General features: G+C 72.1%; 93 protein-coding genes and 1 riboswitch (2 of these 94 cut by a window edge). Of the genes, 47 read left to right on the forward strand and 46 right to left on the reverse strand.

Annotated elements, in window-relative coordinates:
* The 4 genes in view from ACIG87_RS20955 to ACIG87_RS20970 are tightly spaced (each overlapping or abutting the next) and all read right to left on the reverse strand, a layout consistent with a single transcriptional unit that may run on beyond the window.
* Positions 1-67, reverse strand: the 5' portion of a protein-coding gene (locus ACIG87_RS20955; protein ID WP_396852477.1) for a phosphatase PAP2 family protein. The gene continues 545 nt to the left of window position 1, outside the view; only the first 67 of its 612 coding nucleotides appear in the window; the start codon lies at positions 65-67; the stop codon falls past the left edge of the window.
* Positions 64-1,329, reverse strand: a complete 1,266-nt coding sequence (locus ACIG87_RS20960) for an MAB_1171c family putative transporter (RefSeq protein ID WP_396852479.1) — start codon at positions 1,327-1,329, stop codon at positions 64-66. Before ACIG87_RS20960 ends, ACIG87_RS20955 begins: the two co-directional genes overlap by 4 nt.
* On the reverse strand, positions 1,250-1,777 hold the full coding sequence (locus tag ACIG87_RS20965) for a hypothetical protein (RefSeq protein WP_396852481.1): 528 nt from the start codon (positions 1,775-1,777) through the stop codon (positions 1,250-1,252). The genes ACIG87_RS20960 and ACIG87_RS20965 overlap by 80 nt, the downstream gene beginning before the upstream one ends.
* On the reverse strand, positions 1,753-2,238 hold the full coding sequence (locus tag ACIG87_RS20970; RefSeq protein WP_396852483.1) for a hypothetical protein: 486 nt from the start codon (positions 2,236-2,238) through the stop codon (positions 1,753-1,755). The genes ACIG87_RS20965 and ACIG87_RS20970 overlap by 25 nt, the downstream gene beginning before the upstream one ends.
* Before the next feature lie 186 nt (positions 2,239-2,424).
* Between ACIG87_RS20970 and ACIG87_RS20975 the strand changes: the two genes are divergently transcribed.
* Complete coding sequence (locus tag ACIG87_RS20975) at positions 2,425-3,291, forward strand: helix-turn-helix domain-containing protein (RefSeq protein ID WP_396852484.1); 867 nt, start codon at positions 2,425-2,427, stop codon at positions 3,289-3,291.
* Here ACIG87_RS20975 and ACIG87_RS20980 read toward each other — a convergent pair.
* Positions 3,288-4,427, reverse strand: a complete 1,140-nt coding sequence (locus ACIG87_RS20980) for a site-2 protease family protein (RefSeq protein ID WP_396852485.1) — start codon at positions 4,425-4,427, stop codon at positions 3,288-3,290. The two genes, ACIG87_RS20975 and ACIG87_RS20980, sit on opposite strands and share 4 nt — an antisense overlap.
* A 254-nt stretch (positions 4,428-4,681) precedes the next feature.
* Between ACIG87_RS20980 and ACIG87_RS20985 the strand changes: the two genes are divergently transcribed.
* The 4 genes from ACIG87_RS20985 to ACIG87_RS21000 all read left to right on the forward strand — a co-directional run bounded on the left by ACIG87_RS20985 (position 4,682) and on the right by ACIG87_RS21000 (position 9,081).
* The gene (locus ACIG87_RS20985) at positions 4,682-6,667 is read left to right on the forward strand and encodes a pyridoxal phosphate-dependent decarboxylase family protein (protein WP_396852486.1); all 1,986 of its coding nucleotides are present in this window, start codon (positions 4,682-4,684) and stop codon (positions 6,665-6,667) included.
* 245 nt (positions 6,668-6,912) lie between these two features.
* Positions 6,913-7,569, forward strand: coding sequence for a hemerythrin domain-containing protein (locus tag ACIG87_RS20990; protein ID WP_396852487.1), 657 nt, complete (start codon positions 6,913-6,915; stop codon positions 7,567-7,569).
* A 39-nt stretch (positions 7,570-7,608) separates the two neighbouring features.
* Entirely contained in the window at positions 7,609-8,478 is an 870-nt protein-coding gene (locus tag ACIG87_RS20995; protein WP_396852489.1) for an ATP-binding cassette domain-containing protein, read from the forward strand.
* Between the two features lie 33 nt (positions 8,479-8,511).
* Entirely contained in the window at positions 8,512-9,081 is a 570-nt protein-coding gene (locus ACIG87_RS21000) for a DUF1772 domain-containing protein (RefSeq protein WP_396852490.1), read from the forward strand.
* 160 nt (positions 9,082-9,241) lie between these two features.
* Here the strand turns inward: ACIG87_RS21000 and ACIG87_RS21005 are convergent, their stop codons facing one another.
* Positions 9,242-9,916, reverse strand: coding sequence for a 4'-phosphopantetheinyl transferase (locus tag ACIG87_RS21005; protein WP_396852492.1), 675 nt, complete (start codon positions 9,914-9,916; stop codon positions 9,242-9,244).
* Positions 9,913-10,383, reverse strand: coding sequence for a DUF1772 domain-containing protein (locus ACIG87_RS21010; RefSeq protein WP_396852493.1), 471 nt, complete (start codon positions 10,381-10,383; stop codon positions 9,913-9,915). Before ACIG87_RS21010 ends, ACIG87_RS21005 begins: the two co-directional genes overlap by 4 nt.
* A gap of 124 nt (positions 10,384-10,507) precedes the next feature.
* On the opposite strand from ACIG87_RS21010, the gene ACIG87_RS21015 reads away from it, so the two are divergent.
* Positions 10,508-11,737 (forward strand): AraC family transcriptional regulator, encoded by a 1,230-nt coding sequence (locus ACIG87_RS21015; RefSeq protein WP_396852494.1) that lies wholly within the window; start codon positions 10,508-10,510, stop codon positions 11,735-11,737.
* A 25-nt stretch (positions 11,738-11,762) separates the two neighbouring features.
* On the opposite strand, the gene ACIG87_RS21020 is transcribed toward ACIG87_RS21015, so the two are convergent.
* Genes ACIG87_RS21020 through ACIG87_RS21070 form a run of 11 tightly spaced genes read right to left on the reverse strand, consistent with a single transcriptional unit; the run spans position 11,763 to position 21,597 of the window.
* Entirely contained in the window at positions 11,763-12,470 is a 708-nt protein-coding gene (locus ACIG87_RS21020) for a hypothetical protein (protein WP_396852495.1), read from the reverse strand.
* Positions 12,467-13,186 (reverse strand): hypothetical protein, encoded by a 720-nt coding sequence (locus tag ACIG87_RS21025; RefSeq protein WP_396852496.1) that lies wholly within the window; start codon positions 13,184-13,186, stop codon positions 12,467-12,469. Before ACIG87_RS21025 ends, ACIG87_RS21020 begins: the two co-directional genes overlap by 4 nt.
* Before the next feature lie 11 nt (positions 13,187-13,197).
* Entirely contained in the window at positions 13,198-14,337 is a 1,140-nt protein-coding gene (locus ACIG87_RS21030; protein WP_396852498.1) for an acyl-CoA dehydrogenase family protein, read from the reverse strand.
* A gap of 9 nt (positions 14,338-14,346) precedes the next feature.
* Complete coding sequence (locus tag ACIG87_RS21035) at positions 14,347-14,721, reverse strand: ectoine synthase (protein ID WP_396852499.1); 375 nt, start codon at positions 14,719-14,721, stop codon at positions 14,347-14,349.
* Between the two features lie 2 nt (positions 14,722-14,723).
* Entirely contained in the window at positions 14,724-15,542 is an 819-nt protein-coding gene (gene trpA, locus ACIG87_RS21040) for a tryptophan synthase subunit alpha (protein ID WP_396852500.1), read from the reverse strand.
* Positions 15,535-16,581 (reverse strand): anthranilate phosphoribosyltransferase, encoded by a 1,047-nt coding sequence (locus ACIG87_RS21045; RefSeq protein ID WP_396852502.1) that lies wholly within the window; start codon positions 16,579-16,581, stop codon positions 15,535-15,537. The genes trpA and ACIG87_RS21045 overlap by 8 nt, the downstream gene beginning before the upstream one ends.
* A 2-nt stretch (positions 16,582-16,583) precedes the next feature.
* Entirely contained in the window at positions 16,584-16,847 is a 264-nt protein-coding gene (locus ACIG87_RS21050; RefSeq protein ID WP_396852504.1) for an acyl carrier protein, read from the reverse strand.
* Positions 16,844-18,304 (reverse strand): AMP-binding protein, encoded by a 1,461-nt coding sequence (locus ACIG87_RS21055; protein ID WP_396852505.1) that lies wholly within the window; start codon positions 18,302-18,304, stop codon positions 16,844-16,846. Before ACIG87_RS21055 ends, ACIG87_RS21050 begins: the two co-directional genes overlap by 4 nt.
* Positions 18,294-19,145 (reverse strand): MaoC/PaaZ C-terminal domain-containing protein, encoded by an 852-nt coding sequence (locus ACIG87_RS21060; protein WP_396852507.1) that lies wholly within the window; start codon positions 19,143-19,145, stop codon positions 18,294-18,296. Before ACIG87_RS21060 ends, ACIG87_RS21055 begins: the two co-directional genes overlap by 11 nt.
* A complete protein-coding gene (locus tag ACIG87_RS21065; protein WP_396852653.1) occupies positions 19,145-20,377 on the reverse strand; it encodes a beta-ketoacyl-[acyl-carrier-protein] synthase family protein in 1,233 nt (410 codons plus the stop codon). Before ACIG87_RS21065 ends, ACIG87_RS21060 begins: the two co-directional genes overlap by 1 nt.
* A gap of 2 nt (positions 20,378-20,379) precedes the next feature.
* On the reverse strand, positions 20,380-21,597 hold the full coding sequence (locus ACIG87_RS21070; protein WP_396852509.1) for an aminotransferase class I/II-fold pyridoxal phosphate-dependent enzyme: 1,218 nt from the start codon (positions 21,595-21,597) through the stop codon (positions 20,380-20,382).
* Between the two features lie 392 nt (positions 21,598-21,989).
* On the opposite strand from ACIG87_RS21070, the gene ACIG87_RS21075 reads away from it, so the two are divergent.
* On the forward strand, positions 21,990-25,415 hold the full coding sequence (locus tag ACIG87_RS21075) for a BTAD domain-containing putative transcriptional regulator (protein WP_396852511.1): 3,426 nt from the start codon (positions 21,990-21,992) through the stop codon (positions 25,413-25,415).
* 138 nt (positions 25,416-25,553) lie between these two features.
* Here the strand turns inward: ACIG87_RS21075 and ACIG87_RS21080 are convergent, their stop codons facing one another.
* From ACIG87_RS21080 to ACIG87_RS21095, 4 genes are all read right to left on the reverse strand, one after another.
* Entirely contained in the window at positions 25,554-26,702 is a 1,149-nt protein-coding gene (locus ACIG87_RS21080) for a hypothetical protein (protein ID WP_396852513.1), read from the reverse strand.
* Between the two features lie 233 nt (positions 26,703-26,935).
* The gene (locus tag ACIG87_RS21085) at positions 26,936-27,694 is read right to left on the reverse strand and encodes a 3-oxoacyl-ACP reductase family protein (protein ID WP_396852515.1); all 759 of its coding nucleotides are present in this window, start codon (positions 27,692-27,694) and stop codon (positions 26,936-26,938) included.
* Complete coding sequence (locus ACIG87_RS21090) at positions 27,691-28,677, reverse strand: 3-oxoacyl-ACP synthase III family protein (RefSeq protein WP_396852516.1); 987 nt, start codon at positions 28,675-28,677, stop codon at positions 27,691-27,693. Before ACIG87_RS21090 ends, ACIG87_RS21085 begins: the two co-directional genes overlap by 4 nt.
* A 5-nt stretch (positions 28,678-28,682) precedes the next feature.
* Positions 28,683-28,943: a hypothetical protein gene (locus ACIG87_RS21095; protein ID WP_396852518.1), complete on the reverse strand. Its 261-nt coding sequence runs from the start codon at positions 28,941-28,943 to the stop codon at positions 28,683-28,685.
* Positions 28,944-29,167: 224 nt separating this feature from the next.
* Between ACIG87_RS21095 and ACIG87_RS21100 the strand changes: the two genes are divergently transcribed.
* The 9 genes from ACIG87_RS21100 to pglW all read left to right on the forward strand — a co-directional run bounded on the left by ACIG87_RS21100 (position 29,168) and on the right by pglW (position 41,563).
* Entirely contained in the window at positions 29,168-30,040 is an 873-nt protein-coding gene (locus ACIG87_RS21100; protein WP_396852519.1) for a class I SAM-dependent methyltransferase, read from the forward strand.
* Complete coding sequence (locus tag ACIG87_RS21105) at positions 30,037-31,578, forward strand: flavin-containing monooxygenase (RefSeq protein ID WP_396852521.1); 1,542 nt, start codon at positions 30,037-30,039, stop codon at positions 31,576-31,578. The genes ACIG87_RS21100 and ACIG87_RS21105 overlap by 4 nt, the downstream gene beginning before the upstream one ends.
* Positions 31,579-31,593: 15 nt before the next feature.
* Entirely contained in the window at positions 31,594-33,081 is a 1,488-nt protein-coding gene (locus tag ACIG87_RS21110; RefSeq protein ID WP_396852523.1) for an FAD-binding protein, read from the forward strand.
* 79 nt (positions 33,082-33,160) lie between these two features.
* Complete coding sequence (locus tag ACIG87_RS21115; protein WP_396852524.1) at positions 33,161-33,652, forward strand: SRPBCC domain-containing protein; 492 nt, start codon at positions 33,161-33,163, stop codon at positions 33,650-33,652.
* Positions 33,649-34,500, forward strand: coding sequence for an alpha/beta fold hydrolase (locus tag ACIG87_RS21120; RefSeq protein WP_396852525.1), 852 nt, complete (start codon positions 33,649-33,651; stop codon positions 34,498-34,500). The genes ACIG87_RS21115 and ACIG87_RS21120 overlap by 4 nt, the downstream gene beginning before the upstream one ends.
* 19 nt (positions 34,501-34,519) lie before the next feature.
* Complete coding sequence (locus tag ACIG87_RS21125; protein WP_396852527.1) at positions 34,520-35,281, forward strand: thioesterase II family protein; 762 nt, start codon at positions 34,520-34,522, stop codon at positions 35,279-35,281.
* An 88-nt stretch (positions 35,282-35,369) separates the two neighbouring features.
* A complete protein-coding gene (metK, locus tag ACIG87_RS21130; RefSeq protein ID WP_396852529.1) occupies positions 35,370-36,557 on the forward strand; it encodes a methionine adenosyltransferase in 1,188 nt (395 codons plus the stop codon).
* A 119-nt stretch (positions 36,558-36,676) separates the two neighbouring features.
* A complete protein-coding gene (locus tag ACIG87_RS21135) occupies positions 36,677-37,204 on the forward strand; it encodes a DUF1772 domain-containing protein (protein ID WP_396852531.1) in 528 nt (175 codons plus the stop codon).
* A gap of 228 nt (positions 37,205-37,432) precedes the next feature.
* Positions 37,433-41,563 carry a BREX system serine/threonine kinase PglW gene (pglW, locus tag ACIG87_RS21140; protein WP_396852533.1) on the forward strand — a complete coding sequence of 1,377 codons (4,131 nt, stop codon included), beginning with the start codon at positions 37,433-37,435 and terminating at the stop codon, positions 41,561-41,563.
* A 35-nt stretch (positions 41,564-41,598) separates the two neighbouring features.
* On the opposite strand, the gene ACIG87_RS21145 is transcribed toward pglW, so the two are convergent.
* Entirely contained in the window at positions 41,599-41,805 is a 207-nt protein-coding gene (locus ACIG87_RS21145; protein ID WP_396852535.1) for a type II toxin-antitoxin system VapB family antitoxin, read from the reverse strand.
* A 144-nt stretch (positions 41,806-41,949) separates the two neighbouring features.
* Here ACIG87_RS21145 and ACIG87_RS21150 point away from each other — a divergent pair, with 144 nt between their 5' ends.
* The 5 genes from ACIG87_RS21150 to ACIG87_RS21170 all read left to right on the forward strand — a co-directional run bounded on the left by ACIG87_RS21150 (position 41,950) and on the right by ACIG87_RS21170 (position 49,981).
* Positions 41,950-43,206 carry a DUF3696 domain-containing protein gene (locus tag ACIG87_RS21150; protein WP_396852537.1) on the forward strand — a complete coding sequence of 419 codons (1,257 nt, stop codon included), beginning with the start codon at positions 41,950-41,952 and terminating at the stop codon, positions 43,204-43,206.
* Positions 43,196-44,035, forward strand: coding sequence for a hypothetical protein (locus ACIG87_RS21155; protein ID WP_396852542.1), 840 nt, complete (start codon positions 43,196-43,198; stop codon positions 44,033-44,035). The genes ACIG87_RS21150 and ACIG87_RS21155 overlap by 11 nt, the downstream gene beginning before the upstream one ends.
* A gap of 12 nt (positions 44,036-44,047) precedes the next feature.
* Positions 44,048-45,802, forward strand: a complete 1,755-nt coding sequence (locus ACIG87_RS21160) for a DUF262 domain-containing protein (RefSeq protein WP_396852546.1) — start codon at positions 44,048-44,050, stop codon at positions 45,800-45,802.
* Positions 45,803-45,836: 34 nt separating this feature from the next.
* Positions 45,837-49,328 carry a BREX-2 system adenine-specific DNA-methyltransferase PglX gene (gene pglX / locus ACIG87_RS21165; protein WP_396852548.1) on the forward strand — a complete coding sequence of 1,164 codons (3,492 nt, stop codon included), beginning with the start codon at positions 45,837-45,839 and terminating at the stop codon, positions 49,326-49,328.
* 107 nt (positions 49,329-49,435) lie between these two features.
* Complete coding sequence (locus ACIG87_RS21170; RefSeq protein WP_396852550.1) at positions 49,436-49,981, forward strand: DUF6879 family protein; 546 nt, start codon at positions 49,436-49,438, stop codon at positions 49,979-49,981.
* A gap of 77 nt (positions 49,982-50,058) precedes the next feature.
* On the opposite strand, the gene ACIG87_RS21175 is transcribed toward ACIG87_RS21170, so the two are convergent.
* The 3 genes from ACIG87_RS21175 to ACIG87_RS21185 form a co-directional block, all read right to left on the reverse strand.
* Positions 50,059-51,219 carry a hypothetical protein gene (locus ACIG87_RS21175; RefSeq protein WP_396852551.1) on the reverse strand — a complete coding sequence of 387 codons (1,161 nt, stop codon included), beginning with the start codon at positions 51,217-51,219 and terminating at the stop codon, positions 50,059-50,061.
* 85 nt (positions 51,220-51,304) lie between these two features.
* Positions 51,305-51,505, reverse strand: a complete 201-nt coding sequence (locus ACIG87_RS21180; RefSeq protein WP_396852553.1) for a DUF397 domain-containing protein — start codon at positions 51,503-51,505, stop codon at positions 51,305-51,307.
* The gene (locus ACIG87_RS21185; protein ID WP_396852555.1) at positions 51,498-52,376 is read right to left on the reverse strand and encodes a helix-turn-helix domain-containing protein; all 879 of its coding nucleotides are present in this window, start codon (positions 52,374-52,376) and stop codon (positions 51,498-51,500) included. The genes ACIG87_RS21180 and ACIG87_RS21185 overlap by 8 nt, the downstream gene beginning before the upstream one ends.
* Before the next feature lie 362 nt (positions 52,377-52,738).
* On the opposite strand from ACIG87_RS21185, the gene ACIG87_RS21190 reads away from it, so the two are divergent.
* The 6 genes from ACIG87_RS21190 (at position 52,739) to ACIG87_RS21215 (ending at position 63,482) form a co-directional block, all read left to right on the forward strand.
* Positions 52,739-53,047, forward strand: a complete 309-nt coding sequence (locus tag ACIG87_RS21190; protein ID WP_396852557.1) for a DivIVA domain-containing protein — start codon at positions 52,739-52,741, stop codon at positions 53,045-53,047.
* Entirely contained in the window at positions 53,044-53,298 is a 255-nt protein-coding gene (locus ACIG87_RS21195) for a hypothetical protein (protein ID WP_396852558.1), read from the forward strand. The genes ACIG87_RS21190 and ACIG87_RS21195 overlap by 4 nt, the downstream gene beginning before the upstream one ends.
* A 142-nt stretch (positions 53,299-53,440) precedes the next feature.
* On the forward strand, positions 53,441-57,313 hold the full coding sequence (locus ACIG87_RS21200; protein WP_396852560.1) for a phage resistance protein: 3,873 nt from the start codon (positions 53,441-53,443) through the stop codon (positions 57,311-57,313).
* Positions 57,314-57,353: 40 nt separating this feature from the next.
* On the forward strand, positions 57,354-60,056 hold the full coding sequence (gene pglZ, locus ACIG87_RS21205; protein WP_396852562.1) for a BREX-2 system phosphatase PglZ: 2,703 nt from the start codon (positions 57,354-57,356) through the stop codon (positions 60,054-60,056).
* On the forward strand, positions 60,053-61,381 hold the full coding sequence (brxD, locus tag ACIG87_RS21210; RefSeq protein WP_396852564.1) for a BREX system ATP-binding protein BrxD: 1,329 nt from the start codon (positions 60,053-60,055) through the stop codon (positions 61,379-61,381). The genes pglZ and brxD overlap by 4 nt, the downstream gene beginning before the upstream one ends.
* 1 nt (position 61,382) lies before the next feature.
* Positions 61,383-63,482 (forward strand): DEAD/DEAH box helicase, encoded by a 2,100-nt coding sequence (locus tag ACIG87_RS21215; protein ID WP_396852565.1) that lies wholly within the window; start codon positions 61,383-61,385, stop codon positions 63,480-63,482.
* Between the two features lie 23 nt (positions 63,483-63,505).
* On the opposite strand, the gene ACIG87_RS21220 is transcribed toward ACIG87_RS21215, so the two are convergent.
* The 3 genes from ACIG87_RS21220 to ACIG87_RS21230 all read right to left on the reverse strand — a co-directional run bounded on the left by ACIG87_RS21220 (position 63,506) and on the right by ACIG87_RS21230 (position 66,986).
* The gene (locus ACIG87_RS21220; RefSeq protein ID WP_396852567.1) at positions 63,506-64,351 is read right to left on the reverse strand and encodes an alpha/beta hydrolase; all 846 of its coding nucleotides are present in this window, start codon (positions 64,349-64,351) and stop codon (positions 63,506-63,508) included.
* Between the two features lie 210 nt (positions 64,352-64,561).
* Positions 64,562-65,446, reverse strand: a complete 885-nt coding sequence (locus tag ACIG87_RS21225) for a L,D-transpeptidase (RefSeq protein WP_396852569.1) — start codon at positions 65,444-65,446, stop codon at positions 64,562-64,564.
* 94 nt (positions 65,447-65,540) lie between these two features.
* Positions 65,541-66,986: an alpha-amylase family protein gene (locus tag ACIG87_RS21230; protein ID WP_396852570.1), complete on the reverse strand. Its 1,446-nt coding sequence runs from the start codon at positions 66,984-66,986 to the stop codon at positions 65,541-65,543.
* Positions 66,987-67,386: 400 nt separating this feature from the next.
* Between ACIG87_RS21230 and ACIG87_RS21235 the strand changes: the two genes are divergently transcribed.
* Genes ACIG87_RS21235 through ACIG87_RS21250 form a run of 4 tightly spaced genes read left to right on the forward strand, consistent with a single transcriptional unit; the run spans position 67,387 to position 71,995 of the window.
* A complete protein-coding gene (locus ACIG87_RS21235; RefSeq protein ID WP_396852572.1) occupies positions 67,387-69,030 on the forward strand; it encodes a hypothetical protein in 1,644 nt (547 codons plus the stop codon).
* Positions 69,027-70,493, forward strand: coding sequence for an NADH-ubiquinone oxidoreductase-F iron-sulfur binding region domain-containing protein (locus ACIG87_RS21240; RefSeq protein ID WP_396852573.1), 1,467 nt, complete (start codon positions 69,027-69,029; stop codon positions 70,491-70,493). Before ACIG87_RS21235 ends, ACIG87_RS21240 begins: the two co-directional genes overlap by 4 nt.
* Before the next feature lie 24 nt (positions 70,494-70,517).
* Positions 70,518-71,141, forward strand: coding sequence for a redoxin domain-containing protein (locus ACIG87_RS21245; RefSeq protein ID WP_396852574.1), 624 nt, complete (start codon positions 70,518-70,520; stop codon positions 71,139-71,141).
* Complete coding sequence (locus tag ACIG87_RS21250) at positions 71,141-71,995, forward strand: cytochrome c biogenesis CcdA family protein (protein WP_396852576.1); 855 nt, start codon at positions 71,141-71,143, stop codon at positions 71,993-71,995. Before ACIG87_RS21245 ends, ACIG87_RS21250 begins: the two co-directional genes overlap by 1 nt.
* Positions 71,996-72,160: 165 nt before the next feature.
* Here the strand turns inward: ACIG87_RS21250 and serS are convergent, their stop codons facing one another.
* The 5 genes from serS to ACIG87_RS21275 all read right to left on the reverse strand — a co-directional run bounded on the left by serS (position 72,161) and on the right by ACIG87_RS21275 (position 78,032).
* A complete protein-coding gene (serS, locus tag ACIG87_RS21255; protein ID WP_396852577.1) occupies positions 72,161-73,447 on the reverse strand; it encodes a serine--tRNA ligase in 1,287 nt (428 codons plus the stop codon).
* A 616-nt stretch (positions 73,448-74,063) separates the two neighbouring features.
* Complete coding sequence (locus tag ACIG87_RS21260) at positions 74,064-75,143, reverse strand: MerR family transcriptional regulator (protein WP_396852654.1); 1,080 nt, start codon at positions 75,141-75,143, stop codon at positions 74,064-74,066.
* An 87-nt stretch (positions 75,144-75,230) separates the two neighbouring features.
* On the reverse strand, positions 75,231-76,412 hold the full coding sequence (locus ACIG87_RS21265; RefSeq protein WP_396852579.1) for a saccharopine dehydrogenase family protein: 1,182 nt from the start codon (positions 76,410-76,412) through the stop codon (positions 75,231-75,233).
* Between the two features lie 31 nt (positions 76,413-76,443).
* Complete coding sequence (locus ACIG87_RS21270) at positions 76,444-77,616, reverse strand: zinc-dependent alcohol dehydrogenase (RefSeq protein WP_396852581.1); 1,173 nt, start codon at positions 77,614-77,616, stop codon at positions 76,444-76,446.
* Positions 77,613-78,032: a hypothetical protein gene (locus ACIG87_RS21275; protein WP_396852583.1), complete on the reverse strand. Its 420-nt coding sequence runs from the start codon at positions 78,030-78,032 to the stop codon at positions 77,613-77,615. The genes ACIG87_RS21270 and ACIG87_RS21275 overlap by 4 nt, the downstream gene beginning before the upstream one ends.
* A 503-nt stretch (positions 78,033-78,535) precedes the next feature.
* Here ACIG87_RS21275 and ACIG87_RS21280 point away from each other — a divergent pair.
* Complete coding sequence (locus ACIG87_RS21280; protein ID WP_396852584.1) at positions 78,536-81,490, forward strand: LuxR C-terminal-related transcriptional regulator; 2,955 nt, start codon at positions 78,536-78,538, stop codon at positions 81,488-81,490.
* A gap of 177 nt (positions 81,491-81,667) precedes the next feature.
* On the opposite strand, the gene ACIG87_RS21285 is transcribed toward ACIG87_RS21280, so the two are convergent.
* Both ACIG87_RS21285 and ACIG87_RS21290 read right to left on the reverse strand, forming a co-directional pair.
* Positions 81,668-82,216 (reverse strand): DsbA family protein, encoded by a 549-nt coding sequence (locus ACIG87_RS21285; RefSeq protein ID WP_396852586.1) that lies wholly within the window; start codon positions 82,214-82,216, stop codon positions 81,668-81,670.
* Complete coding sequence (locus tag ACIG87_RS21290; protein WP_396852587.1) at positions 82,213-82,710, reverse strand: redoxin domain-containing protein; 498 nt, start codon at positions 82,708-82,710, stop codon at positions 82,213-82,215. The genes ACIG87_RS21285 and ACIG87_RS21290 overlap by 4 nt, the downstream gene beginning before the upstream one ends.
* Before the next feature lie 316 nt (positions 82,711-83,026).
* Here ACIG87_RS21290 and ACIG87_RS21295 point away from each other — a divergent pair, with 316 nt between their 5' ends.
* Positions 83,027-84,946, forward strand: coding sequence for a hypothetical protein (locus tag ACIG87_RS21295; protein ID WP_396852589.1), 1,920 nt, complete (start codon positions 83,027-83,029; stop codon positions 84,944-84,946).
* A 177-nt stretch (positions 84,947-85,123) separates the two neighbouring features.
* Positions 85,124-87,889, forward strand: coding sequence for a cellulose binding domain-containing protein (locus ACIG87_RS21300; protein WP_396852591.1), 2,766 nt, complete (start codon positions 85,124-85,126; stop codon positions 87,887-87,889).
* A gap of 278 nt (positions 87,890-88,167) precedes the next feature.
* Here the strand turns inward: ACIG87_RS21300 and ACIG87_RS21305 are convergent, their stop codons facing one another.
* Both ACIG87_RS21305 and ACIG87_RS21310 read right to left on the reverse strand, forming a co-directional pair.
* Complete coding sequence (locus ACIG87_RS21305) at positions 88,168-88,566, reverse strand: hypothetical protein (protein WP_396852592.1); 399 nt, start codon at positions 88,564-88,566, stop codon at positions 88,168-88,170.
* A 140-nt stretch (positions 88,567-88,706) separates the two neighbouring features.
* Positions 88,707-88,850: a hypothetical protein gene (locus ACIG87_RS21310; protein WP_329012944.1), complete on the reverse strand. Its 144-nt coding sequence runs from the start codon at positions 88,848-88,850 to the stop codon at positions 88,707-88,709.
* A gap of 334 nt (positions 88,851-89,184) precedes the next feature.
* Here ACIG87_RS21310 and ACIG87_RS21315 point away from each other — a divergent pair, with 334 nt between their 5' ends.
* Positions 89,185-89,547: an STAS domain-containing protein gene (locus ACIG87_RS21315; protein ID WP_396852594.1), complete on the forward strand. Its 363-nt coding sequence runs from the start codon at positions 89,185-89,187 to the stop codon at positions 89,545-89,547.
* A gap of 98 nt (positions 89,548-89,645) precedes the next feature.
* On the forward strand, positions 89,646-90,113 hold the full coding sequence (locus ACIG87_RS21320) for an SRPBCC family protein (protein WP_396852595.1): 468 nt from the start codon (positions 89,646-89,648) through the stop codon (positions 90,111-90,113).
* A gap of 92 nt (positions 90,114-90,205) precedes the next feature.
* On the opposite strand, the gene ACIG87_RS21325 is transcribed toward ACIG87_RS21320, so the two are convergent.
* The 4 genes from ACIG87_RS21325 to ACIG87_RS21340 form a co-directional block, all read right to left on the reverse strand.
* Entirely contained in the window at positions 90,206-91,264 is a 1,059-nt protein-coding gene (locus tag ACIG87_RS21325) for a coiled-coil domain-containing protein (RefSeq protein ID WP_396852597.1), read from the reverse strand.
* 4 nt (positions 91,265-91,268) lie between these two features.
* Positions 91,269-91,400, reverse strand: a riboswitch (cyclic di-AMP (ydaO/yuaA leader).
* 232 nt (positions 91,401-91,632) lie between these two features.
* Entirely contained in the window at positions 91,633-92,547 is a 915-nt protein-coding gene (locus ACIG87_RS21330) for a cation diffusion facilitator family transporter (RefSeq protein WP_396852599.1), read from the reverse strand.
* Positions 92,548-92,716: 169 nt separating this feature from the next.
* Positions 92,717-94,834: a HelD family protein gene (locus tag ACIG87_RS21335; protein WP_396852600.1), complete on the reverse strand. Its 2,118-nt coding sequence runs from the start codon at positions 94,832-94,834 to the stop codon at positions 92,717-92,719.
* Positions 94,835-95,136: 302 nt separating this feature from the next.
* Positions 95,137-96,117 carry an alpha/beta fold hydrolase gene (locus ACIG87_RS21340; protein ID WP_396852601.1) on the reverse strand — a complete coding sequence of 327 codons (981 nt, stop codon included), beginning with the start codon at positions 96,115-96,117 and terminating at the stop codon, positions 95,137-95,139.
* Between the two features lie 149 nt (positions 96,118-96,266).
* On the opposite strand from ACIG87_RS21340, the gene ACIG87_RS21345 reads away from it, so the two are divergent.
* Positions 96,267-96,941, forward strand: coding sequence for a carbonic anhydrase (locus ACIG87_RS21345; RefSeq protein ID WP_396852603.1), 675 nt, complete (start codon positions 96,267-96,269; stop codon positions 96,939-96,941).
* Between the two features lie 94 nt (positions 96,942-97,035).
* Here ACIG87_RS21345 and ACIG87_RS21350 read toward each other — a convergent pair whose 3' ends face one another.
* Positions 97,036-97,365: a hypothetical protein gene (locus ACIG87_RS21350; protein WP_328344037.1), complete on the reverse strand. Its 330-nt coding sequence runs from the start codon at positions 97,363-97,365 to the stop codon at positions 97,036-97,038.
* A gap of 317 nt (positions 97,366-97,682) precedes the next feature.
* Here ACIG87_RS21350 and ACIG87_RS21355 point away from each other — a divergent pair, with 317 nt between their 5' ends.
* Both ACIG87_RS21355 and ACIG87_RS21360 read left to right on the forward strand, forming a co-directional pair.
* Positions 97,683-98,171 (forward strand): DUF3145 domain-containing protein, encoded by a 489-nt coding sequence (locus ACIG87_RS21355; RefSeq protein ID WP_396852605.1) that lies wholly within the window; start codon positions 97,683-97,685, stop codon positions 98,169-98,171.
* A 95-nt stretch (positions 98,172-98,266) separates the two neighbouring features.
* Positions 98,267-99,985 carry a glycoside hydrolase family 3 protein gene (locus ACIG87_RS21360; RefSeq protein ID WP_396852656.1) on the forward strand — a complete coding sequence of 573 codons (1,719 nt, stop codon included), beginning with the start codon at positions 98,267-98,269 and terminating at the stop codon, positions 99,983-99,985.
* A 114-nt stretch (positions 99,986-100,099) separates the two neighbouring features.
* Here ACIG87_RS21360 and ACIG87_RS21365 read toward each other — a convergent pair whose 3' ends face one another.
* Positions 100,100-102,793: a sugar-binding protein gene (locus tag ACIG87_RS21365; RefSeq protein ID WP_396852607.1), complete on the reverse strand. Its 2,694-nt coding sequence runs from the start codon at positions 102,791-102,793 to the stop codon at positions 100,100-100,102.
* 415 nt (positions 102,794-103,208) lie between these two features.
* On the opposite strand from ACIG87_RS21365, the gene ACIG87_RS21370 reads away from it, so the two are divergent.
* The 8 genes from ACIG87_RS21370 (at position 103,209) to ACIG87_RS21405 (ending at position 112,946) form a co-directional block, all read left to right on the forward strand.
* Entirely contained in the window at positions 103,209-104,372 is a 1,164-nt protein-coding gene (locus tag ACIG87_RS21370) for an ROK family protein (protein ID WP_396852609.1), read from the forward strand.
* Between the two features lie 50 nt (positions 104,373-104,422).
* The gene (locus ACIG87_RS21375) at positions 104,423-105,466 is read left to right on the forward strand and encodes an extracellular solute-binding protein (RefSeq protein WP_396852610.1); all 1,044 of its coding nucleotides are present in this window, start codon (positions 104,423-104,425) and stop codon (positions 105,464-105,466) included.
* A 183-nt stretch (positions 105,467-105,649) separates the two neighbouring features.
* Positions 105,650-106,723: an ABC transporter ATP-binding protein gene (locus tag ACIG87_RS21380; RefSeq protein ID WP_396852612.1), complete on the forward strand. Its 1,074-nt coding sequence runs from the start codon at positions 105,650-105,652 to the stop codon at positions 106,721-106,723.
* Positions 106,720-108,501 (forward strand): ABC transporter permease, encoded by a 1,782-nt coding sequence (locus ACIG87_RS21385; protein ID WP_396852614.1) that lies wholly within the window; start codon positions 106,720-106,722, stop codon positions 108,499-108,501. Before ACIG87_RS21380 ends, ACIG87_RS21385 begins: the two co-directional genes overlap by 4 nt.
* Positions 108,498-109,451 (forward strand): creatininase family protein, encoded by a 954-nt coding sequence (locus tag ACIG87_RS21390; RefSeq protein ID WP_396852615.1) that lies wholly within the window; start codon positions 108,498-108,500, stop codon positions 109,449-109,451. The genes ACIG87_RS21385 and ACIG87_RS21390 overlap by 4 nt, the downstream gene beginning before the upstream one ends.
* A complete protein-coding gene (locus ACIG87_RS21395; RefSeq protein ID WP_396852616.1) occupies positions 109,448-110,458 on the forward strand; it encodes an amidohydrolase family protein in 1,011 nt (336 codons plus the stop codon). Before ACIG87_RS21390 ends, ACIG87_RS21395 begins: the two co-directional genes overlap by 4 nt.
* Before the next feature lie 9 nt (positions 110,459-110,467).
* On the forward strand, positions 110,468-111,919 hold the full coding sequence (locus tag ACIG87_RS21400; protein ID WP_396852617.1) for a lyase family protein: 1,452 nt from the start codon (positions 110,468-110,470) through the stop codon (positions 111,917-111,919).
* Positions 111,920-112,025: 106 nt separating this feature from the next.
* A complete protein-coding gene (locus ACIG87_RS21405; RefSeq protein WP_396852618.1) occupies positions 112,026-112,946 on the forward strand; it encodes an ROK family protein in 921 nt (306 codons plus the stop codon).
* Positions 112,947-113,001: 55 nt separating this feature from the next.
* Here the strand turns inward: ACIG87_RS21405 and ACIG87_RS21410 are convergent, their stop codons facing one another.
* The gene (locus tag ACIG87_RS21410; protein ID WP_396852620.1) at positions 113,002-113,628 is read right to left on the reverse strand and encodes a lipoprotein; all 627 of its coding nucleotides are present in this window, start codon (positions 113,626-113,628) and stop codon (positions 113,002-113,004) included.
* Between the two features lie 167 nt (positions 113,629-113,795).
* Positions 113,796-115,343, reverse strand: partial view of an amidohydrolase family protein gene (locus tag ACIG87_RS21415; protein ID WP_396852622.1) — the 3' portion only. Its footprint extends 18 nt past the window's final position; the window shows 1,548 of its 1,566 coding nt (coding positions 19-1,566); its start codon lies off the right edge, out of view; the stop codon is at positions 113,796-113,798.

The following is a 115,343-nucleotide window of genomic DNA, read 5'->3' on the forward strand; positions in this document are numbered from 1 at the left end:
TCTCGGTGACGGCCTGGGCGATCCGGGTCGGGGTGCGGGTGACGCCGATGGTGGCCTGCTCGGTCACTGTTGTCCTACCTCATTCTGACGTCGTGGACCCGATGGAGGGGCGGTACGGGCGTGGGCATGTTCGGCGCGGACGTCCGCCACGACCGGTGACCGGGCCAGGGCCCGCGACACCCTGCCCAGCCAGACCACCTCGCTGGTGAGGTCTGCTCCTCCGGCCTCGACCCTGCCGGTGTCGACCGGATCGTCCCCGGCGGCCTTGGCGTCGAGGGCCACCACGACGACCGCGGCCTCCACGGTCGCCAGCAGGTCGCGTCCGTCCATGCCGGCGAGGCGGCCGAGCTGGATCGCGCGGTCCCGTACCGCGCTGTCGAACCACGGGGTGAGCTGGAGGTAGCCGTCGCGGATCTCCAGGACCCGGCGGGACAGGCTGCGGCCGTCACCCAGCCAACTGGTCGTCCAGGCCATCGCGCGCCCCCACCGGTGCGTCGGACGGGGCTGCCGACGGGGAATGGCCGGGTGGGCCTGGACGATCGCCCGCCAGAGCGGCTCCATCCGCTCGCACTGGTGTGCGTCGTGGGCACGGCGCAGGGCGGCCGAGGCGGCTGCGGCGGTGCCGGGCACGGCGGAGCCGGCGGCGAAGAGCCCGATGCCGGTCAGTTGACTGGTCATGGTGACGTACGTCCACCCGGTGCCGGCGTCGATGCCGAGCTGCCCGGCGATGGCCACCGCCATGACCGTGACCGAGTAGCCGAGGCTGATCAGCCCGCCGGCGGCGAACATCCGCAGCCCGACGCGGGTGACCGGTCGGGTGGTGACGCGAGCGGCGTAGCGCAGCGACAGGCGGGCCAGCTCGATCAGGGCGTAGGTGAGGATTCCGCCGAACACGGTCATGTAGATCGCGATCGGCAGTTGCCGATGGTACGTCGCGAACCAGTCGCCCTCCGTGCTGGGTGTCTGGGCGATCAGGAACAACGCCACGAGGACGACGGTGGCCGTGCACGCGAGCAACTGCCGCCGCCGGACGGCCCGTCGGGTGGTCCCGGGGCTACGCGTCCAGTACGCGAGCATGCACAACACGGCGATGGCTGCCCACATCGTGAGGGCGTGGGCGATGATCCTGCTGACGTGGGGAACCCCGATCAGGTCGTCGATCGCGTCGTCGACGCCGGGGGCGACGGCGGTGAGGGCGAGGGCGAGGCAGAACAGGCTGCCTCCCAGCCAGGTGCGTGCGGGGACGTGCTCACGGCCACCGCGCAGGGTGGAGGCGGTGTATATGGCGGCGTACAGCGCCACGGAGGCCACGAGGGCGGTGAAGATCATCGGTGGGGGTGCCCGTTCCGAAGGTGTCGATGACACGGAGTACGTCGTCCGGCTCCAGGGGTGGGGGTGCCGGGGGTGACGCCGCGCGGCGGAGGATCATCTCGGCGAACTCGTCGGCCTCGAACTCGTGCCGCCGGTCGTAGGGGCGGCGGCTGACCCGCCCGTCGAGCTCGGCGAGGTCCCGCGACGGATGCCCGAGCCACATGTGTGCGACCTCGTGCAACACGATCGCGGTCTGCTTGAACGGACCGCTGCGCGCCGGGTAGGCGATGTAGTCCGCCCGGGACGTGGCGACCCACAGGCCGTGCAGGACGCTACCGTGCATCTCGACGGCCAGGAGGTGGATGGGACGGTCCCGCTCCCTGGCTACCTGCCCGACGAGGGCCGTGAGGTCCCAGGGGGTGGGCAGGGTCAGCCGGGAGATCAGTCGCGCTGCTCGGCGGTCCATCGCTCCCCGTCGACTCTGTCGGCGTCCCCGGTCACGGCGTGACCGCCGATCTGATCCTCGATCCGCTGGATCTGGGCCAGCACGGCGATCACAGTGGCCTTGACCTGGGCCAAGTCCTCGCCGACAGTGTTCGCCGCCACGTGCTGCACCCCGAGATCGGCCATCCGGCGGCCCAGTTCACCCTGCGTCGCGCCGGCGGCGGGCAGGAAGAAGAAGTTCGGTTCGACCTCGAAGAACGATGCGAGCACGTTGATCGTCTCCCAGGTCGGCCCGCGACTGCGGCTACCGCCCTGCTTGGGATTGCGCAGATTGTGGAGCTGTGCGCGGGACAGCCCACAGCGGGCTCCGACCTCGGAGTTCTCCCACCGCAGACCACCCGGCCGGCGCGCGACCTCGAACAGGTGATTGAGTCGTGCGGCGAACAGCTCGTCAGGAGGTTCCTCGACCACCTGACAGATCATTCCAACTCCAACACCGAGCGTCAAACACATTGGACGCATCGTCCGGTGTTCCGTCCAATCCAGTTGACGGGCTGCTGTCCGGAGACCGTGTCCTCCACTCCGGCACCCGATCGCCGCGGGCGGCAGAAGTCGGGATCGCGTCCTCCCGGCTGCCTGGCGTGGAACGTGTACATGGAAGGAGATCAGGTGCTGGACCGGCTGAACGAGGCCCTGGCGCACGTGGAGCGCCATCTCGACGAACCGATCGAGGTGGCCGACCTCGCGCGGATCACGCTCACCTCGGAGTACCACTTCCGGCGGATGTTCTCGGCACTGGCCGGGATGCCGCTGTCGGAGTACGTCCGCAGGCGACGGCTCACCGTCGCCGCGGCCGAGGTGCTGGCGGACGACCGGACGTTGCTCGACGTCGCGGTCCGCCACGGGTACGGCTCGACCGAGGCGTTCACCCGGGCGTTCCGGGCGATGCACGGGGTCGGACCGGGGGAGGCGCGGCGCACGGGGGCCGCGCTGAACTCCCAGCAGCGATTGTCCTTCCGACTCGTCGTCGAAGGGAGTGGCAGCATGCGATACCGGGTGGTGGAGAAGCCGGCGTTCCGGCTGGTGGGCCTGCGGGCCAGGGTGCCCCTGGTCCACCAGGGGATGAACCCGGCGATCGTGACCTTCGTCAAGGGCATCCCGCCGGAGACGACGGCGCGGATCAAGGCGCTGTCGGACCAGGAACCCGGGGGCATCGTCAACGTCAGCGACACGCTCGGCGAGGACCGTTCCGAGGGCGTCGAGCTGGACTACTGGTACGGCGCGGTGACCGGGGCGGACGTGCCGGACGACCTGGAGTCGCGGGACGTGCCGGCGGGGAGCTGGGCGGTCTTCGAGTCCTCCGGCGAGTTCCCGGCGGCCGTGCAGAACCTGTGGCGGGACGTGTTCACCCAGTGGTTCCCGTCCAACCCGTACCGGAGCCGGCCCGGCCCGGAGATCTCCAGCACCCGCATCTCGGCCGACGGTGCCCACGCCGACGCCGCGCTGTGGATTCCGGTGGAGCGGGCCGCCGCCTAACGGCGTCCGGCGGGGTGGTCGCGGAGGCTGCCGCGCTGTACGGCGCGGCTGATATCGCTGGGGGAGACGATGCCGACGAGGTGGTCGCCGGCCACCACCAGGGCACGGCCGTCGGTGCACCCGCTGAGCCGGGGGAGCAGATCGTTGAGCTGCTCCTCCGGCCGGGCCAGCACCAGATCGTCGGCCCGGCAGGCCACCTCGGCCAGGGTGGTGACGCCCCGGCGGTCGGCCGGGATGCCGCGTACCCGGTCCAGGGTGACCAGGCCGATCGGCCGGCCGTCCTCGGTCAGCGGCAACGCCGTGTGCCGGTACACGAAGAGGTAGTGGTCGACGAAGTCGGCGACCGTCATCTCCGCCGAGGCGGTCTGCGGCTGGGGGGTCATCACGTCACCGACCCGGATGCCGGACAGCGCGCTGCCCATCCGGGCCTGGCGCTCCTCCACCCCGGCCGCGCCGATCAGGAACCAGCCGATCAGCGCCAACCAGATCCCGCCGACCCCGAACCCGGCCAGGAACTGCCAGATGCCCAGGCCGATCAGCAGTACGCCGAGCACCCAGCCGGCGCGGGCGGCCAGCACCGACGCCCTGGTCCGGTCGCCGGTGGCCTTCCACACGGCGGCCCGCAGCAGCCGACCACCGTCCAGCGGGGCGGCCGGCAGGACGTTGAAGACCGCCAGCAGCACGTTGATCCCGGCCAGCCAGGACAGCGCGCCGAGCAGCAGCCCGCCCTGCCCGGCCAGCGCCAGCAGCACCGCGATCCCCCCGAAGAAGAACCCGAGGATCAGGCTGACCAGCGGGCCGATCCCGGCGATGCGCAGCTCCGCGCCCGGGTCGGGGGCCTCGCCGCGCAGCTCGGCGACGCCGCCGAAGAGCCACAGCGTGATCCCCTCCACCTGGAGGCCGTTGCGTTTCGCCACCACCGCGTGGGACACCTCGTGGGCCAGCAGGCCGACGAAGAAGACCACCGCCGCCGACAGGCCGGCCAGCAGGTACGCCCAGCCGGGCCGGTCGGGGTACGAGCGGGGGAACTGGTTGGCCGACAGCAACCACGCGATCAGCACGAAGATGACCAGGACGCTCCAGTTGACCCCGACGGGTACCCCCGCGATCCGGCCAAGCCGGAAGCTCGCCCTCATGCCCCCGTCATACCCGGCAACGGTGCTCCCATGCCAGGGCGGGAGAGCCCGTCGAGCACCGACGCGGCCGTCGGCTCCGGCCGGCGGGCGGTACTGATCCTGCGAGAAGGCGCAGACCGGCGGATCGGCGACACCGCGCCGGTCAGGGGCCGTGTTGCGGCCCTATTGCGGCGGCTACAACATGCTTGTCGTCGATTACCAAGGGTTGTTTAGCGGTGCTACCAAGGTTTGTTTTGCCCGTGCGGGGAGGACTGTTGGACCTGCAGTACTGGCTGGGGCGCGCGGTCGAGGCGGTGGACGAGTGGGCGGCGCAGTTCGGCTCGTTCGCCCCCCACCCAGTGCAGGAGATCGGCGACCAACAGTTCGGTGAGGCGTTCGGTGTCTTCACCCGGCGGCTGCGCGACAACTATCCCTTTTTCCACCCCCGCTACGCCGGGCAGATGGTGAAGCCGCCGCACCCGGCCGCGGTGGTCGGCTACCTGACCGCGATGCTGTTGAACCCGAACAACCAGGCCCGGGACGGTGGGCCGGCGACCACGGACATGGAACGTGAGGTGGTGGCCCAGCTCGGGCAGATGTTCGGCCTGTCGGCGGTGCTCGGCCACCTGACGACCAGCGGCACCGTCGCGAACCTGGAGGCGCTCTGGGTGGGCCGGGAGATCCACCCCGGCCAGGGGGTGGCGTTCAGTGCGGAGAGCCACTTCACCCACACCCGGGCGTGTCGGCTGCTCGGCGTCGAGGCGCACGCCGTGCCGGCCGGCGACGACGGTCGGATCGACCTGGACGCGCTGGAGAGTCTGCTGCGGCGCGGCCGGATCGGCACGGTCGTGCTGACCGCCGGCACGACGGGCACCGGCGCGGTCGACGCGATCGACGAGGCGCTGGCGCTCAGGGAGCGGTACGGCGTGCGGTTGCACGTCGACGCCGCCTACGGCGGGTTCTTCGCCCTGCTCGCCGAGAGCGGCGCGGTCCGCCCCGAGCCCTGGGCTGCCATCCGGCACTGCGACTCGGTGGTGGTCGACCCGCACAAGCACGGCCTCCAGCCGTACGGCTGCGGGGCCGTGCTCTTCGCTGACCCGTCGGTGGCGCGGCACTACCTGCACGACTCGCCGCACACCTACCTCGCGCCGGGCGACCTGCCGGTGGGGGGCGTCGGCCTGGAGTGTTCCCGGGCGGGCGCGGCGGCGGCGGCGCTGTGGTTGACACTCCGGCTGCTGCCGCCGACCCCGGAAGGGCTCGGCCAGGTTCTCGCCGTGACCCGGCGCACCGCGCTGCGCTGGGCCGACCTCATCGAGGCGTCCACCCACCTGCGCCTGCACCAGCGGCCCGACCTCGACATCGTCACCTACTTCCCGCGGGCATCCTCGTTGTCGGCGGTGGAGCGGGCCACCCGTCGGGTGCTGCGCGACGGCATGCACGACCTGGCGGATCCGGTCTACCTGAGCATGATGCGGGTCGACGCGGAGGTGTTCGGCCGCCGCCACCCGGCCATCGTCCGGGACGCCCCGCAGAGTCAGGTGCTGCGGAGCGTCCTGATGAAGCCCGAGGCGGAGACCCACCTCACCGCGCTGCACGACCGGATCGAGGAGCTCGTCGCCGAGAAGGGGCGCTCGGTGCGCGTCCTGGAATCCGCACCCCCGGACCCGGTGGTGCCGCGCGTCCGCCCGGGTACCCGGGCGGACCGCGGACCGCTGGTGGCGCTGCTCGCCGCGGCGCTCCACAGCAACCCCGTGATGGAGTGGGTCATCCCCGACCCACGCCGGCGCGAGGCGCTGGTGCCGGCCTTCTTCCGCTCCTTCTACGACCGATGCCTGGCCGGGGGCGGGGTGTACACCACGGACGAGCTCGATGCGGTGTTGCTGGCGGTGGGCCCCGACGAGCCGGCGGGGTACGACACCTTCCCGGCCCGGCTGGCGGAGAGCGTCGAGGAGCGTGCGGACGCGTTGCGCGCCCTGCGCGCCCTGCAGGATCGGCAGCGGCCCCGCACGCCGCACTGGCAGGTCGCCTTCGCCGGGGTGGCGCCCGGGTGCCGGCGGCGCGGGCTGGACGCGGACCTGCTCGCCTCGCTGCTCAGCCGGTGCGACGAGAGCGGTGTCCCGACCTACACCGAGGCGAGTTCGCCCAGCGGACAGACGGACGCCCGACGGTACGGGTTCGTTCCGGTGGGCGAGGAGATCCGGTTGCCGGGCGGCCCGACCCTGCGACCGATGTGGCGGGAACCCCGTGTTCGTGCCTGCTGAGCCGAGCTGCGACGTCCTGCCCAAGCAGCCTAGACGTCCGCACATGCAGTTGAGTCACGCAGCTATGGCTGCCGATCCGGCGGGTGACTGTACTGGTGTGGTGACTGGCGAGCCGCGATGGGGCTCGGGGGGCAGTGGGCCGTCGGCCACGTCGATCTTCATGACTACGCCCGTGGCACCGCCGCCACCGGTGCGTGAGGTCGACCGTCCGTCAACGATCGTCACTGTGGAGGGGGAACGTCCCGATGACCAGGAGCACACCAGTATCCACTGAGCACGGGTTGGTCGGCCTGCCGGACCACGTGCTGGGCTTCGGGATGATGCACGTCGCGATGCGACGCGACGCGCGCCGTCTCGTGCACGCCGCCGCCAACCCCTCGCCGGCGGTGGCCGACTGGTGGGATCACGTCCGTTCCATCATCGACTGGCACCACCGCAGCGAGGACGCCGTGCTCTGGCCGCAGCTGCGCCGGCTCGTGCCCGGGTTCCGGGCCCGGGAGCAGCGCATGCACGGCGACCACCGGGAGCTGGACCGGGCGATGGCTGAGGTGTCCTCGGTGCTCTCCGCCTGGCGGGAGCCGGACGAGGGGATCGCGGTCGGGCTGCGCTTCGAGTCGGTGCTCCGGGAGCACCTGCGGGTGGAGGAGAGCATCGTCCTGCCGATCTTCGCCGACGAGCTCTCGGTCGCCGCGTATCTCGACATCGAGCGTCAGGTCCTGGCATCGGCGCCGTTCTCCGTGATGACGCTGCTCCAGTCCTGGATGTCCGACGGCGCGGACGCGGTCACGGTGGCCCGGATGGCGGCGGGGATCCCGCCGCCGGTCCGGCTGCTCGGCCGCACCGTGTTGCGGCGTCGCTACCAGCGCATGGTCCGGCCGGTGCTGTCGGCGCCGCCGAGTTGAGCCTGTTATGTGTTGACTGCTGGAGGGGGAGCCTGACACATGGAGATATCTGATCGTCATCTGTCCGATCCGGACAGGATGCCGGTCCTGAAGGGCGAGCCGCGTCGGGGAGGACGCGCGGCGCGTCGCCGTTCCCGTAAGAACCAGCACCGCGAACCGGTATCGGACCATTCCCGGCGGCGGCGCAAGTCCATCGGCCACGAGGTACGGCAGCCCGACCGGCTGGGCGACACGGTGCTGCTCTGCAAGGACCTGTCGCAGGACCTCGACGACCAGCCGGTGCTACGTCGGGTGGCGTTCGAGATCCGGGCCGGTAGGGCGTACGCGGTGACCGGCGGTGCGGGATCGGGCAAGACCACACTGGTCCGGGCGGTCTGCGGTCTGCTCGCCCCGACCGGTGGCTCGGTGCTCCTGCGGGGCAGGCCCGTCGACCGGATGGACCCGGAGACGCTGGGCCGGTCCGTCAGCTACGTCCGACACAGCGTGGCCACCGTGGCCGCGGCGTCGGTGGCGGAGACCGTGCGCTTCTGGGGCCGCCTGTCCGGCCTGTCACGGGCGGCGGCGCAGGAACGGACGGTCGAGGTCCTGGAGCGATTCGACCTGACGGACCTGGCCGACCGGCCTTTCGACGACTGTACGTCCGGGGTGCAGCGGGAGGTGAGCCTGGCGGTGGCGTTGCTGCGCCGGCCGGCCCTGCTGGTGCTCGACGAACCGTGCCGTCGGGTGGACGCCGGCACCCAGGACCGGCTGATCCGTAACCTGCGGTCCCTCCGGGACGAGGGGGTGGCGCTGCTGTACGCCAGCCGCGACACGGACCAGGCGCACCGCGTCGGCGACCATGTCGGTGTGCTGCGGGACGGATGGCTCTCCTGGGACATCTGCCCGGAACAACGGAGTCCGGCCGCGTGACCGGGCGTCGACCAGAGAAAGAGGAGTGAGAGCATGTCCTACCCGCCGAACCTGGCACCCGTTCCACCCATGGCCGCCACTGTCTCGGGAGGTGCTCGGGCCGCAGGGCTCACCGTGGGGGCCTCCACCACGCTGATGGGGTTGATGGCGGGCCTCTTCTGGGGGTTCGACATCTCGGTGATGCCGGGGCTCGCGGACTCCGACGACCTCACCTTCGTCACCGCGATGCAGAACATCAACGCGGCGATCGAGAACGTGCTCTTCGGGGCCGTCTTCGTCGGCGCCTTCGTGCTCCCGGCCATCGCCACGGTGCTGCTGTTCAGCACCGCCCGACGCGCGGCGGCGGCCTGGACGCTCGTGGCGGTGGCCTGCTACCTGGTGACGCTGGCGCTCACCATGGGGGTGGAGGTCCCGCTGAACGACCGACTCGCCGCGGCCGGTGACCCGAGTCGGATCACCGATCTCGCCGCGGTCCGTGCCGACTTCGAGGGGCTCTGGGTGGGGGTCAACGTGGCGCGGACGCTCACCTGCACGGCCGCCGTCGTCTGCCTGTCCCGGGCCCTGGTGTTGTACGGCCGGAAGAACCCGCTCGCTCGCGGCTGAGCGGACCTGACGTCACCACGCGCCGCCCGGCGTCGGCGGCGCGCGGCTGACCTGCGGGTTCCGAGCTCGATGGCCGTCCGGCCACCACGACCGGGCGGCCCTGCGCATGTCGGCGCTGCCCGCGTGCCGGGTCGGATCGGGCCGGTGGAAGAGAACGCCGTCAGACCGGCACGGTGACCGTCGCCAGCAGCAGCCCGTAGCTGGCCAACCAGCAACCGTCGAGTCGGGCGGGCATCGTCGGTGTCGGGGTCACCAGGCCGGCGGTGAGCGTGCCGTCGGGTCTGATCCGTACGTCGGCGTCGGCGAAGCCCAACCATCGGCCGGTCACCGGGAACCAGGCCTTGTAGACCGCCTCCTTGGCGCAGAAGAGCAACCTGTCCCAGGGCACTGCCGGGTCGTCCTCGGCCAGCGCCGCCAGGTGCGCGGTCTCGGCGGCGGAGGCGACCATGCCGAGGACACCGCGAGGCAGGGGCAGGGCCGGTTCCGCGTCGATGCCGAGGCTGAGTAGCAGGTTCCGGGAAGCCACCGCGGCGGCGCGGTAACCGGCGCAGTGCGTCATGCTTCCGACCACACCGGCCGGCCACGCCGGCGCCCGGCCCGGACCGGGCAGGATCGGCGCCGGCGCGACACCGAGCTGGGCCAGCGCCTGACGGGCGCAGGCCCGGACCGTGGTGAACTCCCGGCGGCGCTTGGGGCCGGCGCGGAGCAGCAGCGCCTGTTCCTCGGGGAACAGTGTGCTCTCCGGCACGTCGTGGTACGCCTCGGCGTGGCAGACCTGCGGCGGCAGGATCCGACCGATCAGGCTGTGATCGGGGCTGGTGGCACGGGTGGTCATGCCGAGGAGAGGGCTATGCAGAAGCACGCGAAGGCGGCCAGGCAGGTGAGTGTGCGTAGCGTGTGCCAGCGTACCCACGGCTTCTCGAAGCCCTGCCGGACCGTCCGTGGGTCGGCCAGCCGTTCGGCCGGCCCCGCCCGGTCCAGGCGGTTGTTGAGCGGAATGTTGATCACGAACGTTATCGCCAGGGTGACCACGTACGCGGTGAATCCGGCGATCAGCCAGCTGCGCAGGCCGGGTCGGTCGGGGTGCCACCAGAGCGTGCCGGCCCCGCTGACCAGCGCACCCAGGAAGACCAGGGCGAACAGGCCGTTCTGGATGGCGCTGTTGATGCGCTGCATGACCCGGATGAACGTCGGGTCGTCGAGTCGGGCCAGCGCGGGCATCACCGCGCAGGAGAACCCGAAGAAGATGCCGGCCATCACGCCTGTCGTCACCGTGGCGACGAGCAGTACCACTGCCGACATCTGTCCTCCTCAACCGGGCTGCACCGACGCCGCGCCGAACTCGTCCCGTACGTTAATCCGCCTGCCACCGAATGATCCATGGCTCTGCGGCTCACGGGCATGTGTGAACGTCTATCATCTGGGGATGGGCGCACTCGCCGAGCTGCTCGACCAGTCCCGGGCCCGCGGAGCCTTCCTGCTTCGGTCGATCCTCACCGCTCCGTGGTCCCTGCGTATCGAGGACAGGGCACCGCTGTCGTTGGTGACGATGATCCGCGGGCACGCCTGGATCGTGCCCGACGGCGGCGAGCCGGTGCGGATCGAACCGGGCGACGCGGCCCTGCTGCGTGGCCCGGACTGCTACACCCTGGCCGATCAGCCCGGCCGCCCGGTGCAGATCGTCGTCCACGCCGGGCAGCGGTGCACCACGCTCCAGGGCAGCGACCTGGCCGAGGTGATGCGGCTCGGCGTCCGGACCTGGGGCGAGGACAGCGCCGAGACCTCCGTCATGCTCAGTGGGACGTACCAGCTGGACAGCGAGATCAGTCAACGGCTGATGCGCATGCTGCCTCCGGTGCTGACGCGCACGCTCGGCCCCGCCGACGCCCCGCTGATCGAACTGCTCGGCCGGGAGGTCGTACGGGACGAGCCGGGTCAGGAGTTGATCCTGGACCGGCTGCTGGACCTGGTGCTGGTCAGCGTCCTGCGCTCCTGGCTGTCCAGCGAAGAGGCGCCGAAAGCCGGCTGGTACCACGCCCAGCACGATCCGGTGGTCGGTCCGGCGATCCGGCTGCTGCACGCCGAGCCCGCATACCCGTGGACGGTGGCGAACCTGGCCGCGAAGGTCGGGGTGTCCCGGGCGGCGCTGGCCCGACGGTTCACCGCCCTGCTCGACGAGGGGCCGATCAGCTACCTGACCAGTTGGCGCCTGGACCTCGCCGCCGACCTGCTCCGGGAGAGCGACGACACGGTGGCGGCGGTGGCTCGGCAGGTCGGTTACGGCAGCGCGTTCGCGCTGAGCACCGCCTTCAAACGGGTCCGCGGGGTCAGTCCGCAGGAGCACCGGCAGGCGAACCGGCCGAACGGCCGGCTCGAGCCGGCGACGCGGGTGCTGCAGCAGGTCGAGGCCGTCACGTCGCAGGACAGCCCGCATCGTCGGCGGTCGGTCCGCAGGTCGGGCGTCGACTCGCACGTCGCCCCGGCGCGGCGGAGCCCTGGACGGCGGACCCTGGCCGGGCTGCACGAGGAACCCGGACAGCGCACCGAGCTGCTGGCAGTGCCGATCGAACGCCCGATCGCCGGCCCGGACCGGGAGCTGACCACCTGGGCGGCCGACCAGCGGGTGGTGGAGCCGCCGTCCGTCCCGGACCGGTAGCGGTCGGGGCGGGCCCTCGCGGCGCTCAGACCGGGCCGGAGACCCGGCCCGCGCGGGCGGCGTCCAGGTCGGCCAGCCAGCCGGTCAGCCGGTCGGCACGGAGCAGCGAACTGCCGATGAGCAGGCCCCGGAATCCGGCGTCGAGCAGGCCGGCGGCCACCTCGGGCCGCTCGATCCCGCTGGCGCTGACGGGGCACGGGGTGCCCGTCCGGACCAGTTCGGGGAGCATGCGGAGACTGCGTCCCACGTCCCCTGCGTCGCGTTCCCGGTTGCGGATGTCCTTGTTGTTGACGGCGATCACGCAGGACGCCGGCTCGGGGATCGCCGCCAGCTCCGGCTCGGAGGTCACCTCGACGAAGGGCGTCAGCCCGATCGTGTGGCAGGCGTCGACAAGGTTGCCCAGCGTGCCGCGGGGCAGCAGGCCCGCGGTCAGCAGCACGGCCGAGACACCGAGGCGGTGTGCGGTGCGCAGCTGCTCGCGTCTGGTGATGAAGTCCTTCTGCAGCAACGGCAGCCCGGTCAGCCGGCGTACCTCGCGCAGCAGCTCCTCGTCGCCGCCGAACCAGCGTCCGGTGACCACCGAGACACAGGCGGCGGTGGCGTCGAAGGCGGCGACGTGCTCGGCCACGGTGCGTCCGCCGAGCAGCTCCGCGCCGTGGCCGTCGTGCCTCTTGATCTCCATGATCAGCGGCCGTCGGGCACCGAGCAGCGTGTCGGTGAAGTCGGTGGTCATCGGTCCTCCCTGGGTGGTCCGGTCCGCCACCGGGCGGCCAGGGCCGTCACCAGCTCCGGCCGGAAGCGGCGGGTGTCGTCCCGGGCCGCCGTGTCGACGTCGACGCCGTGCATGCGGGGATGGGCGGTGATCGCCTCGTACTCGTCGACGTTGTCCGCGGTGAGGCCGCCGGCCAGCAGGAACGGCCGGTCGAAGGCGTCGACCAGCTCGGCGGCGACGTCGCCGGACAACCGTTGCCCGGTGCTGCCGACCCGACCGTCGGCGGTGGCCGTGTCGAGCAGGAAGACATCGGTGCCGGCCCGGACGTACGCCGGGATGAAACGCCGTTCCACGCACTCGGTGCCGCGGACGTGCAGCACCTTGACCACGGTCGTCGCCGGGTCGATCGCGGCGCGGAGCGCGCGGACCATGCCCGGCGTCTGGTACGCGTGCAGCTGCACCCAGCGGATCCCGCTCTGCCGCAGCACCTCCGCGAGCCGCTCGGCGTCGGAGTCGAAGGTGACCAGCACCGGCTCCAACCGGCCGGTGGCGCGGACCGTGGCGGCCAGTTCGACCAGCCGGGCCACGGGCAGGTCCGCCGGGCCCCCGGGTATGCCCCACCAGAGCCCGACGAGGTCGGCGCCCGCGGCGGCGAGCGGTCCGACCTCGTCGGGCGTGGTGATGCCGCAGACCTTCAGCAGCCGGTGCCGCCGTCCGGCGGTGCCTACAGTCGTCACGGCGGTTCCCCTCACAGTCCCAGCATCGAGGCGATGCGGTTGTACTGGATCTCGTTGGTGCCGGAGTAGATCGGGCCCGCGACGGCGTTGCGGACCTCCTTCTCCAGCCCGGACTCGGTCAGGTATCCGCCGCCGCCGAAGATCTGCACCGCGTCGAGCGCGCTGGACAGGTTGCTCTCGCTGGTGAGCAGCTTGGCCACCGCGATGTCCACGGTGGCTGCCGCGCCACCGGCGACCTTCTCCCCGGTGTCGTAGAGCCACTTGCGGGCCGTCTCCAGACGGATCTTCATGTCGACGATCTTGTTGGCGATCGACTGGTACGACCCGATCGGTCGGCCGAACTGCTGCCGGGACTTCGCGTACGCGATGCAGCGGTCCAGCCGGTGACGCATCTCCCCGGCGTTGACGATGAACGAGAAGAGCACCTCACGCTTCATCACGTGGTCCAGGACGAGGAAGCCGCCGCCGACCCGGCCGACGACCCGGTTCGCCGGCACCCGGCACTCGTCGAGGAACACCTCACTCAGGGGCGAGCTGCGCAGACCCATCTTGGACATCGGCCGGCCGACGTCGAGGCCCGGGGTGTCCCGCTCGACGAGGAAGGCGGTGACGCCCAGCGGCCCACCGTCGGGGTGGGTGGCGGCGTAGATCATCAACAGGTCGGCGACCGGCCCGTTGCTGACGAACGTCTTGCTGCCGTTGAGCACCCAGGAGTCACCGTCGCGGCGGGCCCGGGTGCGCATCCGCAGCGCGTCGGAACCGCCCTCGGACTCGGTGATGGCATGCGCGCCGATCACCTCGCCGGAGCAGATCCTCGGCAGGTAGGTCTCCTTCTGCCAGGCCGTGCCGAACCGGTCGAGGGGAACGCCGACGCTGCACATCGTGGTCGTCACCGAAAAGTTCAGGCCACCGTCGCGGCAGCCCTCCCCGAGCCCTTCCAGCACGTACATGGTCGTGGGCAGATCCTGGCCGAGCCCTCCGTACCGCTCGTCGAACGGCAGCGCGAGGATGCCCGATTCGCTGATCAGCTTCCAACCCTCGGCCGGGAAGAGACCCTCGGCGTCGCGGTCGAGGTGTCCGGCGCTCAGGGCCTCGGTCCACCGGGCGAGACCCTCCCGTAGCGCCTTCTGGTCGGCGTTCCACTCGATCATGGCGGCTTCCTAGTAGTGGGAGAATTCGGCCTGGTCGAGGCGGTGCACCTCGTCGCCGTTGAGGGCGGGCGTGAACACACACACCAGGCGCAGGTCCTCGTGCGGGCTGGCCACCAGGTAGTGGGCGTCGTGCTTGTCGAGCGCGTACAGGGTGCCCGGGGTGATCGGGTGCGTCGTGCCGTCGAGGTCGATGACCTCGCCGGAGCCCTCGATGCAGTAGCAGGCCTCCAGGTGGTTGCGGTACTCCAGCCGGGACTTGGTGCCGGCACGGACCACGGTGTCGGTCACCGTGTAGCCCATCCCGTCCGCGGACAGCAGGAAGCGCCGGCTGATGCCGTTGCCCCAGTCCATGGTCTTCACGTTGTCGACGTGTCGGACGATCATCTCTACTCCCTAGATACGCTGAAGGGCGCGGCAGCGGGTTGCAGGTGACGGGCGAAGTCGCACAGGTCCTCGACCACGTCCCGCCGAGCGAGGAGTGATTCCTCGACTGTGGCGACCGCCGCGGATCCGACGATCGCCGCGTCAGCTCCGCACGCGTGCACGGCCGCGACATCCGCGCGGGTGCGTACGCCGAAACCGACGGCAATGGGGGCGGTGGTGAGCCCACGGAGGTGGGCGACAGAGGCTGCGAGGCCGTCGTAGCCGGCACCGGGACGGGTGCCGCTGCGGCCGTAGTGCGCTACCAGATAGAGGTACGCCGAGGCGTGGGTTGCTGCCTTCGCCATGGTCTGCGGTGTCGAGGTGCCGTGATAACACGTCGTCACCACGGGCAGCCCCGCCGCACGGGTGGCCGCCAGGTAGGGCTCGCTCAGCCGGGGCGGCAGCGCGTGCACCAGCAGGCCGTCCGCGCCGCTGTCGGCGATCTCCCGGATCGCCTCCGCCAGCGGGCGGCGCTTGAGGCTGTGGCTCCAGTCGGTCAGCAGGGCGATCCGCATCCGGCGAAGTCCGGGCCGGACCCGGGCGACGAGGGCCAGGACCGAGTCGAGGTCCGCCCCGGCGGCCAGCGCGCGCTGCGCCGAGCGTCGGATCACCGGACCGTCGGTCACCGAGTCGGGGAACGGCACGGCCAGTTCCAGGCAGTCGACGCCGACGTCGTCGAGGGCCGGTATCAGGTCCGCCAGCACCTCCAGCGGCGGGTCACCGGCGTTGAGGAACAGCGCCAGGCCGGGACCGTCGCCCCGGCCGGCGAAGAAGTCAGCCACGGGGCACCGCCCCGATCAGGCGGCCGGTCGTCGCGCTCCCGGCCCGGACCCGCTCGGCCAGGCCCCGGGCACTGCCGTCGTGGACCGACCGCCGGGCCGCCTCCACCGCCGCGTCCCACCCGGTGGCGTGCCCACCGGCGACCGCCAGCGCCGCCGCGTTGAGGCAGACCGCGTCGACGGCGGCCGGCGACCCCTCCCCGGCGAGTACGCCGAGGAAGTGCCCGACGAGTTCGTCGGGGTTGCCGACCGGCCGCAGCTCGTCCAGCCCGCCACCGCCCGAGGTGTGCTCACCGGGCCGGATCCGCAGGGTGCCACCACCGTGGTTGACCTGCACCACGTTGTCGGCGAACCCGAGCAGTTCGTCGGCGCCGACGTCGTTGGTGGTCAGCCAGATGGTCCGGTCCGCCGTCTCGGCGAGGGCCCGCAACTCGTCCAGCGGCGCGTGCGGCGACACCCCGGTCACCTGTGCCCCGACCGGCACCGCGGCGAGCATCGGCCCCAGCCCGTTGAGGAACCGGCCGAAGGGGCGCATGCCCACCGGCACGATGGTCCGGGCCAGCCGGGTCAGCACCTTCGGATAGACGAAGGGGCCGGCGAAGGCGATGCCGAACCGGTCCAACCACTCGGTGGTCTGCCCGTAGGAGGTGGTCAACCGGATCCCTAGCCGCTCCAGCAGGTCCACCGAGCCGTAGCTGCTGCTGTAGGCGCGGGAGCCGGTCTTCACCACCGGCACCCCCGTCGCGGCGGCGACGAAGGCGGCGGCGGTGGAGATGTTGAAGGTGGCCGGGCCGCCACCGGTGCCGACGATGTTCACCGCACCCGGCCAGCTGTCCTCGATCGCCGGCTGCCGCTCGTGCAGCGACGTCAGTAGCTGCCCGAGGGTGTCGGCGGACGGCAGGCGGGTGGCCAGGGACGCCAGGACCGACATCGCCTGCGCGCGGTCCAGCGCCCCCTCCTCCAGGTCGTCCCAGAGCGAGCGCCAGTGCGTCAGCTCGACCTGGGAACGTCCGTCGAGCAGCCGGGACAGGGCCTCGTGCATGATCAGCGGCCCGTCACGGCCTGGCTGCTCGCCCGGTCCACGAAGGCGTCGATCGCGGCGATGCTGCGGAAGTTGTCCGGGTCCAGCGCGACATCGTCCACGGCGAGCTCGAACCGGTCCTCCAGCCAGGCGATCAGCTTGAGCAGGCCGAGGCTGTCGATCACCCCGTCGGCCAGCAGGTCCTCGGTCGGGTCCAGCTCGTCGGCGGGAACGTCCGGGAGGAACTCCTCGATGACGAACTGCTTGATCGTGTCGACGTTGCTCATGGCGTACGTCCTTCCGCTTGCTCGAAGAGTCGGCCGACCGCGGACCGGTCGACCTTGCCGGTGGAGGTGCGGGGCAGCGGTTGTTCGCCGATCCGCAGGGTGCTCGGGATCGCTGCCTGGGGTAGGCGTCGCGCACAGTGCTTGCGGAGGGTGAGGCTGTTGAGCCTGGACCCGGGTGCGCGTCGTACGGCGGCAGCCAGCCGGTGCCCGGTCACCGGATCGGGCAGGGCGACGGCGGCCGCCTCCACCACCTCGGGGTGTTCCAGCAGGACCCGCTCGATCTCGGCGGTGTTGACGGCGAACCCGCGAATCTTGACCTGGAAGTCACTGCGTCCGACGACGGTGAGCGTGCCGTCGGGATCGCGACTGACCAGGTCCCCGGTGCGGAACCAGCGCCGGCCGTCCGCGCCACCGGGGCGCTCGCCGAACCGGTCGGCGTGGCCGGGGGTCAGGTAGCCGGTCGTCTGGAACGGGGTGTGCACCCACAGCTCACCGACGCCCGGACCGTCCAGCACCGTGTCGTCGAGCCCGACGACGAGGGCATCCACCCCGGGCAGCGGGTGACCGATCGGCACCGGCACGGCCGCGTCGTCGCCGAACTCGTGCACGAAGCTGTCGTTGGTCTCGGTGCAGCCGTAGATGTTCCAGCGACGGGCGGCCGGGAAGAGCCCGGGCAACGCCGCCAGCACCCGCTCGGAGACCGCGTCGCCGGTGACCATCACGTGCCGTACGGAGTCGAAGTGCGCGTCGACTGCCTCGTCCAGCAGGCCGTAGAAGAACGGCACCGCCTGCACCACCTGTGGTGGGTGCCGCCGCAGCAGGTTCGCGAGGTAGCGACCGTTGGCGGCCCGCTCCGGGTCGACCAGCACCACCCGCCCGCCGTACGCCAACGTCGTCCAGATGTCCAGCAGGCACAGGTCGAAGTTGAGTGGCGCGTAGTTGAGCACCGTGGTGTCGACGCCGATGTCGAAGGTGGACGCGGCCCAGCTGGCGAAGCGGGCCACCGCCGTGCCGGTCAGCGGCACCACCTTGGGCAGCCCGGTGGAGCCGGAGGTGGTGAGCATGAAGGAGGTGCCGGGCGGCGGCTGGGCAGCCGGAGCGTCCGCCCCGGGCCGCGCGGCGGCGTCGACCTGCTCGACGGCGCGGCAGCCGGCGACGGCGTTGAGCTGGCCCACCACCTCGTCGGGCAGCGCGGTCGACGGCAACAGGAACGGCCGGCCGGTCAGCAGACAGGCCAGGACGGTGGCCACCGTGCCCGGCGTCTTCTGGGCCGGCACGGAGACCGGCTCGCCGGGAGCGAGGTGCAGCCCGGCCAGGTGCAGCCGGGCCTTCTCCGCCCGTTCCAGCAGTTCGCCGTAGGTGACGTCGGTGTCGTCGTGCACCAGGGCCACCGCGGTCGGCCGCTGGCGGGCCTGCGCGGCGATCGCAGCGCCGAGGTCGTGCAGCTCAGGCAGCATCGGTGACCCCGTCCGGCGTGGCCAGCCTGACCCAGCCGCTCTTGAGCGCCACCCCGCGGGGCGTGGCGCAGCTGAACCGCACCGCGCCCCCGCCGTGCCGCAGCGTGATGCGCAGCGGCTCGTCCGGCAGCACCGGCGAGGAGAACCGGCATCCGAGGCCGCGGACCCGGGCCGGATCGCCGTCGGCGTACCGTTCGACGACCTCCTCGCTCACCAGGGCGAGCACGCTCATCCCGTGGGCGATCACGCCGGGGAAGCCGGCCGCCTGCGCGGCTGCGGGCTCCAGGTGGATGGGGTTGAGGTCACCGGACGCGCGGGCGTAGTCGGCGATCGTCGCGACGGTCAGTCGGTGCTCGACGGTCGTCTCGTCGACCGGACCGGGCGGGGTCGCCACGGCCGGCTGCGCCGGCATCTCGCCGAACGCCTCCGGCCTGCTCGCCCCGGCCAGCAGGACGGCGGTGGCCAGCTCCGCGACCAGGTCGTCGGCCTCGCCGGTCACCACCGCGCGCAGCGCCAGTCGGACCCCTCGGGCCTCCGCGCGGGCCCCCCGCACGTCGAGCGAGACGGTCACCTTCTCGCCGGGGCGGACCAGCCGGGACACCAGTACGTCCTGGCTCAGGTGCACCGGGCTGACGGGTGTGCCCTCGGCCGCCCCGCCGGCACCGAGCGCGGCGACGGTCCGTTCGAACAGCTCGTGGGAGAGCACGAACGGGTACAGCGGCGAGGCGAGGTCACCCACGGTGGCGGGAGTGGACATCGGCGTGCGTACCGCCCGGCGGTAGCCGTCGACGTCGGCGGCGACGACCCGGTCGGTGCCGGTCGGGACGGTCGATTCGCTCATCACGGCGTCACCACCAGGCAGGCGTTGTGGCCGCCGAAGCCGAACGAGTTGGACAGGGCCGGGCCCGATGCCGTCGGGCGGGGCGTGCCGTGCACCACGTCGATCTCCATCCCGGGTTCGGTCTGCTGGTGGTTGGCGGTGGGCGGGACGACCTTCCGGCCCACGGCCAGCACGGTCGCGATCAGCTCGACGGCGCCCGCGGCGCCGATGAGGTGACCGGTGACCCCCTTGGTGGCGGTCACCGGCGGCGGGGTGCCGCCGAAGACCTCACGCAGGGCGGTCGCCTCGATCCGGTCGTTCAGCGGGGTCGAGGTGCCGTGCGCGTTGACGTGCGCCACGTCGGCGGGGCCGAGGTCCGCGTCGGCGAGGGCCGCGCGCATGGCGGCGACCGCACCGGCCCCGTCCGGTGCGGGCATGCTGAGGTGGTGGGCGTCCGCGGTGGCCGCGTAGCCCGCCACGGCGGCGTACCTCCGGGCACCTCGGGCCCGCGCGTCGGACTCCCGCTCCAGTACGACGAAGCCGGCCCCCTCGCCCATCACGAAGCCGTCCCGACCGGCGTCGAACGGTCGGGACGCGGCTGCCGGATCGTCGTTGCGGGTGGAGAGCGCGCGGAGGTTGCCGAATGCGGCCAGCGTCACCGGGCTGATGATCGACTCGCATCCACCGACCACCACGACGTCGGCCCGGTCGGTGAGCAGCAGCGCCATGGCGTGTCCGACGGCGTCGGCCCCGCTCGCGCACGTCGTGGCGATCGAGAGCGCCGGCCCCCGGAAGCCGAGCCGCATGGAGATGAGGGCCGCCGCCGCGTTCGGCATGGTCATCAGCGGCATCAGCGGGTTGACCCCCTGCGGGCCGCGCTCGCCGTAGTGCCGGCTCTCCTGGTCGCTGGTGATCCGCCCGCCGACCGCGTTGCCGACGAGCACGGCGGCCCGCGCCGGGTCCGGCCGGGGCGCACCGGCGTCGGCGTACGCGGCGAGGGCCGCAGCCAGCCCGAACCGGGCGAACGGGTCCATCCGGCGGACCTGCTTATCGGTCATCCCGTCGATCGCGTCGAGGCCGTGGACCCGGCAACCGATCCGCACCGGGTGGGCCTTGAACTCCGGGTCGTCCAGCGGGGCCGCCGTGGACCGCCCGGCGAGCAGGGTCGACCAGAAGTCGTCGACCGTGCAGCCGGCCGGGGAGACGACCCCCATCCCGGTGACCACCACCGATTCCCGTGCCGAGGTGCGCATCGTCACGCCGGGATCAGGCGGCACTCGCGCGCCGCGGTCAGGAAGGCCTCGGCGGCGACGTCGATGTCCGCTTCCGAGTGCCGGGCGGTGATGGCGATCCGGAGCCGGGCCAGGGTGTTCGGTACGGCCGGCGAGACCACCGGCAGGCCGATGACGCCCGCGCGGCGGCACGCGGTGGCGTAGTCGTAGGCGCTCTCGTCGGAGCCGGCGATCAACGGGATCACCGCGGTCTCGCTGGACAGGGTGCGCATGCCGGCCTCGTTGAGGATGCCGCGCAACCGGGCGGACTGCCGCTGGATGTGCGTCACCCGCTCCGGCTCCTTGTCCAGGATGCGCAGCGCCTCCAGCGCCGCACCGGCCTGCGCCGGGGCCAGCGCCGCGGAGAACAGGAACGGCCGGGCGTTGTAGCGCAGGTGCTGGATGAGCTGGGGCGGGCCGACGACCCAGCCACCCATCGAGGGGATGGCCTTGGACAGCGTGCCCAGCTTGATGTCGACGAGGTCGTCGCTGCCGAAGTGCTCCTCGATGCCCCGTCCGGTCGCCCCGATGACGCCCAACGCGTGCGCCTCGTCCACCATCAGCAGCGCGTCGTGGTCGTCGCAGACCTTGCGCAGCTCGGGCAGCGGCGCGATGTCCCCGTCCATCGAGTAGACGCTGTCGACGATCACCAACCGCAGGCCGTCCGGGCTGGCGTTGCGCAGCCGCAGGTCCAGGTGCTCCGGGTCGTTGTGCCGGAACCGGGTGACCGTCGCCCCGCTGAGCTTGCAGCCGTCGACGATGCTCGCGTGGTCGTACTTGTCGATCAGGACGGTGTCGCCGGGGCCGCAGAGCGCCCCGATGGTGCCCACGTTGGCGGCGTACCCGGAGCCGAAGACGGCCCCTGCGGGGCGTCCGTTGAACCGGGCTACCTCGGCCTCCAGCTCCTCGTGCAGGGGCAGCGATCCGGCCAGCGCCCGTACGCCGTGCGCGCCGGTCCCGTACTGCTCGACCGCCGCCTTCGCGGCGTCCACCACCCGCTGGTCGCCGCTGAGCCCCAGATAGCTGTAGCCGGACATCATCAGGTAGCGCTCGTCGTCAACGGTGACGTACGGAGTGTCCCGTTCCACCCCGTACGGGACAAAACTGTTCTTCCGGCTCGGATCCGACTCGAGAGCGGCCAGCCGGTGGCGGATCGCCTCTATCTTCGGCTGCAACCGCAGCCATCCTCCTGAAGGGTTCACGGGCGTCTCCTCGTCCATTCGGCGATCGGTGGCGCGTGGGTGACCGGAGGTCGGCCTCGCCGGACTGCCCAGCGACTGCGACCGCTCGACGTGGCTGCCGTCCCCGGCCCTCCGACGTCGATCTACGTTGCCGGCATTTCTACGACGACTGCCGCAAGCGGCGCGCAACACGGGCGGAAGGACTTCGGCGTCGATCAGTTGTTCACCGAAATTCATCCACTATGGAGCTTTGACAAACGACCACGGGTGGATATGGTTCGCGTGCGGAATGTGTATTGACGGGAATCGCGCGAGCCGCATGATCGGCAGCGTCGCTGACCTGCGGCTCCCTGCACCACCGTCGGGGATCCGAGCTGCGGTACGCGCTACGAGCGCGTGCGAGGGGGGTACCCGTGCTGATCAGGCTCACCGGCTTGGTGGCGATCGAGCAGTTGGAGAACGGAGAGGTCCGGCACCTGTCCAGCGCGCAGGCCCAGGTGGCCTTCGCCCGGCTGACGCTGGAGCGGGCCAACGGCACCGGCCGGGACCAGCTGGCAGACACGGTCTGGCCGGACGGCCTGCCGGACACCTGGGCATCGGCGCTGCGCAGCGTCGTCAGCCGGGTGCGCGCCTTCGTGGCCGGTGGGGACGCGTCCGACGACCTGTCGGTGATCTCCCAGAGCGGGCGGTACCTGTTGCGTCTGCCGCCGGACGCCGTCGTCGACCTGGAACTGGCCGAGTCGTCGGTGGCCACCGCCACGAAGGCGTTCGCCGACGACGACTTCACCGAGGCCCGTAGGCGTGCCGCCTCGGCGGTTGCCTGCCTGCGCCGGCCCTTCCTCTCCGACCACGAGGGGGAGTGGGTCACCTCGGTCCGACAGCGCCTCGACGAGCTGCTGGTGGCCGCCCTGGAGATCGCGAGCCTTGCCTCGTCGGCGCTCGGCGAGGACCGGGAGGCACTGCGGTACGCCAGCGAGGCCGTGCAGCGCGGCCCGTTGCGGGAGAGCGCCCACCGGTGTCGGATGGCGGCCCACGTCGCCGCCGGCAACCGCGCTGAGGCCCTGCACGCGTACAACACCCTGCGCAGGGTGCTGGTCGAGGAGCTGGGTGTGGACCCGGCCCCCGAGACCCAGGCGCTCTACCTGGAACTGCTCGTCGCGCCGGCGGTGGCGACCCCCTCCCCCCGCGAGCTGTTCCGGGCCAAGCCCGGCACCGCCGCCCCGTTCATCGGTCGCCGGACCGAGTTGACGATGCTGGCCGAGTGCTGGGCCCAGGCGGTGCGCGGCGACAGCCACCTGATCCTGATCAGCGGGGAGCCGGGGATCGGCAAGACCCGGCTGATCACGGCGGCGGCCAGCCGGGCCGGCCTGGCCGCCGCCGTGGTGCTGCACGGCCGCTGCGAGCCGTCGAGCCGACAGCCCTTCCAGCCGGTCATCGAGGCGCTCTCCGGCTACGTCGCCGCGACGCCCGCCGACGCGGTGCCGGACGTGGGCCGGAGCGCCGCCGCCACGCTCGCCGCGCTGACCGCCGGGGAGCCGCCCTGCGCCGCCGACGCCGACCAGCTCGGCGTGCTCACCAACGTGCTGATCCGGCTGGCCCGGGCCAGCCCGGTCCTGCTGGTCCTCGACGACCTCGACCTGGCCGGCGAGGACACCCTGGCCCTGCTGCGCCAACTGCTGCGCAGGCGGCGGGGCATCTGCCTGCTGGTGGTGGCCACCGCGTCCAACCCGGTGCACTACCCGCCCGCGTTCGCCGTCGCGGTCCGGGACATGGACCGGGAGGGGCATCTGCTGCGGTCGGCGCTGACCGGGCTCGTCGAATCCGACGTGGCGACCCTCATCGGCCAGGTCGTGCCGGCGGCGGCGGTCCGGTCGCTACCCAGCCCCCGTCGGTTGGTCGCGGACACGGCCGGCAACCCGTACCTGCTGTTGAGCTTGCTGCGCTGGTACTGCGAAAGGCAGGACCGGGGTGAGGCCACGGCCGAGGAGCTGCCGTCGGGCGTGCACGACCACGCCAACGGCCGACTCGCCGCGCTCAGGCCCGCGTCGCGGCGGTTGCTGACCGCGGCGGCGCTCGCCGGGCCCACCTTCGAGCTGGACCTGACCGCCGCAGCCGCCGAGTTGTCGGCGGCCGAGGCGATGGACGAACTCGACGTCCTGCTCGCCGCCGGTCTGGTCCGGCCCGTCCGGCGGGGCGGCCCCGGCCTGGGCGAGTACGGCTTCTGCCACGACGTGCTGCGCCGGTCGGTGGGCGCACAGTGCCACGCCGACCGGCGGCGGGCGCTGCACCGGCGCTTCGTCGACGCGATCGAGGCGCAGCGCGCCGCCGACCTGGACCGCTACAGCGCCACCCTGGCCCGGCACTGCGCTGCGGCGGCCGTCGGGCCCGGTGATGCCCGCGCCGTGCGCTGGGGCTGGGCGGCGGGGTCGCGGGCCTTCTCCGACGGCGCCCACCGGGAGGCCGTCCAGATGCACCGGCTGGCCCTGCAACATGTGCCTGCGGACGAGCCGGGACTACGCGCCGAGGCGCTCATGAATCTCGGCCTGGCGCAGCGTGCCGCCGGGGACGGCGACGCCGAGCAGACCCTCTTCGACGGCGCGCTCCAAGCCCTGCACAGTGGACGCCCCGACGTGGCCGCGCAGGCCGCGCTCGCCCTGGCCGACGGGGCGGACGAGCGGTCCCGGCTGCGCGGCGAGGCCACCGCGCTGGTCGAGGCGCTACTGCGTCGCCCCGCCCAGCAGGCCGCCTACCGCCCCGCCCGGCCCGGCCGCCCGACGCCGCGCGGCGTGCTGGACGACCTGACGCTCGGCCGGTTGCTGGCCCGGCACAAGCGCTTCGGTGGTCGGGTGACCGCCGGTCCGGCCAGTGCCGCGGCCATCGCGGCGCTGATCCAGGAACTGCACCAGTCGGCGGGGCCGGAGCGGCTTCAGCGGCGTCTCGAGCTGTCGGCCGACCTGTCCGACGTCGCCGACGCGGTGGGGGATCGGCGGGCTCGGGTCATCGCGGCGCACCACCTGGCCACCGCCGCCGACCTGACCGGCCGGCACGCCGACCGGGACCGGGCGCTGGCCGTGCTGGCGGCGGAGGCGGACGGCACGCGTGGCAACGGTGATCCGTTGGCCGACGCCCTGCTGGTCGACCACGCGGTCGCCGTCGCGGTCACCGAGGGTCGGTTCACCGACGCGGTGGCGACCGCCCGGCTGGCCGGTCAGGCGGTGGGCCTCCGGCAGGGGCGGACCATCCAGCCCGCGCCCGGCGGGCTCGCCGGGCGTCAGATGCACGTGGCGGGCTGGTTGCGGGGGGTGTCCTGGCCGGCGACCGGTGGTCCGGGTGGCGACCGGGCGCTCGCCGAGGTGTCGCTCGCCGCGTTGGTGGCCGGGGAGCGGGGTCGACCCCATCTGACCCTGCGCGCGTTGGCCACCGGTGCCGAGCCGCTCCCCTCGGGCGACGAGTGGCTGCACGCGGCGGGGCTGCTCGCGCTCGGATCGGTGGAACTGGGCGATCCGACGACCGCCGAGGCGGCGCGGTCCCGCCTGTTGCCCTACGCCGACCTGCTCTGCGGGGTCGGCTACCGGAGCTTCGTCGGACCGGTCTCGTTCCATCTGGGACGGTTGTCGATGCTGCTGGGGGACTGGGCGTCCGCCGAGCGACACCTGACGGCCTCGCTCTCCGTGCTCGGCGGGCGTCGCGCCCGCCCCTGGTTCGCGCTGACCCAGCTCTCGCTGGCACGGACGCTACGCGCGCGGGCGCGTCCCGGCGACCAGTCCTGGGCGCAGGTGCTCGAGGGCGAGGCCCGCACCGCCGTCGCCGGACTGGGCCTGCGGCGCAACCTGAGCTGACCGGCGCGGCGGCGGTGCCCCGCGGTGGCGGTGTCCGGGCGTCCGGGGGTGGCTTTCTCCGGGCGTCCGGAGGCCGGCTGTCCGGGCGTCCGGAGCGGCCCACTTCGGGCGTCCGGAGCGGCCCGCCCCGGGTCGTGGTCAGTCCAGGCGGTGATGGCGCAGGTTCGCGTCCTCGCCCGGCCCGGCCTGGTCCAACAGTTCGTCGAGTGCCGGCGCCGGGGCGCGGCTGGTGGTGGTGACGACCAGCATGATCCGGCTGCGCCGACAGGTCAGCCGCAGGTGTCCGAGCAACCGCGCGGAGAGCAGGTCGGCCGGCGGCAGGTCGTGCAGCACGATCAGGGTGGGCCGCTGTCGTGCCATGGCGTCCAGCCACGCCTCGATCGCCTCGAACGACTCGGTGCGTTCCACCTCCATCGGCGGGCGTGGCGGTAGCCCGAGCCGCGGCACCACCTCGGGCAGCAGCCGGCTGATGTGGTCCACCCGTCCGTCGATCTCCGTACGCAGGGCCTCCGCCGTACGTCCGCCCAGGTAGACGCCGAGCGCCTCGCGCAGGGCCTGGAACTCGTCCTGCGGCTCCCGCTCCCAGCGGCCGTAGAGGATGCGGGCACCCTCGGTGTGCAGGCGAAGCGCGAGCTCGGCGCTGACGTTGCCGGGGATGGACGGGGTTGCCGCGGTGAGCACGTGCGTCACCAGCTCACCGGAGAGAACCTGCCGCCAACCGTCCCGCAGCGCGGCCAGGGCGCGAGCGGAGGCAGGGGTCGGTGCCGGGCGGGGCCCGGCGAGCGCTCGCCGGGCCCAGTGCAGGTTGTCCGCCTCCGCCTCCGCGTCGTCGTTCGGCGGCCGGAGTTCGTACAGTTGCTCCGGCGGTCCGTCGGCGGCTGGCCGCCACCGGCCGTGGTAGTAGAGCTGCGCCCCCGGTGGCAGGGTCGCCCCCGCCACGATCGCGGTGGCGGCGGTCACCAGGATCTGCCCGGCGTCGGTGCGGGCCAGCAGCGGCGTCAGCCGGTCCGGCCGTCCGCTTCCCGGTGCGGCTGCGGTGTCGACCAACACGCGGAACCGGGGTGGGTCGCCCGCCAGGTCGGGCGGTGGACTGAGCAGTTCCAGGGCGGCCCGGGTCGCGTCGGCCGCGCTGGCGAACCAGCCCCGGGTTCCGCATCGATCGGGGTGGCGCTCGATGCTGGTCTCGGTCGCCTCGGCCCGCAGCATCAGGTCCCGTGCCCGTTTCAGGTGGCTCACCGGAGCGTCTGCGGGCAACGCGGCGACGAGGGTGCTGACGGGCTCGCTCACAGCTCACCTGTCGACGAGGCAGCCGGCAGCGTCCCGACCGGCCAGGGGTGGACGAACAGCGGGAAAATGGTCATCGTTCGTTCTGCGTCAATGGCACGTTGAGCAGCATGACGGCCGGAACGGTCGGCCGGGTATCAGCCGGAGGGATCGTTGCTCGCCCCTGGGCGGGTATCGATCGGTGTCCGTCCGGCGGGGGGAGGTGGTGAGACACCCGGTCCCCCCGCCGGACGGGCTCAGGTGATCGAAACGCCACCGTCGATGCTGAGCACCTGACCGGTCATGTAGTCGGCGTCGAGGAAGAGGCGCATGCTGTGGGCGACCTCCTCCGGGGTGCCGAACCGCGGAACGGGGCACTTGCCGCGGATGGCATCGGTCACCGACGCGGACAGGTCCTTGGTCATTCCGGTGATCATGAAACCGGGGGAGAGCGCGTTGACCGTGACGCCCCGCCGCCCGCACTCGGCGGCCAGCGTACGGGTCATCCCGATCACCCCGGCCTTGGAGGCGGAGTAGGCGGTCTGGCCGGCGGTGGCGATCAGCCCCGACGGCGAGACCACGTTGATGATGCGCCCCCACCGCTGCCGCAGCATGTGCGGTACGGCCACCCGGGAGGTGTGGAAGGTGCCGATCAGGTTCGTCTCGATGACCTCCCGCCACTCCTGCGGGTTCTGCATCGCCATCAGCGAGTCGCGGCGGATCGCCCCGTTGTTGACCAGGACGTCGATCGGGCCGAGCTGTTCGCGGACCTGCTCGTACAGCGCGCCGACCTCCTCCCAGGAGGCGACGTTCCCGGTCACCACCACCGAGTCGTTGTGCAGCTTGTCCGCCACCGCCCGAGCCTGCTCGGCGGAGCTGTTGTAGTGCACCGCGACCCGGCAGCCGAGCGCGTCCAGTTCGATCGCCAGTGCCTGCCCGAGCCCGCCGGATGCCCCGGTGACCAGGGCCACTGGTGCATCCGGCCGGACCGTACCGATCGTCGTGCCAGCGCTCATCCCGACTTCCCTCCCCATTCCAGGAGCATCGAGCCCCAGGTCATACCGGCGCCGAACCCGGCCAGCAGCACCAGGTCCCCATCGGCGACCCGACCCTCGTCGAGCGCCTCGGAGAGCGCGAGCGGGATGGAGGCCGAGGCGGTGTTGCCGTAGCGGTCCAGGTTGGTGACCAACCGCTGCGGGTCGAGCCCCGTGTGGCTCAGGATCGAGTTGATGATCCGGATGTTCGCCTGGTGGGGCACGATGTGCTTGACCTGGTCCGGCTGGACCTTCGCCTGCTCCAGGGTGGCCCGTACCGACCGCACCGAGAACCGTACGGCGTTCAGGTAGATCTCGTTACCGTTGATCTTCGCGTAGTGCAGCCCGTCCCGGACCGTCTCCTCGGTGGTCGGCATCCGGCTGCCGCCGGCGAGCACCTTGAGGCTCCCGGTGCAGGAGCCGTCCGCGCCCAGGTTCCAGGCCAGCAGCCAGTCCCGGTCGGTGGGTTCGAGCACCAGGGCGGCGGCACCGTCCCCGACCAGGATCCCGAGGTCGCGGTCGGTCGGGTTGACCGTCAGCGAGTGGGTGTCCGAGCCGATCACCAGGATCGGACGCGGGTCCATCCGCATCAGCGCCGCCGCTGTCATCAGGCTGTAGATGAAGCCGCTGCACTCCGCGTTGACGTCGTGGGCGCTGCCGGCGATGTCGAGATCGTGGTGGACGAAGGCCGAGGTGGCCGGCGACGGCTGCTCCGGCGTCGCCGTGGCGACGATCAGGTGCGCGATGTCCGCGCCGGTCAGCCCGGCCTTCTCCAGCGCCCGCCGGCCGGCGTCGACGGCGAGCGAGGCGGTGGTCTGTCCCGGCTCCACGAACCGCCGTTCCCGGATGCCGCACCGGCTGACGATCCAGTCCTCGTCGACACCGAAGCGCCCGGCCAGCTCAAGGCTGGTCAGGACCTGGTCAGGTACGGCGACGCCCCATCCGCTGATCTTGAAGCCGTCCACGTGCGCTACGCCCCGGCGGGCTGGCCGGCCAGCGCCACGATCCGCGCGTGCACCGTACGCATCGAGGTCGACTCGTCGATGTCCTTGAACAGGGACTCGTCGGCCGGGATGTGCGGGTACTTGTTCTGGAAGCTGTACAGCCACTCCATCAGGTCCAGCGAGTCCACGTCGGCGATGTTCTGGATCGAGGCGTCCGGGTCCACGTTGTCGGCGCCCGACACGGCCTGCAGCTGGATCGCCAGTTCCTCGACGGTGGGAATCTCCATGGGTCCGCTCCTCTCATAGGGGCACCGGCGACCGTCGACTCGCGTCGGGCCGGCACACGAGCAGCTAACGGCGACGGCGCAACGGCTGCGCAAGCCGGCTGACGGGGCGGGCGGGTGTTGCGCGGCTCTTGCGGTGGGCGGTTTACCTCTTCACGACGTCACGAACTGAATCTTCCGAGCGGAACTGAATTGGGGGCGAGATGACCATCGCCGATATCAGACCGGTGAACCCCGAGGTTGAGGCGATCCGCCATCACTACGAGGTGAGCAACGCCTTCTACCGGCTGCTGCTGGGCCCGATGATGATGTACTCCGGCGGGTACTGGGACGAGGGCGAGCCGCTCCGGGAGACCCACGACCTCGCCCAGGAACGCAAGCTCGACGCGTTCGTCGAGTTGGCCCGCGCCGCCGGCGTCGACCGGGTCCTCGACATCGGCTCCGGCTGGGGAACCATGCTCGACCGGGTGACCCGGGTGCACGGCGCGCGGCAGGCGGTCGGCCTCACGCTCAGCCGTACCCAGAAGGAGTGGGTCGACGCACTGGGCAACCCGAGCGTGGACATCCGGGTGGAGAGCTGGGAGGAGCACCGGGCGGAGCAGCCGTACGACGCCGCCTTCTGCATCAACGCGCTGGAGCACTTCGTCTCGGCCAGCCTGTCGCCGAAGGAGCGCACCCGCCGCTACCAGACCTTCTTCGAGCAGGTCCACTCGCTGCTGCGGCCCGGTGCCGGCTTCGTGCTGCACACCATGACCGCGGAGCGTCTCCCGCTCAACCGGGAGCTGCTCAAGGACCTGAAGTTCCTCCAGCGTGAGGAGTTCAAGGACTGCCACATCCCGCACCTGTACGAGCTGACCGCCGGTCTGGAGGGTCTGTTCGACGTGGTGGAGATCCGCAACGAGCGCGAGTCGTTCAGCCGGGCCTGCCGGGTCTGGCTGGAGTACCTGGCCGAGCGCCGGGACGAGGCGGTCGAGATGGAGGGCGAGGAGGTCGTCGCGCGGTTCGAGCGCTACCTCGACATCTTCGCCTACACCCTGGAGGACGCCTACTTCAACAACTTCCGCGTCGTGTTGACGCGCCGGGGTCAGGGGGCGTCGTGACGAGCACTGTGGAGGAACTGTCCAGCACGGGTGGCTCCGGTCGTCCGGTGCGGCACGTGAAGGTGGCGGTCGTCGGCACCGGGTTCTCCGGGCTGGGCATGGCCATCCGGATGCTCCAGGCGGGCATGGACGACTTCCTGGTCTTCGAGCGCGCCGACGAGGTCGGCGGCACCTGGCGGGCCAACACGTACCCGGGCTGCGCCTGCGACGTCATGTCGCTGCTCTACTCCTTCTCCTTCGCGCCCAACCCCGACTGGAAGACCACCTTCGGCAAGCGGCAGGAGATCTTCGACTACCTGCGGGACTGCGCGGACCGGTTCGGGGTGCGGCCGTACATCCGCTTCCGGCACGAGCTGCTCTCGGCCCGGTGGGACGAGGTGGCCCGGCACTGGCGGATCAGCACCAGCCAGGGCGACTACACCGCGCAGGTGCTGGTCACCGGCACCGGCTACCTCAGCGACCCGGTGGTGCCGCAGATCGAGGGGCTGTCCAGCTTCGCCGGCCCGATGTTCCACTCGGCCACCTGGGACCACGACGTCGACCTCACCGGCAAGCAGGTCGCGGTGATCGGCACCGGGGCGTCGGCGATCCAGTTCGTGCCGAAGATCCAGCCGAAGGCCGCCAGGCTGGACGTCTACCAGCGCACCGCGCCGTGGGTGGGCCCCAAGCCCGACAAGTCGATCACCTCCCGCGAGCACTGGATGCGCCGTCGGGTGCCCGGCTACCAGCGCTTCCGCCGCAACTTCAACAAGAACGGCCGGGAGATCCTCGCCTTCCTGCTCAGCGACCCCAAGCGGGCCGAGAAGACCATCCAGGGGATGGCCAGCAAGCACCTGGAGAAGAGCATCACCGACCCGGTGCTGCGGGCCAGGCTCACCCCCGACTACACCGTGGGCTGCAAGCGGCTGCTCTTCTCCGACGAGTGGTACCCGGCGGTCAGCTCGTCCAACGTGGACGTGGTGACCGACCGGATCGACCGGGTCACCCCGACCTCGGTGGTGACCGCGGACGGGCGCGAGCGTGAGGTCGACGTCCTGATCCTGGGCACCGGCTTCCAGGCCACCTCCCGCCCGATCGCCGGCCGGGTGTTCGGCACCCGCGGCGTGGCCCTGGCCGAGGTGTGGAGCAGCGGCATGAGCGCCTACCGGGGCACCACCGTCGCCGGGTTCCCCAACCTGTTCATGCTGCTCGGCCCGAACACCACCCTCGGGCACTCGTCCCAGACGCTGATGATCGAGGCGCAGATCGCGTACGTGATGGACGCCCTGCGGGTGCTCGACAAGCGTGGCCTGAGCAGCGTCGACGTTCGCCCGCAGGCCCAGATCGACTACAACCGGCAGCTCGACGAGCGGTTGGCGGGAACCGTCTGGAACGCCGGCAATTGCCGGAGCTGGTACCTCGACGGCAACGGACGCAACCCGTCCATCTGGCCCACCTACACCTGGCGGTTCCGCCGGCAGACCCAGCGGTTCGACCTCGACGCGTACCAGCTCGCCACCACGGTGGCCGGCGGTCCGCGTGTCGGTCAGCCGGCCTGATCCTCGGGGGCATCGATGAAGCACCAGGTCAATCGGCGTTCCCTGCTCAGGGGTGCTGTCACCGGAGCGCTCGCGGTGGGCTTCAGCCAGGCCGCCGGTGGCTGGCTGACCGCCGCCGCCGCGAGCGACCACTCCGGGGTCTCCTGGGCGCCCCGCTTCGACGGCACCCTGGAGACCGCGCCGGACGTGCTGGCCGGCTTCGCCACCGACTTCGGCGCCCTGCGCTCCGGTACGCCGCGGGCCGTACTGCGGCCGGGGTCGGTGGACGACGTGGTGACGGCCGTCAGGTTCGCGCGGTCGCACCGGCTGAAGATCGCCATGAACGGCCAGAGCGGCACGGGCACCGACCGCGAGTCGCACTCGAACTACGGTCAGGCGCACGTCCCGGGAGGCATCTCCATCGACGCGCGGCGGCTCAACCGGATCCACCGCATCGAGTCGGGCTTCGCGGTCGTCGACGCCGGCGTGACCTGGTCGGAGCTGACCGCCGCCGCGTTGGCCCAGGGCCGGACCCCGCCGGCGCTGCCGGACTACCTGCACCTGACCATCGGCGGCACGATCAGTGTCGGCGGTATCGGTGGCACCGTGCAGAAGCACGGCCTGCTCTGTGACACCGTCGAGGAGGTCGACGTGGTCACCGGCACCGGGGAGCTGGTGACCGCCAGCCTGCACCGCAACCGGTCGCTGTTCCTGTCGGTGCTGGCCGGCGGCGGCCAGTGCGGCCTGATCGTCCGCGCCCGGGTGAAGCTCGTCCCGGCACCGGCCAGCGCCGTGGTCTTCAGCCTGTTCTACGACGACCTGGCGACCTACCAGGCCGACGCGGAGCGGTTGGTGGCCGACGGCCGGTTCAGCCACCAGGCCGGCGAGATCGTCGCGAAGCCCGACGGCTCCGGCTGGCGGTACAAGCTGGAAGCCGGCCGCTACTACACGGGCGTCGAGCCGGACCAGGCCGCGCTGCTCAGCGGGCTGCGTGACGAGCGGGCCGAGCTGGAAATGGTCCGGCTGGGGTACCGGGACTGGGTCACCCGCCTCGACGGCTACGAGGTGTTCCTCAAGGAGGGTGGCTACTGGGAGCAGCCGAAGCCGTGGTTCAGCATGGTGCTCCCCGCCTCGCGTACCCGTCAGTTCGTGACCGCCGTGGTCAGGGAGCTGACACCCGAGGATCTGGGTGTCGGATTCGCGGGCTTCTACCCGTTCCCGACCGCCAGGCTCACCCGACCGCTGTTCGCCAAGCCGAGCGGGCCGACCGCCTACCTGTTCGACCTGCTGCGTTTCCCGTTTCCGGGTGACACCGGGATCGACCGCATGCTCGCACAGAACCGCCGGCTCTACGACCTCGGCGTCTCCCTCGGCGCCAAGCGTTACCTCGTCGGCGCGATCCCGAACATGACCGGCGTCGACTGGCAGCGGCACTTCGGCGCGCACTGGTCGGACTTCCGCGCGGCCAAGCACCACTACGACCCCGACCTGATCCTCACCCCCGGTCAGGGCTTCTTCGCCTGACCTGAGCCGGTGTCCGGGCGGGCGTGCCGCCCGCCCGGACACTCCCGGCCGGACCCGCCGCCCGCCTGGAGGTATCTGAATGCACAAGTACGACATCATCGACGAGGCCGTCGTCGCCGCCGCACCCGAATCGGTCTGGGAGGCGTTGGTCGAGGAACTGCGTGGCGCCGCCCGCTGGTGGGTGCCGCACAACACCTTCGCCGCCGGGTCGGTTCCGCCGGATCAGGTCGGTGGCGAGACCGAGGTGACCGTCCACCCGAAGGGCGTCGACGGCGGTGGGCCGAAGCTGCGGTTCACCGCGCGGACGACCGCAGTGGAGCCCCATCGCCGGCTCGCGGCCGACTACGTCTCCGGTGTCTTCCTCGGCACCTGCGAGTTCCTGCTGCGTCCGCTGGACGACGGTCGGACCCTGATCGCCATGCACTTCCAGGCGGACCCGAAGGGCTTCGTGCGCATGCTGTCCAAGGTCGCCGACATCGGCGCACAGCACTCCTCGGCCACCCAGGCCGCCTTCGCCAACCTCGACGCCCTGCTGGCCGACCGGCCCGTCGCCCGGAGCGGTGCGCGGTGAACGGTCGGACGCTGTCGCGTACCGCCACGGCCGTCGACCGGGTCGTCCAGACCGACGACGGCGCGCGGCTCGCCGTGACGGTGACCCGCCCGAGCCTGGACTTCGACGCCGGTACGGTCGTGCTGGCCCACGGCTGGGCCGCCGGCCGCCAGTGCTGGCAGCCGGTCACCCGGCACCTGCTCGCCCTGGGGCACACCGTCGTCGCGTACGACCACCGGGGGCACGGGGAGTCCACCCTCGGTCGGGAGCCGATCGGCGTGCCGCGGCTCGGCGCGGACCTCTCGGCCGTGCTGACCGAACTGGACGTCCGGGACGCCGTGCTCGCCGGCCACTCCGGCGGCGGGTTCGCCGCGTTGGCGTACGTGACGGCGGACCCCGGCGCGGCGACGAGCCGGCTGCGCGGCCTGGCGCTGCTCGCCACCGCCGCCCACGACCAGGCCACCCCGGCCGGCGAGGTCCGGATGATGGGCAGCGGCCTGTTCACCTGGGCGCTCTCCCGGCCGCCGGTGGGCCGCAAGATGCTCCGCGCGACGATGGGCCGGTGGATCGATCCGGCGGCGCTGGAGACCCACCGGCAGATGTTCGCGGCCACTCCCGCCGCCGTCCGCGCCGCCTGCTTCGGCTGCACGCAGCAGATGGATCTGCGTTCCCTGCTGGCGAAGGTGCAGATCCCGGCGGTGGTGGTGGCCGGGGACGCCGACACCGTGGTCGCCCCGTCGCTCGGCCGGGCGGTCGCCGACGCCCTGCCCCACGCCCGCTACGAGCTGCTGCCCGGTGCCGGCCACATGCTTCCCCTGGAGCGCCCGGCGCGGGTCGCCACGGTCATCGCCGACCTGGCCGCGCGCTGACACCCCGGAAGGCAGGTCGATGACATCCTGGTTCGACGGCACCGACCCGGCCGACCAACACGGGCCGAGGTTGTTCTGCTTCCCGCACGCGGGGGGCGGAGGGCGGTTCTTCCATCCGTGGCGTCGTCTGCTCGCGCCCGACCTGACCGTCCGTCCCGTCGTCCCACCCGGACGGGAGGGTCGGTTCGGCGAGCGGGCGTACGACCGGATGGAGCTGCTGGTCGAGGGCCTCGTCGAGGCCGTGCGCCCGGAGCTGGACCGGCCCTTCGTCTTCTTCGGCCACAGCCTCGGCGCGGCCGTGGCCTACGAGACCGCCGTGCGGCTGCGGCAGCTCGGCCTTCCCGAGCCGAGCTGCCTGGTGGTGTCCGGGCGGCGGGCGCCGCACCTGCCGCTGCCGCCGCCCTACCTGCACCTGATGGACGACGATCAGTTCATCGCCGAGGTCATCCGGTTGGGCGGCACCCCGGCGACGATCCTCGACCGTCCGCAGGTGCTGAAGTTCTACCTGCCCACGCTGCGTGCCGACTACGAGCTGAACGAGGTCTACCGGCCCACGCTCGGCAGGCCGCTGTCCTGCCCCGTCTTCGGCTACGCCGGGGACGCGGATCCGATCGGCGAACCCGCCGACGTCGCCGCCTGGAAAGCCGTGAGCAGCGGGCCCTTCGCCGCTCGCGTGTTCGCCGGTGCCCACTTCTACCTCAAGGACCGGTCGGAGGAGGTGCTGGCCGCGTTGCGCAAGGACCTTGCCGTGGCGTCGGTCGGCGTCACCGCGCAGAACTGACCGGGCCGCCGTGCCCGCGCTCGCAGTCGTCCCGCTCGAACCGTCGTCCGTGCCGCACGCCGGCCGGGCCCACCCCCGGAGGGGTTCGTTGGCTTCCCGTCTCTTCACATCCGAATCGGTAACCGAAGGCCACCCAGACAAGATCGCCGATCAGATCAGCGACGGCATCCTGGACGCGCTGCTGGCGCAGGATCCGCACAGCCGGGTGGCCGTCGAGACCATGATCACCACCGGCCAGGTGCATGTGGCCGGTGAGGTGACCACGAAGGCGTACGCCGATATCCCGACCATCGTGCGGAAGACGATCCTCGGGATCGGCTACGACTCGTCGAAGAAGGGCTTCGACGGTGCCTCCTGCGGGGTCAGTGTCTCCATCGGAGCACAGTCCCCGGACATCGCGCAGGGCGTCGACCGGGCGATCGAGCTGCGGACCGGCTCGTCGGAGCGGGAGTTGGACGCGCAGGGCGCGGGCGACCAGGGCATGATGTTCGGCTTCGCCTGTTCGGAGACGCCGGAGCTGATGCCGCTGCCGATCGCGCTGGCGCACCGGCTCGCCCGCCGGTTGACCGCGGTGCGCAAGGACGGCACGGTCCCGTACCTGCGGCCGGACGGCAAGACCCAGGTCACCATCGAGTACGAGGGGCTGCGCCCGGTCCGGCTGAACACCGTGGTGGTGTCCAGCCAGCACGCGGCCGACATCTCGCTGGACGGTCTGCTCACCCCGGACGTGCGCGACCAGGTGATCGCGCCGGAGCTGGCGGAGCTCGGGCTGGACACCGAGGGGTACCGGCTGTTGGTGAACCCGACGGGGCGGTTCGAGATCGGTGGTCCGATGGGGGACGCCGGGCTGACCGGCCGGAAGATCATCGTCGACACCTACGGCGGGTACTCCCGGCACGGTGGCGGCGCGTTCTCCGGCAAGGACCCGTCGAAGGTGGACCGGTCGGCGGCGTACGCGATGCGCTGGGTGGCCAAGAACGTGGTGGCCGCCGGGCTGGCCGAGCGGTGTGAGACGCAGGTGGCGTACGCGATCGGCAAGGCCCACCCGGTGAGTCTGTTCATCGAGACGTTCGGCACCGAGACCGTGCCGGTCGCCGCGATCGAGAAGGCGGTCGGCGAGGTGTTCGACCTGCGTCCGGCCGCGATCATCCGGGATCTCGACCTGCTCCGCCCGATCTACGCCCAGACCGCGGCGTACGGCCACTTCGGCCGGGAACTGCCCGACCTGGCCTGGGAGAGCACCGACCGGGCCGCCGACCTCAAGTCGGCGATCTGACGACGACGAGAACCGGCGTGAGCGTCTGGCGTATGGAACCGAGGATCTGGGCCATGGCTCGCACCCCGGTCCGGCGGTTGACTGGGAACAGAGGCGAACAGGCGACGGAGGTACCGGAATTGCATACCGATCTGTTCACATCCCGTGCATCGGACACCGCGCTGGGCCTGGCCGGGGTCGGCACCGGCGTGATGGCAGGGGTGTTCCACGCGTTCGACACGGCGGTCATGCCGGCGTTGGCCGAGACCGACGACCGGACGTTCGTCGACACCATGCGCTCGGTGAACCGGCTGATCGAGAACCCCGTCTTCGGACTGGCGTATGTCGGCGCGCTGGCCGCGCCGGCGGCGGCGGCGGTGCTGCTGCATCGGGCGGGGCGGCGGCGCGCGGCGCGGTGGGCCGCCGGTGCCGCGCTGTGCTACGGAGCCGCGGTCGTGGTCACCAGCGCGGTCAACCTGCCGCTCAACGCGCGCCTCGCCCGGACCCCCGACGCGACCGCGGCACGGGCGGGCTTCGAGCGGCGGTGGAACACGGCCAACACCGCCCGCACGGTCCTGACCGTGGCCGCGGCGGCCTGCGTGGGCCGGGCCGCCACCCTGCGCGAGCGCGGCACGTCCCGGGCGGGGGAGTCGACCGGGTCCGCCTGACCGAGGCGAATCGCTCCCGGCGATCCCGGTCCTGTTCGCGCTGACCTGCCGGCACCCTGGCGGGTCAGCGCGGGCATCCGCGCTTCGGCGAGGCGATACCGGAGCGCGCTGATCCGCCCTGATCCGCCATGATGCCGGCGGGGGAGACGCTGGGCGGGCGGCACCCCGGTATGGTGCGGTGGCTGAGCCGTGGACACGGGGTGCTGCCAGGGGTGGAGGGGTCGGTGCATGCGTGAGGATTCGCCGCGCTGGGAGCAGATCAACGCCAGCTCCTACGTCCACGAGCAGGACGGGCTGCGGGACCTGGCGAGCTACCTGCCCGACGCGGACCCTTACCACGTCTGGGCGAATGTCGAGTTCGTCGGTGCCGACGGGACGATAAACGAGGTCGACGCCCTGGTGCTCACCCCGAGCGGGTTGTACGTGCTGGAGTTGAAGCACTGGCGGGGCGAGATCCGGGGCGACGGCACCCAGTGGGTACGGCGGATGGACAACAGCCGGCTCATTCCGGAGGACAACCCCTACATCCTGGCCAACCGGAAGGCGAAGCGACTGGCCAGCCTGATCCGCTATTACGCCCGGCAGAACGGCCAGGAGGCCGAGGCCCCCTACGTCGGAGCGGCGGTGTTCCTGCATGCCCGAGGGATGCGGGCGAGCCTGGACTCGATCGGCGGGCAGCACGTCTACGGCCTGCACGGGCACGACTCGGGGCTGCCCAGCCTCAAACAGGCGCTGACCGCACCGGCGCGTAACCCGGCGCACCGGGTGGACGCGGCGCGGGGCAGACAGATCGTCGAGCTGGTCCGAGGTGCCAAGATCCGGCCGTCGGTGGCGGACCGCAAGGTCGGCCAGCTCCTGCTGCATCCGAAGCCGTTCGCGGAGGGCCTCGGCTGGCAGGACTTCCTGGCCGGGCATGTGCTCGACACCTCGCTGGTGCGCCGGGTCCGGTTCTATCTGACGAGCCGGGCCGCCGAGCACGAGGTGCCGGCGATCCGCAAGGCGGCCGAGCGGGAGTTTCGCCTCCTGCAGGGCATCCACCACCCCGGCGTGGCGCGGGCGCACGACCTGGTCGAGCATGCGTGGGGCCCGGCGGTCGTCTTCGACCACCAGCCGGACCGGGTACGCCTCGACCAGTGGCTGCTGCGCCGTGGCGACACGTTGACGCTGGCCCAGCGGTTGCAGTTGGTGCAGGATCTCGCCGAGATCATCGACTATGCGCATTCGCGCCGGTTGGCCCACCGGGCGCTCGCCCCCCGGGCCATCTACGTCGGCGAGCCGGACGGTTCCCGTCCGACGCTGGTGGTGACCGACTGGCAGACCGGCGGGCGGTTGGCCGGCAACACCCAGCTCACCCGGCTCGGCCCGTCGAGCGACCCGGCCAGCCTGGAGCTGTTCTTCGACGACGAGGTGCGGCGCTACCAGGCACCGGAGGCGGGGGGTGCCGCCCGGCTGCCCGGTCATCAGCTCGACGTGTTCTCACTCGGCGCGCTGGCCTACCGGATCTTCGCCGGGGTAGTGCCCGCCGCGACCCCGGAGGAGTTGGTCGACGCGGTCCGCGACAGCGGCCTGCACCTGGATGCCGCAGTCGACGGCATGCCGGACACGTTGGTGACACTGGTCTACGACGCCACCCGGGGCGATCCCGCGCAGCGCCTCGCCGGGGTGTCGGACTTCCGCGCCGGCCTGGAGAAGGTCTGGGAGGAGCTGACCGCCCCCGAGCAGGAATTGGCGGCCGATCCGCTCGCCGCCCACCGGGGTGACCTGCTCGACGGTGGTCTGGAGGTGAAGGACCGGCTCGGCTCCGGTGCCACCGCCGTCGCGCTGCTGGTCAGCAGGGCCGGGGAAGCCCGGGACCTGGTGTTGAAGGTGGCCCGCGACGAGCAGCACGAGGAACGGTTGACAGCGGAGGCGCGTACCCTCGCGGGGTTGAAGCATCCGCAGGTGGCCGCGCTGGTGGACGGCCCGGTGCGGGTCGGTGGCCGGACGGCCCTGCTGATGGAGAGCGCCGGCTCGCGGACCCTCGCCGAGGAGCTGCGCGGGGGCCGGCTCGCGCTGGACCTGCTGGAGCGGTACGGGCGGGACCTGCTCGACATCGTCGCCTTCCTGGACGGCCAGGGCGTCTGGCACCGGGATCTGAAGCCGGCCAACCTGGCCGCCCGGCCCCGACCGAAGGACAAGCAGCCGCACCTGTGCGTCTTCGACTTCTCGTTGTCGTCGACGCCGGCCGACCAGCTCGCCGCCGGCACGGTCGGCTACATCGACCCGTTCCTCGGCTCCGCACGGCGGTTGCGTTACGACGCGGCGGCGGAGCGGTTCGCCGCCGCCGTGGTGCTCTACGAGATGGCGACCGGGACGCTGCCCCGGTGGGGTGACAACGCGAATCCGGCGGTGATCAGCGACGAGGTGACCCTCGATCCGGCGGCGTTCGATCCGGCGGTCGCCGACCGGCTGGTGGAGTTCTTCGCCCGGGCACTGGCTCGGGACGCGGCGGCCCGGTTCGACACCGTCGACGAGATGACCGACGCCTGGCGGGCCATCTTCCAGCAGGTCCCGCAGCCGGCCGTGACGACGGTCGGGCCGATGCCGGCGGCGGTGGGGCTGACCCGTGGGTCGCCGCTGGAGGTCACCGAGCTGACCGCTCGGGCCCGTTCGGCGCTGGAACGGCTGGGCCTGCACACCGTGGGCGACCTGCTGGACGCCGAGCCGTCGAGGCTGACCCGGGCGAAGGGGGTGCCGGACGCCACTCGCAAGGAGATCCTCGCCCAGGCGCGGGCGCTGCGGGCGGTGCTGCCGGGAGCCGGCGAGCCGACGGTTGCCGAGGAACAGCCGCTGGCCCAGGGCGTCGAGGCGCTCTGCGCGGCACTCCTGCCCGCCACCACGTCCCGCAATCACCGGGCGCTGGCGGTGCTGCTCGGGCAGGCGCCCACCGCCGAGGGCGCGTTCCTGTGCTGGCCGGCGCAGATGGAGGCCGCCCGCGCCACCGACCGGACTCAACCGCAGGTGTCCAAGCTGCTCAGCACGCAGGCCCGCACCTGGCTGGGCCTGCCGGCGCTGGTGGCGGTGCGCAACGAGATCGTGGCGCTGCTCGATGCCCGGGGCGCGGTGATGTCGGCCGAGGAGTTGGCCCAGGCGCTGATCGCCGCGCGCGGCTCCTACACGTCCGCGCCGAAGCGGCTGCCGCAGGCGGTCGGGCTGGTGCGGGCCGCCGTCGAGGCCGAGCTGAGCACCGGCGGTGACGCCCGGGTGGCCATCCACCGGTTCCGGACGTCGGGCACCGTGCTGGTCGGCCGTGAGCCGGACGATCCGGCGTCCGAGGTCACCGCTGCGGACTTCCTCGGGTACGTGGTGGAGTTGGGTGGCCGGGCCGCCGAGTTGGCCGCTGCCGATCCGCTGCCGACCCGGCAACGCGCCGTGGAGGAGTTGCGCCGACTGCCGGTGCCGGCCGGGATGCCGGCGGTGGCCGACCTGCGGCTGTTGCAGCTCGCGGCGGCCGGGAGCAACGACCGGGTGGACGTCAACCCGCAGGGGCAGCTCTACCCGGTGGGGATGTCGGCGGAGCGGGCGTTGCGGCTGTCGGTGGGCAGCCTGATCGGCCAGCGGCTGGGTGCCCAGCAGCTCCGTGACCGGGTGCAGAGCCGGTTCCCTCGGTCACAACGGGTACCCGACCGACCCACGCTGACCGACCTGCTCAAGACAGCCGAGGTGCCGCTGATCTGGCATCCGAACGATCAGGTATATGGGCCAGCGGCCACGGTAGCGTCGGTGACCGGCACCCGGACGGGAACCGCCCACGCGCCGCTGCTCGGCCTCACCGCCGTTGACGAGGTGGGCGACCGGCTGGCCTCGGCGCTCGACCGGCGGGCCTTCCTGGCCGTGTTGGCACCGTGGCGTCGGCTTGCCCCGGCCCGGCGGGCCCTGTTGGCCCGGCTGCCGCTGACCGAGGTGGACGTCACGGCGATCCTGCTGGAGCGGCTGCGCACGCTGGGCTTCCCATGGGAGGCGATCCTGGCGGCCGACAACGGCATGCCGCTGGACGCGGATTTCCGCAGCCTGGTGGATCTCGTCCGGTATCAGGTGGTCCCGGCGATCGGCGCGGCGATCGACGCTGCCGACGGGCCGGTGCTGATCACCGAGGCCGCGCCGCTGGCCCGATACGGGCAGCTCGGGCTGCTCCAGCAGTTGGCCGACCCGACCCGGCCCCGCCCGGCGGCCCGGCTGCTGCTGGTGCCGGCCCGCCGGCTGGACCCGGCGGTGCTGGACGGGGTGCAGTTGCCGCTGACCTCCCCGGCCAGCCAGGCGCTCTGGCTCGCCGACGAGTGGATCGCGACGGCCGGCGAGATGCGCTCGAGGGTCCGCTGATCAGTCTGCGGTGTCGAGGAGGTAGGACGCCCGACTCACGCTGCGTCCGGCGTCGACGCGGGCTGCCCGGTCAGGCGGGGCAGCCCGCCGCTCTTGAGCCAGTCGGCGAACTCCCGCCGCCTCTGCCGGTCGACGGCTGCTTTCAAGGCGGCGTTGACGGTGGCCTTCTTGGTGGTGGTGCCGAAAATCTTCGCTGCCGCGACCAGCAGTTCGTCGTCGATGTCGATGATGATGCGGGACACGGGAGTCTCCTCGTCTGCCGGCCCGAGTGACGGTATCAATTTCATGCTGATGCGATAGCAAGCCAAGTTTGGAATCGTGCCCTGTCGCGTTGCCGACACCTTGCGGGGCGGTTCCTGCCGGGGTGTGCTGCTAGAAGTATGTGAATGCCCCTCAGCAAGATCGTGCTGGAGAACTACCGCTGCTTCCGGGACCGGCAGGAGATCGAGCTGGCCCCGGTGACGGTGGTGCTCGGCAAGAACAACTCAGGCAAGAGCGTGCTGACCCGCGCCCCACTGGTCATCGCCACCGGCTTCGGGACCGCCAACACCGCGCCGCTCGATCTCGACTGGTTGTTGCCAGTGCCCGTGGACGGCTTCCCCGACCTGATCTTCGAGCAAAGCACGCACGGTCGGTTCACGCTTGGGGCAGAGGTGGATGGCCCCACCCCCTTCGCGATCGCCGCCTCCATCCGCTACGTCGACGAGGATCGGGCCGCCTACGTCTCGAGTCTGCGCCTGACCGTCGAGGACGACGACATCGACTTCCAGCTCCGACCGACCATCGAGGTCACAGACCGCGGCCTGATGTACGAGATCCACCGTCAGGGCCACCTGGACGTCACCCGGCCGGTCACCTTCGCCGGTCTGCTGCCCCGAGGTGACAACATCGCCGACCTGTGGCCGCATGCCGAGAAGGACCTCTGGCTCGGGCCGATCCGCTTCTTGAGCGCCTACCGCACCTGGCCCGAGCGGCAGCATCGCCTACCGATCGGCAAGCCCCGGGCGGTCGGGGAACAGGGCCAGGGGGTTCACGGCATCCTCGCCGACGACCAGGCCCGAGGCAGTGGCGAGCTGATCGACAGGGTCAACGACCTGCTCGCGCATATCGTGCCCGAGTGGCGGATCGAGGAGATCCCGGTCGGCCCGCTGTGGTCGACGGTGCTCACCCGCCGGGGCAGCACATTGAAGGTGAATCTCGCCGACGCCGGCACCGGCCTGGCGCAGGTGCTGCCGGTCCTGGTGCAGTGCGCGCTCGACGAGGCGCGGGGCGACGGCGACGACACTCCATTGCAGATCATCGAGGAGCCGGAGATGCACCTGCACCCGGCTGCCCACGCCGCGCTGGCGGATCTCTACCTGGACACGGCCCGAGCGACCGGCACGCGGTTTCTCATCGAGAGCCACAGCGAAACGCTGCTGCTCCGGTTGCGCCGTCGGATTGCCGAAGGCAGTTGTCCGCCGGAGGTCGTCGCTGTCTACGTGGTGGAGCAGAAGCAGGGGGTGTCGACGGCACAGCGGGTGTCGATCGACGAGCTGGGCAATCTCGGGGCCGGCTGGCCGGATGGCTACTTCTCGCAGGACTACCGGGAGGCACGGGCGCTGGCGGCGGCGCAGTTGAACCGGAGCGGCTATGCATCTTGACGTCAGGCCCGAGGTCTTCGTCCAGGGCGACAAGATGACAGTGCTCAAGCTGCTCGAGATGCTCATGGTGGAGCGGCACGAGTGGCGTCCGGACGGCCAGACCGTGGACAGCGCGGCCCGCTTCGCCGACACCCTGCCAATCGACGGGGTCGGGGTGTTCATCGAGCACGCCTTCACCGAGGCGGAGAGCAGCACGGCCGCGCCTGTCGGCCGGCAGGTCCCGATCACGGCCGCTGACCTCAAGGAACTGGTGGCGGATCTCAGCCGGCCTGCCGTCCTGGTCGTCGAGGACGAGATCTCCGAGGAGTGCTTCCTTCTCGCGCTCGCCGAGGCTTTCGCGGAGCAGCGCATCCTGCACGCCATCAAGGCGGACTGGTTGACGGTCGGACATGCGGGCGGCAAGGATCGGATGCCACAGTTCGTCGAGCGTCGCCGCCGGCAGTTCGCGCTGCTGGTCCGGGTCGCCGCGCTGCTGGACAGCGACCGGAAGCACGCCGGGCATAGAACCCGCAACGACACCTACGCTCGGAAGATCAGGGCCATCGACGGCGTCGAGCTGCACATGTGGGCGGGCCGGGAGATGGAGAACTACATTCCTTGCCGGGCCTGGGAAGAGAGCCTGCCGACGCGGCAGCCCAAGGTGGACGCGCTGCGGAGCAAGAGCATCGAGGAGCGGCGCTACCTGGACGTCAAGGAGCATCTCGGCAGCATGCCCCGGCCGCTCATCAACGCGGACACCTGCCTGACCGAGGAGGACTTCGCCGAGTTGGGGCCGGACGTCGTGGCGGAGCTGCGGGAGTTGCTCGCGATGATCCACCGAATCCTGTAGGAAACTGGCCTCATGTACACCGACCAGGCCGAGATCCGACCCGATCCGACCATCGCGCTCGTCGATGATCTGCTGGACGGGATCGGCCGGGGGCAGATCCGGGTGCCGGCGTTCCAACGTCCCTTCGTCTGGCGTCCCCCCCAGATGTTGGAGTTGTTCGACAGCATCGAGCGCGGTTACCCGATCGGCAGCCTGCTGCTCTGGCAGACCGACGACCACGTGCCGTCATTGGACCGGATCGGTGGCCTCCCGGTTCCGCCGCCGCGCGCCGGTCGGCAGGTTTCCTACCTCCTGGACGGGCACCAGCGGGTGTCGACGCTGTTCGGCGTGCTCAACCGGCCGTTGCCGAACGGATCAGCCGAGGACGAGGAGGACTGGAGATGGCGGATCTACCGGGATCTGCGTCCTGACCCGCTCGGCTCGGACCGGTACCGCTACCATCGGTCCGGCAAGTTCCTGCCGCACCTGCTGCCGTTGGCTGCGGTGATGCGTACGCGCGACTTCCTCCGGCACTTCCACCAGGTTGAGCTGGAGGTCAAGGACAGTCGCCAGGTCGACTCGTTGATCCGCGAGGCCGAGGCGGTCACGCAGCGGATCAAGAGCTACAAGCTGACGTTGGTACGGCTCCAGGGGGCCAGCCTCACCCAGGCGGTCAACGTCTACGCCCGGCTCAACCGCTCGGGCACCCGGATGGACCCGGACCAGATGATCTCCGCATTGACCTACCGGCACGAGCGGAAACCGCTGGCCGAGAACATCGACAAGATCGTCACCGGCATCGCGGAAACCGGCTTCGGGGAACTCCCCAGACTGGCGGTCTTCCGGACGATGTTGGCCATGGCCGGTGAGACGGACGTGCTGTCGCCCCGCTGGGAGGTGGTGGCTCGGGACGTACAGAACAGGCTGCACGATGCGATCCGCGAGACTGACCGGGCCGTGACCCTGGCGGTGCAGTTCCTCCAGGAGCACATCGGCGTGCCGTTGGCCAAGCTGCTGCCCTACTCGCACCAGCTCATGCTGCTCGCGGTCTTCTTCCACCACCGGCCGGACCCTACCGAGGTGCAAATCAGCACGCTGCGCACGTGGTTCTGGGTGACGTCGTGGACCAGCGCCTTCGGCGGTGCCACCTCGACTCTGCTGAAGCGGGTGCTGCTCGACATGAGGCTCTACGCACTGGGTGACGGGGTGCTGCCGATCGAGTCGGGGTCGGTGCAGCCGATGCCTGAGGCGTTCAACCTGAACAGCGCCCGGACCAAGGCGTACGTGATCTGGGAGCTGTCCGAGTTTCCGCACCGACGCGACGTGATGGGCCAGCCGTTCGACGTGGTCAAAGTGTTGGCCTCGGGGGAGGCGCAGAGCTACCGCCAGGTGGTGCCGGGCGACAAGCGGCCGGCGAACCGGCTCGTCATGCCGACCCGCCCGGATGTCCGCCTGCTCGACGCGTTAAAGAACCTGGAACTGTCAGCGGGACAGATGCGGGCCGAGAGTGCTCGTTCGGACCCGTGGGGGCCGCTGATTGAACGATTCCTCGGCGAGCAGGTTGTCACGGACGTCCCGGAAAAGCGTCCCGCATCGCCGGTGGAGCTTGTGTTGCGTAGCCACGGCATCCCGACGAAAGCGTGGCGGCGACTCTGCGAGGGGAAGAGGTCGATCTTCGTAGCCGATCGTGCCGACTATCTGGGGAGGCGGTTGAGGGTGTTCGCGGAGGGGATCGGGGTGCGGCTGGGCGACAACCTGGAAGGCGTGGCCGATGACGACTCGGAGTAGTGGTGGCCGGGGCGGTAGGCCCTAGAATCTGGCGGTGATCGAGCTGAAGGCGTTGCAGGCGCAGGTCAGGACCTTGGTGGACGATCTGCGGGGGCAGGTCGCGGAGGCCCCGGGCCTGCGGGCGGAGCTGCGCCGGGAGCACGACCAGGCCAAGACCGCCGAGCGGGTCGCCGCGAGCTTCGAGACATGGCTCGACGACGTGCTCGACCAGGCGGCGGTGGCCTGGGTGCTGGGCTGCGTGTTCGTCCGGTTCTGCGAAGACAACGAACTGGTCGACGGGCTGTGGATCGGCGGTGCCGACCCGGCAGCGCCCGCTGATCGGGCGGTGCAGCACCGGCAGGCGTACCTGATCAAGAATTTTCGGGAGAACGACCGTGAGTGGCTGCGGCAGGGGTTCCGCTATCTGGCCGGGTTGAAGGCCACCGGCAAGATCTTCGACCAGCACAACCCGGTGTGGCGGTTCGACATCTCCGGCCCGGCGGCCGAGGAGCTGAGCGACTTCTTCCGCCGGGGGGCCGGGCAGGAGTCGCTGCGCCGCGACGACCTGAACACCCGTTTCCTCGGCGACCTCTACCAGGAGCTGTCGACGCACGCCAAGAAGACGTACGCGCTGTTGCAGACCCCGGAGTTCGTCGAGGAGTTCATCCTCGACCGCACCTTCGAGCCGGCGGTCAAGGAGTTCGGCCTGCCCGCCACCAGCGTCATCGACCCGACCTGCGGCTCCGGCCACTTCCTGCTCGGCGCGTTCCACCGGCTGCTGCGCAAGTGGCAGGACCGCGAGCCGGCCACCGACGTCAAGATCCTGACCGAACGGGCACTCGGCCAGGTCACCGGCGTCGACATCAACCCCTTCGCGGTGGCGATCGCCCGCTTCCGGCTGCTGATCGCCGCGATGCGGGCATGCGGGCTGACCAAACTGGAACGCACCCCCGCCTGGCCGATCCGGGTAGCGACCGGCGACTCACTGCTGCACTGGGAGCACACGTCCGACGCGCAGGGCGACATCATGGCGCTCATCGAAGAGAGGCCCGTTTTTGCGTACGAGAGCGAGGACGTCGATCTACTCAAAGAGTATCTGAGGCCAAGGCAGTACACCGTAGTCGTCGGCAATCCGCCGTATATCCTTGTCGCGGACCCTGCCCGTAACCAACGTTACCGCCGGCTATACGCCGCGTGCGCCGGAAAATATGCACTGACTGTTCCCTTCGCGCAGCGTTTTTTCGAGTTGGCCAAGCGGGCCGACAACGACGGAGATGGTGCCGGTCACGTAGGGCAGATCACTGGCAATGCCTTTATGAAGCGTGAGTTCGGCAAGAGGCTAATCCAGGAGTTCTTCGCAGGTAAGGTGGAGCTAACTGAGGTGATTGACACCTCAGGTGCGTTCATTCCGGGCCATGGTACCCCGACTGTCATTCTGATCGGCCTTAATCGCTATATCAGTTCGCGCTATAGTGGCCCCATTCGCACAGTTCTTGGTGTGCGAGGCGAGCCGGCGGCACCGGCTGACCCGGCTAACGGCTATGTTTGGTCAGCGATCCGATTGCAGATTGATGAAGCTGGCTCAAACTCCGAGTGGATTAGCGTGGCGGATGTTCCGCGGGATCGGCTCGCAGTGCACCCCTGGAGCCTTGCTGGAGGCGGTGCGGACGGGTTGATGGCGGCGTTGAGCCACGCATGCGATTCGCGGCTTTCCGCCATCCTTGATGGTTCTATCGGTTTTTATGCCATAACCGGAGACGACGAGGTCTATGTGATGGGTGGTCGCCCACCCGCCCCTTGGTCTAAGCAGGGTCTTCCCGTTCGTTCGCTCGCAACTGGAGATGTTGTCCGAGATTGGTCTGCTGGTTCTAATGTGGCTCTATGGCCTTATCGGGATCGAGAGCCAATGACTGAACTTCAGTCGAACGGTGCTCTCTGGTTGTATCGAACCGGTCTGCGTGCGGGGCTCGCCTTCGGTAAGACCCGTGAGCAGCGAGGGATGGCATGGCATGAGTACACGATGTTGTCCTGGGGGCGTGTGGAAGCCGAAGCTCTCATCACATTTGCGTTTGTAGCGACTCATAATCACTTTGTGTTGGATCGGGGAGGGAAGGTCTTCAACCGTTCTGCGCCGGTGATCAAGTTGGCGGAGGCGGCGACGGAGGACGATCACCTGCGGCTGCTCGGAGTGCTGAACAGTTCGACCGCCTGCTTCTGGCTCAAGCAGGTTAGTCAGAGTAAGGCGGGTAGCGGAATCGGTCGAGGAATCCAGCCAGAGGCGTGGATGGACCGGTGGGAGTTCACCGGTACCAAGCTGGAGGAGTTCCCGTTGCCATCGGCGTACCCGGTGGGGAGGGCTCGGGAGATCGACTCGCTGGCGCAGCGATTGGCCAGCTTGAGCCCGGCGGCGGTGGCGGCTTCGGGGGTGCCTAGCCGGCAGCGGCTCGCGGCGGCCGAGGCGGAGTACCACTGCGTGCGGGCGCGGATGATCGCGCTTCAGGAGGAGTTGGACTGGGAGGTCTACCGGCTCTATGGGCTGATTGATGAGGATCTGACCTCCGAAAACCCGCCGGAGTTGGCGTTGGGGGAGCGGGCCTTCGAGATCGTGCTGCACACCAGCGGGGCGCAGACCGAGTGGTTCAACCGGCACGGGTCCAAGCCGATCGACCGGCCGAAGGCGGATTGGTCACCGGACTACCGGGCGTTGGTGGAGCGGCGGATCGCCGCCATCGGGGCCAACCGGCACATCGGGTTGATCGAGCGGCCGGAGTGCAAGCGGCGCTGGTCGACCGACGGGTGGGAGAAGATGCAGTCGGCCGCGCTGCGGGACTGGCTGCTCGACCGGCTGGAGGCCCCCGAGTTGTGGGGTGGGACGCCCACGCCGCTCTCGGTTGCGCAGCTCGCCGACCGCGTACGCGCCGATCAGGACTTCCGGGCGGTGCTCGACCTGTGGGTCGGGCACGACAGCTACGACCTGACCCGGACGTTGGGCACGCTGCTCGCCGACGAGCATGTGCCCTACCTGCCGGGGCAGCGGTACAAGTCGTCCGGGCTGCGTAAGCGGGCGCAGTGGGAACGGACGTGGGCGTTGCAGCGCCGGGAGGACGCGGGGGAGCAGGTCACGATCGAGGTGCCGCCGAAGTACACCTCGGCGGACTTCGCCCGGCCGTCGTTCTGGAAAGCGCGCGGGAAGCTCGACGTGCCGAAGGAACGGTTCATCTCCTACCCGCAGGCGGATCGGGACAGCGATGGCAGTGGGCTGCTCGGCTGGGCGGGCTGGGACCACTTGGCGCAGGCGCAGGCGCTCGCCACCGTCTATCTCGACCGCAAGACGCAGGAGGCGTGGCCAGCGCACCGGTTGCTGCCGCTGCTCGCCGGGCTGGCGGAGATCGAGCCATGGCTGCACCAGTGGCACACCGCCGAGCAGCCGGGCTACATGGGGTCACCCGCCGGCTTCTTCACCACCTTCATCGACACCGAGTTGTCGCAGCTGAGCTCCGACCGGACGGCGCTGACCCTGCTGCGGGGTGTGCCCGAACTTCCGTGATTGGACCGGCGGGCCGGTCACGTCTGCCGGCAGGGGTGAGTGCCGCATCGGGCTGCCCTGGGTCGTCGTTGTTCCCGGTGAACTGAACCCCTGGGTCGACAGGATGGATGGAGATGGGGTTGCTGATCACCGAGCCGAACGCTTTCCAGCGCCTCTTCGAGGATTTTCGACACGCTGCCTTCAAGCTGGAGGTCCGCCGGTCGTACGGCCTGCCGTCCGAGGACGAGCCGTTCCAGACGTTCCTCGCCGGGGGAGACCCGGGCATCGAGTGGCTTCGGTCGTGGCTCGACCTGATGCAGGCCGAGACCTCGAAGGGCAAGAGGGTGGAGCGGGTCCGGGTCATCGACGAGCCGCCGAGCGACTACCTTCGGTTCGAGATATCGGTGACACCGCACAACCTGGCGGTGGGTGAGGACATCCGCTATCTCGAACGCGACCGGGCGGCCGAGCTGACACTGCCGCAGTACGACTTCTGGTTGTTCGACTCGCAGGTGGTGGCGTTCCTGCACTTCACCGATGACGATCGCTTCATGGGTTTCAGCACCACCGACGATCCGGCCGAGGTGTTGAAACACTGCCAGTGGCGTGACGCGGCCTGGACGAGAGCCGCCCGATTCTCGGAGTTGCCCGCGACCGTCACGGCAGCGGGCTGATCGGCGTTCCCGTGCTGCCCCGGTGGTCGGCCCGATCACGGCAGCGAGTGGTTTGCGGCGGTGACGGTGTGTGCGGCCTATCCGGTGGGCAGGCCGGCGCGGTCGAAACGGTCTATCAGGCTGGGCTTGCGCTGGTGTACCTGACGCAGCAACTGGACCCGCTTTGCGAACTCCGCCTGCCGGCCGTCGCGCTCGCCAAGGGCGGCCAGGTCGGTCAACAGTTTGACCGCCGTGTCGTACTCGCGTGGTTTCCTCGTCTCGATTAGCGTGTCCACCTGCTGCCAGGCCCGCTCGGGCGCGGCGGCCAACTCGGTCAGCCGGCGCTCGCGGGCCGCCTGCCTGGCGCGTTCCTCACGGGCTTGCTCGGCGGCGCGCTGTTGCTGGGCGACGCGCTGACGTTCCGTCCACCGTGCACCGGCGGCCTTGCGGAGCTGACCCGCCGTCCGGGTGTCGGCCGGGTCGTCCGTCGGCGCGCCGGCAGGGTGGGCGGCCCGAAACTGCCGCCGCAACTCAGCCCGCACGGGTATGTCCCCGTCGTGCATCACGCGTAGCAGGAGTTCGTCCTTCTTGCCGGTCGGCAGGCCGCGCAGCCAGCGCCGCAGTTCGGCCGGGGTCGGCTCCGACCGGGTCAACGGCGGGCTCGCCTCGGCGGCGGCGTCGAGCAGGTCGGTGTCGATCCGCAGGAACTCCACCAGGCTCACCAGCGACGCGGGTAGCGTGCCCAGCCCCGGCGGCACCGGTGGCTCCGGTTCGTCGTCCTCGATCTCGTGCCGCCCCACCGCGAGCAGCCAGGCCAGATAGAGCAGCCGCAGGTCACCGTCGGCCAAGTCGGCGCGGGCCGCGATGATCGAGCCGAGCCGACCCTCCCCGTCCTCGTCGTCGATCCACTCGCCTTCCTCGTCCTCGTCGGTGAGGTCGATGACGATCCGGTCACCGGCCGTCCAGACGGACGCCGCCTCGGTGTCGCAGTAGCGCTGGACGGTGGACAGCTTCACCGAGCCGGCGGGAAGCCGGATCATGAGCTGGCGGGTGCCCCAGTTGGCCAGGTAGAGGAAGGCGTCGAAGTAGTTCGCCACCATCCGGCGCGGATCACCCCGGAAGTTGCCCCAGTGGTAGCTGTTGACGAAGCTCGTCGGAGTGATCCGAGCCCGGGTCGACAGGCTGCGAACCTCTTCGAGTTGGCTGGCGGTCAGCGGCCGATCGACCGCCAGGAACTCGTAGTACTGGTACTCGCTCACTACCCGTGCTGCCCCTTCGGACCCGTCCCGTCGTGGAACCAGCACCGTATCGGGTGGCAGGGCAGCCGGGCCCGTCCGGTCCCGCTCAGCCCTGGGACGGCTGCTGCTTGATGCTCTGGATGAAGGTTGCCCAGGCGTTCGGGGCGAAGGTGAGGGTGGAGCCGGTCGGATCCTTGCTGTCGCGGAGCCCGACGACGGCTGAAAGGTTGTCGGCGACCTCGACGCAGTTGCCGCCGTTGTTGCTGCGGGTGGACTTGCGCCAGACGGCACCGGTCAGGTCAGGCACGGGCGTACTCCTCTGCGACATCCTGGATGAGGCTCTTGGATCGAGATTCGTTCAAGGCTCGGCTTGTCATGTCGGCCCAGATGGTGTTGTAGGCGGCCGTCTCGTGCGGCTTGTCGAGGTAGATGGCTCCGGTGGCGGCTTCCAGATAGGCCACCGGCGGTTCCACCTCCTTGCCGCTGCCGTCCTCGGGGAACTCCAGGATCGAGAAGGCCCCGGACATCGCCCCGGCGTGTAGCCCGGCAGAAAAAGTAAGCACCTGGACGGTCACGTTGGGTAGCTCTGCGGCCTTGAGGATCTGGTGTAGTTGCTCGGACATGATCGTGGCGTTACCGACCGGGCGGCGCAACACCGCCTCGTTGATTATCACGCTGAGTTGCGGAGCGGAGAACCGGGTGAGGAGTGTCTGCCGTTCCACGCGCAGTTGGACGGCGCGCTGCTGTTCGTCGGTGGCTCTGGCGTCGACCGCGCCGCCGGGCATCTGGAATACCTGCTCGGCGTAGGCGCGAGTTTGGAAGAGGCCGGGGACCAACTCCGACTCGTACTGACGGATGTGCGACGCTGCCGATTCCAGTCCGATGTAGAGCTGGAACCAGCGGGGGAGGCCGGAGCCGACGTAGTCGTGCCACCAGTTCTTGTTGTCCCGGGTGGCCGCCGTCATCGCCAACAGCAGGTCGCTGTCCTCGGCGGAGGCACCGTACAGGTCGAGCATCTGTTGCACGTCGGCCTGCCGGTAGCGGACGTGCTCGGCACCGTTCTCGATCCGGTGCAGGGTTGCCCGCGCCCGGTCAAGCTGTTCGGCGGCCTGTTCCATGGTCAGCCCGGCAGCTCTGCGCAGCGTTTCGAACTTCCGCCCGATCTGGCGTCGAAGCATCGTCGTCCCGGTCACTGATTGTGACAAAGTCGTCCTCCCCGTTCGGTTGGCCTGAACACGTTCCCGTCCAATTTCGACGACCGTTTGGTCGCTCAGTAATGGACACATTACACAGGGTGTGCAGCTATAGCTAGAGATGGGGTTGCGCAGAGCAATTGCGCCGTTGCATTAGGTCGTCGGTGGTGCTTGACTGCTTTGGCGGTCACTGTGGAGTTCTCGCTGCTCAGCGGCCATGTGTGCCCTGCTGTCGTACTGCTGGAAGAGGGCTGCGGCGGTGGGTGCCGGGGTGGGTCCGCCGGTGCGCGGCGGGCCGGTGGACCCACCCCTCCACCGGTCAATCTCGATGAGAGGCAGGTCCTGTCATGCGCGACTTCTTCCGCCGGGTTCCGGGCAGCCGGCGACCGGCGTCGGCCGAGCGCCGTCCGGCCGTACCTCATCGGTTGCTGCCGTGGCAGGTGCGTGAGCGGCGGTTCCGGCCGGCGCGGCTTGGGCGGCGCGGGCTCGACCCGCAGGAGGTGCAGGATTTTCTCGACCAGGTCGCCGGTGAGCTGGCCGCCGTCTACGACGCGCTGGGGCAGAGCCGTCGGGAGACCAGCCGGCTCAAGATCGCACTCTGCCACCTACAGTCCGAGCGGGTGCACGCCCGCAACGAGCGGGAGTGGGACCGGTGACCGAGCGTTTCGTCATCCACCTGCCGGTGGTCGCCAACGATCTGCTTTCCGCGCAGCGGCTGGCCCGGGTGGTGGCGCACTGGACGCACGTGCTGCCGCAGACCGACCCGGGTGGCACCACCGTCTCCGTCGAGGACGACCAGAACGTACGCCACTGGGTCTTCTGTGACCGGCTGCTGACCGGCGGCCGGCGCTGCCTGCTCCGCCCCGACCATGACGGCGAGTGTTCCCGGCGGCGTCCGTGGCGGTGACCGTTGCCCGCCGCCGGTCGGCCGTCCCGCCATGCCACGGGCGGCCAACAGGCGGAATGCCTGTCCGAATCGTTCGGACATAGGATCGTCGGGTCTCCGGTGACGCCGGGGTGACGGGGAGCAGTGAGTGTGAGGAGCGGCGATGACCCTGCTGCGGGACGTGATCGACATTCCGACCTCGGTCGGAGACGGTGATTTCGTCGTCCGCGCCGCAGAGGGTGCCGACCTGCGCCGGTACGTCGTCACCGACCAACTCCGGGAGAACTTCGCCGAGGCGCTGCGCCGGGTCGGGCACGCCGTCACCACCGGCCGTTCCCAGGCCGTGTTCCTGCACGGCTCGTTCGGTTCCGGCAAGTCGCACTTCATGGCGGTGCTGCGGGAGATCCTGGCCCACAACCCGCAGGCCCGCGAGGTGCGGGGGCTGGCCGAGCCGGTCCTCGCCGCCGACCCCTGGCTGCGCGACCGGAAGCTGCTCACCCTCACCTTCCACATGCTCGACGCGCGCTCGGTCGAGCAGGCGATCCTGGAGGGCTATCTCAACCAGATCACCGCACTGCACCCGGACGCGCCCGTCCCCGCCGTACACCGGTCGGATGCGCTGCTCGACGACGCCGCGCGGCTGCGCGACCGGATGGGTGACGACGCCTTCTTCGCCGCCCTGCGCGACGGCGGCGGCGTACCGGCAGGCGGCGGCGGGCTCGCCGCCCAGATGGCGCGGGCCGCCGGCTGGACGCCGGACACCTACGCCGACGCGGCGGCGGCAGCCCCGGGCACCGAGCAGCGCGACGGGCTGGTCAGTGCGCTGACCAGCGCATTCTTCACCGGCGCGGTGCGCAGCGGGGAATACCTCGACCTGGACACCGGCCTCGCCGTGATCACTCGGCACGCCAAGTCCCTCGGGTACGACGCCCTGGTGCTCTTCCTCGACGAGCTGATCCTCTGGCTCTCCACCAAGATCAGCGACCACACCTTCGTCAACACCGAGGGCGCCAAGCTCAACAAGCTCGTCGAGTCGGCCGACGCCACCCGGCCGCTGCCGTTGATCTCGTTCGTCGCCCGGCAGCGCAACCTGGAGGACTTCCTCGGCCCGCAGGTCGGCGGCACCGAACGGGAAGCCCTGGCGCACGTCATGCGCAGCGTGCAGGGCCGGTTCGGTGAGATCGCGCTCGCCGACACCAACCTGCCCGAGATCACCGAGAAGCGGCTACTCAAGCCGGTCGGCGACGGCCGGGCGGTGCTCGACAACGCCTTCGCCGCTGTGCGCGGCAACCGTGAGGTGTGGGACGCGCTGTTGCTCGGCGCGCAGTACGGCGACGCCGGCATCGGCTCCGACGCCGCCGCCTTTCGCAAGCTCTACCCCTTCTCGCCCGCGCTGGTGGCGACCCTCGTCGCGCTCTCCCAGGCGTTGCAGCGCGAACGCACCGCGCTGAAGGTGATGACCGAGTTGCTCGTCGCGCGCCGGGACACCCTGCGGGTCAACGACCTGATCGGGGTGGCCGCCCTCTTCGACCCGCTGGTGCTGCACGGCGAACTGCCCGACCGGCCCAAACTCAAGCAGCTCTTCCAATCCGCCCGCACCCTCTACACCCAGAAGCTGCGCCCGATCCTGCTGCACCTCAACGGCATCACGGCCGAGCAGGCCGCCACCCACCCGCAGTTCCAGCTCGACGACAAGCTGATCAAGACGGTGCTGCTCGGCGCGCTGGTGCCCGACGTGCCCGCCCTGCACAACCTCACCGCCGGCAAGCTGCACGCGCTCAACTTCGGCTCGATCACCTCGCCCATCCCCGGCTACGAACGCACCATCGTGCTCAACCGGCTCAACCGGGTCGCCGACGCGGCCGGTGAACTGCACCTCACCACCACCCCCGACCCGGTGGTCTCCCTCAAGCTGCACACCGTCGACTACGACAAGCTGCTCGACCTCGTCCCCGAGGGGGAGGCCACCACCACCGGGGTCCGCCAGCAGCTCATCCGGGAACTGGTCACCGCCGAGATGGGCATCACCGGAAGCGAGGGCCAGCTCGGCGAGCTGCTCTACTCCCGGGCCTGGCGGGGTCGGTCGCACACCGTCCAGGTCAAGTTCGGCAACGTCCGGGACACCGACACCATGCCCGTCGCCGCGCTGCTCGCCAGCGGCGAAGCGTGGCGGATCATCATCGACTACCCGTTCGACCCGCAGCGCTTCGAACGCAGCGCCGACCGCTCCCGGATCGAGAGCCTGGAACGCGGCTCGCGGACGGTCTTCTGGCTGCCGTTCTATCTGACCGACGAACTGATGGACAAGGTCGGCCAGCTCGCCAGGATCAACTACCTGCTCGGCAACGGCAGTGGCGACCGGCTCAACTCGCTGGCCGCCGACTGGCCGCTCGCCGACCGGCAGCAGGGCCGGGTCTACCTCCAGCAACGCCAGACCCAGCTGCGCGGCTCGCTGATCAGCGCCCTCATGCAGGCGTACGGGTCGGCCACCTCGCGCGGCACCGACGTGCAGGACGACAGCATCGGCGTCCTGCACACCCTCGCCGACGGCCTGCACGTCGGCGACCCGCGCGGCGGCACCCTCGCCGAGGCGTTCACCAACCTCACCGGTGAACTGCTCACCTGGTCCTACCCGGGCCGCCCGGCCCTGCCCGACGACGAGAAGCCGATCACCCGTGGCGAACTGACCAAGATCCTGGAGTACGCGAAGCAGGCCGCCGCCGACCCGGCCCGGGGAGTCAGCGTGCCCAACCCCGCCGACCAGCGCACCCTCCGTCGGGTCTGCAACAACCTGCGCCTCGGCGAACTGACCGATGGCCGGTACGTCCTCAACACCTCCACCTGCCGGTGGAGCCAGCACCTGCTCCAGGCCGCCGCCAACGAGGGCTACACCGACCACTTCCCGGTGCACGTGCTACGCCGTCTCATCGACGAGCCGGCCGCGTTCGGCTTCGACCGGGAACTGCAAAACCTGATCATCATGGTCTTCGGGCTCGAACAGCAGCTCGCCTGGTACCAGCGCGGTGGCAAGATCGACGTGACCCAGCTCGCCCTCGTCCGGGACGAGTTGGAGCTGCGGCACCCCCCGATGCCCGACGAGGACGCCTGGATCGAGGCGGTACGACGGGGTGGGGCGATCTTCGGTGCGGTGCTGCCCGCCTGGCGTACCCCGGCCAACCTCGGCGAACTGGCCGGCACGCTACGGCAGTCGGCGAAGGCCCGGCAGCGAGCGGCCGTCGACCTCGTCCAGGCGCTCGAAGCTTACGCCGAGGTGCTGGGGCTGGACCTCGCCGCCTCCACCGGCCGGCTCGCCACCGCCCGGCGCGCGGCCCGGCTCGTCACCGAGCTTGCTGCCGAGCGCGACGACGTGGTGCTGGTCGAGACCACCGCACGGGCCGACCTGGGCGACGTCGACGACCAGGCGATCGGTGAGGTGCTCAGCAACGCCGCGGAGATCAGCGGCGTGCTGGTCCGCGCCCAATGGCCGATGCTCCGGGCGATCGCCGCCCGCGCGGCCCACGACGACCAGGCCCGCACCATCATCGGACAGTTGCGTGCCGTCGCCCGACACGAACAACACGGACAGGACCTCGTCGGCGCGCTCCAGACGGCCGTCGACGCGGCGGCGGCGTTGCTCGCCGCCGCACCGGCACCGCAGCCCGGCACCGCACCCGCCGATCCGACCGCCGTCGCGACCGACCCCGTGGTGCGATCGGCCTCGACCACGACGGACCCCGGAGGGCTGGCCTCGGGCACGGCGACCACGGATCATCCCGCCGTGCCGCCGCCGAGGACGCCGACCGGCCATGAGCTGGCAGGGCTGCTGGTCGGCGCCGGTAGCCGCTCGGACGACGGTTCGGCTGCCGGGCCGGTCAGCGTCGGGCCGGGCGGTACTGCTCTGGGAGGTCTCGGGTCGGGCGTGCTCGCCACCCGGCGCGAGGTCACCGACGCCGACACCTGGGAGAAGGTCTCCGCCGAGATCGCGGCCGAGATCTCCGCCGGGCGACGGGTCGTCGTCAGCTGGGAGATCCGGTGACCGGCCAGGTGCTCGGCGTCCGACGCGGGCAGGCGGGAACATGAGCGTTCCGGTGAGCGTGGCCCAGCCGGACGCCGTCCGCCGCAAGGTCGAGGCATGGCTGGGCGAGGATGATCCGGCGGACGTCATCGCGCTGACCGCCCGTCCCGAATGGCCGACCGAACCAGTGCTGAGCATCAACGGCCGCCAGGTGCGGGTCGTTCCCTGCCATACGCCGCTGGCCGCCCGCGCCGCCCTCTACGACCGGGTCGACGGTGAACGCCTGGTGCTGCTGACCGAGCTGACCGACTCCGAACTCGGCGACGGGCTCCTCGCCCACCTCAGCAAGCAGAAAGTCCGCAAGATCGATCCGTGGGACCTGGTCCGGCAACTGTTCGGCGGGGTTACCTCGCTCGACCCCACCCTGGTCCGGGTCGGACGCTGGGTCGCCGACGCTCTCACCGACTACTCGCCCGCCGACGGTTGGCCCGCCCCACCCGGCGCGATCCTCACCCGCGACCACGCCCTGCGCAGCCTCACCGCGGAACTCCTCAGCCTGCCCGCGGCCGAACTCGACGGCAGCGGCCTGGTCCAGTGGAGCGCCGATGCGCTCCGGCAACGGGTGTTCAGCACGCTCCCTGACGACGTCGCCGACGGGGTCACCACACACCTCGTCCGGACCGCCGGTCCCGTCGCCGTGCCGATCATGGCCGCCGTACGGGCCGGTCACGGGGTGGACGTGATCCCGCTGGGGCTGCTCGCCGGGCTGCTCTGGCCCGCCGGCAGCGATCAGGCTGCCGAGGTGGCGGCGGCGATCGGCCGGACCCGGCTCGAACCACGATTCGGCGGACTGCGGCTCGACCCGCCGCAAGCCGAAGCGCTGCACCGGGCCGCCGAGGCGTGGGTCTACCGCACCGTCGACTCCGGTGACGACGGTCGCGACGAGGCGATGCGGATGCTCCGCCGCGCCGAGAGCATCGCCGCCGAGATCGGCATCACCGGGCTGCTCGGTGCGTCCGCCGTCCTGCCCAGCGGGTTCCTCCAGCGGCTCCGGTCCTTCGCCGACGCCGTACGGCTGGCCGTACCGGCCGGCGGGACGGCGCTGCCCGCTGCTGTCGCCCGCGCCCAGTCGGCGCTCGCCACCGTGGAGGCGCACCGCGCTGCGGAACCACGTCGGCTGGAAACCGCCCGGATGGCCGTACGGCTGCTGCGCTGGCTCGGCAGTCCGGACGGCCCGCCACCGGCCACCCTGCTCGACGCGCTGCACCGGCAGGTGCGCCAGGACGGCTGGGTCGACCGGGCCCGGCTCGACATCTTCGCCGGTGACGCCGACCCGCAGGTCGCCGAGGCGTACCGGCTGCTGCACCGTGCCGTGGACGCCCGCCGAACCCGGCACGACCAGCAGTTCGCCACCCTGCTCGCCGTCGCCACCAGCGCCGAGACGGCACCGGGCGCGCTGCTGCGCGTCGAGGACGTGCTCGACCGGGTGGTGCAGCCGATCCTGGATCAGGACCGACGGGTGTTGCTGCTCGTCCTGGACGGGATGGGCGTCGCGGCGGCCACCGAGCTGGCAGAGTCGATCACCCGTACCGGCACCTGGCTGGAACTCACCCCCGACGGCGGACCCCGCACGGGGGTACTGGCGGCCCTGCCCACCGTCACCGAGGCCAGCCGGTGCAGCCTGTTGAGCGGGCGGATCGCCGCCGGTCGGCAGCAGGCCGAACGTACGGCATTCCAGCAGCGCTTCCCTGCCGGCCGGTTGCTGCACAAGGCGGCGTTGCGGGCCGGAGCCGGGGCGGCGCTCGACCCCGAGGTGCTGGCCGCGCTCAACGATCCAGCGACGCCGGTGGTCGCCGCCGTGGTCAACACGATCGACGACGCCCTCGACCGAAGTGAGCCCGGCGTCACCGTCTGGGGTGAGGACACCATCACCGCAGTGGGTGACCTGCTGGCCTCCGCCGCCGACCGGGTGGTGGTCGTGGTCTCCGACCATGGTCACGTCGTCGACCGGGGGCCGGAGTCGATCGTCCTGCCCAGCACCAGCAGCGAGAACCGGTGGCGCCCGGCGACCGAACCGGCCGGTGACGCCGAGGTCGTCGTGTCCGGCAGCCGGGTGGCGCTCGGTGACGGTGCCGTCGTCCTGCCCTGGCGGGAGGAGGTCCGGTACGGGCCGCGTAAGGCCGGCTACCACGGGGGTGCCGCACCGGCGGAGGCGGTGATCCCGCTGCTGATGCTGACCGCCGGCGACGATGCCGCCCTGTCGGGCTGGGCAGGTGGCCCGGTGGCCAGCCCTGACTGGTGGCGGGAACCCCTGGCCGACTCGTCGCCCCCGTCGGCCTCCGCCACCCCGAACCGACGTCGGCCACGCCGTCCCGTGGAACCACAGCAGCCCGCAAGCCTGTTCGACCTGACCGCCGTCCCTGCTGCGAAGGCCCCGCCGCCGACACCGGCCCCGCCCGACCTGGTGGCCGCCCTGCTGGCCAGCGAACGGTACGCCCAACGACGCGACCCGAGGACGCCACTGGCGCAGGAGCGGGTCGCCTCGCTGCTGGGCACCCTGCTCGCCGGGGGGGACCGGGCGACTCTCGACACGCTCGCCGCTCGCGCCGGGATTCCAGCCCACCGCATCACCGGGACCGTCACCGCCCTGCGTCGGCTGCTCCAGGTCGAGGGCTACCCGGTGCTCACCCTCGATCCGGACGGCCGAACGGTTCACCTCAACCGGGCGTTGCTGATCGAACAGTTCGAACTGGAGGCGCGGTGACGGTCGAGCTGTCGGCCCGTCGTCGTCGGGACATCGTCGACGCGTTGCGCCGCGGAGTCGTACCGCACAACGGACTCGACGCGCTCGCGGTGGGGCTGGACCGGTTCACCGCCGCCCTCGACGAGGATCTCGACCGGGTGGCCGGCGGTGGCAGCGTCTTCAAGGCCGTACGCGGTGAGTACGGCGCAGGCAAGACGTTCTTCACCCGGTGGCTGGCCGAGCACGCCAAGCGGCGCGGCTTCGCCTCGGCCGAGGTGCAGGTCTCCGAACTGGAGACGCCCCTGCACCGGATGGAAACCGTCTACCGACGGCTGGTCGAGCACCTCGGCACCGAGCAGTTCGCACCGAGCGCCTTCCGACCCGTACTCGACGGTTGGATCTTCGCGTTGGAGGAGGACGTGCTCGCGGCCGGCTCGGCCGCCGAGGACGATGCCGAGGCGCTGGACCGGGCCGTCGGCGAACTGCTGGAGCGCCGGCTCGGCGACATCTCGCGAACCACCCCGGGCTTCGCCGCAGCGCTGCGCGGCTACCGGGCCGCCACTGCCGCCGGAGACCACCGAATCGCCGAAGGGCTGGCGGGCTGGCTCGGCGGGCAGCCCCACGTCGCGGCGTCCACCCGCCGGGCCGCCGGGGTCAAGGGCGACCTCGACCACTACGCCGCGCTGAGTTTCCTCCGGGGCCTGCTCACCGTGCTCCGGGACAGCAACCACCAAGGGTTGTTGCTGGTGCTCGACGAGGTCGAGACCCTGCAACGAGTGCGCTCCGACGCGCGTGACAAGGCCCTGAACGCCCTGCGGCAGCTCATCGACGAGATCCATGCAGACCGTTTCCCCGGCCTGCTGTTGGTGATCACCGGAACCCCCGCGTTCTTCGACGGACCCCAGGGTGTCCAACGACTCGCCCCCCTCGCCCAGCGCCTCGCTACCGACTTCGGCCCCGATCCACGCTGGGACAACCCGCGCGCCACCCAACTGCGGCTACCCGGCTTCACCGTGGATGCCCTGGTGGAACTCGGTCGCCGGGTCCGCGGCATCTACGCCAGCGAGCAGGTCAGCGCCCGGGTGGACGACGAATATCTGGTCACGTTGGCGCGGGCCGTCACCGGCGCGCTGGGTGGTCAGGTCGGTGTCGCGCCTCGCGTCTATCTCAAGAAACTCGTCGCGGACGTCTTCGACCGGGTGGACCAGTTCGCCGACTGGGACCCACGGCGGCACTACCAGCTGACCCTGCGGGCCGAGGAGTTGACGGAGGTCGAACGAAACGCCGCTGCTTCCCCTGCCGCCCCTGCCGCCTCCGCCGTCGACGACATCGAACTGTCGATCTGAGATGTCGGCGGACCTCGACCCGGTCCTGGTGTACCACCTCGTCAACACCCTCGGTTGGCGTGACCTGCGGGAGATGCAGCGGGCCGCCATCTCGCCGGTCAGTGATGGCCTGGACGCACTGCTTCTGGCACCGACCGCCGGTGGCAAGACCGAAGCGGCGCTCTTTCCACTGCTCAGCCGGATGGCCGGACAGCGGTGGACCGGCACCTCCGTGCTGTACCTGGCCCCGTTGAAGGCGCTTCTCAACAACCTCCACCCCCGCATCGAGCGGTACGCCGGTTGGCTCGGCCGGCAGGCCGGGGTCTGGCACGGCGACATCGGCGCTTCCCGTCGGCGGGCAGTGCTCTACGAGCGACCCGATCTCCTCCTCACCACGCCCGAGTCGCTCGAATCCATGTTGGTCAGTACGAAGGTCGACCACCGGCTCTTCTTCGCCGGCCTACACGCGGTCGTCGTCGACGAAGTGCACGCCTTCGCCGGGGATGACCGAGGGTGGCATCTGCTCGCGGTGCTGGAACGCCTGGCCCGCCTGGCCGGTCGGCCACTGCAACGGGTCGGGCTCTCCGCCACGGTCGGCAACCCGGGAGAGCTGCTCACCTGGTTGCAGGGCTCCGGGGCGGGCCGCCGTCCGGCTCAGGTGGTGGCACCCGAAACGGCAGTCGCTGTCGACCAGGCACCACCAGGTGACATCGTGCTGGACTACGTCGGTTCGCTGGCCAACGCCGCCACGGTGATCTCTGGCCTGCACCGGGGCGAGAAGCGGCTGGTCTTCTGCGAATCCCGGCAGACGGTCGAAGAACTCGGTCAGCTGCTACGGGAAAAAGGGGTGACCACCTTTCTCTCGCACGCGTCGCTGTCCGTCGATGAACGTCGTCGAGCCGAGCAGGCGTTCAGCGCGGCCCGGGACTGCGTGATCGTCTCTACCAGCACCCTTGAACTGGGCATCGACGTGGGCGACCTGGATCGGGTGATCCAGATCGACGCGCCGGCCACCGTGGCGTCGTTCCTGCAACGGCTCGGTCGGACCGGACGCCGCGCGGGGAGCAGCCGAAACTGTCTCTTCCTCACCCTGAGCGGAAAGGCGCTGGTCGAGGCGGCAGCTCTGCTGCTGCTCTGGTCACGGGGCTGGGTCGAACCGGTGGTCGCGCCGCCCGAGCCCCGGCACATCGTCGCCCAGCAGATTCTCGCCCTGTGCCTGCAGGAACACCGGATCGGCGACCAGTTGTGGGCGCACGCCTGGAATGGGCTTCAGCCCTTCGAGGGGAAGGCCCAGCCGATCGTCCGGCATCTGGTCGAGCACGGCTACCTCCACCAGGACGGGGGCATGCTGTTCATCGGGCCGGCTGCCGAGGAACGCTTCGGCCGGCGGCACTTCATGGAGATGACGGCCGTCTTCACCGGCCCTCCCGAGTTCACCGTGCTGCTCGGCCGCAGCGAGTTGGGACGTATCGATCCCAGCCTCCTCACCGAGGAGGTCAAGGGCGAGCGTCGGCTCCTGCTCGGCGGGCGGAGCTGGCGGGTCACCTACATCGACTGGCGTCGCCGGAGGTGCTTCGTCGAGGCCGCTGACGGCGGTGGACGGGCCCGCTGGTCCGGCGCAGGGTGGGCCTACCTCAACTTCGAGTTGGTCCGGGCCGTGCGTGAGGTGCTGCTCGGCGTGGGGCCACCGGTAGACCTCACGCGTCGGGCAACAGAGCGACTGGCACGTGAACGCGAGGAGAAGCTGCACCTGGTGCACCCGGGTGGAACGCTGATCGTCCGCGACGAGAAGGGGGATCTGCGTTGGTGGACCTGGGCGGGATTCCGGGTGAACGCCACCCTCACCGCCACGCTGAGCGAGGTGGTCGACCCGGTCGAGCGGTTCGACGACTGCAGCATCCGCCTGCGGGAGAACGTCACCCCCACTGTCTGGCGGGTGGTCACCGCCGACGCCGTTGATCGCCTCTGCCTGCCCGATATTCACGACAAGGCCCTCGACGGTCTGAAGTTCAGCGCGGCCCTGCCCAAGCATCTGGCCGCTGCTACTCTCGCCAGTCGCCTGGCGGACGTGGACCGGGCGGCAGCGGTACTCGGCGAGTCGACCCGCTTCGTGGTCACCTGACCAACGTCTCACTGTCGTATGGTTCAGTGGTGGGTCGGCTTGCCCGCCGTCGCCGGGGCCTGCGTCATCCGCACCGCCCAGTCCAGGGCGTAGTCGGCCACCGCCTCCCAGCCCGGCTCACCCACGGTGAAGTGGGAGCGGCCGGGGAACTCGTGGTACGCGGTCACCGCCCGCGACTTCTGATAGAGCCCGGCGTTCGCCTTCACCAGCGACGGCGGGGACACGTGGTCCTCGCCACCGGCGATCAGCAGCAGCGGTGGACGGTCGTCCCGGCCGGTGTCGACGGCCGCGGCGGAGTGCGGGTCGAGGTTGGCGAATGCCCCCTCGAAGAGCACATGCCCGGCGGCGGGCACGGCGTACCGCCGCCAGGCCCGGTCGGAGTCGTCCGGCTGGAGGGTGTTGCCGAAGGCGTACCGGAACTCGTCCGGGCTGATCTGCACCCCCCGGTGCCGGTTGACCGGGCTGCGCAGCACCGGGTACGCCGCCCGCAGCGTGCTGATCGGCAACCGGAGCACCCCCTTGACCGGGGCGGGTGCGACCGCCACGGTGGCCGCGCCGAGACGTCGGTCGGCCAGCACCTGGGCGACCAGTCCGCCGAACGAGTGGCCGATCACGATCGGTGGGCTCGGCAGGTCGCGGATCACCGCCGCGTAGTGGTCGATCACCTGACGCAGCGTCGTCCCCGCGATGGTGCCCGGGTCGGCGCGCAGCGCCGTCACCTCCCGGTCGAAGCCCGGCCAGGCCGGGGCGAGCACCCGGAACCCGCGTGCCGCGTACCGCTCGGCCCACCCCTCCCAACTACGCGGAGTCATCCACAGCCCGTGCACGAACACGACCGTGTCAACCCGCCCACCCAAACCGTCCCCCATCGCAATCCTCCCCCCGCCCTCACCACCCCAACCCCCACCGCATACCCACCCCCCACCCCCCAATGCCCCCGCTCCCTCCCGGCCCCCCCACCGCCGCGCGATCTTGGACTTGTGGTGCCTGTTATCGGGGGATTAGAGCGGTTCCGTCACCACCACAACTCCAAGATCGACGCAGGGGGTGGGTGGGGTGGGGGTGGGGGTGGGCGGTTCTTAGGGGGTGGGGAGGGTGTCGACTACTACCAGTTCGGTGCCGGGTCGGATCTCGTCGAGGAGGGTCTGCTGGGCGGTGCGGGTCAGTCGGATGCAGCCGTTGGTGACGTCCTCGCCGAGGGTGTCGTCGTCCTGCCAGGTGTGCAGGCCGATGTGTGCGCCCTTGAGGCCGGTGGGCACCGCGTCCGGGTCGTCGGGGACGGCGCCGAGGGCGAAGATGTTCACCCCGCCGTAGACCGGCTCGGGTGGGGGCGTGGTGCCGAGGACGAAGGTCCGGCCGAGGGGGGTCTCCTGGCCGGGCATGCCGAGGCTGACCGGCCAGGTGTGCATCGGGTTGCCGTGGCGGTACCAGGTGAGCTGGTGGGTCTGCCGCTGCACCACGATCTGGTCCCGCAGGGCGACCGGTGTCCAGCCGCCCTCGGGCAGCCAGGCGAGTCGGCGGCTCGCCGAGGGCAGCAGGACCGCAGTCCAGCCGGTACGGCGCTCGACCACCGGCATGGTCAGCTCGACACCGCTGATGGTCGGGGCGAGCAGGGCCAGGGGGCGTCCGCCCGGCGCGTCGTACGCGGCGATGTTCCGGGTCGGGGTGAGCCCTTCGGTCAGCGGGGTGACGTCGAGCGGGCGGGGGTCGGCCGGGAAGCCGGCAGGCGCCGGGTCGTAGTCGACCACCGGCAGCCCGGCGGGGGCCGGCGCGGCGGGCGGCACCGTCTCGTCCTCGGCCGGGGCGATGGCGGCGGGTGGCTCGGCGGCCCGGTGGGCCGGCGGGGGCGTGTTGTGCCCCAGCGCCGCGCTGACCAGCAGGGCCAGCACCAACAGGGCCGGTACGCCGATGGCGGCGGCGAGTGGCCCGCGGCCCCAGCGGTCGATCAATCGGTCAAAGAGCACCAAAATACTCTAATTGCTGTGGGCCCCCGGCCGGCGTGAATCGCCCGGCCGGGAGCCCGAGGGGAACGGTCAGGCGGGAGCCCGAGGGGAACGGTCAGGACAGCCTGGCGTCGACGTGGATGGCGACCGCGTCGTGCGCGGGGACGTTCGCCGCGAACCACCCCGTCGAGTCGACGGTGATCACCGGCCCGCTGCACGAGCCGCTGGCGAAGTCGCCGTGGATCACGTCGCAGTACCGACCGGCGGGCAGCCCCGCGTAGTACGACCGGCCGCTGGCCGTCGAGTCCTCGTCGTTGATGGTCAGGTAGCCCTTGCCGGCCCGGCTGAACGCGATGTGCTGGTAGCCGTTGTCGTACCAGTTGGCGACGGCCGCGCCCTGGGTGGCGTTGTGGAAGCCGACCATGTTCTGCACGACCCGCCAGCGGTGCTCGCACTCCCAGCCCGAGTAGCAGGTGGTGTCGCGGGTCTTGTTGCCGGCGTCCGACGGCGGACCGGCGTCCTTGTTGCTGAAGGTGTAACTCGACATCACCGTCGGCGAGCCGTACGGCCAGGCCAGCATGAAGGCGTTCGCCAGCGCGTACGTGCCCCCGTCCTGGTACGTCAGCACCCCGCCCTCGCGCTGGGTGTCGTGGTTGTCCACGAAGACCGCCGCCGAGCCGCCGGGCAGGTAGCCCCACGCCTCGCCGAAGTTGCGCAGGTAGGCCAGTCGCTCGCTGGTGAACATCCGGGCGAGATCCTTGCCGTACCGGAACTCGTGCACGTCGCCGTTGCCGGTGTACTCGGTCGGCCCGATCGGCTCGCCCGCGCCGTAGATGACCTCCTGCACCAGGTACGCCGAGCGGGACAGCTTGCCCTTGATGGCGGCGATGTCGGCGGCCGGCATGTGCTTGCTGGCATCGAGGCGGAACCCGTCCACGCCCAGCGACAGCAGGTCGTTGAGGTACCCGGCGATCGTGGACCGGACGTAGTCCGACTCGGTCTTCAGGTCGGACAGGTTGACCAGTTCGCAGTTCTGCACCTCGTACCGGTCGTTGTAGTTGGCGATGTCGTCGCCGCCGTTGCGCCCGCAGTGGTGGAAGTCCTGGGTCTGGTAGATGCCCGGGTAGTCGTAGTGCCCGTACGACGAGCCGGCCCAGCCGGTGCCGCCGTTGCTCTGGCCGGACATGTGGTTGATCACCGCATCGACGATCACCTTGACCCCGGCCGTGTGGCAGGCGTTCACCATGGACTGGAACTGCGCGCGGGTGCCCTTGCGCGACTCGATCCGATAGCTGACCGGTTGGTACGCCACCCACCACTGGTTGCCGGCGACGTGTTCCTGTGGTGGGGAGACCTGGACGTAGCCGTAGCCCTTCGGGCCGAGCACGGTGCGGCACTCGTTGGCCACCGAGGGCCAGTTCCACTCGAAGAGGTTGGCGATGACGTTCCTGGTGCCGGCGGGTGCGGCGGCGGCCGGGGGTGCCGCCACGGCGATGGGTGCGAGCAGGCTGGCGAGCGCGCCGAGGGCGAGGATCGCCGAGTGGCATCGACGTCGATGCATCGGTACTCCTGGGGTCGGGGGATGGTGGCCGCGGTTCGCGTGGGCGGTGGTGGAGCGGGGGAGGGCTTGGCCTGTCGGCTTCTTGCAGCACCGACTGAAATTTTCGGAAAGGTTACAAGTGTGTTGCAGAGCCTGTCAACGGATGGACGGCTGTCGTTGCGCTGGGTGCTACACGCGCCCCGGACCGGGGCGGTTCGACAATCCGTCGAGAATTTTCGGCACCCGCACTGATCCGTACGCGCCGGAGGTCCGTACTGGAGGTGGGAGCAAGGTCGGCCGGTGGTGGCGCCGCCGTTAGACGATCGAGGAGCAGATGGCCCGGGCAAAGCAGAACGAGAAGGCCGCGACCGTCCGGACCTCCACCAGTAGCCGTGGTGTCCGGACCGTGTCGAAATCCGCGATGGCACTGATGGTGGCGTCCGCGCTGGGCCTGCTCTGGGCCGGCGTCGAGATGACCGGCAACGGCACGGCGATGTACGCGTACGGCTTCTTCTTCACCGAGTTCTTCGCCGGGGTGGTCGCCCTGGTGGCGCTCAGCCTCACCGTGATGATGGGCCTGCTCGCCACCGACCGGCTGGTCCTCATGATCCGACACCGGGTGCTGCTCCAGTCCGCCCACCGGGCCACCGGTGTCCTGGGCGTCGCCGGCCTGGTGTTCCACGTCATCACCAAGATCGCCATCGGCCGGGCCGGGCCCACCGACGCCGTGGTCCCGTTCATCGGCGGCAGCGGGCTCTACGTCGGACTCGGCACGGTGGCCGCGTTCCTCATGGTGAGCGTGTTCTGGACCGGCATCGTCCGGGTCCGCTTCGCCGGCGTCGGCCCCAAGTGGTTCTGGCGCAGCCTGCACTCCCTGGCGTACCTTTCCTGGCCGTTCGCCCTGTTCCACGGCCTCAACGCCGGTCGCGCCGCCAAGTCCTGGGTGGTGCTCAGCTACCTGGCCTGCGTACTGCTGGTGGTGGTGGCGCTGATGGTGCGGCTGTCGGTCTACCTCGGCAAGCGCACCCGTGAGCAGCAGCAGGCCGCCGCGCTGAACAAGGCGATGACGGCCAAGACGACCGACGAGGGCAAGGGCCGGACGCTGCTCAGCGGGCTCGGCCGCAAGAAGGAGGAGGAGACCAGGGACAGCCGGACCAGCTGGGCCGAGGCCACCCTGGCCTCGTCCTGGAACGCGCCGACCGGCAGCGCCCGGCGTCGCGACCCCGAGCGGTTCACCGTGCCGGTGGTGCCCGAGCCGGGCACCCTGCGCGAACCGGTCCGGGGCGGCCGGGGTCGTACCCAGGAGGCGGAGCCGGCCCCCCGCCGCCGCGAACGCGACCTCGAACCGGCCGCCCGCCAGCGGACCGTCGAACGCGACGAGGACGTGGCCCCGGTCTCCGGTGGCCGTCGGTCGCGGTACGAGGAGGATGTGGCCCCGGTGTCGGGCAGCCGTCGGTCCCGGTACGAGGAGGACATGGCTCCGGTCTCCGGCAGCCGCCGCCGCGACGAGGACGTGGCCCCGGTCTCCGGCAGTCGTCGGTCGCGGTACGAGGAGGACGTCGCTCCCGTCTCCGGCAGCCGTCGGTCCCGCTACGAGGAGGACGTGGCTCCCGTCTCCGGCAGCCGTCGGTCCCGCTACGAGGAGGACGTCGCCCCCGTCTCCACCGGCCGGCGGGCCCGACGTGACGACGACGACCTGGCCGCCCGCTACTCGGCACCGCCCCGGCGGCGCACCGAGGAGCCCGAGGAGCCGTGGGACAGCCCGAGCCGCTGGGAGGAGTCCCGCCGGCCCGTCTCGGCCGAGCCGATCTCCGCCGCCCCGCGCAGCGGCTCCGGCCGGCACAGCGTCACCGACGACGTGCCGGAGGAGCCGGACTACTGGCGTCCACCGGCCCGCTACGTCGCCGACGACATCCCCGTCGACGACACCCCGACCCTGGTCGACCTGGCGTCCCGTCGAGCCCGTAAGGCCACCGGCGACGGCCGGAGCCGACGCAAGGGCAAGGCCAACGCGGACGCCGTGGACGGGGCGTACTGGGCCGGGCTGCGCGGTGAGGCCAAGTGATGCGGACGAAGGTCCCGCCGGTCGCCTGCATCGGCGAACCCCGGCTCACCGCCGGCTTCGCCGAGTTCGGTCGGCTCGACCTGATGGCACACGAGATGGTGCACGGCCCGATCGGTCCGATGGAACCGGCCAACCTGCTCCGGTTGGCCGAGGCCATCCAGCTCAAGGGCAAGGGCGGGGCGGGCTTCCCGTTCTTCCGCAAGTTCAAGGCGGTGCTGGAGTCCTGCGAGCGGCAGGACCTGCCCGCCGTGGTGGTGGTCAACGCCACCGAGGGGGAGCCGGCCAGTTGGAAGGACAAGGTGCTGCTCACCCGGGCCCCGCACCTGATCCTCGACGGTGCCGCGCTGGCCGCGTACGCCCTGGACGCCGAGGAGATCGTGCTCTGCGTGGCCGACGACCTGATCGGCCGGGAATCGCTCACCGAGGCCCTCGCCGAGCGCCGGATGCCGGTGCCCACCACCATCGTGACCGTGCCGCACCGGTTCATCTCCGGCGAGGGTGGCGCGCTGGTCAACGGCATCAACGGGCTACCGCACATCCCACCGGGCACCAAGAAGCGGTCCAGCGACTCGGGCGTCCGTAACCTGCCCACCCTGCTCTCCAACGCCGAGACGTACTCCCAGGTGGCCATCGCCGCCCGACTCGGCCCGTACGAGTACGCCGCGCTCGGCACCGACGACGAGCCGGGCACCGTGCTGCTCACCGTGACCGGCCAGGCCAAGCGCGCGGCCGTGGTGGAGTGCGCCGCCGGTACCCCGCTGCGGGACATCCTGGAACTCTGCGAGGTGCCGGAGGGGCCGGGCATCCTGATGGGCGGCTACCACGGCCGCTGGATCACCTGGGAGGCGGCGCAGCGGGCCGAGGTCACCCGTAAGAGCCTGACCAGCGTCGGCGGTACCCTCGGCGCCGGCATCATCGTCCCGCTCGGCCGGGACACCTGCCCGCTCGGCGAGGCCGCACAGGTGGTCCGCTACCTGGCCGGGGAGTCCGCCGGCCAGTGCGGGCCGTGCAAGCGGGGCCTGCCCGACCTGGCCCGCGCCGTCGACCTGGCGGTCTCCGGCAGCGCGCCGGTGGAGGTCGTCCGGGCCGCCGCCGGCGACGTGAAGGGCCGTGGCGCGTGCAGCCACCCCGACGGTACGTCCCGCTTCGCGCTCTCCGCGATGGAGGTGTTCGCCGACGACCTGCGGCAACACACCACCGGCGAGGGCTGCGGCAAACGGGTCAAGGGCGTGATGGGGCTGCCGGGTGCCCCCGACGCCAACCCCAGGAAGCTCACCCTGGACTGGTCCCGCTGCGACGGGCACGGGCTCTGCGCCCACGTCGTACCCGACTTCATCCGGCTCGACGGCAACGGCTACCCCGCCTTCCCGTCCACCCCCGTGCCGACCTGGCTGAAGGAAGGCGCGATGAAGGCGGTCAAGGTCTGCCCCGAACTCGCGCTGCGGCTGGTCGAGGCCGAGTAGCAGCACCACCGAGAGGAGACCCGGATGCGGTCGTCGTACCCCAGGAACCGGCCGGGTGGTCGACCGGCCGCCCGGCTCGCCGCCACGTTGGCCGGCACCCTGCTGGCCGCCTCGGCGTGCGCCGTCGGGCCGACGCCGGGGCAACCGGCCGCCGAGGTCGCCGTCCCGATCGCCACCGGGTCGCCGTCGGCCGCCGCGCCGACCCCGACCGGCATCCCCACGACGAGCGGCGCATCCGCCCCGGTGCCCGACGCGCTGCGCTTCACCGCCAGAACCCTCGACGGTACGGCGTTCTCCGCCGCCGACCTGGCCGGCCGCCCGGTGGTGCTCTGGTTCTGGGCGCCGTGGTGCGCCACCTGCGCCAGCCAGGCGTGGACGGTGGCCGAGATCGCCCCGAAGTACCGGGACACCGTGCCGATCGTCGGGGTGGCCGGCCTCGGTGAGCAGAAGGCGATGCGCAGCTTCGTCACCGAGTTCGAGCTCGCCGGCACCCCGCAGCTCGACGACCGGGCCGGCGCGCTGTGGCGGCGCTTCGAGATCGTCGAGCAGAGCACCTTCGTGATCATCGATCGGGACGGGAAGGTCGTGCACCAGGGCTTCCTCGACGGTGAGGACCTGACCCGCCGGGTCGCCGCGCTGGCCGGCTGATGACCGGCCCGCTGCTGCTCGCGTTGACCGCCGGGATGCTCGGCGCGGTCAACCCGTGCGGTTTCGCGATGCTGCCGGCGTACCTGTCGCTGCTGGTCGCCGGGCCGGCGGACGGCCGCGGCGCGATCGGCCGGGCACTCACCGCGGCGGCCGGCCTGACCTGCGGGTACGTCGTGGTGTTCGGTGCCTTCGGGCTGGCCGTCGCACCCCTGGCCGACTGGCTGCGCCCCCGGCTGCCGTGGTCGACCGTGATGCTGGGGCTGGGCCTGTTGGCGCTCGGCTGCTGGCTGCTCGCCGGCCGCCGGCTGCCCACCCCGCGTCCGTCGGCCCGCGCCCCCCGACTGACCCGCTCGCTGCCGTCCATGGCGCTGTTCGGGATGGCGTACGCGCTGGCGTCACTGAGCTGCTCGATCGCGCCGTTCCTGGCGATCGTGGTGACCAGCCTCCAGGCCGGCTCGACCCTGCGCGGGCTGGCGCTCTTCGTCGCGTACGCGATCGGGATGGGTCTGGTGGTGGCGGTGGCGGCGCTCGGCGTGGCGCTGCTGCGCGGCCGGGTGGTGGCCGGGTTGCGCGGTGCCGGTGCCTGGGTGCCCCGGCTCAGCGGCCTGGTGCTGCTCGTCGCCGGCGGCTACGTCGCCTGGTACGGCTGGTACGAGGTCCGGCTCGCCCAGGGCCGGCACGATGCCTTCGGTGACCCGGTGGTCCTCGGCGCGGCCCGGGTCCAGCGGACCCTGGTGGCGACCCTGGACACGGCCGGTCCGCTGGTGCTCGCCGCGCTGCTGGTCGGACTGCTCGCGGTGGCGGCGCTGCGGCACCGGTTCCGGACCCGCGCGGACGACCCCGAGCAGGCGTAGCGCGGCGGCCGATGCCGGACCGAGGGCACGGCCGGCGCTTGCTCTGCGGCCAGCCCGGTGTGGTGCGGCCGGCCCGGCCCGGCCCGGCGTGGTGCGGCCGGTGCGGTGGGCGGCGGCAGCCGGTAGGTCCCGGTCGCCGCCGCCCTCCTGTCGGTAGTCGGCGGGTCAGCGCCGCGGGGTGAGCCGGTCGGTGCCGAGCCGGTCGCGGAGCACCTCGGGCACCAGCACCGAGCCGTCGGGCTGCTGGAACTGCTCCAGGATGGCCGGGAAGAGCCGGCTGGTGGCCAGCGCCGAGCCGTTGAGGGTGTGCACGAAGCGGGTCTGCTTGCCACCCGGCTCGCGGTAGCGGATGGCCGCCCGGCGGGCCTGGTAGTCACCGGCCCAGGAGACCGACGACACCTCCTTGTACTTGCCGGTGCTCGGCATCCACACCTCGATGTCGAGGGTCTTCTTCATCGACGCGCTGGCGTCACCGGCGGAGAGCAGGCTGCGCTGGTAGTGCAGGCCCAGCTTCTCGACCAGGCTCTCGGCGTGGGCGAGCATCTCCTCCAACGCCGCGTCGGCCTGCTCGGGCAGGGTGAACTGGAAGATCTCCACCTTGTTGAACTGGTGCCCCCGGACGGTGCCGCGCTCGTCGGAGTGCGAGCCGGCCGCCTCCCGCCGGTAGCAGGGGGTGTACGCGAACGCCTTCAGCGGCAGCTTCGACGTCTCCAGGATCTCGTCCTGGTACGCCCCGAGGATGGCCGTCTCCGAGGTGGGCAGCAGGAACTGCCCGCGCGGGGCGGACTCCCGGTCCAGGTGGTAGACGTCGTCGTAGAACTTGGGGAACTGGCCGGCGGCGAAGCCGGCGGTGTCGAGCAGCAGGTGCGGCGGGAGCAGGAACTCGTAACCGGCCCGCACGTGCTCGTCGATGAACCAGTTGATCAGCGCCCACTCCAGCCGGGCGCCGAGGCCGGTGTACATCCAGAAGCCGGACCCACCGAGCTTGACGCCCCGCTCATGGTCGACCAGACCGAGCGCGCGGCTCAGCTCCACGTGGTCGCGGATCTTCTCGATGACCGGTGGCGCGCCGAAGGTCTTCACCACCCGGTTGGCCTCCTTGCCGCCGGGGAGCACGTCGTCGGCGGGCAGGTTGGGCAGCTCGCTCATCGTGCCGCGCAGCCGGGACTGCACCTCGTCCAGCTGGGACTCCAGCTCGGCGAGCTGCTTGCGCTCGGCCTCCGGCGCGACGGACTCCGGCGTCGTGCCGGCCCGCATCGCCTGCGCGTACGCCCGGGCCTCGGCCTTGCGGCGCTGCCGCTCGGCGTCGATCTCCGTGATCAGGGCGCGGCGCTCCTGGTCGAGCCGCTGGATGTCGTCCAGGACCCGATTGACCTCGGCGGGATCCAGTCGCTTCGCCAGCGCGGTCGCCACCGCCTCGCGATCCTTCCGGATCAACTCCATGTCGAGCATGCTGCTCCGTACGCTCCGTCCAGGCGGTCGGGGTGGGACCTCCAGATGCTACCGGGCTGGCTGCCGCGTCCGAGCCGCCCCTTCTTGTTGCCTTCCTGGGCTGGCTGCTTGTTGCCCTCCTGTTGTTGCCTGCCTGGGCTGGCTGCCGTGCCCGGGCCGCCGCCTCCCGGTGGCGGCCCGTCCTGGCCGCTGGCTGCTGGCTGTTGGCCGCCGTCGCCGGAGGGACCCTGTCCCATCCGACGGAGGACGTCGCCATCACTGCGTGACCCACGGTGACACGGCGACATCGACCTTCTCCGTCACCCTCGGTGATCGCCATGGACGCCCCCCGACCGCGTCCCCGACGGACTCCGTCGCCGCACCGCTCCTGAACAGCACAACTCCTCTGCCGCCCCGTCACCCCCAACACCCCCCACCCGCCCCTTTGCTCTGCTGCCGTCGGCGCGACGGTCACCCGGCGTCGCGGTCGCTTCCGTGGCAGCAGAGCAAAGTGCGCGCAGGAGGGTAGGTGGGGGGAGCGGGGATATCACTGTGCGTGATCGTATGGTGGGTGTCGTTGTCCGCTGGCAGAGGTCGATGCAGACCAAACGGCTGCTCCGCTTCGACCTCCGCAGGGTCAGAGGCGGATCGGCATCAGGATCGAGAAGGTGTCCTCGTCGTCGGGGCGGCGTACGGCCAGCGGGGCGATCGGGCCGTCGAGTTCCAACACCAGTTGCGGGCCACCGGCGGCGTCCAGCGCGTCGAGCAGGAAGTCCACGTTCACCCCGACCAGCAGACCGGCCGGGTCCACGCCGGCCAGCTCGGCCGCGTCGACCAGGCGCAACCCGTTGCGGTCGTCCACCCCGAGCACGGTCACCGGCAGCGACACACCCTCGTGCTCCCGGGTCACCGTGGGGGTGTTGGCCCGCAACGCGGCGCGCAGCGTCGCCGCGTCGACCGGGACCTGCCGGGCCGGTGCGCCGGCCGGCCGGCGCAGCAGCCGGCGGTAGTCGGCGAACTCGTACGGCAGGATCGTCGAGGTGGCCTCGACACCGTCGACGACGACGCTGACCTGGCCCTCGGTGATGGTCAGGTGCGCCTCCGTGGTCGCCTCGGCGGCGGTGTCGAGCAGCGCCCTGATCTCGTCGACGGCCGCCGCCGGCAGCAGCGCCCGGACCGTCGGGCCGTCCACCCGGCCGCCGGCTCGGGCCAGCGCCATCCGGTACCGGTCGGTCGCGACCAGTCGCACGCCGTCGGGCTCCACGTCCAGCAGCACACCGGCGAGCACCGGCAGTTCGGGGTCGCTGCCGACGGCGAACCGGACGGCGTCGACGGCGGCGGCCAGGGCGGCACGGGACAGGACGATTCGGGTGGTCATCGGATACTCCTCGGGATCGATCAGGGTGCGGACCCGGGAGAGTTCGCGGCGGGCGTCGGCGAGACCGTCCTCCAACCGGCGCAGGTGCGCGTCGAGCAACCGCCCGACCTGCGCCGGATCGTCGCGCAGCCGCAGCGCGGCGGCGATCTCGGCCAGCGGCATGCCGACCCGGCGCAGGCCGGCCACCAGCCGGGCCGGCGTCACCTGCGCGTCGGTGTACCAGCGGTAGCCGTTCACCGGGTCGACCAGCGCCGGGGTCAGCACCCCGCACCGGTCGTAGAACCGCAGCGCGCTGACCGTCAGGCCGCTGGCCCGGGCCAGCTCGCCGATACTCCGCAACTCGCTCTCCACGCCCATGATGCTGTCGCCTCAACCAGGTCGAGGGTCAAGCCGTCGGGGTCGACCGCCGACGACCACCGCCACCGGTCAGCTCTCTGCCGTCAGCACCCGGAACGTCATGCCGGCCCGCACCAGCCGGTCCAGCAGCGCGTCGCCCATCGCCGTCACCGGAGTGACCTGCCCGGACGTGGCGGGAAGCTCGTCGTACGCCAGGCAGAGGGCCGACTCGGCGAGCATCTTGGCGGTCTCGTCGTAGCCGGGATCGCCGCCGGAGACCTCGGTACGGACCGTGCGCCCCCCGCCCTCGCCGACGAACCGCACCCGGAACCACGACCTCGCCCGCTGCGGTGCGCTCGGGCCCTGCCCGGAGGCGAGCCGGCCGAGCAGCCAGCGCCGGGTCGGCGGGAGTTTCACCAGCCCGACCAGTCCGGCCATCCCCACCCCGGCGAGCAACACCGTCGGCAGCCGCCGTACCGCGGCGAAGTGCCGGTAGCGGAAGTCCGGGCCGTACTCCGGGCGGGCGGCGGCGGACCGGCGGACCACCTGCGGGTCGATGGTGGGCAGCGGCACCGCCCACATGCCGATCGCCGCCGACCGGCCCACCTTGCCGGGCACCGCACGGACCCGGCGTCCGGGCGGTCGGGGCTCGACCGCCCGGCGGGCCTGCGCCACCCGCCTCGCCTCCCCGGTCCGGGAGAACGCGGTGAGCGCCGAGTGGTACGTCCCGGCGGAGAACTTCCCCCCGGCCCGGACGAACCCGTCCACGCTGATCGGCCCGTCCGACGGCAGTTGCTTGACCGTGTACCAGACCCCCAGGTCGTGCGGGATCGAGTCGAAGCCGCAGGCGTGCACCAACCGGGCGTCGGTGCGTACCGCCTCGGCGTGGTGCCGCACGTACATCAGGTCCACGAACTCCGGTTCACCGGTGATGTCGAGGTAGTCGGTGCCGGCGGCGGCACACGCGGCGACCAACGGTTCCCCGTGGCGCACGTACGGCCCGACCGTGGTGGCGAGCACCCGGGTGCCCTCCGCCACCGTGCGCAGCGACCCGGCGTCGGTGACGTCGGCGGTGAGCAGTGGCAGCTCGGCCAGGGCTGGATCGATGCCGACCAGCCGGTCCCGGACCGCCGCAAGCTTCGCGGGGTTGCGCCCGGCCAGCGCCCAGCGCAACCCCGCCGGGGCGTGCCGGGCCAGGTACTCGGCGGTCAGCCCGCCGGTGAAGCCGGTCGCACCGAACAGGACGATGTCGTACGGGCGCTCGCGGGGCATCCGCCGAGTGTGCCACCTGCCCGGACGATCCTCACCCGTGTGGTGTGAAGACCGCCCGGACGCAGCCGTCGGCCCGGTCCCGGAACAGCGCGTACCCGGTCGGCCCCTGGTCCAGGCCGAGCCGGTGCGTCGCCAGGTGCTCGGTACGCAGCTCGTCGCGGGCCATCCGGTCCAGCAGCGCCGGAATCCACCGCTGGCCGTGCTGCCGGGCGCTGCGCAGGGTGAGCCCCTTGTTCATCACCGCGCCCAGCGGAAACGAGTCCACGAAGCCGGTGAAGGTGCCCGAGACGAAGACCGTGCCACCCTTGCGGCAGGAGTGCACCGCCTCCCGGACCGCCAGCGGGTCCTCGGCCGGGCCACCCCGGCCGGTGAACCGGTCGGCGAGCGAGACCGGCTGGCCACCACCGTCGGCCACCCCGACCGCCTCCACGCAGACGTCGGGGCCCCGCCCGCCGCTGCGTTCCCGCAACTCGGCCGGGACGTCGGTGTGCTCGTAGTGCAGCGTCTCGGCACCGGTGTGCCGCTCGGCCATCCGCAGCCGCTCCGGATACCGGTCGATCACGATCACCCGGTCCGCGCCGAGCACCGTCGCCGCCTGCGCGGTGAGCTGCCCCACCGCTCCCGCGCCCCAGACCGCGACCACGTCACCGGGGCGGACCGCACCCAGCTCGGCGCCCATCCACCCGGCCGGGGCGGCGTCCGAGGCGAAGACCGCCCGGTCGTCGCTGACCGGGTCGGGCACGGTGAACGCCCCGACGTCGGCGTACGGCACCCGGACGTACTCGGCGTGGCTGCCGGCGAATCCGCCCGTCGTCCCGGGATGGCCGAAGCAGCCGCCGGTGGGCTGCCCCCAGGCCGCCTCGGTGACCGCCCCCGTGGTCGCGCCGTTGTCGCAGCAGGAGTAAAGCCCCTGCCGGCAGTACCAGCAGTTTCCGCAGGCCACGGTGGCGCAGACCACCACCCGGTCACCGACGCGGTGTCGGCGTACCGCCGGGCCGACCTCGGCCACCTCGCCGAGGAACTCGTGCCCGAGCACGTCCCCGGCGGCGAGGCCCGGCAGTCGCCCGGCGAGCAACGGCAGGTCGGCCCCGCAGGTGGCGCTGCGCCGGACCCGCACGATCATGTCGTGGGCGTTGCGCAGCTCCGGGTCGGGCACCTGGCGTACCGCGAGCCGGTCGACGCCCTCCCAGCACAGCGCCCTCATCCGGGCACCACCGGACGGTCGACAGCGGACCGCTCGACGGCCGGCCGGTCGGCGCGCAGCACCTCACCGGTCTCGGCGAGCTGCCGGACCGTGCGCAACACCTGCCGCAGGTAGCCGTCGGGGTCGTCCCCGACCAGGTGGGCGGCCATCCCGGGCAGGGTGGCCACTCCGCCGAGCGGCCGGACCGCCAGCTCGGTGCCCCGCCCGCCGGGGGCCGGCCGCAGGTACAGCTCCACCGCACCGGCGAGGGGCCGCAGCGGCTCCGGCCACCGCCCGTCGGGCAGCAGCTCCGCCGCCGGCACCCCGACCGTCACCACCTGCCAGCGACCCGACCGTGGGCCGGTGCCGACCGCCTGCCGCCGGTGCCACCACCGGGGTACGCCCACCGCGCGACCGCTCAGCGGGCGACCGTTCATCGCGCGTCCGCTCACCGTGCGGCCTGCCATCGTGCGTCCGCCCACCGTGCGGCCTGCCATCGTGCGTCCGCCCATCGTGCGTCCGCCCATCGCGCGGCCTGCCATCGTGCGTCCGCCCATCGTGCGGGCCGTCGCCGCGCCGACCGCCGTGCCGAGCGCCGTGGCAGCGAGGGCGAACCCGCCTCGGGTCAGCCGTCCCATCCGTCCCACCCGCCTCTCCCGCCGGGACCGGTGTGGGCGTCCGGTCACGTCCGGCAATCCACGTCCGGTCACGCCCGGCCCATCCGCGTGGTCCGGTCACGCCCGGCCCATCCACGTCCGGTCACGCCCGGCCCATCCGCGTCCGGTCACGTCCGGCAATCACGTCCGGTCGTCCCGCGTCCGGTCACGCCCATGGTCGGTGCGGTCCGGGTGAACCGGGCTCGTCCGGAAGGGGTGAACCGGGCCGCGCCGGGTAACCGCCGCCGACCGGGGGAGGAACGCGCTGACTGGGGGTGGGGCGGATGCCGCAGCAGCGCAGCAGCACCGGGATCACCGCGGCGTCCACCGGCCCGCCGCTGTTGGCGTCCCGGCTCACCCCGCCTGCCCCGCCGGAGCCGATGCTGCTGCGGCCCCGGCTGCTGGGCCGCCTCGACGACGGGGTCGCCGGCCCGCTCACCCTGGTCCGCGCGCCTGCCGGCTGGGGCAAGACGACGCTGCTCACCGCCTGGGCGCGGGCGGCGGACCAGGACCCACCGGCCTGGGTGCAGGTCGAGGCGGGCGACGGCGGAGAGCGGCTGTGGGCGTACCTCACGGCGGCCCTGCGGGGCGCGGTCCGGGCCGGGCCGACGGGGTCGCTGACCGGGCTGCCGACCGGTGCGCCGGTCGCGGGGACGCCGGGTACGTCGGACCCTTCGCTGCCGGTGGCCTGGGCGTCGGACGCCCCGTCCGCGCCGCGCCCCGACCAACTGGAGCCGCTCGCCGCCGCGCTGGCCGCCCGGGAGCAGCCCGTCCGGCTGGTCCTCGACGACCTGCACCGGGCCACCGATCCGGCCGTGCTCACCGGCCTGGAGTTCCTGCTGCGGCACGCCGACGGGCGGCTGCGCCTCGTCGTCGCTGCCCGGACCGACCTGCCGCCGGCCCTGCACCGGTTGCGGCTGGCCGGTGAGCTGACCGAGATCGGCCCCGACGACCTGGCCTTCACCACCGACGAGGTGGCCGACCTGCTGGTGGCGCACGGGGTGCCGCTGCCGGCGGCGGCCGTCGCCCGGCTGCGGGAACGCACCGGCGGTTGGCCGGCGGGTCTGCGGTTCGCCGCGTTGGCCGCCCGGGGGCAGCCCGACCCGCCACGGTGGGCGGAGCGGTTCGGCGGTGACCATCCGGACGTCGCGGCGTACCTGCGGGCCGAGGTGCTCGCGCAGTTGCCGCCGACGGCCCGGGAACTGCTGCGGCGCTGTGCCGTCGGCGGGGCGGTCCGCGCCGACCTGGCCGACGCGTTGACCGGTCGCACCGACGCCGGTCAGCTGCTGGTCGGGCTGGCCCGCGACGGTGGATTCCTGTACCGCGACGACAGCGATCCGCCCTGGTACCGGCCGCACCCCCTGCTTGCCGACCTGCTCCGCGAGGAGTTCGCCGGCCTCGACGAGCAGGAGCGTGCGGAGCTGCACCGGCGGGCCGCCGACTGGTACGCCGACCATGACCGGCCGGCCGACGCGCTGCGCCATGCGCTCACCGCCGGGCAGTGGGACCGGGCCACCGAACTGCTGCTGACCCACTGGCCGGAGCTGGTGCCGTACGAACGGGAGGCGCTGGACGCACCGCCGCCCCCGCCGCCCCCCGTCGAGGCGGTGCGGCGGGATCCGGAGCTGGCGTTGGCGGCCGGCACCGAGCGGGCGTACGCGGGGGACGTCGAAGCGGCGACCGCCCGGCTGCGGGACGCGGTGGCGGCGGCCCGCTCGCTGCCGGCCCCGCGTCGGGACCGGTTCCGCCGGCTGGCCGTGGCCTTGGAACTCACCCTGGCCCGCCTCTCCGGCGACCACCCTGAGGTACGCCGGGCGGCGGCCCGGCTGCTCGCCGCCGGCACACCCGCCGGGGCCGGCCTCGGCGGGGCGGCAGCGCCCACGGACGACGACCCCCGGACCGGCGAGGACGCGGACGTGCGGGCGGTGGCCGGCACCGCGCTCGGCCTGGTCGACCTGGCCGAGGGAAAGCTGGGGGAGGCCGGGGCGCGGTTCACCGAGGCGCCGATGGCGGCCCGGCGGGCCGGTCGGCCCCGGACCGAGCTGGTCGGTGTGACCCGGGTAGCCCTGCTGCGCGCTCTCGCCGGCGAGCTGTCGCCAGCCGAGGAGGCCGCCCGTGCGGCCCTGGCCATGCCCCCCTGCCAGGGCTGGTCGAGTCGGGTCGACTGCGGGTACGCGCATCTGGCGCTGGCCCTGGTGGCGTTGCACCGGGACCAATCCGCAGAGGCGACCGCCGAACTGGCGGCGGCCGGCACGATCACCGGCCCGGTGGGTGGCGTGGTGACCGGTCTGGCCGGTGGTGCGGTCGATGGCGTGGTGACCGGTCCGGTGGGTGGTGCGGTGGGTGGCGTGGCGGCCCGACCGGTGGGTGGCGTGGTGACCGGTCCGGTGGGTGGCGTGGCGGCCCGACCGGCGGGTGGAGTGGTGACCGGGGCGGCCACGGCCGGGGCGGTGGCGGCGCTGTGCCGGGCGGCGTTGCTGCGCGACGCCGCCGAGCCGGCTGCAGCCATCGAGGTGGTGCTGCGGGCCCGGGAGGAGCTGACCGGGGGCGGGGAACTGGCCGACCGGCTGCTCGCCCTGGAGGCTGATCTGCGCGGTGAGCAGGATGACCTGGACACCGCCCGGCGGCTGCTCGCCGAGCGGGCCCGGGAGCCGGACCCGGTGCCCGTGCTGGCGTTGGCGCTGGCCCGGGTGGAGCTGCGGGCCGGTGACGTCCGGGCCGCCGGTCACGCGCTGCCCGACTGGGACGCCCCGAGCGCCGCCGACTGGCCGCTGTCGGTACGGCTCACCGCCGGTGTGCTGGACGCGGTGCTGGCTCGGCGGGCCGGTGACGAGCGCCGGGCCGGCCGGCTGCTGGAGCGGGTGCTGGACCTGGCCGGCCGGCACGGCTACCGGCGGATCTTCACCCGAGCCGAGCCGGCGGTCCGGGACCTGCTCGCCGCCCACCTGGACTCGGGCACGGCGCACTGGCCGGCGGTCAGCGACCTTCTGCGCGACGCCGAGCAGCCGGTCGGGCGGGGGCCGGGCGGCCCGGAGCGGATGCTGGACGAGCCGCTCACCGAGCGGGAGCTGACCATCCTGCGCTACCTCCAGAGCATCCTGTCCAACGTGGAGATCGCCGGCGAGCTGTCCCTGTCGGTCAACACCGTCAAGACACACGTGCGCAACATCTACCGCAAGCTCGACGCCACCCGCCGCCGCGAAGCCATCCGCCGCGCCCGCGACCTCCACCTCCTCTAACCCCCTCCCCCCCGCCCGCGACCTCCACCTCCTCTAACCCCCCCCGCCCCCCGCCCCGCCCCGCCAAACTGTCCGGTGATCAAGAGGTTTACGTCAGCTTCGATCTTCGGACTGACGTAAACCTCTTGATCAACATTGAGAACGTGGGTGGGTGGGGGCTGGGTGGGGTGGGGGGGGTCAGGGGTTGGCGGCGGCGTCTACTGCGGCGAGGAGGTCCGGGAGGTCGTAGCCGGCCTCGTGGCGGTGGTCGTCGACGAACAGGGTGGGGGTGCCGTTCACCCCGCTGCGGATGCCGCCGGTGAAGTCGTGCCGCACCCGGTCGCCGTACGCGTGTCGGTCGATCTCCGCGCTGATCTCGCCCGGCGGCAGACCCACCTGCTCCACGCCGAGCGACAGGTGCACCGGGTCCAGCTGGTCCTGGTGTTCGTAGAGCCAGTCGTGCATCTCCCAGAACCGGCCCCGGCGACCGGCCGCCTCGGCCGCCTCGGCCGCGTGCTCGGCGTACGGGTGGAGGTTGGTGATCGGGAAGTGCCGGTAGACCAGCCGGACCGTGTCCCGGCGCTGCCGCAGCAGCTCCGCCAGGTTCAAGTACGCCGCCCCGCAGAACGGGCACTGGAAGTCGCCGTACTGCACGATGGTGACCGGTGCGTCCACCGCCCCGCGGACATGGTCGACCTCGGTCACCGGCACCCGTAGCCGGGCGGTGACCTGCAACGGGGTGCTCATCCCACCATCACCTGCCGCTCGGTGCCGAGTTGGTCCAACGCGTCGAGGATGCCGTCGGCGCCCGGGTTCACCTCGGCGGGGGACAGGTAGCTCCAGGCCACCGTCCCGGCCGGGTCGACCACCACCAGGGCCCGACCGGCCTGCCCCTGCGGGGTGTACGCCCCGTAGCCGCGGGCCACTTCGCCCTTGGGCTCGAAGTCGGCCAGCAGCGGGAACCGGATGCCCTTGGCCGCCGCGAAGGCCCGGTGCGACCAGAGACTGTCCACGGAGATGCCCAGCACCACCGCGTCGTACCGCTCGAACTCCGGCATCGCGGCCTGGTACAGCGCCATCTGGTCACCGCAGATCGGGGACCAGTCGGCGGGGTAGAAGGCGAGCACCACCGGCCGGCCACGGAACTGCCCGGGGCCCGTCGGTCGCCCGTCGGGGGTGGCCGGCAGGGCGAACTCGGGGGCCGGCGTCCCGGGTCGGATCAACCCGTCGGATCCAGTCATGTCTCCCACCTTCCCGCCGGGTCGGGTGAGGGCGACTCACCCGGCCCGGGTGGTCCTCGGGTCGCCACCCGCCGGATCGGACTCGGACCGCGGAGCCGATTCGCACGCCGGATCGGATTCGGACCGCGGAGCGGATTCGCACGTCGGATCGGATTCGGACCGTGGGAACGGACTCGGGCCGTCGGAGCGGATTCGCCCGTGGGATCGGATTCGGACCGTGGGATCGGACTCCGTGTCGAGATTCGGGCGGGACTCGGTGTCGACAACCGGGTCGGACTCGGGCAGTCTGACGGACGGCAAAGGACGGGGTGGAGAGATGGACGTCGATCGGATGCGGATCTTTGGTCGCCGGCTGGCGGGCGTGTCGTGGCGGCTGGCCCGGCACGAGTGGACCCTCGCGGCGCTCGCCGCGCTGCTGCTGGCCGTGGCGCTGACCTGGCCGACCCTGCGCGATCCGGCCAGCACCATCCCGCAGGACACCGGTGACCCGACCCTCCAGGCATGGCAGGTGGCCTGGGGCGGGCACGCCCTGCTCACCAACCCGTTGCAGCTGTGGCACTCCAACACGTTCTACCCCGAGCCGTACACCTACGCCTACTCCGACACCCTGCTCGGGTACGCCCCGTTCGGGATGATCGGGGACGGTCCGGTGGCCGCCGTGGTGCGCTACAACCTGCTCTACGTGCTGACCCACGCGCTCGCGCTGTTCGGGGCGTACGCGCTGGCCCGGCAGGTGGGGGCCGGTCGGGCCGGTGCGGCGGTGGCGGGGGTGTCCTTCGCGTACGCCCCGTGGAAGCTCGCCCAGGCCGGTCACCTGCACGTGCTCAGTATCGGCGGGATCGCCCTCGCACTGGCCATGCTGGCCCGGGGGCACGGCTGGTCGCTACGGCACGGCCACCGGCCCGACCGGGTCCGGCCCGGCTGGGCGGTCGCCGGCTGGGCGGTCGCCGCCTGGCAGGTCACCCTGGGTTTCGGCATCGGTCTGCCCTTCGCGTACGTGCTGGGACTGCTCTGCCTCGGCGTCGCGGTGACGTACGGCACGGTGTGGTGGCGGCGTCGGGCCCGGCCGGCGGTGCCGCGCGGCCTGCTCGTGGCGGACCTGGCCGGGGGGATCGGGTTCGCCGCGGTGACCCTGGCGATGGCCGCGCCCTACTTCGAGGTGGTGGCCCGCAACCCGTCCGGCCGGCGGACGGTGGCCCAGATCGAGATGTTCTCCCCGCCGTGGCGGGGATTCGTCACCGCCCCGCCGGAGTCCTGGCTGTGGGGCGAGCGGCACGAGGCCGCCCGCGCCACGCTCGGCTTCCCCGGTGAGATGACCCTGCTGCCCGGGGTGGTGCTGCTGTCGCTGGCGATGGCCGGGATCTTCTTCTCCGCGTGGCGGCTGCGTCACCGGCTGATGCTGGTCGGCGCGGCGCTGGTCAGCCTGGCGCTCGCGGCGGGCACCACGTTCGGTGGCGACGGCGACCCGGGCTACGTGACGCTTGTCGAGCACGCCCCGGGCTGGGACGGGGTGCGTACTCCGGGCCGGTTGGTGCTGTGGACGACCCTGCTGCTCGGCCTGCTCGCCGCCGGGGCGTTGACGGTGCGCGAGCCGGCGTCCCGGGCCGCGCGCGACCCGCTGCCGGAACCGGCACCGGGGTCGGGGCCGACCGGGGAACAGCCGGCGGAGCCGGAAGCGGAGCAGGCCGTGCCGGTGGAGGCGGAACCGGCAGCGCGGCCGGTGCTGCGGTCGGCGGCGTGGTCCGGGTCGGCGGCAGAGCAGGTGGCCACCCGGGAGCCGGCCCCGGACCAGGGCGGCCGGCGGTGGCGGCTGGCCCGGTTGGCGTTGCTGGTGCCGCTGGTGCTGGTCCTGGTGGAGGGGGTCAACCGCACCCCGCACGTGCCGGTGCCGGAGGAGCCGGCGGTGCTGCGCGGGCTGACCGGCCCGGCGTTGGTGCTGCCCAGCGACGGCATCCGGGAACTGCACGTGATGCTCTGGTCCACCGACGGATTCCCGAAGGTGGTCAACGGGCTCGCCTCGTTCACCCCGCAGTCCCAGGAGCGGATCAGGGCGGCGAGCATGACCTTCCCGGATGCCACCTCGGTGGCGTACCTGCGGGAGGTCGGGGTGCGCACGGTGGTGCTGCTGCCCGGTTGGGCGCCGGGCACCCCGTGGGCGGACGTGGCGGCCCGACCGGTGGACGGGCTGGGTATCAGTCGGGAGATCGTCGGCGAGGACGTCATCTACCGGCTCTGATGGCCGAGTTAGTTGGGAGCGCTTCCTAATTCGGCGGCGTAGCGGTTACTGTTGACTTCTTCTTCGGCAGCGGGAGCCAAGCGTGCCGGCGGGGAGCCAGGGCAGCTCTTCGCACCTGTCGACGTCCCTCGTGGGGCCGTCGCACCCACCACCCTGGCATCCCGAGAGGAACCGCAGATGCGGAGAAGTCTCGTCGGCGCGGTCACCACCGTGCTGGCAGCCGCCACGGCCGTCGTGGCCGTCCAGTTCGCCGTCACACCGTCCACCCCGGCCGCCGCGGCGGCGGCCGACCCGTACAGCTGGAAGAACGTCCGGATCGACGGCGGTGGCTTCGTCCCCGGCATCGTGTTCAACCCGACCGAGAAGAACCTGATCTACGCGCGCACCGACATCGGCGGCGCGTACCGGTGGGAGCAGGCCAGCCAGTCCTGGACGCCGCTGCTCGACTGGGTCGGCGCGGACAAGTGGGGCTACAACGGCGTGGTCAGCCTGGCCACCGACCCGGTGCAGACCAACCGGGTGTACGCGGCCGTCGGCATGTACACCAACGACTGGGATCCGAACAACGGCGCCATCCTGCGCTCGGCCGACAAGGGCGCCACCTGGCAGGCCACCGTGCTGCCGTTCAAGAACGGCGGCAACATGCCCGGCCGGGGCATGGGGGAGCGGCTGGCCGTCGACCCCAACAAGAACAGCGTCCTGTACTACGGCGCCGAGGGCGGCAACGGGCTGTGGCGCAGCACCGACTACGGGGCCACCTGGGCCAAGGTGGCGAACTTCCCGAACGTCGGCAACTACCAGGCCGACCCCAACGACAGCACCGGGTACCAGAGCCAGAACCAGGGCCTGACCTGGGTCAGCTTCGACAAGAGCACCGGCACGGCCGGCAACGCCACCCAGACCATCTACGTCGGGGTGGCGGACAAGGCCAACCCGGTCTATCGGAGCACCAACGGCGGCACGACCTGGGAGCGGATCGCCGGTCAGCCCACCGGCTACCTGGCCCACAAGGGGGTGGTCGACCCGGTCGGCGGCTTCCTCTACATCGCCACCAGCGACACCGGCGGCCCGTACGACGGGGCCAAGGGCGACGTGTGGAAGTTCAACCGGGCCACCGGCGCGTGGACGCAGATCAGCCCGGTCCCGTCGTCCAGCACCGACGCCTACTTCGGCTACTCCGGCCTGACCATCGACCGGCAGCACCCGAACACGCTGATGGTCGCCACCCAGGCCTCCTGGTGGCCGGACACGACCTTCTTCCGCAGCACCGACGGCGGCGCGACCTGGACCCGGATCTGGGAGTTCGCCAGCTACCCGGAACGCACCAAGAAGTACAAGATGGACATCAGTTCGGTGCCGTGGCTGACCTTCGGCACCAACCCGACCCCGCCGGAGGAGACCCCGAAGCTGGGCTGGATGAACGAGTCGGTGGAGATCGACCCGTTCGACTCCAACCGCTTCCTGTACGGCACCGGCGCGACCATCTACGGCAGCACCGACCTCACCAAGTGGGACACCGGCAGCCAGTTCACCATCACGCCGATGGTCAAGGGCCTGGAGGAGACCGCCGCCCTCGACCTGATCAGCCCGCCCACCGGGGCGCCCCTGATCAGCGGGCTCGGTGACATCGGCGGCTTCCGGCACACCGACCTGAACGCGGTGCCGACGACGATGTTCACCCAGCCGCTCTTCACCAGCACCACCAGCCTGGACTACGCCGAGGCCAACCCGGCGACGATGGTGCGGGCCGGCAACTTCACCGACGCGGACCGCCCCAACGACAGCCACGTCGCGTTCTCCACCGACGGCGGGGCGAACTGGTTCCAGGGCACCGAGCCGTCCGGCATCAACAACGGCGGCACGGTCGCCGCGGCGGCCGACGGCAGCCAGTTCGTCTGGGCGCCGGGCGACGCCGGGAAGCAGGTCGTCCGGTCGGTCGGCTTCGGCAACTCGTGGACCGCCGCCACCGGCATCCCGGCCAACGCGACCGTCGAGTCCGACCGGGTCAACAAGAACAAGTTCTACGGCTTCAGCGCCGGCAAGTTCTATGTCAGCACCAACGGCGGGGTCAGCTTCACCGCCTCCGCCGCCACCGGCCTGCCGACCACCGGCAACGTGCGGTTCAAGGCGTTGACCAACAAGGAGGGCGACATCTGGCTGGCCGGTGAGGGTGGGCTGTGGCACTCCACCGACTCCGGGGCCACCTTCACCAAGCTGACCGGCGTGACGGCGGCGGTGAGCGTCGGCTTCGGCAAGGCCGCCCCGGGGCAGACGTACCCGGCGCTGTTCACCGTCGCCACCATCGACGGCAAGGCCGGCGTCTACCGCTCCGACAACGCCGGTGCGGGCTGGGTGCGGATCAACGACGACCAGCACCAGTACGGCAACGCGGGCGACGCGCTGACCGGCGACCCGAGGGTCTACGGCCGGGTCTACCTGGGCACCAACGGCCGGGGCATCCTGGTCGCCGACCGGCTCGGCGGCACCCCCAGCCCGACGCCCACCACCCCCAACCCGACCACGCCTCCGCCGACCACGCCTCCGCCGACCACGCCTCCGCCGACCACCCCACCGCCCACCACCCCACCGCCCACCACCCCACCGCCCACCACGCCGCCGCCCACCACGCCTCCGCCGGCCGGCGGCTGCGCGGCGACGTACCAGGTGACCGGGTCGTGGCCGGGCGGCTTCCAGGGTGAGGTGACGGTGCGCAACGCCGGCACCACGCCGATCGCCGGCTGGACGCTCGGCTGGACGTTCGCGAACGGCCAGACGATCAACTCGCTCTGGGGCGGCAGCTACACCCAGACCGGGGCGACCGTCTCGGTACGGGACGCCGGCTGGAACGGTGCGCTCGGCGCCGGTGCCACCACCAGCGTCGGTTTCACCGCCAACGTCACCGGCAGCAACTCCGTCCCGGCGGTCACCTGCACCAGCCGCTGACGACGTACCCAATCCGCCGGCTCCCCCGACCCGCCGGGGGAGCCGGCGGCGTGTCCGGGCCGGTGCTCGTCTCTTCGGGCTCAGCCGGCTCGACATGATCAACTCGCTTGGGGCGATGTTGCGGTGTCGGGCGCGGGCGGATACCGCAACATCGCCCCAACGGAGTGGATCATTGGTCCCGCCGCGCGTCGGCGGTGGGGCGGTACGCGCGCGGAGACGTCGCAGGCCCCGGTCGACGCCGGAGGGCGCGGCCGGGGCCTGTCGTGGGACGGGTCGGGTCAGTCGTCCAGGCTGACCGGGGAGTTCGGCCGGTCCACGTCGACGAACTCGATGTCGTCGACGGCCCGGTCGCCCCGGCTGCCGGCGGCCCGCGCGGCGGTGCCGGCGGCCCAGCCGATCGCCGCACCGACCAGCGCCGCGCTGATCAGCAGGGTCCAGGGCAGGGCCGGACGACGGCCGGCGAGCGCGTCGAAGGCGAGAGTCGCCCGTCGGCGTGCCACGTCGGCGGTCGAGCCGACCACGTCGCCGGCGTCGGCCAACCCGGAGTTCCGGACCGACTTCGCGGCGTCCCGGACGCTGTCACCGGCGGAGTCGACCGCCGAGAGCAGGTGGTGCCAGGCCTGGTCGGCGATCCGCTCGGGCTTGCTGCGGCGCTCCAGAAGGTTGCTGCCGAACATCGTGATTACCTCCTCGGGTGCCGAAGTCTGCGGCCACTTCGGACTTCGACGTCTCTGCGGCGCGTGACGGTCCTCTGACCGACCGGTGCCCGGCCGGTCATCGAGCAGTGCCCCGCCCGCCCGGGTCGCAAACCCCGGCTCTAGCGGACCATGACCACGGACGTCGCACGGGCGAAATCGTCACCGTCGTCGTCATCGTCGTCGTCCCCGCCGCCGAAGCCGCAGGCGAGCACGAGAGCGAGTAGCGCGCCGACCCCGGCCAGGCCGAGCAGTCTCCTGATCATCGATCCGTCTCCTCCGTCGTGGTGACCCATCTCTCGCCCACGTTAGGCACCTGGCACAACCTGCACCGGTAGGCCCGGTGAGGGCTCGCCCGAAGCGCCGGATTCGGGTGGGGGTGGACCCGGAGGGCTACTCTGGGACGGTTGGAACGGCCGAGTCGAGCCGCTCGTCGGAGAGAACAGGACCAGCAACGGTGTGGGGAAGGACGGTCCGGTCCGTCCGTATCCGCGAATTGCTCATCCCGAGGGGTGGCGACCGAGGCCATCGGAGGAATACTCTCGGTCGCGGCCCGCGTACTGATGAGGCGCCCGGGGACGGGCGAGTGGAGGTGCTCGCGTGAGCCTGTCGATCGTGAAGTCGGTCCTGCCGACCGGTGTCATCGAGATCGCCCCGCGGGGTGAGATCGACGTCGACACCGCCTACGAGGTACGTGAGGCAATCGCCGAGGTGCTGGCCAAGGGCCGGCCCGCTCGGATCGAACTCAATATGCGACTTGTCACCTTCATCGACTCCGTCGGGATCAGCGCGATGGTCGCCGGCTTCCAGACCGCCGAGGTCAGTGGCGTCAAGCTGATCGTCACCGAGCCGAGCCGGTTCGTGCACCGGCAGCTCTGGGTCACCGGCCTGCTGGGTCTCTTCGGCGCCCCGGAGCCGTACTTCGCCGGTACCGCCACCCCCGAGGTGCTGCCGGGCGCCTGACCGCACCCCAGTCGGCACGGATGCCGTCCGGCCTGGGACGTTGCCAGTCCGTCTCCGGTACGGCACGATCGTGCGACCGACGACGGTCAGGAGGCCCGGTGGTCCGGCGGGAGAGCTTCAGCTACACGGTGCAGGCGCGCTGCTCACGGGCGGACGCGGTGGCGCTGCTGAGCGATCTGTCCCGGCAGCAGGAGTTGCATCCCCTGATCGTCCGGGTGCGGCGGTTGCCGGCCCGGCCGGGTGCCCTGGCGAGCTACGCGATCACCGACCGGCTGGAGTTGGGGCCGCTGCGGTTCCCGGTCACCTACCAGGCCGATGTCCTGCTGGTCGGCGACGACGAGATCGTGACGGTGGCCCGGCAGCAGCCCGGCACCACCGTACGCAACCACACCCGGCTCCGGGTGGAGGGTGACCTGCTGCGGATCGATGTGGAGATCACCCTCGCCGCGCCGGCGCCGTTGTTCGGCTACGCCTTCCGGCAGGCCCGCGCCGCGCACCTGGGGCTGGCCAGCCGGCTCGGTGCGGCGCTGGACGGCCGGGCCGGCGACGCTCCGTCGGCCGGCTGACCCGGCCGGCGAGGATCGGCCCGTCGTCGGAGCCGGCCGTGCGGTAGGGCCTTCCCGGTGGCCCACCCGCCGGGCGGGCCACCGGGAACTGCTCAGATCATCGACAGGTGCACGTGGTTCGTGTGGTCGCTGGACGGGTCGCCGTTGCCTCCGCTGTACGCCTTCCACCCGCTGCTCGGCAGCCAGATCCGCTTGAACCAGATCACGTAGAGCACGCCGAGCCGGTCGGCGTTGCGGATGAAGTACGCGGCCAGGTTGTTGCCGTACGTCCGGTCGCCGCCACTGGCCACCCCGCCGAAGCCGCCCTTCTGGGCGGCGAAGTCACACGCCCGGCCCTTGGGGTGCTCGCCGGAGCCACTGGGCCGGTGGCAGGAGACGTACCGGGTGAATCCGGCCGCCTTGGCCTGGTTGAGGGCGTTGAGGGTGCGGGGGGTGATGCAGCCGTTGGCCGGGGTGGGGTCGTTGACGCTGCACGACTCGGACGGCCAGGAGCCGTCGGAGTTGCGCGGCGCGCCCTTGGCGTTGCTGCTGGACGTGCCCTCGGAGCTGCCGGATTCGCGGGAGGTGGTGGCCGGCTTGTCGGCGGCGGCCACCTCCAAGGCGCGTTCGGCCTGATCCTTGCGCTTGCCCATGGTGGCGACCTGCTTGCGCTGCTCGGTGATCTCGCGGCTCACGGCGGCCCGGGTCCGGGTGGCCTGGTCGCGGGTCTCGATCATCGTGCGCAGTTCCTGGTCCTCCCGGGCCGCGACCGTCTCCAGCGCGGACGCGCGGTCCATGAAGCCACCCGGGCTGTCGCTGTTGAGCAGGGCGGACATCGGCCCGAGGCGGCCGGTGCGGTAGGCCGCGCCGGCGATCTGACCGACCTTGGCGGTCTGCACGACCAACTGCGCCTCGATGGTCTTGAGCTGGCCGTCCAGCTCCTGCTGGCGCTTGGTGGAGCGTTCCAGGGCGGCCTTCGCCTCGAGCCAGCCCTTGCTGGCCGCGTCGAGCTGGGCCCGCAACGCCGGGGTGCCGCCCTCGTCGTCGTCGCCGGGGGCGGCGAGCCGGGTGGTGGGCGCGGCGACTGCCGGTGCGAACGGCGTGGACGACACGCCCAGGGCGAGCGTCACGACGACCGCGGCCAGTAGCCGCGCGGTGGTGCGTACGTGCATGCGAATGTCCTTCCGTCAGCCGCCGACCGGGTTAGCTGACGGGTTCGGGACGGAAGATCCCTACCGCTGACGCGGATGCACCCCAGGAACATGGTTCCCCGGTTCGCCCTGGTGGGCGATTAGGCGGCGGCCACCGCCGGCGCCGGTGGGCGCCGCCTGGCGGAGGCCGGGGCCGAGCCTACCGGTACGGGTGTGACACCTGGCTACCTCGTGACTGAGGGTACGAGAGTGAATACTATTAAAGGGGGCAAATCAGATAAAAACCGGCGCGATTGATCCGGTGCAGCCCGTCGGGCGGCACCCCGACCGGTCCCGATGCCGCTCCGTCCGCCGGGTGGTGGATCGAGGTGAACGAACCGGCTCCAGGGTCACCAGTGGGACGGGCCGCAGGCGCCGGGGGCTGTGCCGGGCTCGATCTGGAGGGTGGCGTGCTCGATGTGGAAGTCCTCCCGCAGGGCGTCCCGGGCGGCGGCCAGCACGGTGCCGGCCTCGGCGTCGGGGGCCATGGTGAGGTGTGCCGAGGCGACGTCCATGCCGGAGGTGAGTGTCCAGACGTGCAGGTCGTGCACCTCGGCAACGCCGGGCACGGCGGTCAGCCGGTCGTGGACGGCGGTCACCTGAAGGTGTTCCGGGGCGGCCTGCACCAGGATGCGTACCGCCGCCCGCCCGAGTCGCCAGGTGCGGGGCAGGATGAACACACCGATCGCCACGGCGACCACCGGGTCGGCCCACCACCAGCCGGTGCCGGCGATCAGCAGCGCCGCCGCGATCACGCCGAGTGAGCCGAGCAGGTCGCCGACCACCTCCAGGTACGCCCCGCGCAGGTTGAGGCTCTCCTTGGCGCCCTCGCGCAGCAGGACGAACGCGATGATGTTGGCGAGCAGGCCGAGCACCGCCACCACCAGCATCGGGCCGGCCAGCACCTCGGGTGGCTCGCCGAATCGGCGGACCGCCTCGATCAGCACGTAGACCGCGACGCCGCTGAGCAGGACGGCGTTGGCCAGCGCGGCGAGCACCTCCAGTCGGTAGAGGCCGAAGGTGCGCTGCGGGTCTCGTGCGGCCCGCCGGGTGGCGGTGATCGCGGCCAGGGCCATCCCGATGCCGAGCACGTCGGTGAACATGTGCCCGGCGTCGGAGAGCAGGGCCAGTGAGCCGGTGCCGAAGGCGGCCACCGCCTCGACCACCATGAACGCGGCGAGCAGCCCGAACGCCGCCCAGAGCCGGCCGCGGTGCCGGTGCGCGGCGTTGCTGATCGCCGCGCTGTGGTCATGACCTGCACCCACGTCCACACCTTCCGTCGTCGCCGCGGACCCGGTCCAATCTATGCTCACATCGCTATGTATGCAAGTGATGGTTCGACCTCCGGCCAGGTCGGCCGGCGGCGTCCACGGGCCGGCTCCGGGTCAGCTCCGGGTCAGCTCCCCTGGTCGGGGTGACGGGCCTGCCGGCGAGTCAGGCCGTCGGCTCGATGGTGGTGAGGCGCTGGGTGGCCCGGGACAGCGCCACGTAGAGCGTCCGGACCCCGGAGCCCGGGTCGGCCCGGATCTCGCCGGGGCAGACCAGCACCACGCCGTCGTACTCCATGCCCTTGGCCTGGAGGCTGGTCACCACCTGGAGCCGCGCCCCGCCCCGGTCGCCCAGCCAGCCGGCGACCTCGTCCCGGCGGGGCACCGGCGTGATCACCCCGACCGTCCCCGCCACCTCGGCGAGTAACGCGTCCACCGCGTCCGCCGTCGCCGCGGCCAGCTCCGCCGCCGGCACGCGCAGCGCCACCGGGTCCACCCCGGTGGAACGTACCGCGCTGGGCAGCTCCAGATCGGGGTAGAGCCGGCGGATCTCCGCCGCCGCCACCGCGAAGATCTCCGCCGGGTTGCGGTAGTTGGTGGAGAGCGTGAACCGGTGCCGACGCCGCCGGCCCAGCGCCTGGTCCCGGGCCCGGTCCAGCTCCTCCTGGTCGCCCGTCCAGGCGGTCTGTGCCGGGTCGCCCACCACCGTCCAGGAGGCGAGCCGACCGCGCCGGCCGACCATGCGCCACTGCATCGGCGAGACGTCCTGCGACTCGTCCACCACCACGTGCGCGTAGTCCCGGTAGTCCTCCGGCCGCTCCCGGGCCGCCGCCCGGGCGGCGCGCTGCCGCTCACCGAAGGTGCTCAGCTCCCGTACCCCGCCGGCCAGTTGGAACGGATCCCGGTGGGCCTTCCTCGGTCGTACCGGCTTGCCCAGCAGGGCGTCCAACTCGTCGAGCAGGGCGATGTCGGCCACCGTCAGCCCTTCGGCGTCCAACGACCGGTACGCCCCGGCCAGCAACGTGATCTCCGCCCGGGAGAGGATGCCGGCCGCGTACCGGTGCAGCCGCTCCGGGCGGGCCAGCCAGCCCAGCACGTGCCGGGGATGCAGCCGGGGCCACCACGCCTTGAGGAACTCCCGGAACTCCGGCCGATCGATGATCTCGTCCTCGAAGGCGCGTTGCTCGGGCAGCCCGGTGACGGCCAGTCGGCGGGCCTGTGTGTACAGCGCGGCGAGCACCCCGTCGAAGCCGACCCGGCGGACCTCGTTACGGCGGGCGCCCCGGTGCAACGCCCGGTCCCGGATGCGGTCCAGTTCCCGTCGCTCCAGCCGCAGCAGCGCCCCCCGGTAGAGCAGCCGCAGCTCCTGCGGGCCGTCCGGCACCGCGTCCCGGGCCGCCCGCTCCAGCACCCGACGCATTCGCAGCGAACCCTTCACCGCCGCCACCTCGGACTCGTCGGTGCGGGTCGCCGACATGCCGGGGAACAACGAACCCAGCGAGTGCAGGGTGGCGGTCTCCTCACCCAGCGAGGGCAGCACCGAGGCGATGTACTCCACGAAGACCGTCGACGGACCCACCACCAGGATGCCGCCGCCGGCGTACCGGCTGCGGTCGGCGTAGAGCAGGTACGCGGCCCGGTGCAGGGCCACCGCCGTCTTCCCGGTGCCCGGCCCACCGGAGACGATCGTGACCCCCGAACCGGGGGAGCGGATCACCTCGTCCTGCTCCCGCTGGATGGTGGCGATGATGTCCCGCATGCCGCGCCCGGTCGCCCTGGACAGGGTCGCCAGCAACGCGCCGTCGCCGACCACCGCCATGTCCGGCGGCGCGGCCTCCGGGTCGAGCAGCTCGTCCTCGATCCGGGTGACCTTCTCGACCGACGAGCTGATGGTGCGCCGCCGTACCACCCCCAGCGGCTCCGCCGGGGTGGCCCGGTAGAAGGCGGCGGCGGCCGGAGCACGCCAGTCGACCACCAGCGTCTCGGCGTGCTCGCCCCGCACCCCGAGCCGCCCGACGTGCAGCACCTGCCGGTCGCGCAGGTCCAGCCGGCCGAAGACCAGCCCCTCGTGTTCGGCGTCCAACAGGTGCCGGCGCTGGGCGGCGTGGAAGACCATCGCGTCCCGCTCCACCAGCGCGCCGAAGTTGCCGACCCGGGCCAGCCGGTAGCCGTCCCGCTCGGCGCGGACGGCCGAACGGCGCAGTTCGGCGAGCCGGGCGTACACCCGGTCGAGATGCCGTTGCTCGGCGGCGATCTCCTGTTCCAGGGTGGTCTGATCGGTCAACGTACGGGCTCCTGTGCGACGGCGGCGGCCGGGCACGGGTGCGTGCCAGGCGGAATGAGGGTACGGGCAGCCGCCCGTCCCGCGTCGGGGCGATACCCGTCCCGCGACCTCCACCACCCCGGACGACCCGGGCGACCCGTCGGTCGCGCGCCGTATCCCGGCGGGGTGCGCCGGGCGGGACGGCTGTCCCGGCGCGTCCCGGCGGGGTGGCCCGACCGGTCGGCGGCGGTCGAGCGCGGGGTGCCGGCGGGGTGGCCCAGCCGGTCGGCCGGCGGGCGGGCGCGGGGTGCCGGCGGGGTGGCTCAACCCGTCGGGTGGCCGGCGGTGGCGGGGTGGCTCGGTGTGTCGGCGGGGCGGCGGGGGCGGGGCGGCAGGCCGGCGGGGGTGGCGGTCAGCACCCGGTGGAGCACCCCGGCGAGGGCGGCGTTCACCTCGTCCGGGCGTTCCATCATCAGCATGTGCCCGGCCCCCGGGCAGACGGTCAGCTCGGTGGCCGGCAGCGCCGCCGCGATCGACTCGGCGCACGGCGGCGGGGTGAGCCGGTCCCGGTCGCCGACCAGCGCCGCCGCCGGCAGGTGCGCCAACGCGGCCAGTGTGGCCAGCCGGTGCTGGGTGCCGATCGAGGCGCGGAAACCGCCGATCGAGCGCAGCGAGGCGCGGGCCACCGCCGAGGTGACCAGGCGGATGTCGGCCCCGGAACAGCGGTCGCCGAAGAGCATCCACCGGATGCTCGGGGCCAGGGCGCGCAGCAGCGGTCGGGGTGGCCGCCACGCGCCGCACCGGGCCAGCATCCCGGCCCCGGTGGTCTCGGCGATCCGGATCAGCCGGGCGATCCGTGGCGACAACCCGTATGCGGTGTGGGTGTGCCCCTCGGCGGTGGTGGAGACGAAGACCAGGCCGACCGTCCGGGCGGCGAAGTGGGCCGGGTGCCGGTGGGCGTACTCCATCACCGTCATCCCACCCATCGAGTGCCCGACGAGCACCACCGGACCGGCCGGGGACACCTCGTCCACCACCGCCGCCAGGTCGTCGCCGAGCTGGGCCAGGGTCGCCGTACGCAGCGCCATGCAGCTGGACCGCCCGTGCCCGCGCGCGTCGTAGCTGACCACCCGGATCCGGTCGCCGAACCGGTCCCGCAGGTCGGCGAGCTGCTTGTGCCAGGCCCGGCCGTCCAGCGTCCAGCCGTGCAGCAGGATCACGGTGACCTCGGCATCGGGCGGCCCGCTCACCTCGACGTGCAGTCGTACCTCGTCGGGCAACCGCAACTCCCGCTGATCCGGCATCGCCACCTCCCCAGGCCGCCCGGAACCCATTCACCGGCGTAACCCGGCGGTAACACACCGGCTACCCGACATGAGACCACGCCAACCGTGGTGGTGAGAAGATTCCCGACCCGCCTGCGCGGGGTCGGCCCGGCGACCAGGCTGGGGGCATGCCGAGTTCATCGGCCGGAGCTGCCCGGACGCCCCCGCCGTCCCGGGCGGTGCCCGGGGGAACCTCCCGGACGCCCCGGGCTGCCCGGACGCCCCGGACGGCGGTGGCCGAGCTGCTCACCGGCAACCGTCGCTTCGTCAGCGGCCGGCCCATCCACGGGCACGACGTCACCGCCGCCGCGGCCGTCGCCTCCGGTGACCAGCAGCCGTACGCGGTGCTGCTCGGCTGCATCGACTCGCGGGTGCCGCTGGAGGCGATCTTCGACCAGACCTTCGGCTCGATCTGCGTGATCCGGACCGGGGCGCACGTGCTGGACCGGGCCGTCCGGGGTTCCATCGAGTACGTGGTGGACCAGCTCGGGGTGACCCTGGTGATGGTGCTCGGGCACGAGCGGTGCGGTGCGGTCGCCTCGACGGTCGAGAGCCTGCGCACGGGACGGCGGCCGGGCGGGGATCTGGGGTACGTCGTCGACCGGATCGCCCCGGCGGTGACCGAGGTGGGCCCGCACCATCCGGCCGTCCACTCGCTGGCGGTACGTCGGCACGTGTGGCGTACGGTGCGGGCGTTGCGCGCCGACGACCTGCTGGCCGGCCCGGTCGCGGCGGGCGAGGTCGACGTGGTCGGCGCCCTGTACGACCTGGACACCGGCGAGGTCACCCTGCTCGACCGCTGACGACGACCACCCCGCCGCCCGGCACCCCACCACACGCGGAACCGCCCGCCGGGGTGACCCGACGGGCGGTTCCAGGTGTGGCTCGGTGGAGGGCTCAGCCCTCGAAGACGCCGGCCTCGACGAGGCGCTTCTCGGTCTTGTCCCAGCCGTCGCCCGGGTGGGCGGCGGCGAGGTTGTTGATCTCGGCGCGGATCTTGGCGGCGTGGCCGGCGGTGGCCAGCACCCGGATCTCCTCGACGAAGGCGTCGGAGTCGGTACGCAGGTGCGCGGTCTTGCCGTTGGTCAGGTTCCGCACGTAGGCGTGCTTGCCGCCGTTGAGCGGGATGAGGTACTTGAACTCGCCCAGCACGCTGAGGGCGCCACCCTGGCCAGCCTGGCCGGCCCGGACTGACGCGCGCGCGGTCTTAGAGGTGTTGCTCGCCACGGAGATGCTCCTTGCAAGACGTACGGGAGGACGGGGACCGTCCGGGGGCTGTAGCGGGGACGCCCGGGTGAGCCTCGGCCCGCGAAGTTGTGCGACGGCGCAGAACCGCCCAGAGAAATATACACGACCACGATGCCTGGCAGCTCACCGTGCCCGTCGGAGAGCACAACCCGGGTCACCGGTCCGGGTATTTCCCGACGGCGAATTTTCCGATTCCCTGGCGCACCATCCGTCACAGGAGTCATCATGTGTGGCAACAGCCACTCGGGTGGTCGAGGTCGTAGGGGAAGACGCACCTCGCTCTCCGGGAGGTCACCGTGCCAACGCGTGGCGTCGTATACGTCCACTCGACCCCGCTCGCCGTGTGCTCACACGTCGAGTGGGCGATCGCGCGCGTCCTCGCCGCGCCGGTCAACCTGCACTGGACGGCCCAGCCCGTCGATCCCGGCGCCCGCCGGGCCGAGTGCGGGTGGACCGGTCGCCCGGGGACGGGTGCCGAGCTGGCCGCTGCCCTGAGGCAGTGGCCCATGACCCGTTTCGAGGTGACCGAGGAACCCAGCGTGGGCGTGGACGGCGAGCGCTTCATGCATGTTCCGGGCCGGGGCCTGTTCCGGGCCGCGGTGGGTGCGGCCGGTGACATCCAGCTCGGCGAGGACCGGCTGCGCAGCATCATGGCGTCGGTCCGCCCCGAGGCGCTGGCGCACGCCCTCGACAAGGCGATGGGCACCGCGTGGGACGCGGAGCTGGAGCCCTACCGGCACGCCGGTGACGGCGCACCGGTGACCCTGCTCACCCGGGTCGGCTGAGCACCGCCGGCCAGCCGGACACCTGGTCGGGGACGGGCACGCCCCACCCACCCGCCTGACCTGTCGGGTTGCCGCTGATCTCCGGCGCGGGTTGGATGGGCCGGGTGTCGATCTCCTCGCGACGTGCCGGCATCGCCGTCGCCGCCCTGACCACGCTGCTCGCCTCCGGATGCGCGGGGGAGGGACCGGCCCCTTCGCCGGCCCTCTCCGGAGCCGTCCCGACCGCCGCCGCCTCCACCGCCGGCGACCCGGCCGGTCGCGCCGCCGCGCTGGCCGGCACGCTCGGCGACGAGGACCTGGTCGGCCAGGTGCTGATGCCCTACGCGTACGGCAGCTCGGCGACGACGGTGACGCCCGGCTCGGCCGCCGGCAACCAGGCCCTCGGCGGCGTCGACACCCCCGCCGAGATGATCGCGAAGTACCGGCTCGGCGGGCTGATCCTGGTCGGCTTCAGCGCCGACGACCCCACCTCCGGCAACCAGTCCACCACCAACGTCGACAACCCGGCCCAGGTGCGGGAGCTGACCACCGGGCTGCGGGAGGCCGCCGGGAAGCTGGCCGCCGGTCCGGCCCCGTTCCTGGTCGGCACCGACCAGGAGTACGGCGTGGTCACCCGGATCACCGACGGGGTGACCACGCTGCCCAGCGCGCTCGCCGCCGGGGCGGCCGGCGACCCGGCCCGTACCGAGGCCGCCTGGCGGGCCGCCGGCACCGAGTTGGCGGCGATGGGGGTGAACCTGGACTTCGCCCCGGTCGCCGACGTCCTCGCCACCCGCAGCACGGTGATCGGCTCGCGGTCCTTCGGTGCCGACCCGCAGCGCGCCGCCGCGCAGGTCACGGGCGCGGTCCAGGGGTTGCAGAGCGCCGGGGTGGCGGCCAGCGTCAAGCACTTCCCCGGGCACGGGCTCAGCGCCGCCGACTCGCACGAGGAGGTTCCGGTGGTCGGCCAGTCCCGGGCCGAGCTGGAGGCCACCGCCTTCCCGCCGTTCCGGGCCGGTATCGACGCCGGGGCGATGGCGGTGATGTCGGCGCACCTCGACGTCACCGCCGTCGACCCGGGCACTCCGGCCACCTTCTCCCACAAGCTGCTCACCGACGTGCTGCGGGGCCAGCTCGGCTTCCAGGGCGTGGTGATCACCGACGGGATGAACATGCCGCCGGCCAAGCGGTACCCGCCCGGCGAGGCGGCGGTGAAGGCCCTGCTCGCCGGCAACGACCTGATCCTGATGACCCCGAACGTCGGCCAGGCGTACGACGGGCTGCTGGCCGCGCTCCGTGACGGCTCGCTGCCCCGGGACCGGTTGGTGTCGGCGGTCACCCGGGTGTTGACCATGAAGTTCCGGCTCGCCGACCGGCCGACGCCGGCCATGTCCACGCTCGACAGCGCCCCGCACCGGGCCGCCGCCGCCGAGCTGGCCGCCGCAGCGGTCACCCAGCTGCGGGGCGAGTGCGGCACGAAGGTGTCCGGACCGGTCACCGTGACCACCTCCGCGGGACGGGACCGCACCCGGGCCGCGCTCACCGAGGCGCTGACCGCAGCGGGCGTGCGGGTGGTGTCGAAGGGCGGCACCCGGGTCCACCTGGTCGGCTACGGCGACGGCCCGAAGGACCTCGCGGCCGGCGCGGCGGTGACGGTGGCGATGGACACCCCGTACGTGCTGGAGAAGGCGACCTCGCCGACCCTGCTGGCCACCTATTCGTCGAGCCGGGCCTCGATGACCGCGCTCGCCGAGGTGCTGGCCGGCAGGTCCCGTGCGACCGGTCGCTCCCCGGTGCCGCTGACCGGGTTGCCCGCGACCAGTTGCACGGGCTGACCCCGAGCCCGGCGTGCCGCCCGATCCGGGGGAACCGGATCGGGTCCGGCTGACCGCAGCGTGGCCGGCCGCCGATGAGGATCGACGGCCGGCCACGGTTCACGCGGTGGCTGGTCAGCCCAGCGAAACCTGCTGGGCCAGCGCGGCCCCGCCGGATTCGAAGGCGGCCAGCAGCGACGTTGCGGTGCCTCCGCTGACCGGGACCGTCACGGTGACCCGGTCACCGGCGGCCATCCGCACGGTGTGCTCGCCCCGGGCCGTGTCGCCGTCCCAGGCGTACAGGTAGGCGGTGCCCGCCCGGTCGGCCTTGAGGGTGACCTGCACCCCGTCGGTCACCCGCTGTGCCGCGGTCAACCGCAGCGCCGAGTTCTTCAGCCGGGGCACGGCGGCCGGTGCCACCCCGTCCGTAGCCGACTGGGCGACGGTCTGCGGGCTGTGCACGCTGCGGGCGGAGGTGTCCGGGAAGACCGGCGTGCTGGGCTGCCGGGCCGCGGGCTGGTAGCCGGGCAGGGTCGCCAGGCCGTAGCGGTACGGGTCGGCCCGGACGCCGGTGAAGGTGGACCAGCCCAGCCGGGACTGCGAGCTGAGATCCTGGGTGTCCGAGTCGTAGACCAGCACGTTGAAGCCCATCCGGGCCGGGTCCACCGCGTCGGGCAGCACCGAGAACGGGATGCTCGTCTCGATGGTGTAACCGGTGTACGGCGAGCTGACCTTGCTGACCACTGTCATCCCGGGTGCGGTCGTGGCCCCCGGCCCCTGCCGGTTGTCGGCGTCGCGCTGCCAGCACGGCGGGTCGCCGTTGGCCGGGTCGTCGGTGACCGGGAAGATGCCCGCCTTGAACGCCGTGGAGGTGTCCGCCGAGTTCCCCTTCGGGTCGACGATGATCTCCACGCTGTCGGTGCGGCGCTGCCGCTTGCAGTCCTGCGGCACCACCTTCTTGCCGAGCACGTCGTCGGTGACCTGTACGAACACCTTCAGCGCGGTGGGGGTCCAGGCGATCCGGCCGGTCGCCGAGGCGTCCTGCGGGGTGGTGGCCTGCCCCTCCCAGATGCGGGAGAAGTTCAGCTCCGGGCCGGAGTACTCGCCGGGCGAGGCGACCCCGTCGACGGTGCCGTCCCCGGCGGCCGGGATCTCGGTGGTCGGCACGATCTCCAGCGCGCCGGTCTCCACGGTGCTGCCGGCGGCGCTGGTGGTGGTGATGGTGATGCCGTAGTCGCCGTCCGTGCCGCCCTCGTTGGCGGTCGGCAGGGTGGCGGCGGTGTTGGTGACGGTGAAGGTGACCGCCCCGGTGGCGCCGGGGGCCAGGTCGGCGTAGCTCTTGGTGGCCGCGTCGGCGGTGAAGCCGGCGGGCAGGCCGAGAGCGACGGTGCCGCTGCGGGTGGTCGTACCGTGGTTGCGCAGGTCGATGCGGACCGACCGCTGCTGCCCGGAGCCGATGGTGAGCACCGGCTTGATCAGGGTGTCCAGCTGCGGGTATCCGCCGTCGCCGGCCCAGTCGCGGAAGATCCCGACCTCGGGCAGCGGCTCCAGGGTGCCGCGTACGTCGGCGACCACCCGGACCGCCCGGTCGGTGCGCCCGACGCCCTGGCGGGCGGTCAGGGTCGCGCCGAGGAGTTGCTGCTGGTTGGTGGCGGCGTCGGCCGGGACGATGACGGTGAACTTCCTGGTCCGCTCCTTGCCCGCCGGTACGTCGTTGTTCAGCACGCCGGAGCCCTTGGCCTTCCAGCCCGCCGGCAGCCGCAGGTCGATGCGGGCCTTGACCAGGGGCCGGTTGCGCGGGGCGCGCAGGTGCGCGGTGACCTCGACGGTCGAGCCGGGGGCGAGGTCGAACCGGTCGGTGGTGAGGTACAGCTCGGTGCCCTTCGGCAGGGCGCCGGCCACGGGCGGCAGCACCGAGCCGCGCAGGATCGCCTCGGGGGAGGTGTCCGCCGGGTCGTACGGGACGCGGCTGTCGATCAGGGTGTAGAAGTCACAGCGGATCTGGGCGGGGTTGGTGGGGGCGGCGGCGGTGCCGGCCCAGCCCTGGGTGACGTACTCCCGGCGGGCGTCCACCTCGATCTCCGCCCAGGTCTTCCCGCTGGCGCTCGGGGTGCCCTCCCAGACGCCGAACACCTGGTCGGTGGGGACGGTCGGGGTGAAGCTGGTCGCGCACTGCGGCCCGGCCGAGGAGGTGCCGGTGCCACCGGAACGCAGGAACTTCGCGGCCCGGAACGGGGCGAGGCCCTCGGCGCTCAACTGCTCGGGGAAGGCGGTCGGATCGGCGGCGGCGCGGAACGCCTCGGCGGCGAACCGGGCGGCCTGCTGGTGGTTGCCGTGGTTGCCCGGGGTCGGCGACGGGTTCATCGTCATGATGATCTCGGGCTTCGTCGTCCGGATCACCCGGACGATCTGCGCGAGGGTGTCGTCGTGCCCCCAGATCTGCTCGGACAGCGGGGCGGAGGCGGTGTACCAGAAGTCGACCCGGTCGAGGTTGTAGAGGTTCTCCACGCCGGCCTTGCCGATCGCGGTGCGTTCCTCGCGTTCGCGGATGATGCCCAGCGGCGGGCCCTCCTCGAGGCCGACGGCGTTGCCGCCGCCCTCGCCCCGGGTGATGGTGACGACGCCGGCCTTGGCGCCGTACTTCTCCTTCCACTGGCCCAGGGTGGCGAGGCTGCCGGCCTCGTCGTCGGGGTGGGCGCTGACGAACAGCACGTCGAGGTCGACGGCCTTGGCCGGGCGAACGTCAGCCGGGGCGGCGACGGCGGTGGCAGGTGCCCCGGCGAGGGCCAGGGCGAGCGCGGCGGGTAGCAGGAAACGCTTGGTTCGCATGCAGATCCTTCCGTAACCAGGACGTCCGGACAACGACCGTCGTCGTCGGACGCGGGGCGTCGACGAGGGGTCGTGGTAGGACGGTGAGGCGGTGGGACGGGAACGGTGGGCGCCGATGGGCGCGGGATCACCGGGTGCGGCAGCGGTACGGGTGGCCGTACACACTGGAAGGCCTTCGCTCGGTGACGCTAGGGACCGGTGCGGCGGCCCGTCAATGCTTTGCAAGGTCTTTCTTTCTTTTCGAAAGAAATAAAGTCGAGGGGGAAGTGGCGATCCCGTGCTTATCGGGCCGTCAGCCTCGACTCGGACACAGACCCCATCTGCGGACGTCTCCGCTGCTCCAGGCCCCCGCGTCGGGGGGACCGAGACGGATTCGTTACTTGACTCTTTAATTCGTTCGCCGTAGGAAGGAAGTGTGACAGACGTGGTGACGCCACCAACGAGCCCGGTGAGCCGGGAGCGGTCGAAGGAGATCAAGCGGCTTTCCGTGATCTCCACCGCCCGCCAGGTCCGGGTGCTCTCCCGGGCCGAGCTGACCGAGCTCACCGGCCTGAGTCCCGCCACGCTCACCCCGCTCGTGCGCGACCTGATCGCCGAGGGGTACCTCATCGAGCGGGGGCCGGGCGCCTCGCGGGCCGGCCGACCCCGGGCGATGCTGGAGTTCAACCCCCGGGCCGAACTGGTCGCCGCCGTGTCGCTGGAGCCGTCCCGGATCAGCTGCGAGATCGCCGACAGCGACGGCGCGGTGGTCGCCCACCGCGCGGTACGGCTCGCCGGCGACATCGTCGACACCATCTGCCGTTCGGTGCCGGAGCTGGCCGGGGAGGGTCTGCCCGCGCTGCGCGGGGTGGCCATCGCCGCGCCCGGTGTCATCTCCGGCGGCGCGGTCCGGCTCGCCCCCTCGGTCGGCCTGGTCGAGGGTCGCCCGATAGGGGAGTCGGTCCAGCGGCGGCTCCGGGTGCCGGTGGTGGTGGACAACGACGTCAACCTGATGGCGGCCGGTGAACACGCGGCCGGGGCCGGCACGGACGTCGCCGACCTGCTGCTGCTGCACGTCGCCGACGGCATCGGGGCGGGTCTGGTGCTCGACGGTCAGGTCCGCCGGGGTGCCCGGGGCGCGGCCGGCGAGGTCGGCTTCCTGCCGCTGGACCCGGCCGACCGGGGACACGACGGGATCGGCCCGTTCGAGGCGCGCTGGTCGGAGAACGCGATCGCCGAGCGGGTGGTCGCGCTGGCCCCCGGCCGACGCCCCGACTCACCGGTACGGGCGCTGGTCGAGCTGGCTGCCACCGACCCGCGCGCCGCCGACTACCTCGACGAGCTGCTGCACGCCTGGTCCCGGCTGATCGTCTCCTGTGTCTGCGTGATCGACCCCGGCCGGGTGCTGCTCAGCGGTGCCGCCGCCGAACTCGACGACGCCACCGTCGACCGGCTCCAGGGCCTGGTCAGCGCCGCCGCGCCGAGCACCACCGAGGTACGCCGGGCCGTGCTCGGCGACCGGGCCGTGCTGCACGGCGCGGTCAGCTACGCCCTGTCCGCCGCTGCCGCCGGGCTGCCCACCCTGCTGCCGGCCCCCTGACCTTCCTGCCCGAACGAACCCAGTTCCCCCACATCCCTCGGAGGTACCCCATGAGACGTCGACTCTTCCTTGCCGGAGCGCTCGCCACAGTCCTCGCCGCCGGCACCGCCTGCGGCGGCGGCTCGGACGACACGGCCGCCGGTGAGACGGAGAAGCTGACGATCTACACCGCCCGCGACAAGAAGGTCTCCACCTTCGTCGTGGACAAGTTCACCGCCAAGTACCCCGAGTACAAGGGGAAGGTGGAGATCCTCAACCTGGGCGCCCAGGAGATCCTGGAGCGGGTCCGGGCCGAGAAGGCCAACCCGCAGGCCGACGTCTGGTGGGGCGGCACCCAGCAGGGGCTGGCGTCCGGCGCCGGCGAGGACCTGCTCACCGCCTGGCAGCCCGCCTTCGCCGGCAAGATGGACGCCAAGTACAAGGACGCCGAGGGGCGCTGGTTCGGTGAGATCCTGCTGCCCGAGGTCATCATGTACAACAACAAGGCGCTCACCGCGGAGCAGGCCCCGAAGGACTGGGACGACCTGCTGAAGCCGGAGTGGAAAGACAAGATCGTCATCCGGGACGTGGCCGCCTCGGGCACCATGCGGTCGATCTACGCCGCGATGATCATGCGGCAGTCGCCGGACGGCAGCAACCCGCAGCCCGGCTACGACTGGCTCAAGAAGCTGGACGCCAACACCGGCGCGTACGCGGCCAACCCGGCCGACCTCTACCTCAAGCTCTCCCGCCAGCAGGGCACCCTCAGCGCCTGGAACCTTCAGGACATCCTGCTCCAGGCCAACCAGTCCAACATGCCCTTCGGTTACGTGATGCCGGCCTCGGGCGCCCCCGTGCTGGTCGACGGCCTGGCCGCGGTCAAGGGTGGCAACAGCACCGGCGCGCAGAAGTTCATCGAGTTCCTCTTCGACGACGCCCTCCGCGCCGACCTGGCCAAGGACTACTACCAGATCCCGGCCATCGAGATCGCCGAGCAGCCGGAGTGGCTGGCCCAGCTCAACCTGAAGCCGCTCGACGTCAACTGGGACGTGATCGGCAAGAACGAGACCGAGTGGATCAACCACTGGAACAGCCAGATCAAGAACAAGGGCTGACCCGATCGGGTGCCGGGGGCCGTCCCGCCCCCGGCACCGCCCGTTCCGCCCCCCGGCACCGCCCGTTCCGCCCGCGGGGCGACGGCTCGTCCGGACCCCGCCACCCGTCCCCGTGCCCACGGGCCCGGTCCCGCAACACCGCCCGCCCGGCCAGGTCCGGTACCGGATGAAGGAGAGGACATCATGATCGATGTCACGCTGGAGTCGGTGAGCAAGCGCTTCGCGCGTGCCGGCGACACCGCGGCCGTCGACGACGTCGACATCAGCATCGCCGCGGGGGAGTTCTTCACCCTGCTAGGCCCGAGCGGCTGCGGCAAGACCACCACCCTGCGGATGGTGGCCGGGTTCTACTTCCCCACCTCGGGGCGGATCCGGTTCGGCACCGAGGACGTCACCCACCGGCCGCCGAACAAGCGCGACACCGGCATGGTGTTCCAGAACTACGCCCTCTTCCCGCACATGTCCGTCGCGCAGAACGTCGCGTACGGGCTGAAGATCCGCAAGGTGGGTCGGGCCGAATCCGCCCGCCGGATCACCGAAGCGCTCGGTCAGGTCCACCTCGCCGGCTACGGCGACCGCCGGATCGACCAGCTCTCCGGCGGCCAGCAGCAGCGGGTGGCGCTGGCCCGTGCCCTGGTCATCCGGCCGCGTACCCTGCTGCTCGACGAGCCGCTGTCCAACCTCGACGCCAAGCTGCGCGAGGAGACCCGGGTGGAGATCCGGCGGATCCAGCAGGAGGCCGGCACCACCGCCATCTACGTCACCCACGACCAGGCCGAGGCGATGGCGATGTCCGACCGGATCGCCGTCATGGAGTCCGGCCGGGTACGGCAGATCGGCGCACCGCAGGAGATCTACCACCGCCCGGCGACGGCCTTCGTGGCCCGGTTCATCGGCCGCAGCAACGTGCTCGACCTGCCGGTGGTCACCGCCACGGCGGAGACGGTCACCGTGGGGCTGCCCGACGGCAGCGAGACCGAGGTGACCGCCCCCACCGGGCACGGCCTGCGCACCGGGGACACCGCCCTGGTCTCGGTACGACCCGAGCACCTCGGGCTCACCTCGGCCACCGAGGCCGGCGCGCTCACCGGCCGGGTGACCGAGGTGGAGTTCACCGGGATGGCCACCAACCTCGTCGTCGAGGTGGCCGGCGAGCCGGTGCAGGTCGCCGCGATCGACGTCCCGGCCGGAATCGCCGTCGGCGACCAGATCGGGCTGCGGCTGAACCGGCAGCGGATGTGGGTGGTGCGCCCATGAGCACCATTCCCGCCACGCCGAGCCCGGCCACCGTCGCGCCGGTGACGAAGGACCCGACCCCGCCGCCCGCCGAGCGCCCCCGGCGTGGCCTCAACGCCAACTCGCCCTGGTTCCCGTACCTGCTGGTCTTTCCGCTGGTGCTGATCCTCTTCGGCTACGTGGTGCAGCCGATGTTCGCCACCTTCGCCGAGAGCGTCGGGGTGGACGGGGTGGCCAACTACGGTGAGTTCCTCACCGGCACCGGCGTGGCCCGGTCGGCGCTGCTCACCTCGTTGATGATCTCGGCGGCCAGCGTGCTGCTCTGCGGGATCGTCGGCGTGGCGATGGCCTTCCTGCTCAAGCGCTTCTCCTTCCCCGGTCGCCGGCTGATCGAGGCGATCATCCTGGTGCCGGCGGCGCTGCCGCCGCTGATCGGGGCGATCTCGTTCCAGCTGCTCTACAGCGAGACCGGCATCCTGCCGCGCGGCCTGCAACACCTGCTCGGCACCGAGAACCCGGTGCTGCCGTTCACCGGCATCGGCGGGGTGCTGGTGGTGCACACCTTCACCATGTACCCGTTCTTCTACCTCGCGGCGTCCGCCGCCCTGGTCGGGATGGACCCGTCGGTGGAGGAGGCGGCCTACAACCTGGGCGCCGGTCGGGTCCGGGTCTGGCGCACGGTGCTGCTGCCGATGCTCACCCCGGCGCTGGTCTCCGCGTCGCTGCTGGTCTTCATGACGTCGCTGGCGTCGTACACCGCGCCGTTGCTGTTCGGGGTGGACCGGACGATGACCATGCAGATCTACATCAACCGCACCAACGGCGACCTGCCGATGGCCTCCACCTACGCGTCGGTGCTCGCGGTGGCCTCGGTGCTGTTCCTGCTCGGCATGCGCTGGTACGAGGGGCGGCGCAGCTACCGCTCCCAGTCCAAGGGCGTCGCGTCGCACCGCCGCGAGATCAGCAACCCGTTCGGCAGGTGGCTGGCGCTGACCGCCTCGGTGCTGGCCACCCTGGTCCTGCTCGCCCCGGTGGCGACCATCGCGCTGGTCGCCTTCTCGAAGGACGGCTCGTGGACCACCGAGGTGATTCCGTCGTCGTACACCGTGCAGAACTTCGTCACGATCTTCTCGGACCCCGAGGCGTACCGGCCGATCCTCAACTCGTTGCGGATGAGCGTGCTCGCCACGATCGGCTGCGTGCTGGTCGGCGTGCTGATCGCGTACGCGGTGCGCCGGCTCGACTTCCGGGGGCGGGGGCTGCTCGACGTCGCGGTCATGCTGGCCTGGGCGCTGCCCGGCACGGTGGTGGCGATCAACCTGATCTCCGCGTTCAGCACCGGCAACGCGTTCAGCTTCGGCCAGGTGCTGATCGGCACCTTCTGGATCATGCCGCTGGCCTATTTCGTGCGGTTCCTGCCGCTGGTGTTCCGGTCCAGCTCGGCGACGCTGGCCCAGATCGACCCGTCGCTGGAGGAGGCCGCCCGCAACCTCGGGGCCCCCTGGTGGCGGGCGTTCGGCACGGTCACCCTGCGGCTGATGCTGCCGGGCGTGCTGGCCGGCGCGTTGCTCGCCTTCGTCAACGGGGTCGGTGAGTTCGTCGCCTCGGTGCTGATCTACACCTCGGAGACCGCACCCATCTCGGTCGAGATCAACAACCGGATGTACTCGTTCGAGGTCGGTACCGCCGCCGCCTACGGCATGCTCCAGGTGGTGCTGATCTTCGTGGTGATGGTGTTCTCCGGTCGCCTGCAGAACGGCGGCCGGGCCACCCGGGAGGCGGCGAAGTGGACGGCGTGACCTGGCCGACCGGCGGCGGGCTGCTGCCCGCCGCCCGGATTCCCGGCGGTGAGCTGGCCGCCGTCGCCGCGGCGGCGGACTACGCGGTGCTGCCCGTCGGCGCCGTCGAGTGGCACGGCCCGCACCTGCCGCTGGGCACCGACCTGATCCTGGCCGAGGGCTTCGCCGCCGAAGCCGGCGGTCCCGGCAGCCCGGCCGCCGAAGCCGACGGCACTGTCAGCCCGGCCGCCGAGGCCGCCGTCGGTAGCGGGGCCGGCGGGGCCGCGTCGGTCGCCGGCTTCTCCGGGGATACGACCACCGGCTCCCCCGGGCCACGCGGAGTGCTCTTCCCGGCCGTGCCGTACGCGGCCTGCCCGGGGCAGACCCGACCCTGGCCGGGGACGGTGTCGATCCGACCGGAGATCGCCGTCGGCTACCTCGCCGACGTGATCGAGGGGATCGTCGCCGCCGGCTTCACCCGGCTGCTGATCGTCAACGGCCACGACGCCAACATGTCGACCGTCCGGGCCGCGATGGAGTGGGTCTCCGGCCGGCGTACCGCCAGCCTGCTGCTGGTCAACTGGTTCCAACTGGTCACCCCGGCGGAGACCACCGAGCTGTACGGGCCGTTGACCGCCCGTGGGCACGGTGGCGCGTACGAGACCTCCGGGGTGCTCGGGTTCGATCCCGGCGCGGTCCGGCTCGACGCCGTGGCCGACCTGCCGCCGAAGCCGAAGCTGCCGGTCGGCCACCCGTACGTGCTGGTCGAGTCCCGGCCCGACCCGTGGCAGGGCTGGTCGGGGCACATCTCGCTGGCCTCCGAGGCGGCCGGCCGCCAGGTCCGCGCCACGGCCGGTGAGCGGCTACGGGAGATCGTCGCCGCCTGGGTGGCCGCCCCACCGCCGGCCCCACCCACCGCCGACCCGCTCCCCGGCCCGACGGCGGGCGGGACGAACGGGGGAGCGGCATGAGCGCGGACCGGGGACTCGACATCGTCGACTTCCACCTGCACTTCCGGATCGGCACCGACGAGACGATCCACGCCTGCGAGGACGCCGCCGGGATGCACCCGGGCGGAGAACACGAGCGGGCCGTCCGCGCCGCCGGCTCCGCCCCGTACGCGAAAGCATGGCGGCAGGCATGGAGCTTCCCCGACCCCGAACCCCCCGCGCTGCGGTGGCAGGACGAGGCCGACCGCTGGGCCGAGGAGCTGCGCGCGGTCGACGTACGCCGGGCGGTCTTCGTCACCGGCGGCGGCAACGACACGGTCGCCGACGTGGTCGACCGTCACCCGGACCTGCTGCTCGGCTTCGCCCACCACGACCCGTACGGGCCGGGGGCCGCCGCCGAGCTGGAACGCGCGGTGACCGAACGGGGCCTGCGCGGGCTGAAGCTGTTCGCCCCGCTGCTGCGCGGCCCGTTGGACCACACCGACCTGGACCCGCTCTGGTCCACCGCGCAACGCCTCGGTGTGCCGGTGCTGATCCACATCGGCCACTACGGCAGCGCCGGCGGCCTGACCTTCGGCCGGTACGGCACCCCCGACGAGCTGGCCCGGATGGCCCGCCGCTTCCCCGAGCTGACCGTGGTGGTGCCGCACTTCGGCGTCCAGCACGTGCAGGATCTCTTCTTCGCCGCCTGGGGCTGCCCCAACATCCACGTCGACACCTCCGGCTCCAACCAGTGGGTGCGCTGGATGCCGTACAAGCTGACGCTGGAGGACCTCTTCCGCCGCTGCTACGAGACGATCGGCCCGCAGCGCATCGTGTACGGCAGCGACTCGTCGTGGTTCCCGCGCGGCTACGTCACCCGCTACCTCGACGACCAGCTGCGGGTCTGCCGCGAGCTGGGGATGCCCGACGACCACCTCCGCGCGATCTTCGCCGGTAACGCCGAACGGCTGCTCGGCCTGACCGACCGACCAGCCGAGAACCCGGGGCCCGGCCGTCGCGCCGCGCCCCGGCCCGGAAGGAAGTAAGGAACCGCCATGAGCGAGCTGACCACCTACCAGCGGCACCACCTGGCCCCCACCTACGACCACCACGTCGGCCACCTGTATCCGGCGATGGTCCGCGCCAGCCAGGCGCACGTGGTGATGCTGACCGAGCAGGGGCTGGTACCCGCCGAACGGGGCGCCCGGCTGCTGCGCGGGCTGGCCGCGCTGCGCGCCGACACCGCCCCCGCGCCGGCGTTCGACGGCACCTTCGAGGACACCTACTACCTGGTGGAGAAGAAGCTCGCCGAGGCGTGCGGTATCCCCACGTCCGAACTGGACGTGCAGATGGCCCGCAGCCGCAACGACCTGGACGCCGGGGTGTTCCGGATGCTGCTGCGCGGCCAACTGCTCGACGTGCTGGACCGGGTGCTGGCCACCGGCCGGACCGCGCTGGACGCCGCCGACCGCTACGCCGACGTGGTGATCACCGGTTACACCCACCGCCGGCCCGCCCAGCCCACCACCATCGGGCACGCCCTGGCCGGTTACGCCGAGGCGCTGGCCGGCGAGGCCGCCGCGTACGCCGACCTGATCGACCAGCTCAACGTCTCGCCGCTGGGCTCCTGCGCGTTCGCCGGCACCGACCTGGACATCGCCCCGGCCCGGGTGGCCGAGCTGCTCGGCTTCGACGGCCTGGTCACCAACTCGTACGAGGCGGTCGCCGGAGCCGACCACCTGGTCCGGGTCGGCACCCTCAACGCGCAGGCCCTGGCCACCGGGGCCCGGCTGGCCCGGACCCTGATGGACTGGCTGACCTGGCAGTGGGTCGCCACCCCCGGCGACTTCACCCAGGGCAGCAGCATCATGCCGCAGAAGCGCAACCCGGTGGTGCTGGAGCACCTGGTGTCGATGGCCGGCGCGAGCGCCGCCGACGCCGCGTCGGTGCTCAACAACGTCGGGGCCGCCTGGTGGGAGGACTCCAACAACGCCACCACCGACGTGCAGGTCCGGCTCTGGGACAGCAACGACCGGGCGGACCGGTTCTTCGCCCTGGTCGGCGGCTTCCTCGCCGAGCTGGAGCCGTTGAACCCGCCCAGCCGGGAGGAGATCGTCGCGTCCGGTGCCACCACCACCGCGGCGGCCGACGCGTTGACCCGGCACGGGGTGCCGTTCCGGGCCGCCCACTCGGTGGTCGGCCGGCTGGTCCGGGCCGGCGCGCCGGACACCTGGACCACCGAGGCCGTCCGGGCCGCCGCCGACGGGCTCACCGACCGGCTGACCGACGCCGCCGTAGCCGACCTGATCGCCGCCGCCGTGAAGCCCGACCTGGTGCTCGACCGGGCGCAGGTGGACGGGCCGGGGGCCGCCGCGGTCCGCGCCCAGGTCGGCACCCTGCGGGTCGCGTTCACCGGCGTCGCCGACCGCCTCGCCGCGACCCGCAGCCGGTTGGCCCGCGCCGACGAGGCGCTGGACACGGTCGCCGCCGAGGTGGCCGGCCGGTGAGCGCGCCGAGTGGGCGATCCGGTGTCCGTCCGCGTTCCCGTCCGGCAGGCGGGACCTCGTCCCGGGTCCGGCCGGCGGGCACGGTGGTGACGGGATGGTGGAACCGGTGAGCGTACGGTTGGCCGGCCGGGCAGCCACCGGCACCCACACCGACGAGCTGCTGCTCGGCATCGACTTCGGCGGGACCAAGATGGCGGTCGGGGTGGCCGACGGGGCCGGTCGGTTGCTCACCCACCGGCGGATCGCCACGCACGCCGAACGCGGTGCCCCGCAGGCGCTCGACCGGGCCCTGGCGCTTGCCGCCGAACTGGTCGCCGAGGTGGGCGGGCCGCTCGCGGCGGCCGGGGTGGCCTCGCCCGGGGTGGTGCGCCCGGACGGCATCGACCTGGCCCCCAACGTGCCCGGCTGGGAGCGGTTGCGACTGGCCGACGCCGTCTCCGACGCCCTCGGCGTGGCCCGGGTGGCGGTGGACAACGACCTCAACGCCGCCGCCCTGGCCGAGCTGCGGCTCGGTGCGCTGCGGGACGCCGACCCCGGGCTGGTCGTGGGCATCGGCACCGGCGTGGCGGCGGCCGTCACGGTGGGCGGCGCAGTCCTCGCCGGTCACCGGGGCGCGGCCGGTGAGATCGGCTACGCGGTGGCCGGCGGCCCGTGGCCCGGCACCATGCTGGAGCTGGACTTCTCCGGCCGGGCGCTGGACCGGCTCGCCGCCGAGCTGGGGGTGGCCGGGGACGCGGCCGGCCTGGCCGCTGCCGCCGAGCTGCCCGGGACGGCCCGGGACGCGCTCACCGCCCGGGTCGACGAGCTGGCCCGCCACCTGGTCACCTGCTGCCTGCTGCTCGACCCCCAGCGGGTGGTGCTGGTCGGCGGGGTGGCCGGCAGCACGCTGATCCGGGGGCTGCTCGTCGACCGGCTGGCCGAGGTGCTGCCGCACCGGCCGGAGGTGGTGCTGTCCCGTTTCGCCGACGACGCGGCGCTGCTCGGCGCGGTCACCCTGGCCCTCGAGGCGGTGCCGGCACCCCGCTGACCGGTCGGTCCGTGCGTCCGGCCCGCGAAGGGGGCGGGCCGGACGCACGCCGGACTCACTTCGGCAGGTGGACGCTCGACTTCGCCAGCTGGTAGGCCGGCAGCATCGCCTCGAACTCCTCGGTGTCCAGGCCACCGAGGGTGACCATCAGCCTGCCGGACCCGGTGGACACCAGCAGCGCCCGCTTGCGTTCGCCCTCCTCCGTCCAGGTGGCCTCGAACGCGTCCAGCGGGCCGGCCTTGGTCTTCCGGTACTGCTGCTCCTTCGGGCCGTCGAACGCGGCGAGGTACTTGTCCACAGCCTCCTGCGGGCTGAGCGGGGTGGCCGCCTCGATCTGCCAGATGCGTAGGAAGCCGATGTGCCCGGCCGGCTTCGCGTCGATCTCGCAGACCGGCACGGCCGGGCCGAGGGTGAACTCCTCCCTTCCGGCCGTCACCGCCTCGACCTTCCACTGGGCCGGTACCGAGAAGGTCATCGCCAGCTGGCAGGCGCTGCCCTCGGGGCCGACCGTGGTGGCGGCGGTGGCCGGGGCGACGTCGTCGTACCAGGGCGGGCCGGCGGCGACCGGCGCGGCGGTCGGGCCGGCCGACGGCGGGGGCGTCGCCTGCTCCGTCGTGGCCCTGGCGCAGCCGGTGGTCAGGGTGAGGGTGAGCGCGGCCAGCGCGGCCGTACGTCGGATCATCGGTTTCGGTCCCCGTCTGAGTTCTCACCGCCGGTGTGGCGGCCGACGGATGCTAGCCGACGGCGGTCGGCCGTGCTGCCCTGCCGGGCGCTCGACGGCCGCACCCGGTCACGGGTCGGCCGACCGCGCCGCGCACCCGGACGGCGACCGGATGCGTGGCGGGCGGGTCAGAACCTGGGCGGGGTGGGGCTGGTCGGGGTGAGGACGCCACCGGCCCGGGTACGGACGGCGTGTGCCGCCGCCGCGGCGTTGCGTACCACCTTGCCGGCGTCGTGGCTGACCATGACCCGGTTCTGCTTCACGATCCGGCCGTCGATGAGGACGGTGTCGATGTTGGCCGTGGTGGCCGAGCGGACCACCGTCGACTCCAGGTCACCGATCGGGGCGATGTTCAGGTCGTCCGCCCGGATCAGGACGATGTCGGCCCGCTTGCCGGGGGTGATCGACCCGGTCACCCCGGCGAGGCCCAGCGCCTTCGCGCCGTTGATGGTGGCCATCTCGATCGCCTGCCGGAACACCACGGGCGGCAGTGCGGCGGTGTCCGTGTCCACCCACGGGATGCCCAGGTTCCATGCCACGTTCATCGACTCGAACATGTTGATCGGGGCGAGCGAGCTGGCGTCGAACGACAACGAGACGGTGATCCCGGCGGCCAGCATCCGCAGGAGCTGGCCGTGGAAGCCACCGGCCGTGCCGAGCCGCAGTTCGGAGTGGACGGAGAAGCTGACCGGGGCCTTCGTCCGTACCATCGCCTGCCGGTCCGCCTCGTCGAACGGCAGGGCGTGGCAGAGCAGGAAGTCCGGCCCGAGGAAGCCCATCCGTTCCAGGTCGGCGGCGTGCACGGCGGTCGTCGGCCCCTGCCCGGAGTGCACCGAGACCGGGAGTTTCCGCTTGGTGACCTCCGCCATCTCGGCCAGGAAGGTCGGCATTTGGCCCGGCCCGCGCAGGTTCACCCCGAGGTGCACCAACCCGTCGAACGGCGACTTCCGGCCGAACCACGTCGACGAGACCCGGTCGATGTCGGCGAAGTCGATCGGCTGGGTGGCCGGCTGGCCGTCCCGGTGCCCGTACGAGTAGCGCGCCCGGACCAGGCCGTCGGCGTGGGCGTGCAGCTCCGCGTCGGCGTACTCCGGTCCGCGTACGTTGTGCGACCAGTTGTTGACGGTGGTGATGCCGGCGCTCGCGCACTCGACCAGCCCGAGTAGCACGCTGTGGTAGAAATCGTCCGGTTGATAGGCGGCGACCGTGGCCGACTTCGCCGCGAAGTACTCGAATCCAGTGGAGACGAAATTGCGGCCGAGCGCACTCCACATGTGATAGTGCGATTCCACGAAACCGGGCATCGCAATCATCTTCGACGCGTCGATGACCCGCGCGCCACGCGCCTTCAGTCCTGGGCCGACCTGGACGATCCGTCCGTCCTTCACCTCGATGTCGGCCTTGGCCTGGTTGCCGATGACGGGGTCGACGGAGACCAACGCCGCGCCCTTGATCAGGTAGTGTCCCCGCTCCGGTCGCCAGCCCGGCTGTCGGCCGGGCCGGTGCGGCCCGGGGGAGGCAGCGGCCGGAGCGGCGAACGCGAGCGGTGCGACGGTGGCGGCGCCGGCGGCGGCGAGCAGCGTGCGCCGACCGAGCAGATGCGCGGGAGCGGGCCGGCCACAATCGTCGAAAACTGTCGCTGTGTGGTCCTCGCCGTTCTCCGGCGTCGACTGTGA

Origin of the sequence: Micromonospora sp. NPDC051925, assembly GCF_044548625.1 — a bacterium.
Taxonomy (GTDB): Bacteria; Actinomycetota; Actinomycetes; order Mycobacteriales; family Micromonosporaceae; genus Micromonospora.

Coding starts and splice junctions, on each gene's coding strand:
- ACIG87_RS21115 (WP_396852524.1), top strand. CDS start 33,161: ATGCACAAGTACGACATCATCGACGAGGCCGTCGTCGCCGCCGCACCC.
- ACIG87_RS21380 (WP_396852612.1), top strand. CDS start 105,650: ATGATCGATGTCACGCTGGAGTCGGTGAGCAAGCGCTTCGCGCGTGCC.
- ACIG87_RS21220 (WP_396852567.1), bottom strand. CDS start 64,351: ATGGGGGACGGTTTGGGTGGGCGGGTTGACACGGTCGTGTTCGTGCAC.
- ACIG87_RS21000 (WP_396852490.1), top strand. CDS start 8,512: ATGTCCTACCCGCCGAACCTGGCACCCGTTCCACCCATGGCCGCCACT.
- ACIG87_RS21055 (WP_396852505.1), bottom strand. CDS start 18,304: ATGCTGCCTGAGCTGCACGACCTCGGCGCTGCGATCGCCGCGCAGGCC.
- ACIG87_RS21360 (WP_396852656.1), top strand. CDS start 98,267: ATGGGCCGGGTGTCGATCTCCTCGCGACGTGCCGGCATCGCCGTCGCC.
- ACIG87_RS21015 (WP_396852494.1), top strand. CDS start 10,508: ATGGGCGCACTCGCCGAGCTGCTCGACCAGTCCCGGGCCCGCGGAGCC.
- ACIG87_RS21230 (WP_396852570.1), bottom strand. CDS start 66,986: ATGCATCGACGTCGATGCCACTCGGCGATCCTCGCCCTCGGCGCGCTC.
- ACIG87_RS21290 (WP_396852587.1), bottom strand. CDS start 82,710: ATGACTGGATCCGACGGGTTGATCCGACCCGGGACGCCGGCCCCCGAG.
- pglZ (WP_396852562.1), top strand. CDS start 57,354: ATGAGCGTTCCGGTGAGCGTGGCCCAGCCGGACGCCGTCCGCCGCAAG.
- ACIG87_RS21005 (WP_396852492.1), bottom strand. CDS start 9,916: ATGACCACCCGTGCCACCAGCCCCGATCACAGCCTGATCGGTCGGATC.
- ACIG87_RS21045 (WP_396852502.1), bottom strand. CDS start 16,581: ATGCACGAGGCCCTGTCCCGGCTGCTCGACGGACGTTCCCAGGTCGAG.
- ACIG87_RS21305 (WP_396852592.1), bottom strand. CDS start 88,566: ATGTTCGGCAGCAACCTTCTGGAGCGCCGCAGCAAGCCCGAGCGGATC.
- serS (WP_396852577.1), bottom strand. CDS start 73,447: ATGCTCGACATGGAGTTGATCCGGAAGGATCGCGAGGCGGTGGCGACC.
- ACIG87_RS21035 (WP_396852499.1), bottom strand. CDS start 14,721: ATGATCGTCCGACACGTCGACAACGTGAAGACCATGGACTGGGGCAAC.
- ACIG87_RS21325 (WP_396852597.1), bottom strand. CDS start 91,264: ATGCACGTACGCACCACCGCGCGGCTACTGGCCGCGGTCGTCGTGACG.
- ACIG87_RS21065 (WP_396852653.1), bottom strand. CDS start 20,377: ATGCGCACCTCGGCACGGGAATCGGTGGTGGTCACCGGGATGGGGGTC.
- ACIG87_RS21050 (WP_396852504.1), bottom strand. CDS start 16,847: ATGAGCAACGTCGACACGATCAAGCAGTTCGTCATCGAGGAGTTCCTC.
- ACIG87_RS21150 (WP_396852537.1), top strand. CDS start 41,950: ATGCCCCTCAGCAAGATCGTGCTGGAGAACTACCGCTGCTTCCGGGAC.
- ACIG87_RS21295 (WP_396852589.1), top strand. CDS start 83,027: ATGGACGTCGATCGGATGCGGATCTTTGGTCGCCGGCTGGCGGGCGTG.
- ACIG87_RS21310 (WP_329012944.1), bottom strand. CDS start 88,850: ATGATCAGGAGACTGCTCGGCCTGGCCGGGGTCGGCGCGCTACTCGCT.
- ACIG87_RS21060 (WP_396852507.1), bottom strand. CDS start 19,145: ATGAGCGAATCGACCGTCCCGACCGGCACCGACCGGGTCGTCGCCGCC.
- ACIG87_RS21275 (WP_396852583.1), bottom strand. CDS start 78,032: ATGAACGGTCGCCCGCTGAGCGGTCGCGCGGTGGGCGTACCCCGGTGG.
- ACIG87_RS21010 (WP_396852493.1), bottom strand. CDS start 10,383: ATGTCGGCAGTGGTACTGCTCGTCGCCACGGTGACGACAGGCGTGATG.
- ACIG87_RS21020 (WP_396852495.1), bottom strand. CDS start 12,470: ATGACCACCGACTTCACCGACACGCTGCTCGGTGCCCGACGGCCGCTG.
- ACIG87_RS21250 (WP_396852576.1), top strand. CDS start 71,141: ATGACCGGCCCGCTGCTGCTCGCGTTGACCGCCGGGATGCTCGGCGCG.
- ACIG87_RS21085 (WP_396852515.1), bottom strand. CDS start 27,694: ATGAGCGCTGGCACGACGATCGGTACGGTCCGGCCGGATGCACCAGTG.
- ACIG87_RS20990 (WP_396852487.1), top strand. CDS start 6,913: ATGACCAGGAGCACACCAGTATCCACTGAGCACGGGTTGGTCGGCCTG.
- ACIG87_RS20980 (WP_396852485.1), bottom strand. CDS start 4,427: ATGAGGGCGAGCTTCCGGCTTGGCCGGATCGCGGGGGTACCCGTCGGG.
- ACIG87_RS21395 (WP_396852616.1), top strand. CDS start 109,448: ATGAGCGCGGACCGGGGACTCGACATCGTCGACTTCCACCTGCACTTC.
- ACIG87_RS21270 (WP_396852581.1), bottom strand. CDS start 77,616: ATGAGGGCGCTGTGCTGGGAGGGCGTCGACCGGCTCGCGGTACGCCAG.
- ACIG87_RS20995 (WP_396852489.1), top strand. CDS start 7,609: ATGGAGATATCTGATCGTCATCTGTCCGATCCGGACAGGATGCCGGTC.
- ACIG87_RS21410 (WP_396852620.1), bottom strand. CDS start 113,628: ATGATCCGACGTACGGCCGCGCTGGCCGCGCTCACCCTCACCCTGACC.
- ACIG87_RS21155 (WP_396852542.1), top strand. CDS start 43,196: ATGCATCTTGACGTCAGGCCCGAGGTCTTCGTCCAGGGCGACAAGATG.
- ACIG87_RS21365 (WP_396852607.1), bottom strand. CDS start 102,793: ATGCGAACCAAGCGTTTCCTGCTACCCGCCGCGCTCGCCCTGGCCCTC.
- ACIG87_RS21170 (WP_396852550.1), top strand. CDS start 49,436: ATGGAGATGGGGTTGCTGATCACCGAGCCGAACGCTTTCCAGCGCCTC.
- ACIG87_RS21125 (WP_396852527.1), top strand. CDS start 34,520: ATGACATCCTGGTTCGACGGCACCGACCCGGCCGACCAACACGGGCCG.
- ACIG87_RS21185 (WP_396852555.1), bottom strand. CDS start 52,376: ATGCTTCGACGCCAGATCGGGCGGAAGTTCGAAACGCTGCGCAGAGCT.
- ACIG87_RS21400 (WP_396852617.1), top strand. CDS start 110,468: ATGAGCGAGCTGACCACCTACCAGCGGCACCACCTGGCCCCCACCTAC.
- pglW (WP_396852533.1), top strand. CDS start 37,433: ATGCGTGAGGATTCGCCGCGCTGGGAGCAGATCAACGCCAGCTCCTAC.
- ACIG87_RS21345 (WP_396852603.1), top strand. CDS start 96,267: ATGCCGAGTTCATCGGCCGGAGCTGCCCGGACGCCCCCGCCGTCCCGG.
- ACIG87_RS21110 (WP_396852523.1), top strand. CDS start 31,594: ATGAAGCACCAGGTCAATCGGCGTTCCCTGCTCAGGGGTGCTGTCACC.
- ACIG87_RS21385 (WP_396852614.1), top strand. CDS start 106,720: ATGAGCACCATTCCCGCCACGCCGAGCCCGGCCACCGTCGCGCCGGTG.
- ACIG87_RS21030 (WP_396852498.1), bottom strand. CDS start 14,337: ATGATCGAGTGGAACGCCGACCAGAAGGCGCTACGGGAGGGTCTCGCC.
- ACIG87_RS21200 (WP_396852560.1), top strand. CDS start 53,441: ATGACCCTGCTGCGGGACGTGATCGACATTCCGACCTCGGTCGGAGAC.
- ACIG87_RS20965 (WP_396852481.1), bottom strand. CDS start 1,777: ATGGACCGCCGAGCAGCGCGACTGATCTCCCGGCTGACCCTGCCCACC.
- ACIG87_RS21245 (WP_396852574.1), top strand. CDS start 70,518: ATGCGGTCGTCGTACCCCAGGAACCGGCCGGGTGGTCGACCGGCCGCC.
- ACIG87_RS21375 (WP_396852610.1), top strand. CDS start 104,423: ATGAGACGTCGACTCTTCCTTGCCGGAGCGCTCGCCACAGTCCTCGCC.
- ACIG87_RS21215 (WP_396852565.1), top strand. CDS start 61,383: ATGTCGGCGGACCTCGACCCGGTCCTGGTGTACCACCTCGTCAACACC.
- ACIG87_RS21280 (WP_396852584.1), top strand. CDS start 78,536: ATGCCGCAGCAGCGCAGCAGCACCGGGATCACCGCGGCGTCCACCGGC.
- ACIG87_RS21190 (WP_396852557.1), top strand. CDS start 52,739: ATGCGCGACTTCTTCCGCCGGGTTCCGGGCAGCCGGCGACCGGCGTCG.
- ACIG87_RS21285 (WP_396852586.1), bottom strand. CDS start 82,216: ATGAGCACCCCGTTGCAGGTCACCGCCCGGCTACGGGTGCCGGTGACC.
- ACIG87_RS21095 (WP_396852518.1), bottom strand. CDS start 28,943: ATGGAGATTCCCACCGTCGAGGAACTGGCGATCCAGCTGCAGGCCGTG.
- ACIG87_RS20970 (WP_396852483.1), bottom strand. CDS start 2,238: ATGATCTGTCAGGTGGTCGAGGAACCTCCTGACGAGCTGTTCGCCGCA.
- ACIG87_RS21160 (WP_396852546.1), top strand. CDS start 44,048: ATGTACACCGACCAGGCCGAGATCCGACCCGATCCGACCATCGCGCTC.
- ACIG87_RS20960 (WP_396852479.1), bottom strand. CDS start 1,329: ATGATCTTCACCGCCCTCGTGGCCTCCGTGGCGCTGTACGCCGCCATA.
- ACIG87_RS21235 (WP_396852572.1), top strand. CDS start 67,387: ATGGCACTGATGGTGGCGTCCGCGCTGGGCCTGCTCTGGGCCGGCGTC.
- ACIG87_RS21340 (WP_396852601.1), bottom strand. CDS start 96,117: ATGCCGGATCAGCGGGAGTTGCGGTTGCCCGACGAGGTACGACTGCAC.
- ACIG87_RS21265 (WP_396852579.1), bottom strand. CDS start 76,412: ATGCCCCGCGAGCGCCCGTACGACATCGTCCTGTTCGGTGCGACCGGC.
- ACIG87_RS21300 (WP_396852591.1), top strand. CDS start 85,124: ATGCGGAGAAGTCTCGTCGGCGCGGTCACCACCGTGCTGGCAGCCGCC.